Source organism: Ectothiorhodosinus mongolicus (assembly GCF_022406875.1).
Taxonomy (GTDB): Bacteria; Pseudomonadota; Gammaproteobacteria; order Ectothiorhodospirales; family Ectothiorhodospiraceae; genus Ectothiorhodospira; species Ectothiorhodospira mongolica.
The window spans coordinates 1,175,511-1,273,317 of sequence record NZ_CP023018.1; the positions used below are offsets into that span (position 1 = coordinate 1,175,511).

A 97,807-nucleotide genomic window follows, 5' to 3' on the forward strand; every position below is an offset into this window, starting at 1 on the left:
AGGATATTCTCGACGAAACCGACATCATCATGATTGCCCGCGGTGATTTGGGTGTTGAGATTGGTGATGCGGAGCTTCCCGGTGTGCAAAAGCGTTTGATTGAATTGGCGCGCACCCGTAATCGCGTCGTGATTACCGCCACTCAGATGATGGAATCCATGATTACCAATCCCATTCCCACGCGCGCCGAGGTCTTTGATGTAGCCAATGCCGTGCTCGATGGAACGGATGCCGTCATGTTGTCTGGGGAAACCGCGACTGGAAAATATCCGCACATGGCGGTAACGTCGATGGGCCGGATTTGCGAAGCCGCCGAGCGCCAACGTCAGGCTCGTGTATCCAAACATCGCATGGACAGTACATTCGAGCGCGTCGATGAGGCCATTGCCATGGCAACCATGTATACGGCGAACCATCTTAACGTGAAGGCCATTGTGGCCATGACCGAATCTGGCTCCACCGCTCAGTGGATGTCCCGTATCAGCTCGGGTATGCCGATTTTTGCCATGACACGCCATGAGCCGATCTGTCGCAAGGTTTCTCTATACCGGGGCGTTTATCCTGTGTCATTCCAAAGTGAGAATACCAGTCATGCGGAAAACAATCGGTTGGTGGTCGGTATGCTCAAAGAGGCCGGCATGGTTGATGATGGTGATTTAGTGATCATCACCAAAGGCGACCTCACAGGTGTCCATGGTGGCACCAATGCCATGAAGATCGTACAAGTGGGCGCATTGCAGGACAGCGTCAGCTAACTAGCGAATAGGTAACCACTTTTTACAGTTAACAAACCAGAGGAGGTCTCAGTATGGCCCTTATTTCTTTACGACAGTTGCTGGATCATGCCGCCGAACATGGCTATGGCATGCCCGCATACAATGCCAACAACATGGAGCAGGTGCATTCAGTAATGCAGGCCGCCGATGCGGTTGATTCTCCTGTGATCATTCAGGCATCCGCTGGCGCGCGCAGTTACGCGGGCGAACCCTTTCTGCGTCATTTGATTATCGCTGCGGTCGAACAGTACCCGCATATTCCGGTTGTCTTGCATCAGGATCATGGGGCCGAGCCGGCTGTTTGTATGCGATCCATTCAGTCTGGGTTTACCTCGGTGATGATGGATGGCTCTTTGATGCCTGATATGAAGACCCCAGCCAGCTATGAATACAATGTCGAGGTGACTCGTCAGGTCACTGAGATGGCCCATTGGTTGGGTGTCTCGGTCGAAGGCGAGCTGGGTTGCTTGGGGTCTCTTGAGACGGGTATGGCCGGCGAGGAAGACGGTCACGGCGCCGAGGGTCAGTTGTCTCATGATCAGCTACTGACGGATCCCGATGAAGCGGCAGATTTTGTGGAAAAGACCGGTGTTGATGCTCTGGCGATCGCTATCGGCACCAGTCATGGTGCCTATAAGTTCACGCGCCCACCCACTGGAGACATTCTCGCCATCGACCGCATCAAGGAAATTCATGCGCGCATTCCTAATACCCATTTGGTGATGCATGGTTCTTCCTCTGTGCCGCAGGAATGGCTGAAAATCATCAATGAGTTTGGTGGTGACATGGGTGAAACCTATGGCGTGCCCGTTGAGGAAATCCAAGAAGGCATTAAACACGGTGTGCGCAAGGTGAATATCGATACCGACCTGCGTATGGCTTCAACAGGTGCCGTGCGTAAGTTCCTGGCTGAAAATCCCAAGGAGTTTGATCCACGCAAGTTCCTGAAAGCCTCCACCAAAGCCATGAAAGACATCTGTCAGGCTCGCTTTGAGGCCTTTGGTTGTGCCGGTATGGCCTCCAAGATCAAGCCCATCAGCCTCGAAGGCATGGTCAACCGCTACAAAGCGAAATAAAAAATGGGGTACGACCCCATTTGGGGTCGTACCCCATTTTCGCATTTTCAATGCGGGTAAAGGCCGTCTAGGTAGCCTCGTTTCTCCAGCTCCGGGAGTTGCCATAGGATCCAGGCCTGACGTTCGATGACATAGTCGTTTGGGCTATGGATCCTCAGGCGTGACGGGCTAGGTAAGATGCTAGCCAAGAGCGCGCCTTCTTCAACTGTGAGTTCTGCTGCTGGTTTGCCGAAATAGCTTCGGCTGGCGGCTTCGATGCCGTAGATGTTGGGTCCGAATTGCGCAATATTGAGATAAATCTCGAGAATGCGCTGTTTGGGCAGTAGGGCTTCAAGAAAAACCGTAAACCAGGTTTCCAAAAGCTTGCGACCGATACTGCCTTGCGGCCAGAGGAAAAGATTTTTCGCGGTTTGCTGCGAGATGGTGCTTGAGCCACGGATGACTCCGGTGCTGCGGTAGTCGCGAATCGCCCAGCGGATAGCCCGATAGTCAAAACCATGGTGGTGGCGGAAATTCTGGTCCTCGGCGGTGATGACAGTATGCACTGCCGGTGCTGAGATCCACTCTAATTTCACCCACTGATGCCGTACTGGAATGCGGTGTCCTGTAACAGTATGCGAGTGTTCGTGGCGCAGCATGAAGGCTGATGTTGTTGGATCCAGCCAGCGCAGACTGCCTACCAAAAGCAGACTGGCCAGCACCGCGATCAATCCTAGCACCGCAAAGCTCCGCACAACCCAGCCAAACGTGGGTCTCCAAAAACGCAGTGCAAGCGGGTTTTGACTCATGACTGCAATATCGCGATTTTTTTGGCTGAGTGGAAGTGCTGATGTGGGAATCTGCTAGGATGCCGGCATGTCTACACCCCACGCACCCGGCCCCGAGTTATTAGCGCCTGCTGGAACGCTCCAGCATGTAGAACACGCCTTAGCCTATGGCGCTGATGCAGTCTATGCCGGGATGCCCCGCTATTCCCTGCGGGTACGCAATAATTCATTCTCCGGTGTCGATACCCTGCGCACGGGTATCGATATGGCTCATGCCGCCGGAGGACGCTTTTACCTCGCGGCCAACATCACCGCGCATCAAGCCAAGGTGCACACCTTTTTGCGGGATATCACGCCAGTTATTGAGCTGCAGCCAGATGCGCTGATTATGGCCGATCCCGGTCTGATTATGTTGGTACGGGAAAAATGGCCGGAGATGCGCGTGCACCTCTCTGTTCAGGCCAGCACAGTCAACGCCGCTGCGGTACGTTTTTGGCAACACATGGGACTGAAACGGGTCATTCTCTCTCGCGAATTATCCCTCAATGAAATCGAACAAATCCGCCAAGAATGTCCCGATATGGAGTTGGAGGTCTTTGTTCATGGCGCCATGTGTATCGCTTATTCAGGGCGCTGCTTATTATCGGGATTTTTTAATCACCGCGATGCCAATCAGGGCACCTGCACTAATGCCTGCCGTTGGCAGTACCAGCTGCAGCCAGCAGCCAGTGATGCCACTGGCGATTTGGTCCCCATGCGCACTGAGCGGCATCCGCAAGCCAATCAACCTTTCTTGCTCGAAGAGAGTGAGCGGCCGGGTCAGTGGATGCCCATGGAAGAGGACGAACATGGCACATATATTCTTAATGCCACGGATCTGCGGGCCATTGAACATGTGCACCGATTGACGGCCATAGGTGTGGATTCGGTGAAAATCGAAGGCCGCACTAAATCCCCATACTATGTTTCTCGTGCGGCGCGAGCCTATCGAGCAGCGCTCAACGACGCTGCGGCTGGGCGGCCATTTAATCCCGAACTGCTGACCGATCTTGAGGGTCTAGCGAATCGAGGTTATACCGATGGATTTCTTGTTCGTAATCGTGACCGCACGGAAACCTATGAACGAGGACACTCCGAATCTGATTACCGCTTGCTGGTTGGCGCTATCCGGAGTTACAACCCGGATACGGGTGAGGCGGATATCGAGGTCAAGAACCGCTTTTCATTAGAAGACACATTGGAGGTGATGACGCCCTCAGGTAACCTCAAGCTTCGGGGATTTGTCATGCACAACTTCGATGGTGAATCGGTCTCAGTGGCGCCGGGTTCCGGTCACTGGGTGCGCCTGGCTTTACCGCCTGGCGACTACCGCCACGCTTTCGTGCTGCGTTGTTTGGATAAAGAATCTGCGCTCTGATCAGTTGAGGGTCTTTAGGACCTCAAGAACCCGGTCGGCACCGCTCTCAACAACTTGTCGAGGTTGATCAACGCCCAGCCAACTCACGATGCCATTATCCACGATCATCGCGTAGCGGCGCGAGCGGGTTCCCATGCCACTGCCGCTGGCGTCCTGATCCAGACCCATACCACGCGCGAAATCGGCATTGCCGTCGGACACCATAATAATGCCATCGCCGGTCTCATGAATGTCTGCCCAAGCCTGCAACACAAAGATGTCGTTGACAGCGATGCACAAGATTCTCTCCGCACCTGCCGCGCGTAAGGCCTGTTCACGATCGATGAAGGAAGGCAAGTGAATGCCCGAGCAAGAGGGCGTAAAGGCGCCGGGAACAGCAAAAGCCACAACGCGAAAGCCTGCGAACAGTTCATCTGTGGCCACAGACTGATCTCCCGAAGCTGTCATAATGCGCAGGCTAACGTCTGGCAAGCTATCGCCAATTTGGATGCTCATAGGCGCTCCTGAGGATTCGATGATCTTAGAGTGTAACTTAAGCTAGAGTAACAGGGATTTTACCGGGAAGATCGATGGGTATCATGAAAGCTATTGAGACTTTTATCTACTGGCTGCAGACAGGCAATCTGCGCGTTTTGAATCCTTGGAAGGCCCGTTTTTTCGCGTCCTTACGGGCCTTCAAAGACATCATTCAAGATGCCAGTAACGGACCACTAAGTCTGCATGCGATGAGTCTAGTGTATACCAGCATGTTGGCCTTTGTGCCTCTGCTGGCACTGTCTTTTTCCGTGCTGCATGCTTTCGGTGTACATAACGCAGTGGAACCGTTTTTGTTGAATCTGCTTGACCCCCTGGGTGAGCAGGGTGAAGAAATCACTCAGCAAATTGTTTTGTTCGTCGATAATATTAATGTCGGCGTTCTAGGCTTTGTTGGCTTGATATTTCTGCTATTCACCACCATTGGCCTGATCCAAAAGGTGGAGAATGCCTTTAATTACATCTGGCAAATAAAAACACCGCGCAGCTTTGTGCAGAAATTTTCCAGCTACCTCAGTGTCATTCTGGTGGGGCCCGTTCTGGTGTTTTCAGCGTTGGGGATTACCGCTTCTCTGATGGCCTCAGATATCGCCCAACAGGCTTTGGATCATGAGGTGGCTGAGCAATCCTTGGCGCTTGTTTCTTTTCTACTGCCCTACGCCCTTTTAGCCGGTGCTCTAAGTTTCTTTTACATCTTTATTCCCAATACTCGGGTGCGCTTCTTGCCTGCATTGGTTGGCGGTTTGATCGCTGCAGCACTTTGGAAGCTCACGGGTATGGCATTTTCTGGAATGATGTCGGGTTCGACACGCTACGATGCGATTTACTCCAGTTTTGCCATCATGATCCTATTATTGATCTGGATTTATTTGAACTGGCTGATCTTATTGTTGGGATCCAAGGTAACCTTTTTCCTGCAAAAACCGATTTATCTGTTTGCCGGTAGTGAAGAGTCAGGCACGCCCAGCAGCTGCCAACAGGAGCAACTGGCATTGCAGCTCATGCAGGCTATTGGCAAACAGTTTGCTGAGGGTCAGAAACCCCTTACGGCAGAACAATTGGCTCACCGGCTGCAACAGCCAGATGGATGGGTGGGTCAGGCCCTGCAAGCGCTGCAATCAGCCAATATCTTACTCGGCCTAAATCAGGAGCCAGAAGCCTATATCCCAGCGCGCGATATTGACAGTATCAGCCTTAAGTCAGTGGTGGATGCAGTGCGCGGTAAAGCGGTAGACTCGGGAGTCGCCACCGTGATTCCTGTGCAAGAAACGTTAAAAGACATTGATACGGCTTTGCAGGATAGCTTGGGCCGCTGTTCGCTGAAAAATTGGGTGCAGAGCGAGACGCCCCAAACCCCTGATGAATCATTGCGTAATTAGGGGTGCAGCAGTTCTAAAGATCGCTTCTCGACGTTAAAGATAGCGCTTAAACGTGTCAGGCGTCGAGTAAGCTCGGGCTCTGTATGCGCAATGATGTTCTCGGCGAGATCAGCAGAAAGCCGCGAGCGAAACTCTGCTGTAGCCTTCTCCACCAAGCCATCGTTATAAAGGCAGCAACTAAGCAACAGGGCGCCATCTTCAGGAATTCTTCCCTTTTGCATGTTGCGAGCAACCACTCGGGCAGCCGTAGAAACCGGTTTTCCCATGTCGGGGCTATATGGGCCAATGACCATGGCGACATTGGGGGTTCGAATAAACTCGAAACCGTTGCCGACGCAAATAGCCCACTCACAATGTTCTAAGGCGATACCACGCTCAGTGGCGCGCAGCTCTGCCGCATGATTCACATTGCCCTGCAATAGCGGCAGAAAATCCTGAGCCAAGTTTTCCGGTAAGTGGGGGTGCAGTCTGTTTAGCCAAACTCCAAGACTATCCGCATTGAGTTCAGGGTCAGACAGATTGAGGCTTTGGCCATCGGCGCCGTGGATGAGTAAAGCCTCTATGTCTGTATCAAAGCCACAGACCAGCGGATAAACTGGAAAAGCATGACTCACATAGGTTTGACGGATGTGTTCGGCCACCTGAAAACAGTCTTGGCGAGCCAATTCGGTATCGCAACCGTAGGCAGCGCAGCCGAGGTGTGTGTGGCTGCCCGAGAAGTGATAAGTCACCATGATCAAGCTGCCCTGACCTAAAGCAGCGGCAGCACTGATATGGCTGTCCACATGACTGGCGAAATCCATGCGCTTCATGGTCAGTTGTGGGCCGATATTGCGCAAAAACTTCATCAAGCCTGGGGGACTTTGCATGGCGTGGGCCAGATTGACCCGGCCATCGATACAGGCAGTCACCAAAATGGGGCTTGGGTGTTCCTGAACATAGCGCCGTCTAGCGGCACTAAGATCTGGATGGCTGAACCGCTCACAATAGACTTGAGCTTCATTTAAAAGCCATTCAACGCGTTGTTGTATTGGTAAATCTTTTAGGTTCAAAGGTTCTTATTCTTATAGTCACAAAGGTCAGCAATAAGACACTCTGCACATCGCGGCGAGCGTGCCAAACACACATAGCGTCCATGCAAAATCATCCAGTGATGAGCATCTTGTTTAAACTCATTGGGCACAACTTTCAAGAGGCGATTTTCAACCGCCAGAGGCGTTTTGCCGGGGGCGAGACCAGTTCGATTGGCGACCCGAAAAATATGGGTGTCCACAGCAATGGTCGGCTCGCCAAAAGCGGTATTGAGAACAACATTGGCTGTCTTGCGCCCGACGCCGGGTAACGCCTCCAAAGCCGCACGATCACGCGGCACTTCACCTCCATGCTTCTCCATAAGGATTTGGCAGGTTTTGATGATGTTTTCTGCTTTGCTATTAAAAAGACCGATCGTGCGCACATACGATTTCAGTGTTTCCACACCCAAATCGAAGATGGCTTGCGGTGTATTGGCCACAGGGAAGAGCTTAGCTGTGGCTTTGTTAACGCCCTTATCTGTAGCCTGCGCGGAGAGAATAACCGCGATCAGTAATTCAAAAGCGCTGTCGTAGTTCAGTTCGGTTGTGGGCTTTGGGTTGGCACTTTGCCAGCGATAGAAAATATCCCACCGCTTTTCTTTGTTCACGCACGCACCCCTTGAGGTGCAACGGATCTGCGCAAAGCACGGCGCTCCACTTGTTGATCGATGACGTTTTTCAGTGCCAACAACAGGCCCAGTCCAATAAAGGCACCGGGCGGCAATATCGCTAAGAGAAAGCCTCGATAATCCTCGATAAGAACAATCGAAAACCCCCGCGCTGCCTCGCCAAACATGAGATGCGCGTTGGCCATCAGCGTTCCGGCCCCCAATGCTTCGCGCATAGCACCCAAAGCGACCAAAACTAAGGTAAAGCCAATACCCATGGTCAGGCCGTCCACAAAGGCTCGCGGCACGGCATTGCGGGAGGCAAAAGCTTCGGCGCGGCCAATGATGGCGCAGTTGGTCACAATCAATGGAATAAAGATGCCCAATACCAAGAACAATTCGTGGAAAAAGGCATTCATGGCCAGTTCGATGGCAGTGACTACTGAGGCAATGATTAAGACAAAAATAGGAATGCGAATTTCGGGGCGCACCCAATTGCGAATCATCGACACGGAAACATTAGAGGCGACCAGTGTTAGGGTAGTAGCCAAGCCCAAACCAATGGCATTGACCATAGTTCCAGAGATGGCCAACAAAGGGCAGAGGCCCAACAACTGGACCAGCCCAGGATTGTTGTACCAAAGCCCATCAGCCACAATTTGTCGGTAGCTGCTGATCATCTTAATCCGCCCGGTTCCCCGTTTCAGCAGTCATTTGGAATAGATCTGACCCATAGGCTTGAAAGTATAGCAGGGCATTGCGCACGGCTCTGACCACAGCTCTAGGGGTGACGGTTGCGCCAGTAAACTGGTCAAACACTCCACCATCACGATGCACCGCCCAAAGATCCTCCTCTGGATCCGCCAAAGACCGTTCATTAAAGCCCAAAATCCAATCAGATCGAGTGGCTTCAATATCATCGCCTAGGCCGGGAGTCTCCCGATGCGCAACCACGCGAGTTCCAGCAATGCGGCCATCCATGAATACACCAACCAGCATGTGAATATCCCCTGAATAGCCGCCGCGCGCCACAACCGTGAATACCACGGCAACCGGTTCACTTTGACGACGCGCCAGATAAACCTCGAGATCATCACCACCCAGTAAGGGGTCAGAGAGGCGCAAGCTGTCTTGAAGAATATCGTTATCGTAGAGATCTTCGGGCAGGATTTCATTGAGTCGCGCCAGAGTCGCCGCCTCAATATTGGCTGCGATACGCTCACGCGTGCTGTCATGAATCAACGCTACTAGAGTGGTTCCCAGCAATCCGAAGAGGGCCAGTAGCGCCGTGGAGATGATGATGTTGCGTCCCATGAATCAAAGGCCCTTGGAGCTGCGCGTCTTGCCAAAGGTTCGAGGCTGGGTGTACTGGTCGATCACCGGTGCCATCATATTCATCAGTAAGATGGCGAAAGCCACACCCTCGGCGTAACCGCCCCAACTGCGGATGACAAATGTGATCAGACCGACTCCCGCCCCAAAAATAACGCGGCCCAGCGGGGTTGTGCTGCCGGAAACAGGATCGGTGGCAATAAAAAAAGCACCGATGATGGCAGAGCCGCTCAGCAGGTGAATCCACGGGGCAGGATGGCTAGCCGGCGCTATCAGCCAAAACAATAGGGAAAGCGCGCCTAGGGTGATCAGCATGGCCGCGGGTGCATGCCAAGTGATGATCTTGCGAAAAATGAGCCACAGGCCACCAGCCAAGAACAGCAGATTAATCCATTCCCAACCGATGCCGGCTATCATGCCGAAAAAAGGTGAAGCTTGGATATCCGCCATACTGCGATCAAGGCCCAGCTCGGTTTGAATGCGATCCAAAGGTGTGGCACTACTGATCATGTCCCAGGTGAGTCCCGTGGGAAGCTGATGAAAGAAAATAATGCTGAGCGTCTGGGGTAAGTCAAAAGCGTATTCAGCTAGGCTCGAGGGCGGTAGCCAAAGCGTCATTTCCCGCGGGAAGGAGATGACCAGAACCACGTAGCCAACCATGGCAGGATTAAAAACGTTATATCCCAAGCCACCATAGAGGTGCTTGGCGATGATAATCGCAAACACAACACCGACAAAGGTGATCCACCAAGGCGTCAATGGTGGTATCGCCAGTGCCAGCAGCCAGCCTGTCACGACGGCGGATAAATCCGTGACGAAGGGTGTTATTGGCCGACGCCGCAGTTTCAGAACCAATGCTTCCAGCGCCACACAAAGAATCACCGCCAGAGCCACATTGACGAGGATGCCCCAGCCAAAAAACCAAGTCATGGCAATGGTTCCGGGCACTAGGGCATAGAGAACCTGGCGCATCACGCCATTGACGCTCAGTGCGGGCGATAAGTGGGGAGAGGTAACGGTTTCAAAACGCATGTGTTGACCGACTTAGGCCTCCCGACTGGCCTTGCGGGCCTGAACCCGCTTGAGCGCCGCTTCTATGGCCGCTTTGCGTGGATCTTCTACGGCATCGGTTGACGCTTTTTCGCTTAACTCACGTTTTTTGCGCGCCAGGCGTTCAGCCTTTTCTTTTTTCTCCCGCTCCAGTCGCTCTTGTCGCCACTCGTGACGCAGGCGAGAGGCTTGCGATTGCTGTTTTTCCTGTTCCTTGGCCCAAATCTCATTTTTTGCAAAGCGATAAAACTGTACCAAAGGAATATTGCTGGGGCAGACATGAGCGCAGCAGCCACACTCAATACAATCGAACAAATTGTAGTCCTGAGCCTTATCGAAATCCTGTGATCGGCTATACCAATACAGCTGCTGTGGCAGCAGTTGCGCCGGACAGACTTTGACGCAATCGCCACAGCGAATACAGGGCATGACGGGGTCGCGTGGCTTTACGGTATCGCGGTCACCCACCAAAATGCAGTTCGTGCCCTTAATGATGGGCACCGCATCATTGGCTAAGGCAAAACCCATCATCGGTCCACCCATGATCAAGCGCTCGGCCTGATCGGTATAGCCTCCTGCCAGCTTGACTAACTCGCTGATTGGTGTGCCCAAGCGGACTTTGAAATTACGTGGGCGATGCACTCCCGCGCCCGTCACTGTGACGATGCGTGAAATTAAGGGTTCGCCATGCACGACAGCGCGAAAGATGGCGGCCAAGGTACCGCCGTTGTGACACACCACACCTATGTCAGCCGGTATGCCATCAGCAGGCACTTCAGTACCTGTGAGTGTTTTAATCAGCTGGCGTTCGCCGCCGGCGGGATAAATGGTGGGCAATGCGACGATGCGGATATTGTCGCGCTGTTCACCACCCAAGGCTTCAGTCATCGCGCGAATTGCCTCGGGTTTATTGTCTTCAATACCAATCAGGCATTGCTTGGGTCGCAAAGCGCTACGCACCAACATCAATCCAGCAATGACTTTCTCGGCCTCTGTGCGCATCAGGATGTCATCGCAAGTAATGTAGGGTTCGCATTCCGCGCCATTGACGATGAGGGTATGGATTTTTTGCTCCGGTCGAGGATTAAGTTTGACCGCCGAAGGAAAGGCAGCTCCGCCTAATCCGACAATTCCGGCTTCACGCACGCGCTCGCGCAGCAGCATGGGATCCATGTCCTCAAAGTTGTCAATCGGCGCCATACGATGTTCGCCCCAATGATCATCGCCATCAACCTCGAGGCGAATACAGGGCGCCGCCAACCCTGAGGGATGGGGCACGGGAGCATCTTCAATACTTAGAATGCGACCCGAGGTGGGGGCGTGCAGGTGGGCACCGACATAAGTATCACAGCGAGCGATGATCTGGCCTTTGCAGACCTGGTCTCCTGCTTTAACAACCACTTGTGCAGGCTCGCCAATATGCTGGCGCAAGGGAATAGTCAGGAGTTCGGGTAGCGGCGCAGTGGCCAAGGGTTCAACCAGACTTTCGGCCTTATGGTCGGGGATATCCAGACCGCCGTGAAAGCGCCAGAGTTTGAGGGGCTTAGTACTCATGGTCTGTGATTGTAAACCAAAGCGGATTTGAGGCCGCTCATGACGATACTGGGTTGGGACGCGCTAAATCTAGTAGACGCAGGGTTCCCGCATATTGTTCCTCAGGTAACGGCCACTTCCAGCTGCCGATGTCCTGCTCAATGGGCAGCATGACAATACAATCCACCGGACAGGGGGCGATGCAAAGCTCGCACCCTGTGCATTGTTCGGCGATAACCGTATGCATTTGTTTCGCCGCCCCTAAAATGGCATCCACAGGACAGGCTTGAATACACAACGTGCAGCCAATGCAGGTTTGTTCATCAATGACAGCCAGAGACTTTTCCTTAATTTCGCCTTCCAGGGGTTTAGGATCCCGGCCCAGAAGATCCGCTAGCGCCAGCACTGTGGTTTCGCCGCCCGGAGGACAGCGGTTGATGTCTGCTTGCCCCTCAGCAATAGCAGCAGCATAGGGGCGACATCCCGCATAGCCACACTGGCCACACTGGGTTTGCGGCAGCAAGTCATTGATTTGGTCAGCGACGGGATCACCTTCGACGCGGAAACGAACCGCCGAGTATCCCAAGATAATGCCGAAGAGGGCACATAGAGAGACGATGACGAGAATGGCAGCAATCATGTCAGCATCCTCAAGGCGCTAGACCGATAAAGCCCATAAAGGCCAATGACATAAGGCCGGCAGTGATTAACGCAATCGCACTGCCTTTAAAGGGTGTCGGCACGTCCCCCGCAGCGATTCTCTCGCGCAAGGCAGCAAACAATACCAGCACAATGGAAAAACCAATCGCCGCGCCCATGCCGTAAACAACCGACTCAACAAAGCCATGCATCTCCTGGATATTCAACAAAGCCACACCCAGTACCGCGCAGTTGGTGGTGATCAAAGGCAGGAATATACCCAGCACGTTGTATAACAGCGGACTGGTTTTGTGCACCACCATTTCTGTGAATTGCACGACTGCGGCGATCACCAAGATAAATGAGATAGTGCGCAAATACTCAAGGCCAAACGGCGCCAGTAAGTACTCATTCACCAAGAAGCTACAGACCGAGGATAGGGTCAACACAAAGGTTGTGGCCAGCCCCATGCCAGCAGCGGTTTCGACTTTACGGGAGACGCCCATGAACGGGCACAGGCCAAGGAACTTCACCAAAACGAAGTTATTGACCAGTACCGTACTGACAAGAATGAGCGCTAACTCAGCCATGTTTCTCCTTAATTACTGCCCACAGTATCGGGCAGCCCGGTAGCGGGCTTCAACCGCTGAGAAACTGGGGTCAAGCGCGAACGCTGGAACGGCTGGGGCCACGCGTTGGCAGCTTGATTTGCGTCAGCAGTTTCTGCACGGCTGGTGCATCCGGGTCGCGGGCTGCACGAGCGACCTGTTCCGCGCCCAGATGTGGCGCCAGCATCGCGATGAATTCAAACATATAGCCCCGCAACCAAGCACCACGGCGAAAGCCAATGCGCGTGATATTGGGTGAGAAGGCGGGGTGCGTGTTCAAAGCCACCAGATCATCGTCATAACCAGGCTCTAAAGCCACATGGGCAATGATACCCACGCCCATGCCATGACGCACATAGGTCTTAATGACATCGGCATCGGCAGCGGTGAGCACAATTTCGGGGGTCAGCCCAGCACGTTTGAAGTCGGCATCCAACTTGGTTCTTCCGGTGAAGCCATCCAAATAAGTCACAATGGGGAACTCCGCGAGACGTTCCAGCGTGATCGCCCCTTCTTTGGCCAACACATGGTCACGAGGTACAACCACACAGTGATACCAGCGATAAGCAGGCAACAACACCATTTGTCCACTGTGCGCGATAGGATCAGTGCCGATCACGAAATCGGCCTCACCATGGGCCAGCATGCCACCGACCTGTGGGGGAGAGCCCTGATGGATTTGCACACGCACGCCAGGAAATCGGGTTTTGAAATGATCGATAATGGGAGGCAGTACATAGCGTGCTTGCGAGTGGGTCGTGGCGATGCGCAGCTCGCCGTTTTGATCATCACAGGCCTCGTCCGCGGCAGCACGAATATTGTCTACGTCCTGCAGGATTTTTTCGCCGTAGTGCAGGATTTTCTTGCCCACATCCGTCATGTCAGTAAGATGTTTGCCGCTGCGATGAAACAGCGGTACGCCCAGTTCCTCCTCCAAGAGTCTAACTTGCTTACTGATGCCGGGCTGTGAAGTGTGGAGGTGTTGGGCGGCCTCAGAAATATTGAGGTTATGACGCGCAATCGCCCTCAGGTAGCGCAACTGTTGGAGTTTCATGACGCGTCCCCCGACGCAGACTGGCTGGGCGCCAGATTATCCCGTGATGCCTCAACCATGGCCTGAACGGCTGCTGGGTCGACTCTTGTCGCCAGTGGCTGATAAGGATGGATATTGCTGCCCAACAGTGGCTGGCGGACAGAATCCCAGATCAATGGCTCACATTGTAAGAACTGCTCTGCCTGCGTGGCCATTTGCGGCAATATAGGCTTTAAATAAGTCATGATCACGCGGAAAAGATTAATGCCTTGCGTACAGACAGTTTGCACCCGCTGCTGTTGTCCATCTTGTTTGGCCAATACCCACGGTTTCTGTTCATCCACATATTGATTGGCTGCATCGGCCAGCGACATGATTTCGCGCACGGCCTGTGCATACTCGCGATTCTCATAATGACTACTAATACGTTCGCCGGCATCGATAAATTGGGCATAAAGGGCCTCATCATCGAGGCTTTCAGCCAGTTGGCCGGCAAAGCTTTTGTGGATAAATCCAGCGCAGCGTGAGGCGATATTCACGGCTTTACCCACCAGATCGCTATTCACGCGGGCAATGAAATCATCTAGCGAAAGGTCGATGTCGTCCACGCCTGGCCCCAGTTTGGCGGCAAAGTAGTAACGTAGGTACTCGGGGTGTAAATGTTCTAAATAGGCCCGCGCTTTAATAAACGTGCCGCGGGATTTGGACATTTTCTGGCCATTGACGGTCAAAAATCCATGGCAATGCACTGCGCTGGGTGTGCGAAAGCCAGCGCCATGCAACATGGCGGGCCAAAACAGGGTATGGAAATAGGCGATGTCTTTGCCGATGAAATGATGCAATTCAGTTTGGCTGTCGGGCTGCCACCAGTCGTCAAAATTCAGGCCGTGTTTGGCGCAGTAATGTTGGAAACTCGCCATGTAGCCAATGGGTGCGTCCAGCCAGACGTAAAAATATTTACCCGGTGCGTCAGGGATTTCGAAACCCCAGTAGGGCGCATCGCGCGAGATGTCCCAGTCATTTAATCCGCAGTCAAACCATTCCTGAAGCTTATTGCGGATCTCGGGCTGCAAGCTGCCCGATCGAGTCCAGGCTGAGAGCATGTCGGCAAACTGGCCAAGCGTAAAAAAGTAATGCTCTGAGTCTTTCTCAATGGGAGTCACCCCAGAGATCGCTGAGACAGGATTTTTCAGGTCGGTGGGGCTATAGGTGGCGCCGCAGGCTTCACAGGAATCGCCATACTGATCTTTGGCGCCGCAGCGCGGACACTCACCTTTGATAAAGCGATCGGGAAGAAACATTTCCGCTTTGGGGTCATAGGCCTGTCGGATGGTGCGCCGCGCAATATGCCCGGCGTCGCGCAAACGACCGTAGATCAGCGTGGCAAACTGCCGGTTCTCATCGGAGTGAGTGCTGTGATAATGATCGAATTCAATGAAAAACTCTGAGAAATCGGCACGATGCTCTCGACCAATGGTTTCGATGAGTTCTTCAGGAGTGATGCCTTCGCTTTGCGCTTTGAGCATGATGGGTGTGCCGTGTGCGTCATCGGCACAAACATAAATCACCTCGTGCCCGCGCATTTTCTGGAAGCGAACCCAAATATCCGTCTGTATGTATTCCACCAGATGGCCTAAATGAATGGGGCCATTGGCGTAAGGCAAGGCGCTGGTGACTAGGATCTGTCGGGCTGGCTGAGTCATGGTTCAGGCTGATATCACAAAGACCCCGAAATTTACCAGCTTACAGGGGTCAACCACCAGTTGCGGGTTGGCTTTACCCGGGTTGGATCACTAAAACCCCTAAAATCACGTCTTTATTGCCGGACCGGGGCTTGGTGTAGAATAGGGCGCTAATTGCACCCAAGGAGCCATAGATGACGGAAGTATCTCGCCTGAAGTTGGAGACCCTACTCAAAGAGATTCACGATCCTTACATTGACGCGGATCTAATGTCTTCCAAACAGGTGCGCGACATTCGTATCGAGGGGGGCGTGGCCACTATAGATATCTCATTGGGGTATGCGGCCGAAGGCTGGCATCCTAGCTTGCGCCAAGCCATTGTCGACAAGCTACAAGGGGTTTCTGGAATCACTGCAGTCAAGGTCAACATTGAGACCAAGGTGGCCTCTCATAGTGTGCAGCGCGGGCTCAAGCCGCTGCACAACATCAAAAATATTATTGCCGTCGCCTCGGGCAAAGGCGGGGTAGGCAAATCCACCACGGCAGTCAATTTGGCCTTAGCGTTGAAAGCAGAGGGGGCCACGGTGGGTATTTTGGATGCTGATATTTATGGTCCCAGTCAGCCACGTATGCTGGGTATTGTCGGTAAGCCGGAGACCAAGGATGGAAAAAGCATGGAACCCATGGAAAATCATGGGATACAGGCTATGTCCATCGGCTTTCTTATTGAGGAAGACACGCCAATGATCTGGCGCGGACCCATGGTCACTCAGGCGCTTGAGCAATTGCTGCGGGACACGAACTGGAAAGATTTGGATTACCTAGTCATCGATTTGCCGCCGGGCACGGGTGATACCCAGCTCACTTTGGCGCAAAAAATTCCCGTTAGCGGTGCTGTGATTGTCACCACGCCTCAAGATATTGCCCTTTTAGATGCACGTAAGGGACTGAAGATGTTTGAAAAAGTCGATGTGCCCGTGCTCGGTGTGGTGGAGAACATGAGTATCCATATCTGTTCCAAATGCGGCCATGAGGAACATATTTTCGGACAGGGCGGTGGCGAACGTATGGCCGAGGAATATGATGTGGATTTCCTAGGTGCTTTGCCTTTGGACGTGCATATCCGTGAACAAGTGGATAGCGGCAATCCCACCGTTGTGGCCAGCCCGGAAGGGCGCATCGCCGAGATTTATCGCGAAATAGCTCGCCGTGCTGGTGCGCGCTTAGCCTTGCAGGCGCGGGACTTTTCGGCCAAATTCCCCAACATCGTCATTCAAAACACCTAGGAATTACATGGCTATCAAATCCGATCACTGGATCCGTCGTATGGCGGCGGAGCAGGGCATGATTGAGCCTTTCGCCCATGAGCAGGTGCGACAGGTTAATGGGGAAAAGATTATCTCCTATGGCACGTCCAGCTACGGCTACGACGTGCGCTGTGCTGACGAGTTCAAGATTTTCACCAACATCAATTCCAGCATCGTCGATCCCAAGCATTTCGATGAGCGCAGTTTTGTCGATATCAAATCCGATGTTTGCATCATTCCCCCCAATTCCTTTGCACTGGCGCGCACGGTCGAATATTTTCGTATTCCCCGAAGTGTGTTGACCGTGTGCTTGGGTAAAAGCACTTACGCCCGCTGTGGCATCATCGTCAACGTGACGCCACTGGAACCGGAGTGGGAGGGGCATGTCACCCTAGAGTTTTCCAATACCACGCCCCTGCCTGCAAGGATTTATGCCCATGAAGGCGTGGCTCAGATGTTGTTTTTTGAGTCAGACGAAATCTGCGCTACATCCTACAAAGATCGTGGCGGCAAGTATCAGGGGCAGACGGGTGTGACGCTGCCCAAGACCTAATCTAGGCTGGGTTTTATGCAATTGGCCGAGCACGTTAATACGCTTGGGTCTGATATGCAGGCCCATTTCGGTACGCGTATTCATAAACTCACCGTCAGTGCCGGATTTATTTGCCCCAACATGGATGGCAGTAAGGGCGAGGGGGGTTGCACCTTTTGCAACAACGCCAGTTTTGCACCGCAGGGGCATGACGGTGGTGAAGTGGCTCGGCAACTGGCCGAAGGTGCCGAGGTGGTGCGCAAACGCACAGGTGCACGCCGCTATCTTGCATATTTCCAGGCTTACACCAATACCTATGCCGAAATTGACCGCCTAAAAGCCTTATATGACGAGGCCTTGCAAACGCATGATGTGGTGGGTTTGGCAGTAGGTACGCGCCCTGACTGCGTGCCTGATAAGGTGCTGGACCTGCTCGCTAGCTATCAAGACCAAGGTCAATTCATTTGGTTGGAGCTGGGATTACAGTCTTCTTTTGATGAAACCTTGGCGCGGGTCAATCGCGGCCACGGCTATGCGGAGTATTGTGATGCAGTGAAAAGAGCGCGCCAACGCCAATTGCGTGTGTGTACACATTTAATGCATGGCTTGCCGGGTGAAGAGGAATGGCATCAGTATCAGACCCTGCGCCGTGTGATTGATGAGGGTGTGGATGGCCTCAAGTTACACCCGGTCCATGTCGTGCGGGGCACACAGTTAGCGAAGCAGTGGCGGGCGGGTGAATTTCAGCCTTGGACTTTGGAGCGCTACGTGAATCTGGCCGTAGATCTGATTGAGATGACGCCGCCCGAAGTTGTGTTCCATCGCCTAACGGCTACAGCCCAAGAGCCTTTGTTACTGGCGCCGGAGTGGTGCAGCACCAAATGGCCAGCGCTTAATGGGATTGATCGTGAGTTGCGGCGACGTGGGTCTTATCAGGGCTGTCGCTTAAGCGGAGAGAATAAATGAGTGATAAAGGTTTGGAACTGGTATGTCCGGCAGGTGGATTGCCAGCGCTGCGCACCGCTGTGGATCATGGCGCAGATGCTGTGTATCTCAGCCTACGCGGCGAGGTGAATGCGCGCAATTTTCCCGGCTTAAACTTTGATCGCAAGACCTTGGTTAAAGGCATTCAATACGCCCATTCTCATGGTGCGCGGGTGTATATGGCGCTGAACACCTACCCCCAGCCGGATCTTTTCGACCAGGCAACGGCGGCGATTGATGTCGCTGCTGCTGAGGGTATTGACGCAGTGATTCTCGCGGATATGGGGGTGATGCGTTACGCCGCTCAAACCCATCCCGAGCTCAAGCTGCACTTATCGGTGCAGGGCTCAGCCACCACGGCAGATGCCCTGAATTTCTATCATGAGCGTTTTGGTGTGCGGCGTGCAGTTCTGCCTCGAGTGCTTTCCTTGGCGCAGGTTGAACAGGTGATCAAGCGCAGCAAAATTGATATCGAGGTGTTTGGTTTTGGCAGTCTATGCGTCATGGTCGAGGGCCGCTGCATGCTATCGTCTTATGCCACGGGTGATGCACCTAATACGCATGGGGCCTGCTCACCGGCTCACGCTGTGCGCTGGATTGAGACGGACAAAGGGCGCGAAGCACGACTCAACGGCGTACTGATTGATACCTTTAAACCCGGTGAAAGCGCTGGCTACCCGGTGATTTGTAAGGGCCGCTATCAGGTGGGAGACGCTCCTGAGCACTTCTATGCCATCGAAGAGCCGACCAGCTTGAGCACCCTCGATATCCTGCCAGATCTCTACCGCATCGGCGTTCGCGCTATCAAGCTTGAAGGCCGCCAGCGCAGCCCCGCCTATGTGGCTGAGGCGACACGGGTGATGCGCGCGGCCATCGATGCCTGTCATGAAAACCCCGAGGGTTTTCGCGTCAAGCCAGACTGGGCTCAGGCTTTGGCTGGCATGTCTGAGGGACGCACCCAAACGCTTGGGGCATTGCACAGGGCTTGGCAATGAAGCTCTCACTAGGACCTATTCAATACTACTGGCCGCGGCAAAAGGTCATGGACTTCTATGCCATGGTCGCCAAGGCGCCCGTGGATCTGGTGTATCTCGGCGAGAATGTCTGTTCCAAGCGGCGTGAACTGCGTGCTGCCGATTGGCTGGATGTGGCACATCGCCTAGCGGATGCGGGTAAGACGGTAATCCTCTCGAGTTTGGCGCTGCTCGAAGCTGAGTCAGAGCGGCTGGCTCTTGAGCGACTCGTCGGTAATGGCCATTTTATGGTGGAGGCCAATGATGCGACTGCATTGGGCCTTTTGGTTGGTCAGAACTTTGTGGCTGGGCCTCATATCAACACCTATAACGCCGCTACTCTCGCAGAGCTGCGGGCTATGGGAGCCATTCGTTGGGTCTTGCCAGTAGAGTTGTCGTCTAGTGTTTTGCAACAAATGCATGATGCGCGCCCTGAGGGCTTGGAAACCGAGGTGATTGTCTTTGGCAAACTACCTTTGGCATTCTCCGCACGGTGTTTCACAGCGCGCGCCCATAATGTTCCCAAAGATGCCTGTGGATTGGCCTGCTTGGATGACCCGGGCGGCAAGTATCTTAATACTCAGGACAGTGGCGAGTTACTGACTGTCAATGGTATTCAGTTGCAGTCGGCAGAGCCTTCTAACCTTGTTGAGGTGCTGCCTGATATCGCTGCCATGGGGGTAGATGTAGTGCGTTTACTACCGGAGCCGGAACATATGGCGGAGGTGATAGAGGCATTCCGCGATTGCATCGATGGTCATCTCAGTCCGCAGCAGGCCCTGGCGCGCATCGAGGGTTTATTTCCAAGGTTTAGTGACGGCTACTGGCATGGTGCAGCTGGCATGAGCTGGCATCAGCAAATGCCTGTTTAATGATCTTTTAGAAATAATCCCGTGAGATCGTTGAGGAAGCGCCGACCTAGGGGCGTCGCGTTCCAATGCGTGGGCGTCTCTTCCAACAAATCTCGCTCGATAGCTTGGTTGATCTCTTTCGCGATGACCTTTATGGGAAGGCCTGTACGTTCACTGAATAGCGATTTGGGGACGGGTTTTTGTAACCTGAGTGCGTTGAGCATGAACTCGAATGACAGATCCGCATGATTCAAGGTCCGCTGGCTGACTATTTCTGCGGCTTCTTGATCTGAAGTTTTGCCCGAGAAGGCCCGCAAATAAGCCTCTGGCTGTCGCGGCTTGACACGCCGAATGACGGTGTCTGTAGCAGGACTGGAAATCTTTCCATGGGCACCAGAGCCAATGCCGATGTAGTCGCCAAATTCCCAGTAGTTCAAATTGTGCCGGCATTGTTGCTTCGCTCGGCTGTAGGCCGACACTTCATACTGTTCAAATCCTTGCGCCGCTAGTAACTGCTGTCCCGCTGCCTGCATCTCCCATAATTCTTCGTCATCTGGCAAATCTGTCGGCGGAAAGCGCGCGAACAGGGTGTTGGGTTCCAATGTCAGTTCATACCAGCTGAGGTGTTCACTGCCCAGGCTTAGCGCAATCTGTAAATCCTCAAGCGCTGCTTCCCTGCTCTGTGCAGGCAAGCCAAACATGAGATCGATATTGATGTTTTCAAAACCGGCTTGTCGCGCCGTGGCAAACGCCTGGCGGGATTCATCCGCGCCATGAATACGCCCCAAGGCCTTGAGTGAAGTCTCAGAAAAGCTTTGTACACCCAAAGAGATGCGATTAATCCCAGCTTGTCGATATCCGATGAAATGATCTTGTTCGACAGTGCCCGGATTGGCCTCTAGAGTGATTTCCAAATTGGGGCGCATATTCAGCCGAGCGCGCAACTCAGATAAGAGGCGGTTTATGGCATCAGCACTGAACAGGCTGGGTGTGCCGCCGCCGATAAATATGCTTTCTAAAGATCTACCCCAGACCAGCGGTAGCTCGGCCTCCAGATCCCGGATCAATGCATCGATGTAGTCTTCTTCAGGGATCGATGTTTTCACCGCATGTGAGTTGAAATCACAGTAAGGGCACTTGCGCACACACCAGGGCAGGTGCACATAAAGTGCCAAAGGAATCACGGCATTTAAGGTCATTTCAAGGGCGGCAGTTTGTGCAGCAAATTTCTCAGCGCTTGGCCGCGATGGCTGAGGCGGTTTTTCTCTTCTGCCGGCAATTGTGCTGCGGTCTTGCCTTGCTCAGGAATGAGGAAAATAGGGTCATACCCATGGCCTTGATCGCCGGCGGGCTCAATGGCTATTTGTCCTTCCCAATGGCCCTCAGCAATCACGGGTGATGGATCGGTGGCATGGCGTAAAAACACGATAACGCTGCGGAAACGGGCAGTGCGCTGAGCAGCGCTAACGCCAGATAAAGCCCGCAACAATTTGTGGTTATTCTCCTCGGTAGTCGCGCGCGCACCCGCGTAACGAGCTGAATAAATACCGGGCGCACCTTGCAGGAAATCCACCTCGATACCCGAATCATCAGCTAGGGCCGGCAGGCCTGTATGCTGCGCAGCATGACGTGCTTTAATCAGCGCGTTTTCAACAAAACTTAATCCGGTTTCGGCGACTTCAGTGACCTCAAATGCAGATTGCGGCACGATTTCAAAACCGCTGCTTTGTAGCATCTGTGAAAACTCGCGCAGCTTGCCCGCATTGCCGGTGGCTAGCACAATTTTCATGCAGTGGAGCCTGCAGCCTGTTGTTCAGCCATAATCTCGCCAATGCCTTTTTCTGCCAGCACGAGCATTTCCTGCAACTCATTTTTGTGGAAGGCATGCCCCTCTGCCGTGCCCTGCAGTTCAATAAAAGCACCGGCATCGTTCATGACAATATTCATATCGGTCTCCGCCTCGGAATCTTCCCGATAGTCTAGGTCTAGGATGGGGTGGCCGCGATAGATGCCCACTGAGACAGCGGCAACACTGCCAATCAGCGGGTCTCGCCGCACTAAGCCGGCTTTTTTGAGATGAGCTACAGCGTCGCAGAGTGCCACGTAGGCTCCACTGATGGCGGCAGTGCGCGTACCCCCGTCTGCTTGCAAGACGTCACAGTCCAAAGTGATCTGTCGCTCGCCCAAGGCTTCGAGGTTGACCACGGCTCGCAAGCTGCGTCCGATGAGTCGTTGAATCTCCTGGGTGCGTCCCTGCTGTTTGCCGCGGGCAGCTTCACGTGGCATGCGATCATGCGTCGAGCGCGGTAACATCCCGTATTCAGCCGTTACCCACCCGCGGCCTTTGCCCTTAAGCCATGGGGGTGTGCGCTCATCCACAGAGGCTGTACACAAGACTCGGGTTTTTCCATATTCGGCGAGCACTGAGCCTTCAGCATGTTCGGTGAAGTTGCGGGTAAAACGCACGGGGCGCAGTTCGTCGATAGCACGGCCACTGGGTCGCATGGTGAATCCTGTCAGCAAATGGAACCGCACAGTATAATGCATGGGCTAATTCGCCCGCAGGAGTTCTGATGTTATCCAGCATGACCGGCTTTGCCCATAGTGAATCCAGTGGTGAATTTGGCACCCTGATTTGTGAACTGCGCGCTGTGAACCACCGTTACCTAGAGATCTCGGTGCGCTTGCCCGATGAATTGCGTAGCCTGGAAGCGGGTATCCGCGAGCGCCTACAGGCTGGAATCAATCGAGGCAAACTGGAGTGTAGTTTGCGTTGGCGCCGCTCTGGACAAACGGCCGAAGGCCCTCAGGTCAATGAGGAGTTTGCTAAACAGCTGATCGCGAAGATCAGTGAAGTGGAGCACTGGATGCACAATGCCGCGCGCTTTACCGTGATGGATTTGCTGCACTGGCCGGGGGTGGTGGTCGAGCCAGAGCAGGACATGACGGCTCTATCTACCTCGGTCATGGATCTAGTGAAACAAACCTTGGACGAGTTACAACAGGCGCGCCATCGTGAGGGCCAGCATATTCAGGGCTTGCTGCGGTCTCGCCTTGAGCAAGTACAGGTGCAGGTGGATTTTGTTCGGCAGAGGCGCCCGCAGGTGGTTCAGTCACTGCAGGATAAGCTTCGCGGCCGCATCGCCGAACTAGAACTCGACTGTGACCCAGGGCGGCTGGAACAGGAGCTTGTGCTGCAGGCGCAGCGCCTCGATGTCGCCGAAGAGCTGGACCGACTCGATGGACACTGCAAGGAAATGCTGCGCATTCTGGGCACTGATGAGCCCATGGGGCGTCGCCTAGATTTCCTGATGCAGGAATTCAATCGCGAGGCCAACACCCTAAGCGCCAAATCGCATGACCTAGAAACCACCCAAGCAGCGGTCGAACTCAAAGTCTTGATCGAACAGATGCGCGAACAAATCCAAAACCTCGAATAAAAAAAGCCAAAAATCGGGTGCTGACCATCTCTGGTGAGCGTCGTGAAGAAACCCACGAAGAGAAGGAGCATTACAAGCGCGTTGAGCGTATTCGCGGCAGTTTCTACCGGCGTTTTAGCCTGCCTGATTCGGCCGATGCGGAGCGTATCAGTGCTCGCAGCCACAATGGTGTACTGGAAGTACGCATTGCCAAACAGGAAAAGGTTCAGCCACGCCGTATCAGCGTGGAGTCCTGATCGATCGATGTGTTTAGGTCGGCCGCTGGTCTTTAACCGGCCAGCGGCATTGGCCTACCAGGTTTCGGCCCGAGTCGATCCCCGCAGTTTATCCGGGCGTGTTCGACTCCACCCAGCGATTTTGCCCGGTGCTCAAAGTCTCGCGTTTCCAAAACGGAGCGTTGTGCTTTAAATCCTCCATGATGCTGCGACAAGCCGCAAAAGCCGCAGCGCGATGCGCCGACCAAACCGCCACCAAAACGATCGGGTCGCTGGGGCAAATCTGGCCGACTCGGTGGGCAATGAGCACATCCAGTAAGTCCCACTGTTCTCGAGCGCGCCGCTCAATGACTTCAAGCTCTCTCTCGGTCATCCCCGGGTAGTGTTCTAAAAACATGCCTTCGACCGTATCTCCTTCATTAAAGTCGCGCATGCTGCCAACGAAACTGGCAGTGGCGCCATAGCTTCCCGGCTGCAGCTGCGATTCATGAGCCAACAGCAAGGCATAAGGTTCGAGGGATTGTTCGAATAATTGAACGGACATTTCAGCCCCCAGTCACTGGCGGAAAAAATGCCACTTCATCGCCGTCTTTTACGCCCGCCGACAGTGATGCATATTCTTGATTGATGGCTACAAGGAGCTTTGCCGGCATCTCGTGATCGGGATTGGCAGCCCGCCAAACGTCACTCACGGTGGATGTTCCCGAGCAATCCACAATATCGCTATCACGACCTAGGGTATCGCGCAGACTTGCTAGATAGCGTACGTTAATGGCCATAACAATCCTCGGTGAGAAATACTGCTCCACAGATAACACATTAACGATTCGGGCAAAAGAAGCGATAGGATGCCGTGTATGGGTGAGTTAACGCATTTCAATCAAGCAGGCGAGGCGCATATGGTGGATGTGGGTGCCAAACCCAATACCCGCCGCATTGCCGTAGCCCATGGGCGCATCCATGTACAAGCAGAGACCCTGGCTTTGATCCGCAGTGGCGGTCACAAGAAAGGGGATGTGTTGGGTATCGCCCGTATCGCCGGCATTATGGCGAGCAAGCGCACGGCCGATCTTATACCCCTGTGTCACCCTCTGGCGCTGACCCATGTGGAATTACAATTCGTGATCGAGGAATCCGAGCCTGCGGTCAGCTGCACAGCAACGGCGGAGACAGTCGGTCCAACGGGCGTAGAAATGGAGGCGCTAACTGCCGTTCAAGTTGCACTTCTGACCATCTACGATATGTGTAAAGCGGTAGACCGGGGCATGGTGATTGATGCTGTCGGTTTGCTCAGTAAATCCGGCGGTCGCTCTGGCGACTGGCAACGGCAAAGCCCTCTCTAACCTATGAGTGATTGACTAAGCTATGTTCAAACGACTGCTTATTGCTTTAGGTGGACTTGTTGTCGTGGTGGTTTTGTTGGCCGCCTATCTCATCGCCACCTTTGATCCTAACGACTATAAAGCGCGTATTGAGAACCTGGTGGAGGCGCAAACTGGGCGCGCTTTGGAGATCTCCGGTGATATTCGCCTATCGATGTTCCCGTGGCTGGGGCTTGAGCTCCGTGAGACTCGGTTGGCCAATGCACAAGGGTTTAGTCCAGACGATTTTCTTCGGGTGCAAGAAGTGGAGGTGTCCGTTGCTTTGTTGCCTTTGCTGCGCCGTGAATTGCAAGTGCAAAGCCTGAGATTCGAGGGCCTTGAACTGTATTTGGCGATAGATGCGCAAGGACGAGCTAACTGGGAGGATTTGATACAGCCCACTGAAGCAGCAGTCGACACTCCGGCCACAACCGATTCACGGGAAGGCCTCACCCTGGCGGATGTGGATATCGACGGCCTGCGTATCGCCGATGCGCGCCTTTATTGGGATGATCAACAAACCGATACGCGCCTGCGCGTCGAGCCATTTAACCTGACCTTGGGACGTTTGCGCCCAGGGGCAGAAACCCCTTTGGATGCGCAGTTAGATTTATGGCTTGAAGACCCAGAGGTGCATGCTAGCTTGGGGCTGACTGGACTACTGCGCTTGGATTTGCAGGAGCAAAGATATGCCTTGCGGCGCCTTATGCTGGTTGCTCAGCTTGAGGGTGAGCCTTTGCCCGCCGAGATTAATGTCAGTCTGCAGGGTGACGTCGTCGCTGACCTGAGTGCACAAGTCGTGCGCATGGAGCGTTTGTCACTGGATGCTCTAGGCGCCACGCTGACCGGTCTCGTCACCATTAGCGGATTGGATAGTTCGGAGCCTTCGGTGAGCGGGGAATTCCGTAGTGATCTACTCAACCCGAGAAGTCTACTCTCCGAACTGTCCATAGATTTGCCACCCATTGCGCGCGAGGACGCGTTTAGCGCGGCATCGATTGATGTGGAATTTGAGATGCGAGGTAATGCCATACAGCTATCGCCCATCAGCCTGCGCCTGGATGACAGTAATCTGCAAGGCAGTTTTACTTTGACGGACTTCGCCCAGCCTGCCATTCGCACACGCCTCGAGCTCGATCGCATCAATGTGGATGATTATCTGCCTGTGGGTGAGGCGATGGACGAACCTGCAGCGGGCACCCCGGCTGAGTGGTCTGATGAAAAGATAGAGCTACCTTTGGAGGCCTTGCGAAGTTTGAATCTCGATGGCGAGTTTAAGGTAGCGCAGTTAACCGTGATGAATCTGGCCCTCACCGATGCCAATGCCGCCATTCGAGCGCGCAATGGGCTCTTGGAATTGCGCAGTCTTACTGGCAATGCCTATCAAGGCTCATTGAGCAGCACCGCCAGTTTAGATGTGCGCGCAGAGGTTCCTGCAATAACCGCGGGTGCGCAGCTGGGCAATGTGCAGTTTGGTCCGCTACTCGTGGACTTATTGGGCAATCAGCTGGTCACCGGCGCGGCCCATGCCGAACTGAATGTGAATACCCGCGGACAGTCGATCAAACAATGGATAGCGGCGCTCAATGGCAATGGCTCAATGCGCGCCGAAGATGGTGCGGTCATGGGTATCAATGTCGCCCAAATCATTCGTGATGCTGAGGCTAGGTTACGTGGGCGCAGCGCAGCAGCTGAAGAAGAACCGCGTAAGACCGACTTCACAGCAATCTCCGCCAGCTTTGCTATCCGTAATGGTGTGGTGAGTAATGATGATTTGACGGCCTCTTCGCCGCTGCTGCGTGTCACCGGGCGGGGTCAGGCGGATTTGAACGCACAAACGCTGGATTATCGATTGGACACGCGACTGGTAGCCACGCTAGAGGGGCAGGATGGCCAGCCCTTGGACCAGCTGCGCAATGTCAACCTGCCCATCACTATTCGCGGCACATTTGCTGAACCACGGTTTGGTCTGGACTTACAGGCCATTTTAGGGGATCGCCTGCGAGAGGAGATTCGCGAGCGAGTGACACCACAAATTGAAGAGCAAAGGGATCGGGTGCGCGAAGAGGTGGATCGCTTGCGTGATTCAGTGGGTGATTCTTTGTTGGATCGTTTGCGCCGCTGATTCGATCAGTTCGCCATATGAGTTTTGCGGACCAACTCCTGGCTTGGTTTGACTGCCATGGTCGGCATGACCTGCCATGGCAGGTGGATAAGACTGCCTACCGCGTCTGGGTGTCTGAGGTGATGTTGCAACAGACCCAGGTGAGTACCGTAGTCGCTTATTTCCAGCGCTTCATGCAGCGCTTTCCTGATGTGGGCAGTTTGGCTCGGGCAGACACCGATGAAGTGCTGCATTATTGGTCTGGTTTGGGTTATTACGCGCGGGCCCGCAACCTGCATAAGGCAGCAAAGCGCATTGTCGCAGACTATGCCGGTGAGTTTCCGAAACAGCGGGAACAGCTGGAGGCCTTGCCCGGTATCGGCCGCTCAACGGCGGCAGCCATTCTCGCCATTACCTATGGTCAGCGCGAGGCGATTTTAGATGGCAACGTGAAGCGGGTTCTTTGCCGTCAAGCTGGCATTGAAGCTTGGCCTGGCGAAACCACAGTATTAAAGCAGCTTTGGACCTTGGCTGAACGGCTCACGCCTAGTCAACGCGTAAGCGATTACACGCAAGCCATTATGGATTTGGGGGCTACCGTTTGCACCCGCACAAAACCCCAATGCGAGATCTGTCCAGTGGCGCAAAGCTGCGCGGCGCGATCACAAAATAAACAACAGAGTTTACCCGCGCGGCGACCCTCGCGGCGGCCCAGTGAGCAGGTTTTGATATGGCTGATCGTTGAAAGCGACCAGGGCATACTTTTGGAGCGTCGAAACAATCAGGGGATCTGGGGTGGGCTTTGGGGCTTCCCAGAATTCGATCAAAAGGAACAGGCCCTTGATTGGTTGCAGAGTGAATCAGCGCATGATGTTGAACTGGGGCCGATAATGCCCGTCATACAACATCGTCTCACCCATCGGCTGATGCACATCCAACCCATTCGGGTGCGTTTGAATAACCCTGCATTTAGCGTTATGGAAGCGGATCAGCGGCTTTGGTATAAAGGGGAGCCTCAAGTGGCTCTGGGTTTAGCGGCCCCCGTAACTCAGCTGTTGAAACAATTGCATGTGACTTAATGGAGAGAATAATGGCGCGTATGGTGAATTGTGTGGTTCTCGGGCACGAGGCTGAAGGCCTTGATTTGCCGCCTTATCCGGGCGAGATGGGTAAGCGCATCTACACCAGCGTATCCAAGGAGGGCTGGCAGAAATGGGTCAGTCATCAGACCATGTTGATCAATGAGTACCGCTTGACGCCGATTGAGCCCAAGGCGCGCAAATTTCTAGAAGAGGAAATGGAAAAATTCCTATTCAGTGGCGGTGCGACGATGCCCGAGGGCTATGTAGACCCCAATAAGTAAGCGGCTTTATGTGCGCTTTTTCTTGCGCACATAAAGCTCCATGCGGTGATGCACGATATCGTAGCCCAACTCGGCTGCGATCTCTGCTTGCAGGCGCTCAATGCGATCCGAGCAAAACTCCACGACTTTGCCGGTATCAATATCGATCATATGATCGTGATGCTCGGTCTCGGAATGCTCAAATCGAGCCGGTGTGCCCTCAAATTGGTGCCGGTGGATGACGCCTTGTTCTTCCAGTGCGGCTAAGGTCCGGTAAACCGTTGATAGGGATATGCCGGGTACCTGTGATTCTACGCGGCGATGTAATTCAACGGCATTGGGATGATCTTCCGCTGTGGCTAAAACCCTGAGCAGGGCTTGGCGTTGACGGGTCATGCGCACACCCGCATCCCTGAGAGCTTGTTTCATTCGCTCGCTGCGCTCTGCCACATTCATGATGGGGATTTTGCCGTAATCACCTTAGGCCAGTCCACGCCCGGGTCCGAAAATGGAGTGGGCTTCTGCCTCACCCTTTAGTTTTAACGACAACAGGCCGCCGCGCCGCTCGATCAAACCGCGATCATAAGCGCGGGCAATCACTGCCTGAGCATGAGACTCGGGCCAACGCAAATGATCCACCAAAGCATGCAGAGTATTCTCTTCTGCCATTCGCTCGGTGTTTTGATGTGTGTAAAGATGGGCAACGAGAGCCCGGCAGTCATGGTCCAGCTTTTCAGTGCGACGACTGAGCGCCTGTGCCAATAGGCCTCGCTCTGGAGCCAACACGAAGGCTACCGCGAATATCACCCCGGTCATGCTGGCCATCATGCCGCCAATGGAGACATCCCAATAGATCGCCAGAAAATATCCGCTAACGCAGGCCAGCAGTGAGAAGAGAACCGACAGCGTGACCATGCTGTGTAAGCGGCGTGTTAACAGGTAAGCCGTTGCCGGGGGGACGATGATAAAGGCGATAAAAAGAATCGCTCCCACAGCCTCGAATGAGGCCACGGCAGTCACGCTGGTCAAGCCCAATAACCCATAGTGTATCAAGCCAGGCATGAGTCCTAGCGCAGCCGCCAAAGCAGGGTCGAAAGTACCGATTTTCAGCTCTTTCCATAGCGCTAACACAAAAACAAGATTGATGACCAAGACGCTGCTGAGCGTGACCACGGCGATGGGTATCTGTTGATCCAGCAGGCTCGTGGTGTTGAGCCAGACAAAGGCGATCTCGCCCAAGAGCACACTATCAACATCGATATGAACATTGCGCGCATGCAGGGAAATCAAGATGACGCCCAGGGCAAACAATGCTGGGAATATCAGGCCGATAGCCGCATCCATCTTAACCAATCGCGAACGCGCCAACAGTTCCGTCAATATCACGGTCAAAAGGCCAGTTAGGGCGGCGCCTATGACTTGTATAGGACCCGAAGTTTCTCGGGTGAGCAGCCAAACCACAATAATGCCTAAGACGATGGAGTGGCTGATGGCATCTGACAACATCGCGTTACCGCGCAAAACAAGAAAGCAGCCCAACAAGGAGGCAGATGCACCTACCAGCATTCCCGTCAGCAAAATCATATTGCTGGGTGAGGCAAAGAATGCGTCGATCATGACGCACCCCGGGCTGAAGAGCCGTGCGGGTCGCGCGCCAGCGCCAAGAGCTGTCGGCGAGCCCTGCGACGGGCGATCGCTTGCCATAACAAGCCCCGCCTTGGCGCAAACAGTAAGGACACAGCGACGATCGCTGAAACGATCAAGACCACGACTGGACCGGTGGCAAGCCCGCGACTGGCAGCGCTAACCAATGCGCCGCTGGCCCCGGAAAATGCACCAATGGCAGCCGACAAGAACACCATGTGGCTAAGGCGATCTGTCCATTGACGAGCCGCTGCTGCGGGCGCTATCAGCAAAGCCACCATGAGCACTACGCCCACCAGCTGCAAGCCAACCACAATAGCCAGCGCCACCATCACCGTTAAGCCCGCCTCAATCCACATCACGGGCAGACCTTGAGCGCGCGCGAAATCAGGATCAAAGCTCACCAGCTTGAATTCTTTCCAGAACAGAGACACCAACGCCAACGCAAATATCGTGACCCCACTCATAATCCACAAATCACTGCGTAAAATACTGGCTGCCTGACCAAACAAAAAAGTCATTAAGCCAAGGCTCGAAGCGTCTCCCTGATTTTGAATGAACGTCAGCAGCACGATGCCCACTGCAAAAAACACGCTAAGAACGATCCCCAAAGCCGCATCGGTTTTTAAGGTGGTGCGCCGCACGATTAGCAGCATAACTAGGGCAGCCAAAGCGCCACTAAAAAAAGCACCCGCCAAGATGCTTCCCAAATCACGGCCGCCGGCGATGAGAAAGCCAAGACAAACACCGGGTAGGGCGGCGTGACTGAGTGCATCTCCCAATAGGCTTTGCTGACGCAAAACGGCAAATGTCCCCAGTACACCGCTTAGTACGCCAAGCATGGCAGCACCCATAAGCACGGTTTGCACTAAGCTGCTGGAGAGTAGGTCGAGTATCTCGCTCATGCACCCACCCTTTAGGGGGTCGCGGCAATAGCCGCTAACTGCCGGCCATAGGCAGCATGCAAGTTTTCTTGGTTGTAGACCTGATGCAAAGGCCCTTGGGCGATCACACGAACATTCATGATCACCATCCAGTCAAAGTAGGACTGTACGGTTGTCAGGTCATGATGCACAACGATGATGGTGCGCCCCAGATCACGCAGCCTTTGCAGTAGGCTCATGATGATATTTTCTGTGGTGGCATCCACCCCCGCCAAGGGTTCATCCAGAAGAATAATGGGCGCCTCCTGCACCAGCGCGCGGGCAATAAAGACGCGTTGCTGCTGGCCGCCTGATAGGCGACTGATCTGGCGATCGGCAAAGTCTTGCATGCCGACCTCAGCCAGCGCATCCAGAGCGCGCTGGCGGTCGGCAGCGCTCGGTCGACGAAACCAGCCTACTTGCGCATAAAGCCCCATTTCCACGACATCGCGCACCGTGGTAGGAAAATCCCAATCGACACTATGCCGTTGGGGTACATAGCCAATGCGTGCCCCCATTTGTTTCGCTGTGCGCCCCAAAAAGCGCACATGGCCTGCCACCGGTCTAACCAGTCCTAGAGCGGTTTTGAGTAGAGTCGATTTGCCCGACCCGTTGGGCCCAACGACGGCAGCCATGACGCCGGGAGGAATATTTAAGTCGATATCCCATAATACCGGCGTGGCATCATAGGCGACTGTTAAATCCTCGATATGAAGGGCCCATTGCGGCTCATGCAGGCTGTTATCAGTCATACGCAATCATTGTCGGCTTAGGGGCTTGGTGCAAGCCCCCATGCGTGAGCCCAGTCACTCAGAGCATTTGGCCATGGGGGTACTTCGCCCCCCAAAGCCTCGGTGATGGTCATCGTGTTATGGCGGATCATGCCAATATAAGTCCCTTCCACTGTACCTTGGCGACCCATAGCATCAGAAAATAGTTCACCACCGATGCGCACATCGTGTCCTTTTGAACGCACTTCAGCAACCAAGGCTTCGATGGTGCGGGGATTAATGGTCGTCTCGACGAACACAGCAGGAATTTGGTTCTCCACAACAAATCGTGCAACCGCGCGGATATCGCCAATGCTGGCCTCTGACTCAGTGCTGATACCCTCAATGGCCTCGCTGGCCTCCATGCCATAAGCCTCACCAAAGTATTCAAAAGCATCATGGGCGGTGACCAGCATGCGGCGATCCTCTGGAATAGAGCCAATGGCGCTAGTCACCCAGTCATGTAGGGCCGCCAACTGTGAGGTGTACGCCTCGGCGCGAGCGCGAATATCACTGGCGCAGGCCGGACGTTGTTCAATGACTGCGTCGCTGATGACAGGGATGATACGTGCCCAACGGCTGGTATCCATCCACAGATGTGGATCGACCGCGCCGGGCTCATCGGGATCATCCAGCAGTTCCTCGCGGGCATAAGCGGCATCTACCAGACCGACGGTTGGAACGCGGCCACGCATGTCACGAAGCACCTCGGCCAGGCGCGCTTCCAATGCGGGGTGAACATAGAAAATCAATTCTGCCCGTGCCAGGCGGTTCACGTCCGATGCGCTTGCGCGATAGAGGTGGGGGTCGCTGCCAGACCCCATCAAGGCTTGAACCTCAGCGCAGTCTCCAGCGACATTACGCGCCACATCGGCGATCATTCCAACCGTGGTCAACACCCTTAATGGCTCTTGGGCACTACCAATGTGTGGCACGGTTAGGGCAAACCAGGCGCAAAGTAGGGGCGCGGCCCAAGATGAAGTCCCGATTTTAAAACGCATTCATTCGAACCTTTGCACATGCAATCCATTTGCAACTAGAAAAGTGATGGCTCGATCATAACGGCGTATTTGTGGCAGCGCAATAGGCGGCCGCACTTGACGCAAACCCGGCCAGCAGGTTTAATACGCCACCTTGCCGTGTCACTGTTCCGGCATGTCTCGCGCTTCAAAAGGCCAGGTAGCTCAGTTGGTAGAGCAGAGGACTGAAAATCCTCGTGTCGGCGGTTCGATTCCGTCCCTGGCCACCATTAATCAATGACTTACGCGATTTTTGGCAGCGAGAAGGGTTTGCTGTTGCACCTCACTCAGTACAGCGATCAGCCAAAGCACGCTAAGAAGGTTCGGCGCAACTTCGGCTGAGGTGGTTAAGAACCCAAGCAGCGGCACGTAGTCCCATTGTCGCTGTTACCGCTACGCTGGAACCATAGCCAGAACAGCTCAATCCTTGAGGTCCGTCTTCAGCCTCGCTCACCGTTGTCGATGGCAGTAGTGCGGATTCCTGGCAATAAACCGCTGGAATGCCGAAAGGGACTTTAAGATCCTTCGGAAAACCATGGGAGGCGCGCAGTCGTTTGCGCAGTTTCGCCAACAGCGCATCGTGCTCGGTTTTAGCCACATCATCCAAGCGCACACATCCGGGGTCTTTTTTGCCGCCAGCAGCGCCCGAGAGAATGAGCGGGATACCCGCTTCTCGACAGGCGACTACCATGCCCACTTTTGCAAGCACATGGTCAACTGCATCAACAACCACATCAGCCCCTTGGATAAGCTGTGAGGCATTCTCCTCGGTAATGAAATCTTCAATGATACTGATTTGGATTTCCGGATTGATCTCGCGGGCCCGCTTTGCCATCACCTGCACTTTGGCGGCTCCCACGGTGGAATCCAGCGCATGAATTTGGCGGTTGATATTGGATTCGGTGACGTGATCCAAATCCACGAGTATCAGCGTGCCCACGCCGCTGCGGGCTAGGGCCTCTACCGTCCAAGAGCCGACACCACCAACGCCGGCGACGAGCACGCGTGCTTGCGTGAGTCGCTGCACTGCCCGGTCTCCATACAAGCGCATGATGCCCGTGAATCGTCGGGGCTCAGTGTGCCCACGAGAAGCTTGTTGAGCCGTTATATTGGAGATTTCTTGGGGCGTACTCATCTTGTTTAGCGCTATGGTGTTCCAAGCCCAAGGATAAAGCAGGTCTCGCATCGCGTCATCGCATCGAGAGCCAAACAACGGTTAAACTTAGAAAATGAGATTCGGTCTTTTCAAATCATATCTGTTGATAGCGGCACTATCGCTACTCCCAATATCAACGCTCTCAGCGCAATCGCCTTTAGACTCAGATCGCCTGCTTCAGGCGTTAACTGAGGGCGGTTATGTGATCTACTGGCGCCATGCTGCCACCGATCACAGTCAGGGAGATCGCGATCTGCGCGATATGCGGCGCTGTGAAACTCAGCGCAATCTGTCTGAGTTTGGGCGGGCGCAGGCCCGTCGCGTTGGTGCTGGCTTTGAGTCTCTGGGAATCCCTGTGGGAGAAATTGTCTCCAGCCCCTTTTGCCGAAATTGGGAAACCGCCGAATTGGCTTTTGGTCGTTATGAGATCGCCAATGATCTTTGGAATCTGCCAGCCTCGGCAGCCAGTCCATCGAGCCAGCGGGAATTGGTGGAGCGTCTGCAGCAGCGACTGAGTACTCCGCCATCAGACGCTTCGCAAAATACCGTCATTATCGGCCATAACTTGAACCTGCAAGCGGCAGCAAGAGTGCGTATTGATGAGGGAGGTATTGCGGTATTTAAACCCCTAGGAGATGGGCGTACTCGCTTTATGGGGACCTTGGTGCCTGAAGACTTTTAGTCGGTTTCGCTGGGTTTTTGGCCATAACCGCCACCGCCTGGGGTCTCGATACGCAGGCGCTCACCGGCTTGTAGTTGTACCTGTATTTTTCCGGGCAAAGCCGTGGTGCTTCCATCCGCAGCGATCCGAATATTGAGGCCCGCTTGGCCTGCTGCGCCGCCAAGCAGTCCATAAGGCATTGTTTTGCGTCTATCGGTTAATAGCGTCACCTCGGTTTCGCTTAGCATTTCGATTTCTCGAATCAAGCCGTCGCCACCGACTTGTGCTCCCTGTCCGCCTGAAGCCCGCCGCAGCGCATACTCGGTGATGCGCAGCGGATAACTGTATTCCATAGCCTCGACAGGCGTGTTCAAGGTATTGGTCATGTGCGAGTGCATTGCCGATTCACCTGGGCCCTGGGCATGCGCGCCATGTCCGCCGGCTAAGGTTTCGTAATAGGTGAAAGCTTCACGATTGCGGGGATCAACTCCGCCAATACTGACGTTATTCATGCTGCCTTGGGCGGCTGCCGGGACCCGCTCGGGGCTGAGCTGAGCCAGAGCGCCAAGTATCACATCGACGATGCGTTGTGAGGTCTCTACATTACCTCCGGCCACCGCGGCGGGGTATTGCGCATCCAGCACGGAACCGGGGCGCGTGATCACGTGCAACGGGCGCTGACATCCTGCATTGGTGGCAATGTCATCATCCACCAAACTACGAAACACATAGAGCGATGCAGACAGTGTGATGGCTCGCACCGCGTTCATGCTGCCCTTAACCTGATCCGAGCTTTGTGAGAAATCCAGTAGGACTTCATCGTCGTCAATACGCAGTCTGAGATGAATGCGGATTGGGTCATGGGTGATGCCATCATCATCGAGTTGATCCTCAAACTCGGTTTCACCATTGGGTAATGCGCAGATGCATGCTCGCATGATGCGCTCAGAATGTTGATTCAGCGCTTCGGCATAAGTCGCCACTTGGGCGCTGCCATATTTCGCCAAGAGTTCCTCAAGGCGGCTTATTCCCGTGTGGTTGGCCATGATCTGTGCTGTGAAATCGCCCTCACGCTCTTTGGGTGTGCGTACATTGGCCAATAAAAAGCGCATCAGGTCGGCGTCCATTTGGCCCTTTTTGATGATTTTTACCGGAGGAATGATGATGCCTTCTTGATGCAGGCTGCAGGATAAGGGCATGGAGCCAGCGGTCATGCCACCGACATCGGAGTGATGAGCGCGATTGGCCACATAGAAATCGGGGCGGTCCCCCTCGGCAAAAACCGGAGCCACTAAGGTGATATCCGGCAGATGCGTGCCGCCCTCAAAGGGATTATTAAGCATCACCATGTCGCCCGGCTCAAAGCGCAGCTTGGCGATGGCTGCCTGCACGGATAAGGGCATAGAACCCAGGTGTACCGGAATATGAGCGGCCTGAGCCACCATCTCGCCTTGGCGATCAAACACCGCGCAGGAAAAATCCCGACGCTCTTTGATGTTGGGAGAGTAAGCAGTGCGATTGAGACTGACACCCATTTCCTCAGCGATCGCAGCAAAACGATGGCGGAAAACGGGCATCAGTATGGGGCTGATGCGCATCAGTTTGCTTCCTCAGATGTCTTTATCTGCAAAATGAGGTTACCCCAGTCATCGACACGCAAGTGCGCAAACGGCGGGACCACCACCGTCGAGGTGTATTCCACGATAATGGCAGGCCCGAGAATCTGATTCCCGGCCAATAAGGCTTTCCTGTCCCAAATCGTTGTATCCAGCCACTCACCATCAAAATAGACGGTTTGTGTACCCAGTTGCGCATGCGGCGGCGAGGCTTCTCCAGATTTAATGCGTTCCATCGGGGGCTTGGCCGGCTCGCCGATGGCACGCACTCTGAGGGTCACCATTTCTGTGGGTTTTTGCGGGTCGCAATAGCCATAGAGTTTTTCATGCAGACGATGAAACCCAGCAATCGGATCGGCATCCAGCGGCACCATGATCTCAAATGACTGCCCCTGATAACGCATATCGGCGTATGCCTGGATCGTGATTTGTGAGGGCCTTATACCTTCTGATTTTAATTCTTCAGTGGCGCGGCGTTGTAAGGTCTCTAGGGGGGCAGCCAATGCATCAAGCATTGTCGACGTATCCCCAAGCATCAGGGTTTGAGAATAATCCTTGATGACATCAGCCAATAACATGCCTGAGGCAGACAAGGTTCCCGGTCGACAAGGAATTAAGACCTGCGATATGCCCAGTTCGCGAGCGAGGTCAGCGGCATGTAAGCCCCCAGCTCCGCCGAAACAGACTAAGGTGAATTCTCTGGGGTCATGTCCGCGTTCTACGGAAATGACTCTTAATGCTCGCTCCATGGTGGCATTAGCGACGCGCAGAATGCCATCGGCGAGCTCATCTGCCGGGACATCTAAAACCTTTGCTAGCTGATTCATTGGCGCGTTGATGCGGCTTTTGTCCAAGCTCATGTGGCCGCCAAGGAAATGCTCGGCGACCAGCCGTCCTAAATAAAGGTTGGCATCAGTCACAGTGACATCCTGGCCGCAGCCATAACAAGCTGGCCCTGGATCTGCTCCTGCGCTTTGTGGTCCTACCCGCAGCGCGCCACCCATATCAGCCCAAGCAATGGATCCTCCACCGGCGCCCACGGTATGGATGTTGATCATGGGCACCTTGATGGGATGATCGGCAATGTGAGATTCCATGGTCATGGGCAGCGCTCGGTCCAGCAAAGCTACATCGGTTGAGGTGCCTCCCATATCGAAACTCATGATCTTGTCAAAACCCGCAGCCTTTCCCATCTCCAGTGCCGCTACGGCGCCCCCGGCGGGCCCAGACAAGATGGTGCGTACCGATTCACGCATCGCCGTCTCGGCGGATATGCTGCCACCATTGGACTGCATGATGCGCAGCGACCTTGGTGGCAGTGAATCCTGCAGGTACCGAATATAGGTACGCATTTTCGGCGCAACATAGGCGTTAATGACCGTGGTTGAGCTGCGCTCGTATTCCCTAAATTCGGGAAGGATTTCATGGGATAAGGAAAGCGGTAGCTCTAGGTCTTGAAGTATGTTTGCAACCGCTAACTCATGTTCTGGGGTGTTGAAGGAAAACAGCAATGAGATGGCAATAGACTCAATGCCTCTCTCGGCGATGGCTGATTTCAATTGTTGTACCGCTGCGGTATCCAGGGGTGTGATCTCATGGCCTTGGGTGTCGATGCGGCCAGCTACACCGAAACGACAGTCTCTCGCTACCAGAGCGGGCGCGCGTTTGGCCTTGAGGTCATAGAGCTTGGGACGTTGCTGGCGGCCAATTTCAATCACATCCTCAAAGCCAGTATTGGTAATCAGCGCGGTCACCGCGCCGCGGCGTTCAAGAAGGGCATTGGTCGCCACTGTTGAGCCATGCACCACTTTGCAATCCTGCAGCTGCAGTGAGTCGATGATATGCGCGAGGCCCTCGAGTACGGCTTGAGCAGGATTGGCGGGTGTTGACAGTCTTTTGTGCACCCGCCAGCACTGCCCATCATGCCAAATGAAGTCAGTGAAAGTTCCGCCTGTATCGATACCGATTGCCAACATGGATCTGCGATTGCTTAGGTGTGGCTCATTATGCCGTAGCGCTCATTACTTATACCCCTATTCATTATTCCTTGACAGGCGCCCCGAACAGCAGTTAAAACCAAGCATGAAAGTCAGTAATAATAAAAGCATAAAAAAACATAAGAAGCAGGAAATGCCTCATACCCCTAACATGATTGGAGGTTCGGAGATGAAGAAGTCAGGCAAGACGGAAGTAGAGCAGGTTCGTGGAGTCTTGGAAAACGCCGGCGCGCGCGCCGAAACACTCGAGCTTTTTGATGAAGTGACCTCTCGCCGTCAGTTTCTGGGACGTAGCGGGGCTGCCTTAGCGCTGATGGGTTTTGGAGCGGGGTCAGCAGCGGCGATGCAGGGCCTGTTTGGACAAGGTCTGGTGCCAGCCGCGTGGGCTGGGCAATTGGAAGGGATTGAAGATGACCAAGCTCGTGCGGCGCTGACGCAGGCCGGCAAAGAAGGCTTGCATATCTACAACGCCCGTCCTGTCAATGGTGAACCAGATCCCTGGCTGCTTAAAGATGCGGTCACGCCCATTAAACATCATTTCATTCGCAACAATGACCTGATTTCTTCCCGCGCTATGGATCGTAATCCTCAAGGCTGGCGCCTGACCATTGATGGTGAAGTGAATCGCACCACTCATTTCACACTGGATCAGCTGCAGTCAATGCGTACCGTGACTCTTTCGCTACCCATTGAGTGTGGCGGAAATGGGCGGGCCTTCTTTGACCCACCGGTTCGCGGTAACCAGTGGAAGCGCTGCGCGATTGGTTGCTCTGAATGGACGGGTGTGCCTCTGCGTGAACTGCTGAATGCCGCTGGCGTAAAAGATACCGCAGTTTACACGGGTCATTATGGCGAAGAGCCAATTCTCGGCAATCGTCCTCCCTTCTCACGCGGCATTCCCATTGACAAAGCCATGGAAGAGCACACCATTGTTGCCTTCAAGATGAACGGTGAAGATCTTCCAGCTGTCCATGGCTATCCTGTGCGTTTGGTGGTGCCGGGTTGGTATGGCAGCTGTTCCCACAAGTGGTTGAACAAGATCACTCTGCGAGATCGCGAGCACGACGGCCGGGGTATGATGGGTTATTCCTATCGAATGCCTGCCTATCCGGTCGCCCCGGGTGCTCGCCCACCTGAAGAAGATATGGTGGTTGGTGGTCCTTGGCTCATTAAGTCCATCATCACAGGCCCCAAAGATGACGCTGAGTTCCGCGCTGGTGAGACGGTGACTGTCACCGGGCATGCTTGGGCCGGTGAGGGCCGCGTTCGTCGCGTCTCTATCTCCACTGACTTCGGCAATACTTGGCAACGGGCTCGTTTGGCGCGTCCTGCCAATAAGTATGCTTGGGCACAGTTTGAGGGTGAAGTGACCTTGCCCGGTCGTGGTTACTATGAAATCTGGGCACGTGCCGAGGATCGAGATGGCAACATCCAACCTCAGGTCCAGGCCTGGAATCCGCGTGGCTATGAGGGCAATGTCGTGCACCGCGTGCCGGTGATGGTGTCGGCCTGATTTTAAAGGAGTCAAAAGCAATGCAAGTGCGTGGTTGGACAAAGTTTCGGTCATGGGCGTTGGCGACAGCGATCGTGTCGGTGGGCCTTGTCAGTCCCGTTACCCTGCATGCTCAGGGTTCGGCAGCAGACGGCATCACCCCCGAGGTTTTGTTCACCGCCACTTGCGGTGCTTGTCACACCTTAGACAAGGCCACGGGTCAGCGCCTTAATCGCGCCGACTGGGAGTGGGTGATGGATGATATGGAGAGCTATGGAATGATCTGGCTGACTCCTGTGCAACGAGAGTCCATTGTTGACTACTTAGTTGACAACTATGGGCGTAATGTTCCCCGTTAGGCCCGCTCCCAACTCTGGGTTGTAGTCAAGTTCAAAGTCTGGGTGGAAACGCCCAGACTTTTTTGTGTCAGCAAACATCTTGTATAGTTTTGAACTTCCCAACAGATCCAGCATAGGAGTTGGCTTGAGAATGTCTGAGCCCATAATCCCCTTGTCAGTCGCCGTACTGACCATCTCTGATACCCGTAACGAAGAGACCGATACCAGCGGCAAGACGCTGGTTGAGCGCCTGAGTAGTGCGGGTCATCACTTGGTTGAGAAGAAAATTGTCCCCGATGACGTGTATCGCATACGTGCCGAGGTTTCTGCTTGGATCGCTGATCCCAAAGTGCATGTCATTTTGACCAATGGGGGAACGGGGTTTGCCGGCCGCGACTCCACGCCCGAAGCCGTATCCGTACTTTTTGATAAGCATATTGAGGGTTTTGGCGAATTATTTCGTCAGGTGTCTTGGGATGAAATCGGCAGCTCTACGATTCAAAGTCGCTGTCTGGGTGGTTTTGCTAATGGCACGCTGATTTTTTGTTTGCCGGGCTCAACCGGAGCCTGCAAAACAGCTTGGGATAAGATTATCTGTGAACAGCTGGATAGTCGGCATTTGCCCTGTAACTACGTCAATGTCCTGATGCCAGGCAAGGGTGCGCATGCCTGATTTATATCCTGTGGAGTTGGCCCTGGAGAAAATGCTCGAGGGCGTGGCGCCTCAGGGCGTCGAACAATGTGATCTAGGCTTAGCTGCCGGGCGGATCTTGGCAGATTCCATGATGGCCACCATGGATGTACCCGCCTTTGATAATAGCGCGATGGACGGTTATGCCCTACACCATATCGATGCGGGTAAAGCGTTAAAGGTCTCCCAGCGCATTGCCGCAGGGGTTCAGGCCAGCGCTCTACAGCCTGGCACCTGTGCCCGTATTTTCACTGGCGGCCAAGTGCCTCCGGGCGCAGATTGCGTCATTGCTCAGGAAAGCACAGAGTCGAAGGGCGAAGATGAGGTGTGGATTCCGGAGGGATTGCGGGCTGGCAATAACATTCGTCCGCAGGGCTGTGATGTGCGACAGGGTGAGGTTTGCCTCACCGCCGGCAGTATTCTGGAAGCTGCAGCGCTCGGTCAGCTGGCCAGTCAGGGTTTCACCCGAGTTCCGGTGCGCATCCGCCCACGCCTCGTCTTATTGACGACCGGGGATGAACTCATTGAACCGGGCAAACCCTTGGCTCCGGGCCAAATCTATAACTCCAATCAACCCATGCTTTGCCGTCTTTTGGAGCGTTTTGGGGCAGAAGTTGTTGGCGCTTGGCACGCGCCCGATAGCTATGAAAAAACCTGTGAATTGCTGCAACAAGCAGCGCTCAAGTCCGATTTAGTGGTATCCACGGGTGGCGTTAGTGTTGGCGAAGAGGATCACGTGAAAGCGGCTCTGCAGTCCTTGGGCTCGCTTGAGGTCTGGCGTTTGGATTTAAGGCCCGGAAAGCCCCTGGCCTATGGTCATCTGCCTGGGTCGCAGCAGCGTTCCATTCCTTTTGTCGGTTTGCCAGGAAACCCAGTTTCAGGCTATGTTGGGGCATGGTTATTTCTGCGGCCTTTGCTGGCAAAAATGCTGGCGTGCCCGCGTCGTCTTGAGTTGCCACGAATTCAGGCCGAGGCGCAATTTGAAGCTCAGAACGGACCGCGTCGTCATTACATGCGGGTACGTTTGAATTACCAAAGTTCTCCTCCCAAAGCCGAGGCCTATCTGGATCAAAGTTCGGGTGTTCTGTCTTCCTGTGTGCAGGCCGATGCCTTAGCTTGCGTACCTGGCGATATGCGGGTCAGTCAGGGCGATTTATTGGACTGCTTTTTGCTCGTGCATGACTGATGGCTGCGCGGATTCCCGACTGGAGCCTTCCAAATGGGGTGAAGGCCGCCTTTACTGATCGGCTCAATGGGGTCAGTCAAGGCTCATACGCGAGCTTTAACTTGTCTTTAGATGTTGGGGATGATCCCGAAGCCGTAGAACACAATCGCGGCTTGCTGCAACAGGCGCTGGCTTTGCCCGGCCAACCTTGTTGGCTGAAACAGGTTCATGGGTGTGCCGTGGTCAACGTAGGTGTGGCTGAGTTTCCTCAGCGTCCCGAGGCGGACGCCAGTCTGTCTCGGGATTCGGGTGGTGTGTGTGCGGTATTGACCGCTGATTGTTTGCCTGTCTTGCTCAGTGACCTATCCGGCAGTGTCATTGCGGCCGCCCATGCGGGCTGGCGGGGTCTGGCTGATGGGGTGATTGAAGCGACCATCGAATCCATGAACTGTCGTCCACAAGAGCTGACGGTCTGGTTGGGGCCGTGTATCGGTCCTAAGGCATTCTGTGTAGGTGAGGATGTGCGTCAGGCCTTCTTAAAACAGGATCCATCCAGTGATCAGGGTTTCGTTAAAACAGATACCCAAGACCAATGGCTGGGGGACTTGCAATGGCTGGCAAAGCGTCGCTTGGAAAAACAGGGTGTTAAACAAATTGCCATTGAGCGCGCGTGTACCTTTAGTGAGCCTGACACTTACTATTCTTTTCGCCGCGATAATGGCGTGACAGGTCGCATGGCAAGCCTTATTTGGTTTGCAGTGTGACAGCGAAGTTGGATTCCGAGGTGATTGGGCGGGTTTGGGCCAGTGGCCGGAAAATGCCCGCCTGTTATGTGTTTGATCGCTTGGATTCCACCAATGGCTGGCTGGATCGGGCCTATCGAGAGGGCATGCGGGGTCCGGTCATTTGTGCCACTCAGAATCAGTATGCTGGTCGTGGCCAGCGGGGGCGAACTTGGGAAATGCCAGTAAGCAGTGGATTGGCCTTTTCCCTGCTATGGGAGATCAGTGATTGGCCACGAATTGATTCTGAGGTGAGCGTGGCGGCCGCCAACGCAGTGGCCAATTGTTTGGTCGCATTGGGGGCGCAGGACATTGAGATTAAATGGCCTAATGACGTTCTATGCCGGGCAAAAAAGCTCTGCGGTATTCTCATCGAGTCTCATATCTCAGCTTCCCGGTCCGCTATGATTTTGGGTGTGGGCATCAATTTAAGCCTGCCTGATGGGTTTGATGTGGGCCAGCCTGTCACTGATCTGCGCCGCGCGGGTATTGAACCTCTGCCTGAGATCAATGCGCTTTTAGCACTGTTGGTTGCGGCCTTGATCGATATGCTGGAGGGGTATCCAAACCAAGTCAGCTTTCGGAGTGATTCATGAAGTTGTTACTTGATGTGGGCAATACGCGCCTTAAATGGGCGCTTTGGGCCGGCCAAATGAGTTTGCAGCGAGGGGAGTTCACTCATCAGGGGTCAGATAGTGATTGGCCCAGCCTGTTGCAACGAGAATGGGCAAACTTGAGTGAAAAGCCTGATCAGATTGCTGTCGTGGAGGTGTTAGGCGGCGGATTTCAAAAGGAGCTAAGTGCCTTTGCTGCCGCCCAAGCTTGGCCTGCTCCGGCAGTTTTTCCTGCCGACCCAGCGCGCTTTGGACTGATATCTCACTATCATCAACCAGCGCAACTGGGCGTGGATCGTTATGCCGTTATGGCTGGCGCCCGTGCCTTGGGATTTGACAAGGCCATTATCGTCAATTGCGGCACCGCGGTTACCTTTGATGTCTTGATGGGTCATCACCATGAGGGTGGCCTGATCATGCCGGGGCTAAGGCTGATGCGTGACAGTTTGGATCAGCTCTCCGGTATTCATGGTATGACACTAGGCGCCGAGGATACTCTGCCTGCCTTGAGCACGGCTGATGCGGTAAGCGCCGGTTGTGTGCAGGGGATGGCTGCGGCGATCGATGGGCTGGTGAAAAAATTGCAAGCGCATTGGCCTGATGAGGCTTTCGATCGACTGTTAAGCGGTGGCGATGCGCAGCGCTTGATGCCCTGGCTAAAGCAGGAGTTTCGCATCTGCCCTGATTTGGTGTTCAACGGATTAAACCTAGCTGCTGGGCTGAGTCTTGAAGCCAAGCCTGCGGGGTGAATTGCTTCACCGCTTAGGCTGGTCTAACATGAGCGCGGTTTATTTTGCCGGAGTAGCTCAGCTGGTAGAGCAGCGCACTTGTAATGCGAAGGTCGTAGGTTCGACTCCTATCTCCGGCACCACTTTTCAGTTGATGAGATAGTGTCTCAGCTTTTTGCGCAGTGTTGCGCGGTTCATGCCCAATAGCTGTGCAGCACGGCTTTGATTGCCTTCGCAGTGCGTCATTACCCGCTGTAGTAGCGCCGCTTCCACTTTTTCCATGACCATTTGGTAGACATTGTCTGAGGCTTCACAGCCTAATTTGGCGAAATAAACATCCAGGGTCGTATTCACAGAATCCGCTAATGCCTCACATTCGCAGAGATCCTTAATGGTGGATTTATTGCTCATGCCGCTAACCCCGTGTCGCGGTAAAAACCGCTTAGCCCCAGTTCCACTGCCTGACATTGATCGAAAGCCGTTTCCGCGGCCATGATGCGCTGTCTGTTTTGGTCGGCAATGCTGAGGTCTTGTAGGTACCAAGAAAGATGTTTGCGGGCAGTCCTAACGCCCAGTGATTCTCCGTAAAAGCTATGCATGGCCTGTATGTGCTCAAGAATCAAACGCAGGCGAGCATCCCCCTGGGGAATCTCTGTGGGCTTTGCCCAACCCAATTCAGCAGCGATTTCGGCAAAAACCCAAGGCTTGCCCTGGGCGCCACGACCAATCATCAAGCCATCAGCCCCGGTGACGGCCAATACCCGCTTGGCATCAGCGGCCGAGCAGATATCGCCATTAGCAATCACCGGCAGGCATGTTTGAGCCTTGACCTGGGCGATTGCCTCATAATCCACTGCTCCACTAAAACGGCAGGCGCGAGTGCGGCCATGAATCGTTAGCGCCTGGATACCACTTTGTTCAGCAATTTGTGCAATGCGCAAGGCATTCACATGTTCTTTGTCCAGGCCGAGTCGGATCTTTAGGGTCACCGGCAGTGAGACAGCATCGACCACGGCGCTGAGAATCTCGCCTACCAGAGGCTCGTCACTTAACAGAGCAGAGCCAGCCAGGCGCCGAGTCACTTTTTTCACTGGGCAGCCCATATTGATATCGATAATTTGTGCACCTCGGTCAGCCGCAACGCGAGCGGCCTCAGCCATCATACTGGGGTCGTACCCCGCAATTTGGAGGTTTCGCGGGGCCAATTCGCCCGACTGATCCAAGCGTAGGCGCGACTTGCGGGTATGCCAAAGTGAGATATCAGAGTGCACCATTTCGGACACGGCCATGCCCGCACCCCACCGCCGGCACAGCTGACGGAAGGGTAAATCAGTGGTTCCCGCCATCGGTGCAAGCACCAGTGGCGGAAAAATCTGGTGAGGGCCAATCTGCATGATGCTGCACATCATACCCCGACCGGCTGCCGCCGTTAAGGCTTGCGTGATCCTTCTAGCAGGGCCCAACCTTCGCGAATAGCGGCCAGACGCATGGAGAAATAGGGCTGATAGCACTCAATTAGCGCCTCCACTTGACGCTCTAGCAGGCCGGCGAGGATTATCTTGCCGCCAGTGATGGAGTGGGCTGCCAGCAGCGGTGCCAGCAATTCCAGTGGCTTGGCGAGAATATTGGCAATCACCAGATCAAAGCGCGCATCAGCTGGCAAGGCATCCGGCAAGCCGACCTGTAAATCCGTTTCAGGGATGTGATTGCGCTCGGCATTATCACGAGTAGCCAGCAAGGCTTGGGGGTCAATATCAATGCCCACGGCATGTTTGGCCCCCAGCTTTAGGGCGGCAATGGCCAAGATGCCTGAGCCGCAGCCATAGTCCAGCACGGAGTCTGTGTTTTGGACATGCGCATCCAGCCAACCTAGGCAAAGCCCTGTGGTTGGGTGGGTTCCCGTACCAAAGGCTAGACCCGGATCTAGCGTGATATTGATGGCGGCTGCCTGCGGAGCTTGGTGCCAGCTGGGCACAATCCATAGCCGCTTGCCAAAGGCCAGGGGTTTGAAATCTGCCATACAGGCGCGGACCCAGTCTTGATCCTCGATGGTCTTGATGGCGACGGCGTTGGTTTCAATAGGCAGGTGTGCACAAAGCTCGGTGACAATCGTGTTTAAATCATATTCGGCTTCAAAATGCGCATAAAGCACCACGTCTTGCCACAAGGGGGTTTCCCCAGGAAGGGGTTCGAGCAGGGGTTCGTCACCGGCGTCCTCTAAAGAGACCGAACAGGCCCCTAGCGCCCAGAGTAACTCTTCAGCGATCTCGGCCTGGGTCGCCGACAAAGATAATGCCAGTTGCTGCATCAGCTATTGTCCGCTTGCGCCTTGAGTTTTTTCTCCAGGTAATGGATATCCGTGCCACCATTTTCGAAAGCGGCATCATGCAGTAGTTCACGGTGCAAGGGGATATTGGTCTTGATGCCCTCAATCACGATCTCAGACAGTGCGCCACGCATGCGAGCTATGGCGATCTGGCGGGTTTTTCCATAGCTAATCAGCTTGCCAATCATCGAGTCATAATGGGGCGGGACGCGATAACCGTTGTAAATATGCGTATCGACGCGAATGCCGGGTCCGCCGGGGCTGTGGTACTGGGTAATCGTCCCCGGTGAGGGCATAAAACTCTGCGGATCTTCAGCATTGATACGGCATTCGATGGAATGGCCCCGCAGTTTGACCTGGTCTTGAGTGAAGGATAAAGGCTCGCCAGCGGCGACTTGTATTTGTTCGCGAACCAGATCGATGCCACTGATTTTTTCGGTAACGGGATGCTCCACCTGCAGGCGGGTATTCATCTCGATGAAATAAAACTCGCCGTTTTCATAAAGAAATTCAAAGGTGCCCGCACCACGGTAGCCTATGCGTTGACAGGCTTCCACGCAGCGCTGGCCGATTAGCTGACGCTGTTCTTCGCTGATGCCGGGTGCCGGCGCCTCTTCGATGACTTTTTGGTGGCGGCGCTGCATAGAGCAGTCGCGCTCGCCCAAACAAATGGCATTGCCATGGCTATCAGCGATCACTTGGAATTCGATGTGGCGCGGTTTTTCCAAGTACTTTTCCATATACACCACGGGATTATTAAACGCCGCTTGAGCTTCATTACGGGTCAGCGAAATAGCATTGAGCAAAGCGCCATCGGAATGCACCACCCTCATGCCCCTACCACCGCCGCCGCCAGCGGCTTTGATAATCACCGGATAGCCGATTTCCTTGGCCAAAGCCAAGTTCTTCTCAGCATCATCGCCCAATGCGCCCCCTGAGCCCGGCACACATGGCACGCCTGCCGCCTGCATGGCAGCTTTTGCTGAGACCTTATCGCCCATCAAACGAATGGTCTCAGCACGCGGCCCGATAAAGACAAAGCCACTGGATTCCACCCGCTCGGCAAAGTCGGCATTTTCCGATAAAAAGCCGTAGCCCGGATGGATGGCTTCGGCGTCAGTGACCTCGGCAGCGCTAATAATGGCGGGAACATTGAGGTAGCTTTCGTTGGATCTGGCTGGGCCGATGCAGACCGTTTCATCGGCCAAGCGTACGTGTTTGAGGTCGCGATCAGCGTCAGAATGCACGGCAACCGTTTTAATGCCCATTTCACGGCAGGCGCGCAAGATGCGCAGCGCAATTTCCCCGCGATTGGCGATGAGGATTTTATCAAACATCAGTCAGTCTCAATCAATGACAAACATGGGTTCGCCGTATTCCACGGGCTGCCCATTTTCCACCAATACCGCCTTGATCACACCAGCGCGGTCAGCTTCAATCTGATTGAGCATTTTCATGGCCTCGATAATGCACAGCGTGTCACCGGCTTTCACACTTTGGCCGATTTCCACAAAAGGCTTGGCGCCGGGCGAAGACGAGCGATAAAAGGTTCCCACCATCGGTGCAGTGATGGCTTCGCCGCTGACTTCTTCAGGCATATCCGCGGTCGCCTCTGGGTTGCCTGAGGGCGATGCCGCCGTTGGTGCGCTGGCAGGCGGCGCGCTGTATTGCGATGGCAGGATCATGGTGGAGCTGCTGCCGGCAGGTGCGCGGGTAATGCGGACCGATTCCTCCCCCTCCTTAATTTCAATTTCATTGATACCCGATTCTTCGAGCAACTCGATGAGTTTTTTAACTTTTCTTATATCCATTAGAGGTTAGCGACTTTGAGTTTTAGAGAGGGCGGCTTGCAGCGCGAGTTCGTAGCCGACAGGGCCCAGACCCATGATGACACCGGCAGCGATATCCGAGAGATAAGACTGGTGGCGAAAGGCTTCGCGCGCAAAGATGTTGGAAAGGTGAATTTCAATAAACGGGATGCTGACCCCTAAAAGCGCATCACGCAAAGCGATGCTGGTGTGGGTTAAAGCCCCCGGATTAATGATGATGACATCGATGCCTTCGCTGCGAGCTTGGTGAATGCGCTCCACCAGTTCATGTTCAGCGTTAGACTGAAAACTGAGCAGCTCGCACTGACGCTGTGATGCCTGCGTCTTGAGGGTGGCAATGATGTCATCGAGGGTTTGAGTGCCGTAGACATTAGGCTCACGCTGGCCAAGAAGATTTAAATTGGGACCATTGAGCAACAGAAGTTTTGACATAATGAAGACACATCCTGATTGGATCGAGCCAGAGTGATGCCCGATGAAGTGTCAGGATTTTGCCGCAGTTGTACTTGGCTGTCCAGTGATCTGCTTTAAAGGCGCATTTTCGACGACATTGGCTTCAAAATACGCGAAGTTACGCGCATATTAAGTCTGTCAAACCTTAATACGCGACAGCCCCTTGTGCATGGCTAACGAAACTGCCTGCGCCAATATAACCGACTAGCCGATAGTCTCGCAGCTCTTCGCCCGCGGTATCAAAGAAAATCATCGCGGGTGGGCCGAAGAGTTCAAAACGCTGCATCAACTGACGATCCTCTGCGGTGTTGGCGGTGACATCGACTTTTAGCAAGCGCACTCCCTCCATGGCAGCAATCACCGCGGGATCGCGAAACGTGGTGCGTTCCAAACGCACACAATCCACGCACCAGTCGGCATAGAAATCAAGCATAGTGGGTTGATTTTGCTGGCGGGCCATCTGCAGTTCTTGCTCCAGCTGCTCGATGCTTTGCACGGGTCTGAATACTAGTTCAGCCTGCTGTTGTTGGCCACCACCCATGGCCAGCCCGCTGAGCGGCCGGAAAACGTCACGCGCCCCTGAGGCAGCCCCGATCATCAACAAGATGCCGTAGACCATGAGCACTAAGCCAAAGCCTTTCCAAAGCCGACGCCAACCACTCACGTCATCAGCCAGGTTGGTGAGCGCACCCATATAAACAGCCGAGACGATAAGCAATACCGCCCACAAGAGCATGGTGGCCTGAACAGGGGCAACGCGCTCTAACAGCCAAATGCCCATCGCCAGCAGTAGCACGCCAAAAACGGCCTTGACCGTATCCATCCAACCACCGGCTTTGGGCAGAATTTTACCGGCTGAGGTGCCCAGCAGCAGTAGCGGTAGCCCCATGCCCATACTTAAGCTAAATAGTGCTAATCCACCCAAGACTGCATCGCCTGTCTGACTGATATACAACAGCGCGCCTACCAAAGGTGCGGTCACACAGGGCCCGACGATCAAAGCAGATAAAAAGCCCATAATCGCCGCACCCAATAAAGTGCCGCCTTCCTGCTTATTGGAGATGTTGGCCAGCCGAGTTTGGATGCTGGTAGGTACTTGTAGCTCGTAAAAACCGAACATCGACATGGACAGGGCGATAAATACAGCGACAAAGCCACCGATGATCCATGGGTTTTGGAAAGCCGCCTGTAAGTTGGCGCCCGCTAGGCCTGCGAAGACACCCGCCAAGGTGTATGTGAAGGCCATCGCCAGAACAAAGACCAAGGAGATGAAAAAGGCTTTGCGTGTAGTGAGGTTTTTCTGCCCGACGATGATATTGGATAGGATGGGTATCATCGGGAACACACAGGGTGTGAAGGTCAGCAGTAAGCCAAAGCCAAAAAAGGCCAGAGCTACCAGCCAGAATCGACCATCGGCAAGCTGTGCGGCAATGCGGTCTTGCTCAGATACCGGAGCGGCTGAACGCGTGTCCACAGTCGGGGGGCCGCGCGGTGGAGTGGCCAGACGAAATTCATTCAGTAGGACCTCAGCGGTTTGAAAATGCGGTGGATAACACACGCCAAGATCAGCGCAACCCTGCGAGCGCGCGCGAACGGTGAATGACTCAGGCGCATCCGTGTCTCGATCAATACTGATGCGGATTTGAATGAGATCACGATAGGTTTCAACGCGGCCAAAGAACTCATCTTCTTTCCAAGTGCCTCCCGGGCGGTCAATTTCACCCATGCGAACGCCATCGGTTTGCAGTTCGAATTGGAACTGCTCGCCATACATATAGTAGCCCGGTGCAATGCGCCATTCGGCCACCAAAGTGCTGAAGTCTTCCATGTAGGCCTCAAAAGCAAAGGCCTCGTCAGGGGGCAGCAACTCATCATCCATAAATGCCTGCGCCTGCCAGGGCAGAAGCATGATGAGGCCAAGTAATAGTATCTTGATGAGGGCTTGCTTCATGATGAACAGCTGTCCTTAATCCAATTCAAATATGGGGTCAGACCCCGCAAGGTTGGTATGGTTTCCGTCCTGGGTGCGTTCATGGCAGAACAATCCTTGCTTCCATGCCTGCAAGCAGGCCGTGGTCACTTCCTGGTTCAAAGCTGACCTCGAGCGCGTAAAGGCCGGGTTGATCAGGCAAGGACTCCTGGCCAATGTGGCTGACCTGAGCGTCATACTGTTGCTGACCGATCCGCACCAGTACGGAGTGGTTTTGCGATGCCCGGGCCAGCTGTGTGTGAGTCACTAAGGCTCGCGCTAGCATTCGCTGTGCATCAGCAATGATGATTAAAGGCTCAGCCTGCAAACGATTGTAATTCAGTGCTCCGGCTGGGATTAGAACATCGATAACCCGCGCATCCCAAGGTGCTATGAGCTGAGTGTATTCAAGCTCTAGCCTGGCCTGAAGCAGTTCAGCCCTAGCCTGCTGATGCTCGGCGCGGGCCATCGATAAGGCGATTTCGGATAGGGATAATTCACGCCGCGAGATCAAGGTTCGATCGTACATCTCCTCGGTGCGTTCAAATTCTCTTTGCGCCTCCTCATAAGCCAGACGCAATCGATGTTCCTGAGCCTCGGCCCGCATCAGTTGCGCTTCTGCACCCCGGCTATCCAGCTGCATCAGAACATCACCCTGCTTGACTGCATCCCCCGCTTGCACAGCGATATGCGTCACATAACCGGAGACCGAGGTCGCCATGCTCAGGCGCTCAGCCCATTGCAGCCGTGCCTCTAGCTCTTGCGCCAGCAAAGTCCCTGGGATAAAAAACAGCGGAAGAAAAAACCAAGCCAAAGGTTTCATGATCCATCGCCTCGCAATGTCAGGGTGCTGAGCTCCGGCTCTCCGACCAGGATGGCCAGACGTTCCCAAGCCAAGGCCAGACGAAACTCTGTTTCTGCAGTAAACAAGATTGCTTCAGACTGGCGCATCATAGAGTCGCCGAAATCGGTGGCCACCTCCATCTCATAAAGTGATCGACTGCGATCCAGATATAGGTCTCGGTAATCGGCATGAATTTGCGCTTGCTCGCGTTGTGTCCGCAATCTTTGGATCTCCAGCCAGGTATCCAGCAGTTCTTGACGCAGCCTAAGTTCAAAAAGTTGTAGCTCAGCAATCACAGCATGATGCGCAGCTTGAGCGCGCACTAGCGCGGCATTCTCTTGCCCCCCTTGATAAAGGGGCAAATCCAGAACTAGGCCAAGCATATATGGGTTACGATCGCCGCCGAATTCTCGGTTCCACCAGCCAGCTTGGGCCTCTGCGCTCAGCGTGGGGCGCCGCTGAGCTCGGGCGGCAGCCATCGCTTGGCTCGCGGCCTCAAGCTCTAGTCTATGGGCAAGCAACTGCGCATTAGACTGCATGGCTTGAGTCAGTAATTCATTAAAGTCGACTGCCTGCCGATCATTACCCCGCAGTTCCGGGGCCCGCAATTGTGCCGGCAGTTGTTCAGGGCGATTCAGGATATTGGCCAAGTGTTGGCGTCTGGCACGTTGCTGTTGCAGGCTAGACAGACGCTGCAGTCGCGCCTGCTGAAAGTGGTTTTCGTCTGCCAATAAGTCCACATCAGAAACCCGCCCCAGCTCATGCCGATTTCTCTGTCTATTGAGCTCCACGAAGGCTACCGCCATGGCCTCATTGTCTCGGGTATAGGTCAGATCAGCCAGTAGCACATCGAAATAGGCCGCCATAATGTTTAAGCGATGTTGTTGGCGCTGTTGAGCCCATTCGAGTTCGCGGCTGCGGATTTGGGTTTGTGCTGAGTTCTGCAAAGACCGACTGCGACCGAAATCATACAGCGGTTGGCGCGCGCTCAATAAAGCGCGAGAATCATCATTATCTCGAATAGGCGCCTGTGGGTTTGGGTCGATCCAGCGGGGGTTAAGTTCCAGGCCAAGCTGCAATCTGTTATGGCTCTGTGCCTGCAGCGCTTCAGCCTCTGCGGCCATTTGCTGGGCGCGATACCACTGAAGATGGGGATGCGCTTCATCCGCTAGAGTGAGTGCTGCATGAAGCGTCAATGGGCTTGGCAAGACATCGGTTTGGCCAGCAGACCAAGGCGCCAGCCAGAGCAGCATCAGGCAAAGATGCGGTCTCAAAGCGCGCATTTTTTGAGGTTCAAAGGTCGCGCGCAGCTTGTTGGCGTTCGCGACGATAACGGCTAAACGGCTGCTCTTTATAGGCACCGCTAACCACATATTCCCCCAACCAAATGAATTCTTCAGGTGTGGAGGTGGCACCCGTTAAACGCGCGATAGGCTCGCCCTGCAGATCATAAAACTGAAATACAGGCGTTGCCCTTACCCGATTGCCCTCAAAAGCCCACTCGCGCTCGGTCGTCGTGTTTCCCTGAAAATCATTGATTTCAATGGCGCCTTCAACATCCACCGAAAAGCTAGAGAAATGTTCGCGAAAGAAATCCTGGACCTCACGTTGATTGAGAATGTTCTCCTTCATGCGGTGGCAGAAAGGACATTCATCCATCTCAAAAAACACCATGATGGCGGTTTTTCCGTCAGCCTTGGCGGTTTCTAATTCTTCCTGAAAATCACCAAAAGTTGGCTGGAAGAAATACTCATAGGGATCACGCTCCTCCGCCATTGAAGGTGCGACAAGCATCATTGCAAGTGACAGCCCAAAGGCCAGTCTGGCAAAGAAGTTCGAACGCTGCAGCCGAGACGGCATAATGACTCCTGATTCAGGGGTATATTACGATTGGCGATAAGATCATAACAGCAGAGTCGTGCCCGAGGAATCCTGCGCTGCATCATCCTATGCCCATTTTACCCAAGCCTAGTTGGCCTGTTATAAGAGGTTCAAAGGGGGTAAGAGATGCCAACGTTTCCTGTGTTTTTGGCGCTATTTTTCATCGTGCCATTGGTCGAGATTTTCATCTTAATCCAGATGGGGGGCTGGATCGGCGTCTGGCCTACCGTCGCGCTGGTGATCTTTACCGCTGTCCTCGGGGCTTATTTGTTGCGGTTGCAGGGTTTTGCGACCTTGCGTCGATTTCAGCAAAGCTTGGATCGTGGAGAGCTCCCAGCCACACAACTGGTCGAGGGGTTTTTCCTATTATTGGGCGGGGCATTATTACTCACTCCGGGTTTTTTTACCGATGCGATTGGCTTTGCCTGTTTGATTCCGACCACCCGAGTGCTGATGGCGCAAGCAGTGATCAAGCGAGGCCTGATTCAGGCGCACTCGCGTTCCAGTGCCTCTGAGCATGATGGTGCGGGGCCTGCTTCTGGCGCAGGAGATCGCCGTACCATTGAGGGTGAATGGGAGCGTGAGCCAGACCCGCCGGGAAAGGATAAAACTCCTTAGCCCTTGACATCCAGAAAACCGATCCTATTATTGGCACTCACCCAAGGGGAGTGCTAACAATCCCCTTGACCCATAGAAAATGTTTCAACCCATCGTTTTACAAGGAGTCAAGGTCCATGAAAATCCGTCCGTTGCATGATCGGGTGATCATCAAGCGCATGGAAGAGGAGCGCACCAGCCCCGGCGGCATCGTGATCCCCGACAGTGCTGCTGAAAAACCCATTCGCGGTGAAGTCGTCGCCGTTGGTAAAGGCAAAATTCTGGAGAGTGGTGAAACACGCGCCCTGGATTTGAAAGTCGGAGACAAGGTCATGTTTGGTAAGTACTCCGGTACTGAAGTCAAGGTTGATGGCGAAGATCTGCTGGTCATGCGTGAAGAAGACGTCATGGCTGTGATCGAAGGCTAAAGCCCAGCGTACCCCCGCCAAAACAATCGATTTCAAGAGGAATAAAACGAAATGAGTGCAAAAGAAGTTCGCTTCGGTGATGACGCCCGTTCGCGCATGGTGCGTGGCGTAAATGTCCTTGCCAATGCTGTGAAAGTGACCCTCGGCCCCAAAGGCCGCAATGTGGTCCTGGAAAAATCCTTCGGTGCCCCCACAGTCACCAAAGATGGTGTGTCTGTCGCCAAAGAAATTGAGCTTGAGGACAAGTTCGAAAACATGGGTGCGCAGATGGTCAAAGAAGTCTCCTCACAGACTTCTGATGTCGCCGGTGACGGCACCACCACCGCAACCGTGCTGGCTCAGGCCATCGTTCGTGAAGGCATGAAAGCAGTCACTGCTGGCATGAACCCCATGGATCTCAAGCGCGGTATTGATAAAGCCGTGATTGCTGCTGTGGAACAGCTGGCCAAGCTTTCCAAGCCTTGCACCGACACTAAAGCCATTGCGCAGGTGGGTACCATCTCTGCCAATGCCGATGAATCTGTTGGCCGCATCATCGCCGAAGCCATGGAAAAAGTCGGCAAGGAAGGCGTGATCACCGTGGAAGAAGGTTCCTCGCTGGAGAACGCTTTGGATGTTGTCGAAGGCATGCAGTTCGACCGTGGTTACCTGTCGCCGTACTTTGTTAACAACCAGCAGAACATGAGCGCTGAGTTGGACGATTGCTTTGTGCTGCTGCACGACAAGAAAATCTCCAATATCCGCGAATTGCTGCCTGTGTTGGAAGGCGTGGCCAAGTCTGGCAAGCCGTTGCTGATCATCGCTGAAGACATCGAAGGCGAAGCACTGGCTACTTTGGTGGTCAACAGCATTCGTGGCATTGTTAAAGTTGCCGCCGTTAAGGCGCCGGGCTTTGGTGATCGTCGCAAAGCCATGCTGCAGGACATCGCCATTCTTACTGGTGGTCAGGTCATCTCTGAAGAAGTGGGTCTGTCGCTGGAAAAAGCCTCAATCGAAGATCTCGGTCAGGCCAAGCGCATTGTGGTCACCAAGGAAAACAGCACCATTATTGATGGCGCTGGTAGCCCTGCTGATATCAAGGCGCGCGTCGAGCAGATTCGTGCTCAGATCGAGGAAGCGACCTCCGACTACGACAAGGAAAAGCTGCAAGAGCGTGTTGCTAAGCTCGCTGGCGGTGTGGCCGTGATCAAAGTTGGTGCCGCAACCGAAGTCGAAATGAAAGAGAAGAAAGCCCGTGTGGAAGATGCGCTGCATGCAACCCGCGCAGCTGTGGAAGAAGGTGTGGTTCCTGGTGGTGGTGTTGCTTTGGTACGTGCTTTGGAAGCCATGGGCAAGCTCAAGGGCAGCAATCACGATCAGGACATGGGTATCGCCATCGCCATCCGTGCGATGGAAGAGCCTCTGCGCCAGATTGTCTCCAACTGTGGTGAAGAGCCCGCCGTAGTGATGAACAGCGTGCGTGAGCTGAAAGACAGCCACGGTTATAACGCCGCTTCTGGGGAATATGGTGACATGATCGAAATGGGTATCTTGGATCCCACTAAGGTCACGCGCACCGCGCTGCAGAACGCCGCTTCTGTGGCAGGTCTGATCATCACCACGGAAGCTATGGTGGCTGAGAAGCCGAAGAAGGAAGAGCCTGCTGCCCCGGGTGGCATGGGCGATATGGGTGGCATGGGTGGTATGGGCATGATGTAAGCCCGTCACCGCTTGGTGTCACAAGGGCCCCGCATTCGCGGGGCCTTTTTTATTTACCCCAGAAGACTTTTCAGGTTGCTCAGATGCGCACGCGCCGTCAGGCGCGCCTCTTGCGGATCGGGCGGTGCTTTGTCTGGCCAAACCAAACACTCCGACGGCAGTTCTTCGAGGAAGCGGCTCGGCTCGCAGGCCTGTACCTCACCAAAGCGCGCCCGTTGGTGGTTATGGGAGATACACAGGGTTTGTTGTGCACGGGTGATGCCAACATAAGCCAGGCGTCTCTCTTCCTCCAATGCGTCCTGTTCTAGGCTGGTGCGGTGCGGCAGCAGTTCCTCCTCAAAACCCACCAGGAACACATGCGGAAACTCTAGTCCTTTGGCGGCATGTAGGGTCATTAAATGCACGCCATCAGCCTCGTTCTCACCGCTGGCACGATCCAGCATGTCCAGCAAACACATATGCGCGACAATATCCGCCAAAGATCGGCCCTGTTGGTCGTCTTGTTCACGGCTCAGGCGACCAATCCAATCGACCAGATCTTGCACGTTGGCGATGCGCTTCGCGGCGACTTTGGGATTGCTGGATTGATCTTGGAGCCAGTCCTCGTAAGCCACTTCTCGAATCATGGAGGCCACAAGTTCAGCCGGCGGTTGTTCATCCATTTGGCGCTGCCATTCGCTAACCAGATCGGCGAACTGTTCTAGGCGCAGTGCGGCCTTTTGCGATAGCACCTGTTGCAAGCCCATCTCCATGCTGGCAGCGAACAGGCTGAGTCTGCGCTCCCCGGCATACCCGCCAAGTTTTTCAAGGGTTGAGGCGCCGATTTCGCGACGTGGCACGTTGATGATTCTGAGATAAGCGGCGTCATCATCCGGATTAGCCAGCAGGCGCAGATAAGCCAATATGTCCTTGATTTCCGATCGCTCAAAAAAGCTTTGGCCACCGCTGATGTGATAGGGAATCCGGTTTTCCCGTAGAAGCTTTTCAAAAACACGCGATTGCTGATTGCCGCGGTACAAAATTGCGTAGTCGCGATAGTTGCTGCGTGCTTTGAACCGATGTTTCATGATTTCTGAAACGACTCGCGCGGCTTCATGATCCGGATCTTTACAGCTCAGGATACGAATCGCCTCGCCTTCACCTAGAGCGCTCCAAAGTCGTTTGCTGACCTCATGGGGATTATTATCGATGAGCTGATTGGCGGCTTTTAAAATGACATTGGTCGAGCGGTAATTCTGCTCCAGTTTGATGAGCTGCAGACGCGGAAAGTCCTGCTTAAGCTGCATGAGATTTTCCGGACGCGCCCCTCGCCAAGCGTAAATCGACTGGTCATCATCACCCACAGCAGTAAGTCCACCCTCAACATCCACCAAAGCTCGCACCAAGGCATACTGGCCGGCATTGGTATCCTGATATTCATCAACCAGTAGATGGCGAAAGCGCTCGCGCCATTGTTGTCTGAGCGTAGGATCTCGTTGCAGGAGTTGCGCAGGAAGCAGCACTAGGTCATCAAAATCCACGGCATTGTAGGCGCGCAGCGCTTGTTGATAGCGCGCGTAAAGCTCGGCGTGGCGAATGTCTAATTCATCTTCGGCTTGTGCCAATGCTTGCCCCGGATCCAGCAGATCATTTTTCCAACCACTAATGCTGTCTCGGGCAACAGCCAGCAGCACATCATTGCTATCCCGCTGCGTGATTTGTTTGAGCACATTTAAGGCATCAGCAGCATCAAAAATGCTAAAACCGGGTCGCAAGCCTGTCTGTTCTGGCTCGCGGCGCAGAAAATTCAGACCAAAGGTATGAAAAGTCGATACGGTCAGCCCCCGAGTCTGTGACTTATCCAAGAGATCGCCGACCCTATGCTGCATTTCCCGAGCCGCTTTGTTGGTAAAAGTGATTGCTGCAATGCGCCGCGCCGCAATACCATGGTCACGAATCAAATGCGCAATCTTTTCCGTAATGACACGAGTTTTGCCGCTGCCAGCACCGGCCAAAACCAGTAGTGGGCCAGAAAGATGCTCAACGGCGGCGCGCTGTTGTGGATTAAGTGACTGCATGGATAGCCAGAGAAGAGATGACTGGGCATGTTAACGGAATTTGCTGTGATGGAGTGAATGTCGATGTTGGAGATCAATGATCAGGGATGGGTTCGGGGTGCCCACCAATTGCCCTCTCCCAATCAGGACGATCGCCCCCTAGATTGCCCGCTGGAATTGGTGGTCATTCATGCCATCAGTCTCCCCCCCGGTGAATTCGGTGGACCCTGGATTGATGATCTGTTTGGCAATCAACTCAACCCCCAAAGTCATCCTTATTTCGCGCAAATCGCAGAATTACGGGTATCTGCGCATGTCTTGATTCGTCGTCAAGGACAGATCACTCAATATGTAGGTTTTGACCAGCGCGCATGGCATGCCGGCGTCTCCCGTTACCAGGGCCGTGAGTCTTGCAATGACTTTTCCGTAGGTATTGAGCTGGAAGGGGACGAGGATACAGTTTTTACCACTGAGCAATATACGGCCTTGACCCAACTATTACGCGCCTTAGCGGATAAATATCCCAGCCTGGCAAAGCCGCTTTGCGTCGTAGGCCATGCGGATATTTCACCGGGGCGTAAAACCGATCCGGGCCCGATGTTTGATTGGGAATTTTTGCGTACATCGCTACGTGCAGAGGGCCTCAACGAGTGTCGGCTTGGGGTGTCTCACTAATGACCATTTTTCGTCTTGATTTATTGCGCCATGGCGAACCTCAGGGGGGCGCACGTTTTCGTGGTGATGGCGTTGATGACCCACTCAGTGATTTGGGCTGGCAGCAAATGTGGTCAGCCATGGGCGGTGAGGATTTGCCTCACGCCTTGCCTTGGACGCAAATCATTAGTTCTCCGATGCAGCGTTGTCAGAGTTTTGCGCGCCGCTTGGCTGAGTGCACTGGCTTGCCCCTAGCCATCGAGTCCCGATTTCGCGAAGTGGGTTTTGGGGCTTGGGAAGGGCGTACCCGAGCCGAATTGCGCGCTCAAGGGCCAGAATACCAGGCCTTTTTTGCCGACCCTGTGAACGCGCGTCCGGCGGGCTCGGAACCCCTGGAAGATTTCTATGCGCGAGTCATTCACGGGCTTGGGCACATACAGCAAGAGTATGCAGATCAGCATGTCCTGCTGGTGACTCATGCCGGGGTGATTCGCGCCACGATTTGCTACGCCTTAGATATCCCGCTAAAAGCCATGTATCGTATCAAGATTCCCTATGCCGGCGTGACTCAGGTTGAAGCCGATCAGATGGGCTTGAGCCTGATGTATGTGAATCGTCTGCAGGGCTTGGCTCCGTGATAAACTTGACCATCTGAGTACCCACTTGCTGAGTTTGAACATGAGTGCTTTTTTAGAAACCGCGATTGCTGCTGCGCAAAGCGCGCAAACAGTCATCAGCCATTACTACCGCCAAAATATCGACATTACGCTCAAAGCAGATCAATCACCGGTCACCGTAGCCGATGTAGAGTCGGAAAAGGCTATCAAGTCGGTGATTTTTGCGCGCTTCCCTGAACATGGTTGTTTTGGGGAGGAAACCGGTCAAGAACGCATGGATTCGCCTTATTTGTGGCTGATTGATCCTATCGATGGGACCAAAAGCTTTGTGCGGCAATATCCCTTTTTCTCCACGCAGATCGCCCTTCGCCACGGGCAGGATTGGTTGCTGGGCGTTTCCAATGCTCCAGAGTTTGCGCAGCTTGCCCATGCCGAACAAGGCGGTGGTGCATTTCTAAATGATCGGCCAGTGCATGTCAGTGAAGTTACTCAGCTGGCGGATGCCACGCTCTCAATCGGCAATGTCAACACGCTTGCCGGTAGTCCAGGTTGGCAGGGCTTGGCGAGCATTGTGCAGCAAGTGAATCGCACTCGCGGCTATGGTGATTTCTACCACTACCACCTGTTGGCTTCAGGCAGTATTGATCTGGTGATTGAATCGGATGTGAATATCTTGGATATCGCTGCTTTGGCAGTGATTGTGCGCGAGGCCGGAGGGGTTTTTACAGATTTAGAGGGGCAGCCATTGTCATTGAGGACCACCTCGGTGCTGGCAGCGGCCACTCCGGAGCTGCATCAGATCGCTTTACAAGCCATTCGTAATGCCTAAAGCTTGCGACCGTCTCTGAGCGGCTTCCAGATGCCGTCATACAGGCCATGTGCGGGCATGAAGTCCGCCTTGTAAGCCATTTTGTGGGTCTCCTGGTTCCAATAGCCCAGATACAAATGGGGTCGCTGCTGCTTTTTGGCGTAAGCGATCTGCCAAAGAATCGCGTAAGTGCCAAGGCTGCGGCGCTCTGCCTCTGGATCAAAGAAGGTGTAGACCGCAGAAAGTGCCCCAGGTAGTTCGTCGATGACAGCCACACAAAGTAGTTGGTCACCCAGCGAAAACTCCACCAGTAGGGTTTTGCACCAAGTGCTGTGAATGAACGCCCAATAGCTCTCTGAGCTGGGGTTATCCATGCCTCCGCCTTGATGGCGATGATTGACATAGGCTTCGTAGAGTTTGAAATGGCGCGGGTCATAAACGGCATCGCGGACCTGCACGCTCAAGTCTTTATTGATGCGATGCACACGACGTTGCTTGCGATCGGCTGCAAAGTCGTTTGTGTTAACGCGCATTGGCACACAGGCCGTGCAATTGCGGCACTGATGACGGTAAACATGCTCACCGCTACGCCGAAAACCCAAACGTATCAGCCGGCCATAAGTCGCGGCATCCATGGGTTGGTGCGGGTCGGCAAACATGCTCACCATATCCCGATCCCCCAAATATGGGCATCTGTCCGGAATGGTGGCATAAAACATGGGCTGACCCCTCGTGTTGGAATCAAAGCGTGCAGTAAAACTGGGAATTTGTCGCTGATGTGGGTCAGATGAACGGGATATAAGCGATATTGACAGGCCGTGGTATTATTTATGGCTATGCGTGAAGCTCAAAAAACATCGCTGGAAGAGGCGCTTAGCCGACGTATTCTGATTCTCGATGGCGCCATGGGAACGATGATTCAGTCCTATGGCCTCGTTGAGGAGGACTACCGCGGTGAGCGTTTTGCTGACTGGCCCTCCGATCTTAAGGGCAACAATGATTTGCTGGTGCTGACCCAGCCACAGATTATTCGCGAAGTGCATGGCGCATATTTGGAAGCCGGCGCCGATATCATTGAAACCAACACGTTCAATGCGACGCATATCGCCATGGCTGACTATGCCATGGAGGCCTTGGTGCCTGAATTGAATCGCGAAGCGGCGCGCCTTGCCAAAGAGGTAGCGGCTGAGTATTCGCTGAAAACACCAGATCGGCCGCGCTTTGTTGCCGGTGTCCTGGGGCCCACCAATCGCACGGCCAGCATCTCCCCAGACGTCAATGACCCGGGAAAACGCAATGTCGATTTTGACACGCTGGTGACCGCTTATCGTGAAGCAACTGAAGCTTTGCTGGAAGGGGGGGCGGACCTTCTGATGATCGAGACCGTCTTCGATACTCTCAATGCCAAGGCCGCAGTCTTTGCACTAGAGACCCTCTTTGAAGAGTCAGGCTCGCGAGTGCCCGTGATGATCTCGGGCACCATTACCGATGCCTCCGGACGTACGCTCACTGGCCAGACCACAGAGGCTTTTTGGAATAGCTTGCGGCATGCGCGGCCATTGGCCATCGGTCTAAATTGCGCCCTGGGTCCAAAAGAGCTGCGGCCTTATGTTGAGGAACTCTCACGTATGGCCGATACCTTTGTGTCGGCTCATCCGAATGCCGGCCTGCCCAACGCTTTTGGTGGATATGACGAGACGCCGGAACAAATGGCCCAAGAGATTGGCAGCTGGGCCAAAGATGGTTTTTTAAATATTGTCGGTGGTTGCTGCGGTACGACGCCAGAGCATATCCACGCTATTCGGGAAGCCGTTGAGGTGCATCCACCGCGATCTATGCCCAGTATTTCGCCTGCTTGTCGCTTATCGGGGCTTGAGCCTTTCAATATCGGCGCTGAAACCTTGTTTGTGAATGTTGGGGAACGCACCAATGTCACTGGGAGTGCCCGCTTTAAGCGCCTGATTAAAGACGGTGAGTACGAGACTGCCCTAGAAGTAGCCGCCGAGCAGGTACAAAACGGCGCGCAGATCATCGATGTGAATATGGATGAGGGCATGTTGGATGCTCTGGCAGCCATGCAACGCTTTCTCAATCTAGCTCAGGCTGAACCCGATATCGCGCGTGTGCCTGTGATGATCGATTCCTCCAAATGGGAGGTGATCGAAGCGGGCCTGAAATGCATACAGGGTAAAGGCGTGGTGAACTCCATTTCGCTCAAGGAAGGCGAAGAGAGTTTTGTGTATCAGGCCAAGCTATTGCGTCGCTATGGTGCCGCTGTGGTGGTTATGGCCTTTGATGAGCAGGGGCAGGCAGATACTCAGGAGCGCAAGTTAGAGATTTGTAGCCGGGCTTACCGCATCCTCACCGAGGACGTCGGCTTTCCCGCTGAGGACATTATTTTCGATCCCAATATCTTTGCTATCGCCACTGGTATTGAAGAACACAACAACTATGGCGTCGACTTCATCGAAGCAACTCGGGCAATTAAGCAGCAGCTGCCGCATGCCCTGATTTCCGGTGGAGTCTCCAACGTCTCTTTCTCATTTCGCGGCAATAATCCGGTACGCGAGGCCATTCACTCAGTATTCTTGTATCACGCCATTCGTGCCGGTATGGACATGGGCATTGTCAATGCCGGGCAATTGGTGGTCTATGACAATATCGATGAGGATTTGCGCGAGCGGGTCGAGGATGTCGTTCTCAATCGTCGAGATGATGCCACTGAGCGCTTATTAGATATCGCCGAGCGCTATCGGGGTCAGGAAGGCGAGGTGCGTAAGGAAGATTTAGCTTGGCGTGAGTTGCCCGTAGCCAAACGTCTAGAGCATGCCTTGGTCAAAGGCATTGATGCCTATGTCGTAGAAGACACCGAGGAAGCGCGCCTGAGCTTTGAGCGGCCAATTCAGGTGATTGAAGGTCCGCTGATGGACGGCATGAATTTTGTCGGCGACTTGTTTGGGGAGGGTAAGATGTTCCTGCCTCAGGTGGTGAAATCGGCGCGGGTGATGAAAAAAGCCGTGGCCCACCTGATTCCCTATATCGAAGCTGAAAAAACCGATGACAGTAAGAATAACGGCCGCATCCTCATGGCGACGGTCAAAGGCGATGTGCATGACATCGGTAAAAACATCGTCGGTGTGGTTCTGCAATGCAATAACTTCGAGGTCATTGATTTGGGCGTGATGGTGCCCGCGCCAGTGATTTTAGAAAAGGCCAATGAGCATCAGGTGGATGTCATTGGCTTATCTGGCCTGATCACACCTTCGCTTGAAGAGATGGCGCATATGGCATCAGAAATGCAGCGCCTGGATATGAGCATTCCTTTGCTAATTGGCGGCGCCACCACCTCGCGCGCCCATACCGCGGTTAAAATCGCCCCAAATTACAAAGGTCCAACCGTCTGGGTAAAAGACGCCTCACGCGCTGTGGGCGTGGCACAAAGTCTGGTGAGTCCCGAGTTGCGTGGGCCTTATGTGGAAAAAATACGCGCTGAATATGAGGATGTGCGAACCAACCATCATGCGCGGCAGAAAAAACAGGATTGGTTAAGCTTGGAAGACGCTCGAGCCAACGCTACGCCAGTGAATTGGCAGGAGTACCAACCACCCCGACCCGCAGTGTTAGATGCTCAAAAAGGCATGGATCTTGGCGGCCCGGCACCAAAAGTGCTCCGCCCCAATGGGTCAGACAGCGCGCTCTTGTGCTTTGATGATTATCCGTTGCAATTGCTGGTGGACTACATCGACTGGACTCCCTTTTTCCGAGCTTGGGATTTACATGGATCATATCCTCGCATCTTGGATGATGAAATCGTCGGTGAGGAAGCACGCACCTTATTCGCTGAGGCTCAGCCCATGCTGCGCACCATCATTGCTGAGCGCTGGCTAACCGCCAAAGCGGTGCTTGGGTTTTTCCCGGCACGCTGCGTCGATCATGATGATATTCAGTTGTATCATGATGCCGCTGGCACAGAGCCTTTGATGCGCTTGCATCATTTGCGTCAACAGGTGAGAAAGCCTCGTCAGGCACCCAATATGTGTTTAGCGGACTTCATTGCCCCGCTGGAACTCGGCCGCGAGGACTATCTCGGCGGGTTTGCCGTTACAGCCGGTATTGGGCTGGATGAGCATGTGGCTCGCTTTGAAGCAGCCCATGACGATTACTCAGCCATCATGATAAAAGCGCTGGCAGATCGTCTGGCTGAGGCCTTCGCTGAGCACATGCACGAGCGGGTGCGTCGCGAATTCTGGGGTTATGCTGCCGATGAAACACTCAGTAATGAGGATCTCATTGATGAGCGCTACCTAGGTATTCGTCCGGCACCAGGCTATCCCGCCTGCCCCGAGCATACGGAAAAAGGATTGCTGTGGACTTTGATTGACCCCGTGACGCACGCCGATATGACCCTGACGGATAGCTATGCAATGTCACCCGCATCATCAGTCTCTGGGTTTTATTTTTCCCACCCGGAGTCACGCTACTTCGGCGTGGGCAAAATAAATCGCGACCAGGTCGAGCAGTATGCGCGCCGCAAGGACATGCCCTTGGAACAGGCCGAGCGTTGGCTCGCTCCCAATTTGGGGTACGACCCCGATTAGGATGTATGGGTATGACTGACTCCGCAGAGATATCTGAAGATGTGCATCATCTGGTCCTGCGCAATCTGCGCTTGGATGACTACGAGCACATTCATCGGATTACCCGCCGGGTTTATCAAGATGTTGATGGGCCCTGGAGCCGCGAACAGTACAAGGCTCAGCTCAAGCGCTTCCCTGAGGGGCAGATTTGTATTGAGGACAATGGCCGGGTAGTGGCTGCCGCCATGAGTTTAATCGTCGATTATCGGCGTTGGGGCGATCGCCATAAGTACTGGGATATCACTGGCAAGGGTTTTTTTACCACCCATGATGCCAAGGGCGACACGCTGTATGGCGCTGATATTTTTGTCGATCCGGACTATCGAGGTCTACGCCTGGGTCGGCGTCTATATGATGCCCGCAAAGCTTTGTGTGAGAACCTAAACCTGCGCGCCATCGTCGTCGGTGGGCGTATCCCCGGTTACCACGAATATCAAGATGAGCTAACCCCGCGCCAATACGTCGAACAGGTCCAGTTGCACGAATTAAACGATACGGTGCTGACTTTTCAGTTGGCCAATGGGTTTCATGTTAGGCGAATTTTGCGCAACTACTTGCCGGGAGATGAGGCTTCTTCCGAGTATGCCGTGTTGCTGGAGTGGATCAACATCAACTATGAGGAGGAGGAAGAAAACCTCATTGATGCTGCCAAAACCGTCGTGCGCGTTGGCGCTGTGCAATGGCAAATGCGGCCCATGGCATCGGTCGATGATTTGCTACAGCAGGTGGAATACTTTGTTGATGCTGTCTCAGGCTATCAGTCGGATGTCATCTTATTTCCAGAGTTTTTCAACGGACCCCTCATGGGTCAGTTCAATCAAGATAATCCAGCCGAGGCTGTGCGCCATATGGCGGAATTCACCGAGCCTTTGCGCGCAGAAATGCAGCGCTTAGCGCTGGCCTATAACATCAATATCATCGCCGGCAGCATGCCCGAATATGAGGACGGGGTGCTGCGTAATGTGTCTTACCTATGCCGTCGCGATGGAAGCTGGGAACGCCAGTACAAGTTGCATATCACGCCAGATGAAAGCGCTTATTGGGGCCTTCAAGGCGGCAATGAGTTGCGTGTTTTTGATACCGACTTTGGCAAGGTCGGTATCTTGATTTGTTATGACGTCGAGTTTCCTGAATTACCTCGCATCCTGGCTGATCAGGGACTGCAAATACTCTTTGTGCCGTTTTGGACTGATACCAAAAACGCTTACCTACGGGTGCGGCGTTGTGCGCAGGCTAGGGCCATCGAAAACGAGTGTTATGTAGTCATCTCGGGCAGCGTGGGGAACTTGCCGCGCATCGAAAACATGGATATGCAATATTCTCAAGCGGCGGTATTCACCCCCTCAGACTTTGCCTTTCCTCATGATGCTGTGGCTGCCGAAGCCACGCCCAATACCGAGATGACCCTGATTTGTGACCTGGATTTGGAGAATCTCAAGAAGCTGCGCCGCCAGGGTAGCGTGCGCAACCTACGTGATCGCCGACTCGATCTTTATTCGGTGAAGTGGAAATAAACAGAAGCCTTGGCCTACCAAGGAATGTCTGCGCCGTTAATATCGATGAAGCGGCCGCTGTCTGACAGCTTGAAATCATCCATCAGGCGGCGCATGGCCATGACGCTCTCGGTCACCGTCATTTCGGCTCCCGGGCCGCCCATGTCGGTTAGTACCCACCCCGGATGCATGGCCACCACAATAATTCCTTGTTGCAGTAAGTCATGTGCGGCGCTCACAACCACCGCGTTTAGCGCGGCTTTGCTGGAGCGATAGATATAAACGCCACCCGAACTGTTGTCTGTCATGCTGCCCATCTTGCTAGAGAGGTTGACCATCAGCTTGCCCGAGCCGGCAGCCACGTTACTGGCAAATATCTCCATCATTTGTAAGGGGCCAATGCAATTGGTTCTTAAGGTGTTCATCCAAGCTTCCGGGTCGGTTTGTCCGAAAGGCTTGGTGGGTCCGTAGGAGCCGGCATTATTGATCAGGATGTCCAAAGGTAAGTCGCCGATACTTTCTTTTAATGCGGCGATGCTCACAGAGGAGGTGATGTCCAAGGGATACACTGTGATCCGCTCTGGATGCCAGGAGGCTAGCTGTTGCAAGTCTCGTGCCTCATCGGGTGCACGACAAGTGGCCAAAACTTGGCTGTCTGTATCAGCAAATTGGCGCACCATTTCCAAACCAATGCCGCGGTTGGCGCCCGTGATGAGAATGGTTTGGGTCATGCTGTCATACTCCGAAAAAAGGGTTTGGTTGAAATGATGAAGATTGCGCCGCCGACCTGCAAGGAATTTGCTGGCCGGTTTATGGTCTACGAATACAGAGGAGCCTTGTGGTGGGATGAATATGAGACCGATCGCGATAGGCATTGCGCTGTTGGCATTGATCAGTGTTCTGGCAGGCTGTGCGAGTACCACGCCAGAAAAAGTGCGCCAGGCTCCTGAGCCCGATCTGAGCTTGGAGGAGGTGCGCGCTGACGGCAAGCGTTTTCAGGGCGAGGCTGTCCGTTGGGGCGGTATTATTGTTAAAACCGAAAATCTAAGCGACGCCACGCGTGTCGAACTGGTTTATCGGCCACTCACAAGAGGTGGGCGCCCCTTGGAGACCGATCGCAGTTCCGGACGCTTTGTTGCACTGGTCCCGGCTTTTCTGGATCCGGTTGTCTATGCGGCTGGGCGCGAGCTGACCGTTCATGGAAAGATCCAAGATATTCAAGCGGGCCAAATCGGAAAGATGGCCTATGACTTCGCTGTGGTGGCGGCCGATACCGTCTATCTCTGGCCTGAGCCTGTGCCATTGAGGCATGAGCCTTGGCCTTATTTCCCAGGATACTATGGTCCGTTTTATGATCCTTGGTATCGTTTTCATCCGCGTCCCTGGCCCTATTACTGATGTCCCGTCTATTACTCCTCATGCTGGTTTTGTTGCTAACGCTCCTCTTAACTGCCTGCGCCAGTGGTCCAAGATTCGAGGGCGCTTCTATGGATTCTGAGGTCACGCCCGCCATGGTAGCCAGTGACTCGGACCCATGGATCTCATCGCAAGTCATTTGGGCGGGGGTTATTATCAGCATTGAGAATTTGAGTGAGTACACCGAGCTCGAAGTGCTGTCTTATCCGTTACGCCAGAATCAGCGGCCGGATTTACGAAAAGCAGCCCAAGGGCGGTTTATTGTTCGGGTTCCGGGTTATCTGGAGAGTGCTGATTACGCCCCCGGGCGTGAGGTCACGGTGCTTGGAGAGCTCATTGAGTTGTTGCCGGGGCGCGTGGGTCAGGCTTCTTATCAGTTTCCCGTCGTGTCTACCCAAGCTCCATACCTATGGCCAGTGGAAGCACAGATGCCAGCCAGTCGACCGCGCATCAGTATCGGTGTAGGTGTTATTTTTCGTAACTAATCAGCTGCCCAATAGACGTTCCGCGATACGAAATCCAGCGGCATAAGTGCCGATGGCTGATCCTAGCGTCGTCAGAATAAAAACCAGTAGCACTCGGGAGATGCGGTTCTTCCACCAACCGCCCAAATGCGCAGTGTCATGCCGCAGTGTCGAGAAATCGCCGACAGTAGGCTTGCGCAGCCATGCTTCAGCGCCGGCCGCCACAAACCCCACTCCAATAGTGGGGTTTAGCGAGGTGAGCGGCGCGGCTAAGGCAGCGATGACCACGGTCAGTGGGTGTGCTGCCGCAATAATAGCGCCAAGTCCCGCCAAACTCCCGTTAATCAACACCCAGTCAGCCACCAATTGCCAGCCAAGGTCCGGATTGCGTGAAAAGCCGATAGCAAAACCCGTGAGAATCAGCGCCACAATCACCCAAGGGATGAATTTGAGCCAGCGTGTGGGTGGGGGTAGTTGATCCAGACGTTCGAGAGTCTGAGCCGGTGGTTCAGCGGACTCAGCAGTGAGTGTGTCACGCAAACCGGCCAAATGCCCGGCCCCGACAACAGCCAGAATATGCTGATAATCGTTATTTGTGGCTTCCTGACGCAGACGCGCCGCCATATAGGCGTCTCGTTCATTGATTAAGGGCTCATACAAAGAGCCAGATTCCGCGGCAAACTCATTAAAGCTGGATTCCAGTATGTCTCCTGATTTGAGCCGCTCGATTTCCTCTTCGCTGATTTTCTCGCGGGAGACAACGCTCGCCAATAATCCCCCAAATAAGCCCATGCGCTGCCACCAAGGGACATTGCGATAACAGCGTTTTAGGGTGACCCCAACCTCGCGATCAATCAGTAAGACCGGTAGGTGCGCCGCTTGCGCTTGATTGATCGCCGCGCGCATTTCCGCACCGGGTTCGATGCCGAATTGTTCGGCCAGTCGTTGCTGATAGGCACCCAGCGCGAGGCTGGCGGCAACCATGGGAGCCATGCCTTGACGCAATACCGCAAACAGATTCATGCGTGACAAAGCATCGGGATCAACAATGGCCTGATGTCGACTGGGACACAATTCCACGGCTACGGCATCAAACTCGCCGCTGGCCAGCAGATCATGCACCACTTGAGCGGACACCCGTGATACATGAGCGGTTCCCAAGAGGGTGATTTTGGTGCCGTTGAGGCTAACTTCAAAACGCGGCTCGTCCGCGCCCGTTGTGGAAGGCAGTGTCATCGCGTGGTCCGACGATCCTTTTAAAGTCTATTAGCAACAGATGAAAGCGCCCATTATGAGCATGCAGCGCCGTACTGTCATGATGTCATTTTCCTATCTAGGGGCTGCATGAAGTATTCTTGTCAGTCCGCGTTAAAGTATTCAGTCAAGGAACCCCCGCTCTTGTATTCCCTTTTTCAACAGCGTTTGCAGGCCATCATCGATGCCAATCGCCAACACAGTCTGAGTGACCGACGCGTTGGCTTAGAGAAGGAAGCGCTGCGCGTTAATGCTGAGGGGATGATTGCCAAAACGCCGCATCCTGCAGCTTTGGGCTCAGCATTAACCCACCCAAACATCACTACGGACTACTCAGAGGCGCTATTGGAATTCATAACGCCGCCCTGTGATGGGATTTCTGAGGCAATGGAGTTTTTGGAGGATTTGCACAGCTTCACCTATCAGCGCCTAGATGAAGAGATTTTGTGGGCAGCCAGCATGCCGTGTGTGCTGGAGGGCGAGCAGGGCATCCCGATAGCTCATTATGGCTCCTCTAACTTGGGGCGAATGAAAACCGTCTATCGACGTGGCTTGGGGCATCGTTATGGACGCATCATGCAAGTAATTTCGGGTTGCCACTTCAATTTCTCCATGGGTGAGAGCTTCTGGACTTCCTGGCAGGAGTTATTTGCTCCGGGGCAGTCCCTGCGTCAGTGCCGCGATGAAGCCTATTTCGGCATGATTCGAAATTTGCAGCGACTGGGTTGGTTGGTGCCTTACTTATTTGGCGCATCGCCAGCAGTATGCCGCACTTTTCTTGGCGGCAAGCCCACTACATTGGCAGAGTTTGATGAAGGGACATACTACGAGCCTTACGCCACCAGCTTGCGTATGGGTGATATCGGTTACCAGAATCGTAAGGAAGAGGAAACCGGTATCAAAGCCAATTACGACGGTTTAGACAGCTATGTAAAAAGCCTCGAGTGGGCCATTAATACCCCCTCTAGTCAGTATGAAAAAATCGGGGTTTTGGTCGAGGGTGACTATCGGCAGTTAAATGCCAATGTTCTGCAAATCGAAAATGAATACTACAGCACCGTGCGCCCCAAACCTTTAACTCAGGGTGTTGAGAAACCCACTCTGGCCTTAAAGCGTGGCGGCGTGGCTTATGTGGAACTGCGTTCCTTGGATGTGAATCCGTTTGAGCCAACGGGTTTGGACCGGTCACAACTCCATTTTCTGGAGCTGCTGATGATTTTTGCCTTGCTATGCGACAGTCCACGCATCGACGAATTAGAGCGCTTGGCCATCGATCATAACCAAAGTGCCACAGCCCACAGGGGTCGTGATCCAAAGCTTGCGCTGCTGCGCAAAGGTGAACAAATTGGTTTGCGCGAGTGGGCCGCTGAGCTATTGCAGGCGATGGGCCCCTTGGCCGCAGCGCTGGATGTATCACTGCCAACATCGACTTATTCCATGGCTTTGCAGGCGCAACAGTACAAGCTAGCTGATGCCTCGTTGACGCCTTCGGCGCGCATGTTGGGTGAAATGGCCGATCAAGAGGAGGGCTTTCATCGCTTCGCTAAGCGCATTTCCTTGGAACATGCCGATTGGTTCGAACAGCGGCATTTAAGCCGTGAGCGTGAAGTTGAACTTGAGGCGCTGGCCACAGACTCACTGCTTAAGCAGGCTCAGATTGAAGCCAGTGATAAAGAAGATTTCGCTGCCTTTCTTCGGCATTACGCTGAACAGCGTTGAGACGCGTATTTGGGATGGAGTAAGAGATTGTCATGAGTTTATTGATTAACGGTGAGTTGCGGCCTGGATGGTTGGAAGAAGAGACTGAAGACGGCGAATTTATCCGCCAGGATTCTCAGTTTCGATCCTGGATCACTGCCGATGGTGCAGCGGGTCCCACCGGTGACTCAGGCTTTACAGCCGAAGCCGGTCGTTATCACTTATACGTTTGTTTGGCCTGCCCGTGGGCGCATCGAACTCTGATTTTTCGATGCCTCAAGGGCCTTGATGATTTGATTTCGGTATCTGTGGTCAATCCCTTCATGTTAGAGCAGGGGTGGAGTTTCCATGCCTATCCCGGCAGTACCGAAGATCACATCAATGGTTTCGGGTATTTGCATCAGGCTTACACATTAGCCCAGCCCGACTACACTGGGATCATTACGGTACCCGTGCTCTGGGACAAAAAGACGCAGACGATCGTCAATAACGAGTCCTCAGAAATTATTCGCATGTTCAATAGTGCTTTTGATGATTTGACCGGCAATCAACAGGACTATTACCCGCTGGCTTTGCGTGAAGAGATCGATCGCATTAACGCGCGAATCTATGAGAGCGTGAATAATGGCGTCTATCGGTCAGGTTTTGCGACGACACAGGAGGCTTATGAGCGAGCATTTGATGCCTTGTTTGCTTCGCTGGATTGGTTAGAAGATTTGCTTGCGCAGCGGCGTTATCTTGCCGGAGATGTTGTGACAGAGTCGGACTGGCGGCTGTTTACCACGTTGGTGCGCTTTGATGCCGTGTATTTTGGGCACTTTAAATGCAATCAAAGGCGCATTGTTGATTACCCCAATCTGTGGGCTTACACGCGTGATTTATACCAGGTGCCGGGCATTGCTGAGACAGTGAATATGCAGCAGATCAAAACGCACTATTACGCGAGTCATGACAGTATAAATCCCACCGGGATTGTGCCTAAGGGTCCGCTGATCGATTTTTATGCGCCCCATGGTCGAGGCTAGGGTCACTACGTCTGTTGATCCCGTGGCTGGAAGGTCAGGGACGCAGAGTTAATGCAATAGCGTAGCCCAGTAGGCCGCGGGCCATCAGGAAACACATGGCCTAAGTGGGCATCGCAACGCGCACAACACACCTCGGTTCGGCGCATCCAGAGACTGTTGTCCTCATGCTCTGTGACTGCGTCGCTGGCGCATGCTTGCCAGTAACTGGGCCAGCCGCTGCCTGAGTCGTATTTATGCGCACTATCAAACAGCGGTGCGCCGCAGCACACGCAAGCATAAATGCCATCTGCTTTATGATCATGATAGCGGCCGGTGAAGGCCGGCTCGGTGCCTGCCTCTCTGGTGATGCGGTAGGTCTCGGGCGAGAGCTGCTCGCGCCATTGTGACTCGCTGCGTTCTGTCTTCTCAGGCATGGAAAGTCCTCAAGATGCCAGTTAAGTACTGCTGGGGTATGATGTAAGTCGGTTCTTGTGAATGAATATCCGATCCAAACCGTCTGACGTCAAGTCGGGCAAGCAGAGGAAATGAAGCGCACTCAGCGAAAAGCCAGTCGCGGTGAAGGTCTTTATATCGTGCTCGTCAGCGTTCACGGACTGATACGCGGCAGTGATTTGGAATTGGGCAGGGATGCTGATACTGGCGGTCAGATCAAGTATGTGGTCGAGCTGGCAAGGGCTTTGGGAGCCCATCCCGAAGTGGGTCGCGTTGATTTGCTGACGCGGCGGATCGATGATCAGCGGGTTGACCCTGCTTATGCCCAGGCGGAGGAGACACTAGCAGAGGGTGTGCGGGTCATTCGCCTCGATTGCGGTCCTAAGCGCTACCTGCGCAAGGAGCGCCTCTGGCCCCATTTGGATTGCTTTGCTGACAACGCCATCAAGCATATCCGCCATGTGGGTCTCAGGCCCGATGTGGTTCATGGCCATTATGCCGATGCCGGTTATGCCGCAGTGCGCATTGCCAACTTATTGGGCGCGCCACTGGTCCAAACCGGTCACTCACTGGGGCGTGTGAAACAACAAAGGCTGATGGAGAAAGGGGCTTCCGAACGGGATATTGAATCGCGTTACAACATGGCCCAGCGCATAGATGCTGAGGAGGAAACACTGCTCAATGCCTATAGAGTGATCGCCAGCACGCAGCAGGAAGTGGAATCACAGTATGCGCTCTATGACCACTACCGCCCAGAACGGATGGAAGTGATTCCGCCCGGGACTGATCTTGAACGCTTTCATCCGCCGCCCAGCCGTTGGCGTCAGCCGCCCATTGCCGCCGAACTCAAGCGTTTTCTGCGCCATCCCCAGCGTCCGATAGTCATGGCTTTATCTCGCCCGGATGAGCGCAAGAATATTCCGACACTGGTGCGTGCCTTTGCTGAGCATGGCGGGCTGCGCGAGTTGGCCAACCTAGTGATCGTGGCTGGTAACCGCGATTCAGTGCGCAGCCTAGATCGTGGCGCCCGCAAAGTTCTGACTGAAGTTTTTATGCTCATCGATGACTACGATCTGCATGGGCAGGTGGCTTACCCCAAACATCATGCAGCCGATGACGTGCCCGATTTGTATCGGCTGGTGACCCACACCCGGGGGGTGTTTGTGAACCCGGCACTCACGGAGCCCTTTGGCTTGACGCTGATTGAGGCGGGCGCCAGCGGTGCGCCGTTTGTGGCGACAGCTGATGGGGGGCCCAAGGATATTCTGCGCCATTGCCAAAATGGTGTCTTAGTTGACCCGTTGGACAGCAAGGCCATGAGTGAGGCGATCTATCAAATATTGGCCGATGATAAACGCTGGAAAGCGCTATCGACAGCAGGTCTTAAGGGTGTACGCAAACATTACTCTTGGCGCGGGCATGCTGATACTTATGTTCGCAAGATCAAGCCTCTAGGGGCGGAAGCCCGCCGTGTGCGACGTGGTCAGCGTAAGCTGTCCGGCAAGCTGGTTCGGGCCGACCGCGCCTTGATCACCGATATCGACAATACCTTATTGGGTGATCGCCAGGGGCTGAAACGGTTGTTAAATGAGTTGCGTTCCCGAGGCAGCGGCATCGCTTTTGGCATTGCCACCGGCCGACGTCTTGATTCAGCGGTGCAGATTCTCAAAGAGTGGGGTGTGCCCACGCCTGACCTGATGATAACCTCGGTGGGCGCAGAGATTCACTACGCTGCGGAGATGACCGAAGATCCGGGCTGGATGACCCATATTAACTACCGATGGCGGCCCGAGGCTTTGCGTGAGGCTATCCTCGAGTTGCCCGGGATTGACTTGCAGCCCGAGGAGGATCAGCGCCGCCACAAAATCAGTTTCTTCGTCGATCCCACCTATGCGCCAGGTTTGCGCGAGATAGAACGCTTGCTGCGCCAGCAAGATCTACAGGCGAATCTTATTTATTCCCATGACCGCTTTTTAGATCTATTGCCGCTGCGCGCCTCTAAAGGCTTCGCAGTGCGCTATTTCGCTGACAAGTGGGGTATCGAGCTGGAACGGGTATTGGTGGCTGGGGACTCGGGTAATGACGAGGATATGCTCAGAGGGCGTACGCTGGGTGTGGTTGTCGGTAATCATGCCCCAGAGTTAGAGCGCTTGAGAGGCTACAAGCGCGTCCATTTTGCCAAGGCCAACTATGCTGGGGGTATTGTTGAGGCGCTTGAGCACTACGATTTCTTTAATGAGTGTCGAGCACCCGATCAGTGATCTTTGGCTCCGCCACCGAGACAGGCGGGCGACTCTTTAATGCGCCCGCCTCGCTCAATCCACTCTTTGGGCGAGTAGGGATGCAGCGCGAGTGCATGCACGGGACCCGCCAGCTCATCGGCCAATAGACCATTGATCTGTCGATGCCGATCTAAACGCTTCATGCCCTCGAAGATCTCACTGACTACCGTGATGCGAAAATGCGATTCTGACCCCCGAGGCACATTGTGACTGTCGCTTTCATTCAGCACTTCTAGATGATCCAAAGTGAAGTGCTGCTCGAGCTTGCGAGTGATCTGATCTGAGATGCTCATATTTGTTTGACCAATCAATACCTAAGTGGAATGCTTGCCATTATGAAAGATCCCGCTCCAAAATCCACCCATTTAACCGATTACACTTCTCCGGCCTGGCGGGTGCCCAAAGTCTCATTGTGCTTTGAACTGGAGCCTGAGGAGACGCGCGTCACTGCGATGCTGTGTGTCGAACACGTGGATGGCCATCCGCAGCGGGACTTGGTGCTGTTCGGCGAAGAATTGGTTTTGGAATCTTTGTCTCAGAACGGAGAGCCGCTTGATTCGCAATATTATGAATTAACCAAGGATGGCTTGGTGATTCGCGATCTAGACGAGAGCTGTGAGTTGGAGATCGTCACGCGTATTCATCCTAAGCGCAATACGGCGCTTTCCGGGCTGTATATATCTGAGGGTCATTTTTGTACCCAATGCGAGGCCGAAGGCTTTCGCCGCATCACCTACTTTCCCGACCGGCCCGACGTATTGAGTGTTTATGATGTGCGTATCGAAGCCGATGAGAAGCGCTATCCCGTTTTGCTCTCCAATGGCAATCCGGTCGCTCAGGGTGAGCTCGATAATGGCCGGCATTTTGCCCATTGGCACGACCCATTTCCTAAACCCAGTTATCTGTTTGCTTTAGTCGCGGGTGATCTGGCCTGCCACAGCGATCAATTCGTCACTGCTTCAGGTCGCACTGTGGATTTGCGGCTCTATGTTCAGGCCCACAATTTGGATCAATGCAGCTTTGCCATGCAGGCGCTGAAAAAATCCATGCGCTGGGACGAACAGGCTTTTGGACGTGAATACGATCTGGATATTTTTATGATCGTCGCCGTGGACGACTTCAACATGGGCGCGATGGAAAATAAGGGCCTGAATATTTTCAATTCCAAATGTGTTTTAGCCAGCCCACAAACCGCCACAGATGATGATTTCATCATGATTGAGAGCATCATCGCCCATGAATATTTTCATAATTGGTCAGGCAATCGCGTCACCTGCCGGGATTGGTTCCAGCTCTCTTTGAAGGAGGGCTTAACCGTTTTTCGCGACCAAGAGTTTACCGCCGACCAAACCTTGCCTGGGGTAAAGCGCATCCAAGACGTACAGCGCCTGCGCAATCTGCAATTTCCCGAAGATGCCGGCCCTATGTCGCATCCCGTGCGCCCTCAGAGCTATCTGGAGATCAATAATTTCTACACCATGACGATCTATGAAAAAGGCGCTGAGGTGGTGCGTATGCTGCAAACCTTGCTGGGGGCAAGCCTGTTTCGACGGGGGCTGGATTTGTACTTTGACCGTCATGATGGCCAGGCCGTGACCACCGATGATTTTGTCAAAGCGCTCGAGGATGCCAGCGGCCGCGATCTAAGCCTCTTCCGGCGCTGGTACGATCAAGCAGGAACGCCGGTATTGGAAATTCAAGAGGGCTTTGATGACAGCGCGTCGGAATACCATCTCAGCCTGCGTCAACACTGTCCATCCACGCCGGGGCAGGACGTAAAAATGCCCTTGCATATTCCCGTGTCTGTGGCGTTATTTGCTGCGAGCGGCGAGAAAATCCCTTGCGGCGCTGATGCGGCTATTGAGACAACACTCGAGCTCACGGAGCAGCAACAGACCTTTGTGTTTAAGGATGTTCATGAGCCGCCAGTGCTCTCTCTCCTGCGTGGTTTTTCAGCACCCGTCATCGTCCGTGATCAGCACCGCCCGGAGACTCTGGCTTTCTTAATGCAGCATGAAGATGATGCTTTTAGTCGCTGGGAGGCCGGGCAACGATTTGCCCTCAATATCCTGTTGGCTTGGGTGGCTGATTGCCAGAATGATCGACAGTTGTTGTTGGATCCGCGCTTTAGTCAGGCATTCGCGGCATTGCTCAAGGATGCTCAGAGTCATCCAGCGCTCGTGGCCGAGACCATGACCCTGCCCAGTGAGTCATACCTCGGGGATCAACTCAGCACTATCGATGTGGAGGCGGTGCATATGGCGCGCTGCACTCTAATGCAGCAACTGGGTCAGCAATGTTTTTCCACAATGGTCGAAATCTATGAAAAAACCCAAGGGATTGCTGGCTTTGATGCCCTAGCATTGGGGCAGCGGCGTCTCCACAATCTGTGTCTGACCTATTTATGTGCCAGCGGTGAGTCCGAAGCCCAAGATCGGGCGCTGCAGCATTATCATCACGCCCCCGACATGACCCACACGATGGGCGCTTTGCGTGCCTTGATAGCCCAGCCTGGGGAGGTGATTCACCAGTGTTTGGGAGATTTTGAGCAGCGCTGGAAAGACCAGCCGCTGGTGCTGGATAAGTGGTTTTCGCTGCAAGCAATGGCGCCCTGGCCCGACTCATTGGAGCGGGTGCAGGATTTAATGCGGCATCCAGGGTTTTCCCTGCGCAATCCCAATCGAGTGCGCGCGGTACTGGGGAGTTTTACTATGGCCAATCCGCTGGGTTTTCACGCCATCGATGGCCAGGCCTATGCGTTCATGGCGGAGCTTATTCTCGAGCTTGATGCCATCAACCCCCAGATCGCCGCGCGTTTGGCAGGCTGTTTCTCCCGCTGGCGGCGGTTTGATGCCGTTCGTCAAAATGGCCAGCAGCAGGCATTGCAGCGTATTCTTGCGCAGCCATCTGTGTCTCGTGATCTTTATGAAATCGCATCGCGCAGCCTCGGCTAGGCCGTTGTTTGCCGCTTGCAAGGAGTAAGCATATGAAAGCAAAAATTAATTGGTTGGGTGAATGCGCTTTTGCTGGCGAGGCGAGCAGCGGCCATACCGTTATCATGGATGGCCCACCGGATTTCGGTGGACAGAATCGAGGAGCGCGGCCCATGGAGCTCTTGCTCCTTGGCTTGGGTGGCTGCACCGCCTTTGATGTGGTGCAGATCCTGCGTAAATCACGCCAAGAGGTGACCGATTGCCAGCTTTCCATCGAGGCTGAGCGCGCCGAGACTGACCCCAAAGTGTTCACCCGAATCCATATTCATTATCGGGTGGTGGGGCGTAACCTCAATGAAAAACAAGTGGCACGAGCCGTTAGCCTATCGGCAGAAAAATACTGCTCTGCCTCGATTATGTTGGGCAAAACCGCAGAAATTAGCCACGAGTATTCACTGCATGAGGCAGAGGCTTCCTAGCTTGTTGCGTTTTTCCCGCGGCCGATACCGTAATAGCTAAAGCCACTTTTATCGAGCATCTCAGGGTCATAAAGATTGCGGCCATCGAAAATCACTGGCTGTTTTAGATGCTGACGCAGGGACTCAAAATCCGGGCTGCGAAAGACATTCCACTCCGTGACAATCGCCAGGGCGTCAGCGTCTTGCAGGGCGTGTTCGTGGGTTTCGCACAGTTCGAGTGCCGGATGATCGCCATAGATGCGACGGCACTCATCCATGGCTACCGGGTCATAGGCTCTCACTTTCGCTCCGGCCTGCCACAGCGCCTCCATCAGCTTGCGACTGGAGGCCTCACGCATGTCATCGGTGTTGGGTTTGAATGCCAGACCCCATAAAGCGACGGTTCTGCCCGAGAGCTGACCGTCGAAATGATGATGGATTTTGCTGAACAAAACGTCTTTTTGGCGCTCGTTAACGGCTTCGACGGCACCCAATAGCTCGGCATTAAATCCCACTTGTCGAGCCGTACGCTCTAAGGCTTTTACATCCTTGGGAAAACAGGATCCGCCGTAGCCGCACCCCGGGTAGATGAAATGATAACCAATGCGTGGGTCAGCGCCGATGCCGCGGCGTACCTCTTCAATGTCGGCATCCAAATGTTCTGCCAGATTGGCCAGTTCGTTCATAAAGCTAATCTTGGTCGCCAACATGGCATTGGCCGCATATTTGGTCAGCTCGGCGGAGCGGATATCCATGAGCATGACGCGGTCATGGTTGCGGTTGAAGGGGGCGTACAGAGCACGCATGAGCTCCCCGGTGCGAGGGTTGTCCGTACCCACCACCACCCGGTCGGGCTTCATAAAATCCTCGATGGCAGCGCCTTCTTTGAGGAATTCGGGGTTGGAGACAACGTCGAAATCTCCCTGGCTGGCGCGTTCGGTAAGACCATTTTGGACTGCGTCCCGCACCGCATCGGCGGTACCAACGGGCACCGTGCTTTTATTGACGATGATCCGGTAGTCAGTCATGTGTTCGGCTATCGATCGTGCGACCGTTAGCACATGACGCAGGTCGGCTGAGCCATCCTCATCTGGCGGTGTGCCCACGGCAATAAATTGAAATAGGCCGTGATCAACGCCTTGTTTGGCATCGAGGCTGAAGGCTAAGCGGCCCGATTTCATATTCGCATGAATGAGCTCGTCTAGCCCGGGTTCATGAATAGGGATTTCACCGCGATTGAGTGCATCAATCTTGTCAGCGTCAACGTCAACACACAGCACCTGATTGCCCACTTCAGCCAAGCAGGCACCGGTGACCAGGCCCACATAACCCGATCCGTAAATAGTAACCTTCACCCCAGAACTCCCCAAGAAAAATTCAATGCCTTATCAATTGTGCGAGATGCTAGCAGATTCCCAGTGACTCGGCATAAAAGCCTTAAAATCGGTTGACAGTGCCTTGTTCAATAAAGAATAATGTGCGGCTTTCGTTTTAGGAGGGGTTCCCGAGCGGTCAAAGGGGGCAGACTGTAAATCTGCTGGCTCAGCCTTCGAAGGTTCGAATCCTTCCCCCTCCACCATTTTGGCGTGTCCAGCTTGGGTTTGGGTAGGCGAGTAGCGTGTTGGAAAAGATGAGATTTTCAGGTCTTAGGGCAGTTAGGCGGGTGTAGTTCAATGGTAGAACCTCAGCCTTCCAAGCTGATGGTGTGGGTTCGATTCCCATCACCCGCTCCAAAAGACAAAAAGTGCAGTATCGGCAGCAGTATGCGCCAGGGTTTGCCCATGTAGCTCAGTCGGTAGAGCACTTCCTTGGTAAGGAAGAGGTCACCGGTTCAAGTCCGGTCATGGGCTCCAGTAAGTAGTTTGGTTTTTTTGACACATTTTAAAACAGCAATTGCGGAGTGCTAGAGCATGTCCAAGGAAAAATTTGAGCGTACCAAGCCGCATGTGAATGTGGGGACGATTGGTCATGTTGACCATGGTAAGACGACGTTGACGGCGGCGTTGACGGTGGTTCAGGCGAAGAAGTTTGGTGGTGAGTCACGAGCTTACGATCAGATTGACAATGCGCCTGAGGAGCGTGCTCGCGGCATTACGATTGCCACGGCGCATGTGGAGTATGAGTCTGACAATCGTCACTATGCGCATGTGGACTGTCCTGGACACGCTGACTATGTGAAGAACATGATCACGGGTGCGGCGCAGATGGACGGAGCGATTTTGGTATGTTCGGCAGCTGATGGTCCGATGCCGCAGACGCGTGAGCACATTTTGTTGGCGCGTCAGGTGGGTGTTCCCTACATTGTGGTGTTCCTGAACAAGGCGGATATGGTTGATGATGCTGAGTTGATGGAGCTGGTGGAGATGGAAGTTCGTGATTTGCTCTCGAGCTATGATTTCCCGGGTGATGACACGCCGATTGTGGTGGGTTCTGCGCTGAAGGCCTTGGAAGGTGATACTTCTGACATTGGTGTTCCGGCGATTGAGAAGCTGATTGAGGCTTTGGACACTTGGATTCCTGAGCCTGAGCGTGCGATTGACGGTGCGTTTTTGATGCCTGTTGAAGATGTGTTTTCGATTTCTGGTCGCGGTACGGTGGTGACGGGTCGAGTGGAGCGCGGCATTGTCAAAGTGGGTGATGAGATTGAGATTGTGGGTATTAAGGACACGATCAAGACCACGGTGACGGGTGTTGAGATGTTCCGTAAGTTGCTGGACCAGGGTCAGGCGGGTGACAACGTGGGTGTATTGCTGCGTGGTACCAAGCGTGATGAGGTGGAGCGTGGTCAGGTGTTGTGTAAGCCGGCATCGATTACGCCGCACACCAAGTTTGAGGCGGAAGTGTATGTGTTGTCCAAGGAAGAGGGTGGACGTCACACGCCGTTTTTCAATGGTTATCGTCCGCAGTTTTATTTCCGTACGACGGACGTGACGGGTTCATGTGATCTGCCGTCTGGAGTGGAGATGGTGATGCCGGGTGATAATGTGAAGATGACGGTATCGCTGATTGCTCCGATTGCGATGGAAGAAGGTTTGCGTTTTGCGATTCGTGAAGGCGGTCGCACCGTAGGCGCCGGCGTCGTCGCGAAAATTATCGAGTAATCAGGTAATTAAGAGTTTAGGCCAGTAGCTCAATTGGCAGAGCAGCGGTCTCCAAAACCGCAGGTTGGGGGTTCAAGTCCCTCCTGGCCTGCCATTATCCGCGGTGTTGCGCGGTGGCAATTGGATCGTAATTTATTCCATGGCAGGTAAAACCGAAATTGTAGTGGGAAGTGGTTTGGATACCGCTAAACTGGTGGTCGCTGTAGCGCTGCTGGTTGGCGGTGTCTTCACCTTTTATTGGTTTTCTGATGCCTCCACGCTGCTGCGTGTAGTGGGTCTGCTGGCCTTTGTGGCGGTAGCTGTTGGCATCATTTTCACCACGGGCATGGGCCGCAATCTGGCAGGGTTTCTGGGTGAATCCCGCACTGAAGTGCGCAAGATGGTGTGGCCAACACGGGTGGAGACCTTGCAATCCACTTTGGTTGTGCTCGCGGCGACAATTGTGGTGGCCATCTTCCTGTGGTTGATCGATATGCTGCTGGGTTGGACCATCCGCGAATTCATTCGCTAACCGGGATTAGAAAATGGCTTTGCGTTGGTACGTTGTTCAGGTTTATTCGGGGTTTGAGAACCAGGTGAAAAAATCCCTGGAAGATCATATTGCCCGTAAAGGTCTCGAAGACAGTTTTGGTGAGATTTTGGTGCCCACCGAAGAAGTCGTGGAGATGCGTGATGGTCAGAAGCGCAAAAGCGAGCGCAAGTTCTTTCCCGGTTATGTGCTCATGCAGATTGAAATGAGTGAAGGTACATGGCATCTGGTGAAGAGCGTGCCGCGCGTGTTGGGATTTATCGGTGGCACCTCAGACCGTCCTGCCCCCATCAGCGAGAAAGAAGCCCAAAAAATCCTTCAGCGTATGCAAGAAGGTGCTGAAAAGCCCAGGCCCAAGGTCTTGTTTGAGGCGGGTGAAGTGGTGCGAGTCACCGATGGCCCGTTCAATGATTTCAATGGCGTGGTTGAAGAAGTGAACTACGACAAAAGCCGTTTGTTGGTAGCGGTACAGATTTTCGGTCGTTCTACACCGGTGGAACTTGAGTTTCACCAGGTAGAAAAGGCCTGATCACGGGGAGCCGAGAGGCGCTTGCACCCACATTAAGGAGCTGTTCGCATGGCTAAGAAAATCGAAGCTTATATCAAGCTTCAGGTCCCTGCCGGAAAGGCAAATCCCAGCCCTCCGGTTGGCCCAGCGTTGGGTCAGCGCGGGGTGAATATTATGGAGTTCTGCAAAGCGTTTAACGCGCAGACCCAGGATATGGAGCCTGGCTTGCCGATTCCTGTTGTGATCACTGTTTACTCGGATCGCAGCTTCACGTTCATCAAGAAAACGCCCCCGGCTTCCGTGTTGTTGCGTAAAGCAGTAGGGATTGCCAAGGGTTCCGCTACGCCCAATACCACCAAGGTGGGTAAGGTGACGCGTGAGCAAATGGAAGAAATTGCCAAAACCAAATGGCCTGACCTGACCGCCTCTGACATGGACGCCGCCGTGCGCACCATCGCCGGCAGTGCTCGTGCCATGGGTTTGGATGTGGAGGGCGTTTAACATGGCAAAGCTAAGCAAACGGATGCGCGCCATTCGTGAAAAAATTGAGCCGGGTAAGTTCTACGCGTTGCCTGAGGCCTTGCAGCTGGTGAAAGACACGGCATCAGCCAAGTTCGCCGAGTCCGTCGACGTCAGTGTTAATCTGGGCGTCGATCCGCGTAAATCCGATCAAGTGGTCCGTGGCTCAACGGTGCTGCCCAACGGAACTGGCAAATCAGTGCGGGTTGCTGTGTTCACTCAGGGCGCCAACGCAGATGCTGCTAAAGAGGCAGGTGCCGATATCATCGGTATGGATGATTTGGCCGAACAGGTGAAAGCCGGCAAGATGGATTTTGATGTGGTCATCGCCAGTCCCGATGCGATGCGCGTGGTTGGCCAGTTAGGTCAGGTGCTCGGCCCTCGTGGCCTGATGCCTAACCCCAAGGTAGGCACGGTGACGCCAGATGTCGCGACTGCAGTGAAAAACGCTAAAGCCGGTCAGGTGCGTTATCGCACGGACAAGGCGGGCATTATTCATTGCACGATCGGCAAAGCCAGCTTTGAGGCCAAGGCGTTGGAAGAAAATTTGAATGCCTTGTTGGCTGATTTGATGAAGGCTAAGCCGTCAGCTGCCAAGGGTATCTACATGAAGAAAGTGACGCTTTCCACGACGATGGGCCTTGGCGTGCCCGTGGATCAGGGAAGCTTGTCACTGTAAGTATTTGGGTGGGACTGCCGGCTGTGTCCGGCATCCGTCCAAGACCGCAGGCGCTGTCCTAGACGGCTTAATGAGGTTCGCCTCGCCCGCGCAGACGGTGTTCCCGATTCAGGTTTGTCCTGTTGAGGGTGCTCCGAGAACCGGCCAGAGCTTTATTCTGGCCATTACCCGATGCCAAACCCTTGGTTGGGCATCAAACAGGAGGTAGGTAATCCGTGGCACTACGTCTCGAAGACAAAAAAGCAATTGTCTCTGAGGTCGCTGCGGTGGCCGCTCAGGCTTATTCAGCAGTGGCTGCTGAATACCGTGGTCTGACCGTGGGTGAAATGACGGAGTTGCGTGAAAAAGCGCGGCAGTCCGGCGTTTATCTGCGGGTGGTGAAAAACACCCTTGCCCGTCGCGCGGTTGAGGGAACCGAGTTTGCCTGCATGCAAGAGGGCTTTGTGGGGCCGCTGATTTTAGCGTTCTCCCAGGAAGACCCCGGCGCTGCAGCCAGACTGGTGAAGGATTTCGCCAAAGAGCACAAACAGCTTGAGTGCAAGTTGGTCTCCGTGGGTGGCAAGTTATTAGGTCCGGGCGATTTGGATCGTCTGGCCTCTATGCCGACCCGCGATCAGGCCATCAGTATGCTTATGGCCGTAATGAAGGCCCCGCTGGACAAGTTTGCCCGCACGCTCAACGAGGTGCCTGGCAAGTTCGTTCGGACCGTGGCTGCCGTTCGCGATCAAAAGCAAGCCGCCGGCTGATCTTACATATTGAACCGAATCGGGCTTCAAGCCCTCTCAGGAGTTAATCATGGCTGTGAATAAAGAAGATGTTTTGGAAGCAATTTCCAATATGACCGTTCTGGAGATCGTTGACTTGATCTCTGCAATGGAAGAAAAGTTTGGCGTGTCTGCTGCAGCGGCTGTTGCTGCTGCTCCGGTGGCCGCTGCTGGCGGTGCCGGTGAAGCCGCTGCTGAAGCCAAGGATGAGTTTGACGTTGTGATGACCAGCTTCGGCGCCAACAAAGTGGGCGTCATCAAAGTGGTTCGCGGTGTCACCGGTCTGGGCCTGAAAGAAGCCAAAGACATGGTCGAAGGCGCGCCAGCGACCATTAAGGAAGCTGTCAGCAAGGATGAAGCTGAGAAGATGAAGAAGGAACTGGAAGAAGCCGGCGCCACTGTTGAATTGAAGTAAGGCGCAGGTCGGGCCCGTTTGATACTGCATCGGACCCTGTTGGTTTGGGGGCTGGCGATGAAACATCGCCGGCCTCTTTCCGCTTATTTTCAGGATGAATCCATCCTGAGCAGCAAGATGATTCGAGTGTGAGGAATCTCAATGGCATATAGCTACACCGAGAAAAAGCGTATCCGCAAGGATTTCGGCAAACGTCCGCAAATTCTGGAAGTCCCCTATTTGCTGGCTACGCAAATCGATTCCTACCGGCAATTCCTGCAGATGTCTAAGGGGCATGATGCTCGCGAGGATATTGGTCTGCATGCCGCATTCAAATCGGTATTCCCCATCGTCAGTTACTCAGGTCATGTAGAGCTAGACTATGTCAGCTACCGCCTGGGTACCCCCGTATTCGATGTCAAAGAGTGTCAGCTGCGCGGCCTGAACTATGCAGCGCCGCTGCGTGTCACTCTCCGACTAGTAATTTACGACAAGGAAGCGCCCGCCGGCTCGCGCACGGTCAAAGACATCAAGGAGCAAGAAGTCTACATGGGCGATCTGCCCCTGATGACCGACAATGGCACCTTTGTGATCAATGGTACTGAGCGTGTCATTGTCTCTCAGTTACACCGCTCACCCGGTGTGTTTTTTGATCATGACAAAGGCAAGACCCACAGTTCCGGCAAACTTTTGTTCAATGCCCGCGTGATTCCCTACCGTGGCTCTTGGCTTGATTTTGAATTTGATCCTAAAGACGCCATTTACGTGCGCATCGATCGCCGCCGTAAGTTGCCGGCGACGATTTTGCTGCGTGCCTTGGGCATGGAAGCGGAAGAGATTCTCTCCACCTTCTTTGAAACCAACCACTTCCGCGTGTTGAAAAGCGGCTTTCGGATGGATCTGGTGCCTGCCCGCTTACGTGGCGAAACTGCCGCGTTCGATATCCGCATCGGCAATGACATGTTGGTGGAGGCCGGTCGGCGCATTACCGCGCGTCACGTGCGTCAAATGGAAGAAGCGGATCTGAAAGCGCTGGAAGTACCCTCTGAGTTCCTGCTTGGAAAAAACCTGGCTCATACTGTGGTTGACACCGATAGTGGTGAAATCATCGCCAATGCTAATGACGAAATCACTGAAGAGCTGCTCAATCAGTTCCGGACGATTGGCTTGAAAGAGTTTCAGACGCTTTACACCAATGAACTGGACAATGGACCCTACGTTTCAACGACACTGGCCATTGACACCACGCGTTCGCAAATGGAAGCGCAGGTTGAGATTTATCGCATGATGCGTCCCGGTGAGCCGCCCACCCGTGAAGCCGCCGAGACCTTGTTCAATAACTTATTCTTCAGTGCTGATCGCTACGATTTGTCTGCGGTAGGTCGGATGAAATTCAACCGTCGAGTGGGTCGTGATGAGGAGACCGGCGAGGGTGTGCTGTGCCAAGAAGATATCTTGGATGTGTTGAAAACCTTGATTGATATTCGTAATGGCAATGGCCAGGTAGACGATATCGATCATTTGGGTAATCGCCGCGTACGCAGTGTTGGCGAGATGGCTGAAAACCAATTCCGCATTGGTCTTGTGCGCGTTGAGCGAGCTGTCAAAGAGCGCCTGAGCGTTGCTGAGAGCGAAGGCTTGATGCCGCAGGAGATGATCAACGCTAAGCCCGTGTCAGCTGCCATCAAAGAGTTTTTTGGTTCCAGTCAGTTGTCGCAGTTCATGGATCAAAACAACCCCCTGTCAGAAGTGACTCACAAGCGCCGTATTTCCGCACTGGGTCCGGGCGGTTTGACCCGTGAGCGCGCTGGTTTTGAAGTTCGTGACGTACACCCCACGCACTACGGTCGGGTGTGTCCGATTGAAACGCCGGAAGGTCCGAATATTGGTCTAATTAACTCTCTGGCGGTTTATGCACGTACCAATCGGTTCGGCTTTCTCGAAACGCCCTATCGCAAGGTTGTCGATAGCAAGGTCACCGATGAAATCGTCTATCTATCAGCAATTGAAGAGGGCAATTACCTGATTGCCCAAGCCAACGCGACCTTAGATGCCAAAGGCCGCTTGATCGATGAGTTGGTGTCCAGTCGTTATCAAAACGAGTTCACCATGTCCACGCCAGACCGGGTGCAATTCATGGATGTATCTCCGCGGCAGATTGTATCGGTGGCTGCTGCATTGATCCCCTTCTTGGAACACGATGATGCCAACCGCGCCCTCATGGGCTCGAATATGCAACGTCAGGCTGTCCCCTGTCTACGCGCCGAGACCGCCGTGGTCGGTACCGGCATTGAGCGTACGGTGGCGATTGACTCGGGTTCATCTATTGTAGCTCGGCGTGGCGGTGTGGTTGATTCGGTGGATGCCGCTCGTGTGGTGGTGCGAGTCAATGATGAGGAGACAGAAGCCGGCGAGCCGGGTGTCGACATCTATAACTTCACCAAATACACGCGTTCCAACCAAAACACCTGCATTAATCAGACACCTTTGGTGCGCGTCGGTGATGTCATTGCCCGCGGCGATGTGCTGGCTGATGGCTCCTCCACGGATCTGGGTGAGTTGGCTTTAGGTCAAAACATGCTGGTGGCCTTTATGCCTTGGAATGGCTACAACTTCGAGGATTCCATCCTTATTTCAGAGCGCGTCGTTCAAGAAGATCGTTTCACCTCAATCCATATTGAGGAATTGACCTGCGTGGCTCGGGAAACCAAGTTAGGACCTGAAGAAATCAGTGCAGACATTCCTAACGTGTCGGAAGGACTGCTGTCGAAGCTGGATGCATCGGGCATTGTTTACGTCGGTGCAGAGGTTAAGCCCGGCGATATTCTGGTGGGCAAGGTGACGCCTAAGAGCGACAGCCAGCTGACCCCGGAAGAAAAATTGCTGCGTGCCATCTTCGGCGAGAAAGCCTCAGACGTGAAAGACACAAGTCTGCGTGTGCCGTCAGGTATCGAGGGCACGGTGATCGATGTACGTGTGTTCACCCGCGATGGGGTTAAGAAAGACGAGCGTGCTCTGCAGATTGAAGCTGCTGCGCTAGACTCGGTGCGCAAGGATCTCAAAGACCAGCTGCGCATTTACGAAGACGATATCTTCGATCGCGTTGAGCGTTTGATCGTCGGTAAGCAGGCAGCAGGCGGTCCGGATGGTTTGAAGTCCGATACCAAGGTCGCCAAAAGCTACCTCAATGGTCTGCCGCGTGAAAAATGGTTTGAGATTCGCATGAAGGCTGAAGATGTCAATGAACAGCTGGAACTCATGGCGGATCAGCTCAAAGCGCAGCAGGAAGCCTTCGATGCTCGTTATGCCGAACAGAAAGAAAAATTGACGGCCGGTGATGATTTGGCGCCAGGTGTGCAGAAGATGGTCAAGGTCTATCTGGCCGTGAAACGTCGCATGCAGCCAGGCGATAAGATGGCGGGCCGCCACGGTAACAAGGGCGTGGTCTCCATGATCGTCCCGATGGAAGATATGCCTTACATGGAAGACGGCAGTCCGGTTGATATTGTCTTGAACCCCCTGGGCGTCCCCTCACGTATGAACGTGGGGCAGGTGCTTGAAACCCATCTGGGTTGGGCTGCTAAGGGTTTGGGCAACAAAATCGCTCGCATGGTTGATGCCAAGGTCAAAATGGATGAGCTGCGCGACTTCCTGGATAAGGTCTACAACCACGATACGGCGAGTAACCGGACAGAGGATCTGTCACTGCTCAGTGACGACGAGATCTTGGCTTTGGCGAAAAATCTGCGCAAAGGTGTGCCGATGGCAACGCCGGTGTTTGATGGTGCCGATGAGGAAGAGATCAAGGCCATGTTGCGCTTGGCGGACCTGCCGGATACGGGGCAGTCAGTGTTGTATGACGGCCGCAGCGGCGAGTCCTTCGATCGTCCTGTAACGGTGGGTTACATGCACATGCTGAAACTTAATCATTTGGTCGATGACAAGATGCATGCTCGCTCTACGGGCCCCTACAGCCTGGTCACCCAGCAGCCGTTGGGTGGTAAGGCGCAGTTCGGTGGTCAGCGCTTCGGTGAAATGGAAGTCTGGGCGCTCGAGGCTTATGGTGCTGCCTATACCTTGCAGGAAATGCTCACCGTGAAATCGGACGATGTTCAGGGTCGTAACAAGATGTACAAGAACATCGTTGATGGTGATCACCGGATGGAAGCTAATATTCCCGAATCTTTCAATGTGCTGATGAAGGAAATCCGTTCGCTGTCCATCAATATCGAATTGGAGCAGGATTGATATGAAAGATCTTCTCAACCTCTTTAAACAGCAGGGTCAGGTCGAGGAATTCGACGCTATTCGTATCGGTCTGGCATCGCCAGAGATGATCCGTTCCTGGTCCTTTGGTGAAGTCAAAAAGCCAGAGACCATCAACTATCGGACCTTCAAGCCCGAGCGTGATGGTCTGTTCTGCGCCAAGATCTTCGGGCCCATCAAGGACTACGAATGTCTGTGCGGAAAATACAAACGCCTCAAGCATCGTGGTGTGATTTGCGAAAAATGTAATGTCGAAGTCACTCAAACTAAGGTGCGTCGCGAGCGTATGGGTCATATTGAACTGGCCAGCCCGGTGGCTCACATCTGGTTTCTCAAGAGCTTGCCCTCGCGCATCGGGTTGCTGCTGGATATGACCCTGCGTGATATCGAGCGCATTCTCTATTTTGAAGCCTTTGTAGTGATTAATCCGCGCACCGTGCAGGGCCTAGAGCGTGGACAGTTGCTTTCCGATGAGCAGTATTTGGATGCCATCGAAGAGCATGGTGACGAATTTGATGCGCGTATGGGTGCAGAAGCGATTCTTGAGCTGCTGCGCTCACTTGATCTGCAGGAGCTGGCCAAAAAGCTGCGTGCTGAAGTGCGTGAAACCAGCTCGGACAACAAGATCAAGCGGTTAGCCAAGCGCTTGAAGTTGATTGAGTCATTTATTGATTCGGGTAATAAGCCAGAGTGGATGATTCTCAAGGTGCTGCCCGTTTTGCCGCCGGATCTGCGTCCTTTGGTGCCTCTGGATGGTGGTCGTTTCGCAACCAGTGATCTCAATGATCTCTATCGCCGGGTGATTAACCGCAACAACCGCCTCAAGCGCCTGCTGGAGCTCAGTGCTCCCGACATCATTGTGCGTAATGAAAAGCGCATGTTGCAGGAAGCAGTCGATGCATTACTGGATAACGGTCGTCGCGGCCGCGCCATCACAGGCAATAACAAGCGCCCGTTGAAGTCGCTGGCCGACATGATTAAGGGTAAGCAGGGCCGCTTCCGTCAAAACCTGCTGGGCAAGCGAGTCGACTACTCTGGGCGCTCAGTTATTGTGGTTGGCCCGACCTTGCGTCTGCATCAGTGTGGTTTGCCTAAGAAAATGGCTTTGGAACTGTTTAAGCCCTTTATTTTCGGTAAGTTACATCGCCGAGGCCTGGCCACTACCATCAAGGCTGCTAAGAAACTGGTGGAACGGGAAGGTCCGGAGGTCTGGGATATTCTCGATGAGGTGATTCGCGAGCATCCGGTGATGTTGAACCGTGCGCCAACCCTGCATCGTTTAGGTATTCAGGCTTTCGAACCAGTGCTCATCGAAGGTAAAGCGATACAGCTTCACCCTCTGGTATGCGCGGCATTTAACGCCGACTTTGACGGTGACCAAATGGCGGTACACGTGCCCTTGTCGCTGGAAGCGCAGTTGGAAGCGCGTACCCTGATGATGTCCACCAATAACATCCTGTCTCCCGCCAGCGGTGAGCCAATTATTGTGCCCTCTCAGGACATTGTTTTAGGTTTGTACTACATGTCGCGCGAGCGGATTAATGCGCGTGGCGAAGGCATGATGTTCACGGATGTGGATGAGGTTCATCGCGCCTATGAGGGTGGACATGTCGACCTCCATGCGCGCGTCAAGGTGCGCGTTGATGAAACCGTTAAACACGAAGATGGAACGTCCGAGCTCATTACTCGTCGTCATGAAACGACCGTGGGTCGGGCTTTGCTGTCGCGTATTCTGCCGCCGGGGTTGTCGTTTGATCTGGTGAACCGTGACCTCACCAAAAAGGCGATTTCTGGGTTGATTAATGCCTGTTATCGTCGCGTGGGCTTGAAGGAGACGGTCATTTTTGCTGACCAGCTAATGTACACCGGCTTTAAGTACTCCACCAAGGGTGGCGTGTCGTTTGGTATCAACGACATGGTTATCCCCACCGAGAAGACGGACATCTTGGCTGCGGCTGAAAACCAGGTGAAGGATATTGAGGACCAGTACGCTTCAGGCCTGGTCACCAAGGGTGAGCGCTACAATAAAGTGGTCGATATTTGGTCTCATACCAATGATCAAGTCGCTAAGGCCATGATGTCCAAGCTCGGCACGGATGAAGTGTTGAATGCAGAGGGTAAGAAAGAAGTTCAGCCCTCATTCAATTCTATCTTCATGATGGCGGATTCCGGTGCTCGTGGTTCAGCAGCGCAGATTCGTCAGCTGGCTGGCATGCGCGGTCTGATGGCCAAGCCCGACGGCTCGATCATCGAAACCCCAATTACCGCCAACTTCCGTGAAGGCTTAAATGTTCTGCAATACTTCATCTCAACACACGGTGCTCGTAAGGGCCTCGCCGATACGGCGCTGAAGACCGCCAACTCGGGTTATTTGACTCGCCGTCTGGTGGATGTGGCTCAGGATTTGGTGGTCACCGAGGAAGACTGTGGCACCGAAGAGGGCGTAGTGATGAAGCCCATCATTGAAGGCGGTGATGTGGTTGAGCCATTGCGCGAGCGGGTCTTGGGGCGTGTGATTGCCAAAGACGTGTTGTCCCTATCTGGTGAAGTGATCATGCCCCGCGGTACGTTATTGGACGAAGCGGCGGTTGATGTGATGGAAGCTGCTGGCGTAGATGAGGTCGTGGTGCGTTCAGCCATCACCTGTGAAACCCGTCACGGAATCTGCAGCAAGTGTTATGGACGTGATTTGGCCCGCGGACATGAGGTCAATAGCGGTGAAGCTGTCGGCGTGATCGCTGCTCAGTCCATTGGTGAGCCTGGCACGCAGTTGACCATGCGCACCTTCCATATTGGTGGTGCCGCCAGCCGTACCGCAGCAGCCTCCAGTATTTCGGTGAAATCCAATGGCACGGCGCGTCTGCACAACATTAAGACCGTGAAGAATAAGCACGGTAACCTAGTTGCTGTGTCGCGCTCGGGTGAAATTGGTGTGATTGACGAAGCTGGTCGCGAGCGTGAGCGTTACAAGCTGCCGTATGGTGCGGTGATTCTGGTGGGTGATAGCCAGAGCATTGAAGCTGGCCAAGAGGTGGCTACTTGGGATCCGCATACCCACCCGATCATTACCGAGGTCGCTGGGACTATTCGCCTGCATGACTTTATTGAAGGCGTCACCGTCAATAAACAGATGGACGAGGTGACCGGTCTGACCTCTACCGTGATCATTGATCCCAAGTCCCGCGGTTCGGTGGGTAAAGATTTGCGGCCGATGGTGGCTTTGGTCGATGGTAAGGGTAAGCAGGTGTCGCTGGCCGGCACTGATATCCCTGCACAGTATGTACTGCCGGCCAACTCCATTGTGAATCTGGAAGACGGGGCACAGGTGTCTGTGGGTGATGTCGTGGCGCGCATTCCTCAGGAATCGTCAAAGACCCGCGATATTACTGGGGGTCTGCCGCGAGTGGCTGACTTGTTTGAAGCCCGCAAGCCTAAGGAATCTGCAATTTTGGCAGAACGCTCGGGCACAGTCAGCTTTGGCAAGGACACCAAAGGTAAGCAGCGCTTAGTGATCACCGATGACAAATCAGGCGAGACGCATGAAGAGTTGATTCCCAAGTGGCGCCAAGTGAGCGTCTTCGAAGGGGAGCATGTAGAGCGTGGCGAAGTCATCGCCGAGGGTGAGCCCAATCCACATGACATCCTGCGTTTGCTAGGGGTGACCGCGCTGGCCGAATATATGGCCAAGGAAATTCAGGACGTGTATCGCCTGCAGGGTGTGAAAATCAACGACAAGCACATTGAGGTGATCATTCGCCAGATGCTGCGTAAAGTTGAGATCACCAATCCGGGTGATAGCCGATTCCTCACCGGTGAGCAGGTGGATTATGCCCGCGTCCTGGAGGAGAACGAGCGGCTGGGTCCGAAAAAAGACCATCCGCAATTTGAGCGGGTGCTCTTGGGCATTACCAAGGCCTCTCTGGTCACTGAGTCATTTATCTCTGCGGCTTCTTTCCAAGAAACCACGCGTGTGCTGACCGAGTCGGCAGTGCGTGGTGCCCGCGATGATCTGCGGGGGCTCAAGGAAAATGTCATCGTCGGCCGTCTTATCCCAGCAGGTTCGGGATTGGCCTACCACAAGGAACGTCGTCGTCGACGTCATGGCGAAAGTCTGATTTTGACGGCACCCAAACCTTCTGTTGCTGAAGAAGCCGAGGTTGTTGAGGTGGAAGATGCGGAGCTGGTGTCACCAGAGGCATCTTCCAACGAAGGCAATAACAGTGAGGAGTAGTTGCAAAACCGCGGTCTGGCTTGACAGCTAACCGCGGTCTGCCTAACATACTGCACCCTCGACAGGCCGGTGGGTCCGGCCTGTCGTTGTTTATGGGCTAGGAGAAAAGCTTTAATGGCAACCATTAATCAGTTAGTGCGCAAGCCTCGCAAGCGCCCGACAGAAAAGAGTAACGTGCCGGCCTTAGAGGCCTGCCCGCAAAAGCGTGGCGTGTGTACCCGCGTCTACACGACGACGCCGAAAAAACCGAACTCGGCCCTGCGTAAGGTGGCTCGTGTGCGTCTAACCAACGGTTACGAAGTTTCCAGCTACATTGGCGGCGAAGGCCACAATCTGCAGGAACACTCCGTGGTTCTGATTCGTGGTGGCCGTGTAAAAGACTTACCCGGTGTGCGTTATCACACCGTGCGCGGTAGCTTGGACACCCAGGGTGTACAAAACCGTAAGCAGGCACGTTCTAAGTATGGCGCCAAGCGCCCGAAACAGGCTTGATGCCGGACTGAGATAAAGACATGTCAAGAAGATCTGAAGCCCCTAAGCGCCACATCCTCCCTGATCCTAAGTACAAGAGTGAGTTGCTGGCCAAGTTCATTAACACCGTGATGCGTGATGGCAAGAAATCAGTTGCCGAGCGCGTCCTGTACGGTGCCCTCGATCAAATTGAGAGCAAGAAAGGCGACGGCCTGGGTGTGCTTGAGACGGCTCTGGATAATGTGCGGCCGCGGGTTGAGGTGAAGGCACGCCGTGTCGGTGGTGCCACCTATCAGGTGCCTGTGGAAGTGCGCGCTGTGCGTCAGAATGCCTTGGCTATGCGCTGGATCGTGGATGCGGCGCGTAAACGCGGCGAAAAATCCATGGCTTTGAAGCTGGCTGGCGAATTGCTGGATGCCTCGGAAAGCAAAGGGTCTGCGGTGAAGAAGCGCGAAGATACGCACCGCATGGCTGAAGCCAACAAAGCCTTCTCGCATTACCGCTGGTAATTTCAGCGCGATTCATTGTTTTTGAGGTAATTCATCGTGGCACGTAAAACCCCCATCGAGCGCTATCGCAACATCGGCATCATGGCGCACATTGACGCCGGCAAGACGACGACGACCGAGCGAATTCTCTTTTATACCGGCGTGTCCCATAAGTTGGGTGAAGTGCACGAAGGTGCTGCCACCATGGACTGGATGGAGCAGGAGCAGGAGCGCGGTATCACTATTACCTCTGCGGCCACTACCTGTTTTTGGCCCGGCATGGAAAAGCAGTTCCCTGAGCATCGTATCAACATCATTGATACCCCCGGGCACGTCGATTTCACGATTGAAGTGGAACGCTCATTGCGTGTCCTTGACGGTGCGTGCGCCGTGTTTTGTGCCGTCGGTGGTGTGGAACCCCAGTCTGAAACGGTATGGCGTCAGGCCAATAAATACCAAGTGCCGCGGATGGCCTTTGTTAACAAGATGGACCGCGCCGGCGCCAACTTCCTGCGCGTTGTCGGTCAGATTCGTGATCGCCTAGCCGGTAATCCGGTTCCCTTGCAGCTGCCTATCGGTGCCGAGGATTCGTTTGCCGGTGTGGTGGACTTGATCAAGATGAAAGCGATTTATTGGGATGAGGCGAGTCAAGGCATGACCTTTGATGAGCGTGATATTCCCGCAGAAATGCTCGCCGAATGTGAGCAATGGCGTGAGCACCTGATCGAAGCTGCGGCTGAAGGCTCTGAAGAGCTGATGGAAAAATACCTTGAAGGTGAGACTCTGAGCACCGAAGAGATCAAGGCCGGCATTCGCGCGCGCACGTTGTCCAGCGAAATCGTCCCCACTCTGTGTGGTTCTGCATTCAAGAACAAGGGTGTACAGGCCATGTTGGATGCGATCATTGAGTTCATGCCCTCGCCGACGGATGTGCGTGCGATTAAGGGTATCTTGGATGATGCCGCAGAGAGTGAAGCTGAGCGTCACTCCACTGATGATGAGCCGTTTGCCGCCTTGGCGTTCAAAATCGCCACCGATCCCTTTGTCGGTACGCTGACCTTCTTCCGTGTTTACTCCGGTGTCGTTAAGTCAGGTGATGCGGTTTATAACCCGGTGAAAGGCAAAAAAGAGCGCATCGGCCGTATCGTGCAGATGCACGCCAACTCGCGCGAAGAGATCAAGGAAGTGCGCGCCGGTGACATCGCTGCCGCGGTGGGACTCAAAGACGTGACCACCGGTGAAACGCTTTGTGATCTCAATAGTGTCATCACCTTGGAGCGCATGGAATTCCCCGAGCCAGTGATTTCAGTGGCCGTTGAGCCGAAAACCAAGAGCGACCAAGAAAAAATGGGTATCGCCCTGGGTAAGCTGGCACAAGAGGATCCATCCTTTCGTGTGCGCACTGACGAAGAGTCTGGCCAGACCATCATCTCCGGCATGGGTGAACTGCATCTGGATATCATCGTTGATCGCATGCGTCGTGAATTCAAGGTGGAAGCCAACGTTGGCAAGCCGCAGGTGGCTTATCGCGAAACCATTCGCAAGTTGACGGAGCAGGAAGGCAAGTTCGTGCGTCAATCGGGTGGTCGCGGTCAGTACGGACACGTTTGGCTGCGTATAGAGCCTCGCGAGCCTGGCGCTGGTTATGAATTTGAAAATGCGATTGTCGGTGGTGTGGTGCCCAAAGAATACGTGCCGGCCGTGGACAAAGGTGTCCAAGAAGCCTGCCGTAATGGGGTGGTGGCTGGTTTCCCAGTGGTTGACGTCAAGGTCACCATTTTCGACGGTTCATATCATGATGTTGACTCTTCTGAAGCAGCGTTTAAAATCGCCGGCTCTATGGCCTTTAAAGAAGGGGTGTCAAAGGCCAGTCCGGTGCTGCTTGAGCCCATTATGAAAGTCGAAGTCGTCACGCCAGAAGAGTACATGGGCGATGTCATGGGTGACCTCAACCGTCGCCGCGGCTTGGTCCAAGGTATGGACGATGCGCCCGCCGGCAAGATTGTTCGCGCCGAAGTGCCGCTCGCAGAAATGTTCGGTTATGCCACCGATCTGCGTTCCGCTACTCAGGGCCGCGCGGTGTACTCCATGGAGTTCTGTAAGTATATGGAGGCGCCGTCCAGTGTGGCCGACGCCGTTGTCAAAAAAGCATCCTGATCGATATTGAAGGGGTAAAGAAGTGTCCAAGGAAAAATTTGAGCGTACCAAGCCGCATGTGAATGTGGGGACGATTGGTCATGTTGACCATGGTAAGACGACGTTGACGGCGGCGTTGACGGTGGTTCAGGCGAAGAAGTTTGGTGGTGAGTCACGAGCTTACGATCAGATTGACAATGCGCCTGAGGAGCGTGCTCGCGGCATTACGATTGCCACGGCGCATGTGGAGTATGAGTCTGACAATCGTCACTATGCGCATGTGGACTGTCCTGGACACGCTGACTATGTGAAGAACATGATCACGGGTGCGGCGCAGATGGACGGAGCGATTTTGGTATGTTCGGCAGCTGATGGTCCGATGCCGCAGACGCGTGAGCACATTTTGTTGGCGCGTCAGGTGGGTGTTCCCTACATTGTGGTGTTCCTGAACAAGGCGGATATGGTTGATGATGCTGAGTTGATGGAGCTGGTGGAGATGGAAGTTCGTGATTTGCTCTCGAGCTATGATTTCCCGGGTGATGACACGCCGATTGTGGTGGGTTCTGCGCTGAAGGCCTTGGAAGGTGATACTTCTGACATTGGTGTTCCGGCGATTGAGAAGCTGATTGAGGCTTTGGACACTTGGATTCCTGAGCCTGAGCGTGCGATTGACGGTGCGTTTTTGATGCCTGTTGAAGATGTGTTTTCGATTTCTGGTCGCGGTACGGTGGTGACGGGTCGAGTGGAGCGCGGCATTGTCAAAGTGGGTGATGAGATTGAGATTGTGGGTATTAAGGACACGATCAAGACCACGGTGACGGGTGTTGAGATGTTCCGTAAGTTGCTGGACCAGGGTCAGGCGGGTGACAACGTGGGTGTATTGCTGCGTGGTACCAAGCGTGATGAGGTGGAGCGTGGTCAGGTGTTGTGTAAGCCGGCATCGATTACGCCGCACACCAAGTTTGAGGCGGAAGTGTATGTGTTGTCCAAGGAAGAGGGTGGACGTCACACGCCGTTTTTCAATGGTTATCGTCCGCAGTTTTATTTCCGTACGACGGACGTGACGGGTTCATGTGATCTGCCGTCTGGAGTGGAGATGGTGATGCCGGGTGATAATGTGAAGATGACGGTATCGCTGATTGCTCCGATTGCGATGGAAGAAGGTTTGCGTTTTGCGATTCGTGAAGGCGGTCGCACCGTAGGCGCCGGCGTCGTCGCGAAAATTATCGAGTAATTC

General features: G+C 54.1%; 91 protein-coding genes, 6 tRNA genes and 2 pseudogenes (1 of these 99 running past the window's edge). 57 read left to right on the forward strand and 42 right to left on the reverse strand.

Translation table 11 applies throughout. The features are described 5' to 3' along the window. A protein-coding gene (pyk, locus tag CKX93_RS05520) for a pyruvate kinase (RefSeq protein WP_076755679.1) crosses the window boundary here: on the forward strand, positions 1-755 show its 3' portion. Its footprint begins 688 nt before the window's first position; the window shows 755 of its 1,443 coding nt (coding positions 689-1,443); its start codon lies beyond the left edge, outside the window; the stop codon is at positions 753-755. A gap of 53 nt (positions 756-808) precedes the next feature. Further along, positions 809-1,852, forward strand: coding sequence for a class II fructose-bisphosphate aldolase (gene fba, locus CKX93_RS05525; RefSeq protein WP_076755680.1), 1,044 nt, complete (start codon positions 809-811; stop codon positions 1,850-1,852). A 47-nt stretch (positions 1,853-1,899) separates the two neighbouring features. Here the strand turns inward: fba and mtgA are convergent, their stop codons facing one another. After that, the gene (gene mtgA / locus CKX93_RS05530; RefSeq protein ID WP_076755681.1) at positions 1,900-2,640 is read right to left on the reverse strand and encodes a monofunctional biosynthetic peptidoglycan transglycosylase; all 741 of its coding nucleotides are present in this window, start codon (positions 2,638-2,640) and stop codon (positions 1,900-1,902) included. Between the two features lie 67 nt (positions 2,641-2,707). Between mtgA and trhP the strand changes: the two genes are divergently transcribed. After that, positions 2,708-4,036, forward strand: a complete 1,329-nt coding sequence (trhP, locus tag CKX93_RS05535) for a prephenate-dependent tRNA uridine(34) hydroxylase TrhP (RefSeq protein WP_076755682.1) — start codon at positions 2,708-2,710, stop codon at positions 4,034-4,036. Here trhP and CKX93_RS05540 read toward each other — a convergent pair whose 3' ends face one another. Further along, positions 4,037-4,531 (reverse strand): peroxiredoxin, encoded by a 495-nt coding sequence (locus tag CKX93_RS05540; protein WP_076755683.1) that lies wholly within the window; start codon positions 4,529-4,531, stop codon positions 4,037-4,039. A 74-nt stretch (positions 4,532-4,605) separates the two neighbouring features. Between CKX93_RS05540 and CKX93_RS05545 the strand changes: the two genes are divergently transcribed. Next, entirely contained in the window at positions 4,606-5,949 is a 1,344-nt protein-coding gene (locus tag CKX93_RS05545; RefSeq protein ID WP_076755684.1) for a YihY/virulence factor BrkB family protein, read from the forward strand. Here the strand turns inward: CKX93_RS05545 and CKX93_RS05550 are convergent. The 10 genes and pseudogenes from CKX93_RS05550 to metG all read right to left on the reverse strand — a co-directional run. Further along, positions 5,946-6,860, reverse strand: coding sequence for a carboxysome shell carbonic anhydrase domain-containg protein (locus CKX93_RS05550; RefSeq protein WP_159435529.1), 915 nt, complete (start codon positions 6,858-6,860; stop codon positions 5,946-5,948). The two genes, CKX93_RS05545 and CKX93_RS05550, sit on opposite strands and share 4 nt — an antisense overlap. A 137-nt stretch (positions 6,861-6,997) precedes the next feature. Then, positions 6,998-7,630 carry an endonuclease III gene (gene nth, locus CKX93_RS05555; RefSeq protein WP_076755686.1) on the reverse strand — a complete coding sequence of 211 codons (633 nt, stop codon included), beginning with the start codon at positions 7,628-7,630 and terminating at the stop codon, positions 6,998-7,000. Then, positions 7,627-8,310: an electron transport complex subunit E gene (locus CKX93_RS05560; protein ID WP_076755687.1), complete on the reverse strand. Its 684-nt coding sequence runs from the start codon at positions 8,308-8,310 to the stop codon at positions 7,627-7,629. Before CKX93_RS05560 ends, nth begins: the two co-directional genes overlap by 4 nt. Position 8,311: 1 nt before the next feature. Then, positions 8,312-8,944 (reverse strand): electron transport complex subunit RsxG, encoded by a 633-nt coding sequence (rsxG, locus tag CKX93_RS05565; protein ID WP_076755688.1) that lies wholly within the window; start codon positions 8,942-8,944, stop codon positions 8,312-8,314. Between the two features lie 3 nt (positions 8,945-8,947). Continuing rightward, entirely contained in the window at positions 8,948-9,994 is a 1,047-nt protein-coding gene (gene rsxD, locus CKX93_RS05570; RefSeq protein WP_076755689.1) for an electron transport complex subunit RsxD, read from the reverse strand. A gap of 12 nt (positions 9,995-10,006) precedes the next feature. After that, entirely contained in the window at positions 10,007-11,566 is a 1,560-nt protein-coding gene (rsxC, locus tag CKX93_RS05575; RefSeq protein WP_076755690.1) for an electron transport complex subunit RsxC, read from the reverse strand. Between the two features lie 37 nt (positions 11,567-11,603). Continuing rightward, positions 11,604-12,185: an electron transport complex subunit RsxB gene (gene rsxB / locus CKX93_RS05580; protein ID WP_076755691.1), complete on the reverse strand. Its 582-nt coding sequence runs from the start codon at positions 12,183-12,185 to the stop codon at positions 11,604-11,606. A gap of 10 nt (positions 12,186-12,195) precedes the next feature. Continuing rightward, positions 12,196-12,774 (reverse strand): electron transport complex subunit RsxA, encoded by a 579-nt coding sequence (rsxA, locus tag CKX93_RS05585; protein ID WP_076755692.1) that lies wholly within the window; start codon positions 12,772-12,774, stop codon positions 12,196-12,198. 70 nt (positions 12,775-12,844) lie between these two features. Further along, on the reverse strand, positions 12,845-13,846 hold the full coding sequence (locus tag CKX93_RS05590) for a LysR substrate-binding domain-containing protein (RefSeq protein WP_076755693.1): 1,002 nt from the start codon (positions 13,844-13,846) through the stop codon (positions 12,845-12,847). Between the two features lie 11 nt (positions 13,847-13,857). Then, positions 13,858-15,528, reverse strand: a pseudogene (gene metG, locus CKX93_RS05595) (methionine--tRNA ligase); the annotation flags it as partial. A gap of 173 nt (positions 15,529-15,701) precedes the next feature. On the opposite strand from metG, the gene apbC reads away from it, so the two are divergent. The 5 genes from apbC to ubiV are packed head-to-tail and all read left to right on the forward strand — an operon-like array spanning position 15,702 to position 20,215. Further along, positions 15,702-16,793, forward strand: coding sequence for an iron-sulfur cluster carrier protein ApbC (gene apbC, locus CKX93_RS05600; RefSeq protein WP_076755694.1), 1,092 nt, complete (start codon positions 15,702-15,704; stop codon positions 16,791-16,793). 7 nt (positions 16,794-16,800) lie between these two features. Further along, positions 16,801-17,367 (forward strand): dCTP deaminase, encoded by a 567-nt coding sequence (dcd, locus tag CKX93_RS05605; protein WP_076755695.1) that lies wholly within the window; start codon positions 16,801-16,803, stop codon positions 17,365-17,367. Positions 17,368-17,382: 15 nt separating this feature from the next. Then, positions 17,383-18,312, forward strand: coding sequence for a tRNA modification radical SAM protein MnmL/YtqA (mnmL, locus tag CKX93_RS05610; protein WP_076755696.1), 930 nt, complete (start codon positions 17,383-17,385; stop codon positions 18,310-18,312). An 11-nt stretch (positions 18,313-18,323) separates the two neighbouring features. Beyond that, a complete protein-coding gene (gene ubiU / locus CKX93_RS05615; protein ID WP_420828613.1) occupies positions 18,324-19,325 on the forward strand; it encodes a ubiquinone anaerobic biosynthesis protein UbiU in 1,002 nt (333 codons plus the stop codon). Further along, a complete protein-coding gene (gene ubiV, locus CKX93_RS05620) occupies positions 19,322-20,215 on the forward strand; it encodes a ubiquinone anaerobic biosynthesis protein UbiV (RefSeq protein WP_076755698.1) in 894 nt (297 codons plus the stop codon). The genes ubiU and ubiV overlap by 4 nt, the downstream gene beginning before the upstream one ends. On the opposite strand, the gene hemW is transcribed toward ubiV, so the two are convergent. From hemW to rph, 3 genes are read right to left on the reverse strand one after another with little or no spacing between them, the layout of a single operon-like run. Then, the gene (hemW, locus tag CKX93_RS05625) at positions 20,212-21,393 is read right to left on the reverse strand and encodes a radical SAM family heme chaperone HemW (RefSeq protein WP_076755699.1); all 1,182 of its coding nucleotides are present in this window, start codon (positions 21,391-21,393) and stop codon (positions 20,212-20,214) included. The two genes, ubiV and hemW, sit on opposite strands and share 4 nt — an antisense overlap. Further along, positions 21,390-21,983, reverse strand: a complete 594-nt coding sequence (rdgB, locus tag CKX93_RS05630; protein WP_076755700.1) for an RdgB/HAM1 family non-canonical purine NTP pyrophosphatase — start codon at positions 21,981-21,983, stop codon at positions 21,390-21,392. Before rdgB ends, hemW begins: the two co-directional genes overlap by 4 nt. Continuing rightward, a complete protein-coding gene (rph, locus tag CKX93_RS05635; protein ID WP_076755951.1) occupies positions 21,980-22,699 on the reverse strand; it encodes a ribonuclease PH in 720 nt (239 codons plus the stop codon). The genes rdgB and rph overlap by 4 nt, the downstream gene beginning before the upstream one ends. Positions 22,700-22,767: 68 nt before the next feature. Between rph and CKX93_RS05640 the strand changes: the two genes are divergently transcribed. Both CKX93_RS05640 and CKX93_RS05645 read left to right on the forward strand, forming a co-directional pair. Beyond that, on the forward strand, positions 22,768-23,634 hold the full coding sequence (locus CKX93_RS05640; RefSeq protein WP_076755701.1) for a YicC/YloC family endoribonuclease: 867 nt from the start codon (positions 22,768-22,770) through the stop codon (positions 23,632-23,634). Positions 23,635-23,645: 11 nt separating this feature from the next. Continuing rightward, positions 23,646-23,870 (forward strand): annotated as a pseudogene (locus CKX93_RS05645) (Hsp20/alpha crystallin family protein); the annotation flags it as partial. An 88-nt stretch (positions 23,871-23,958) separates the two neighbouring features. On the opposite strand, the gene CKX93_RS05650 reads toward CKX93_RS05645, so the two are convergent. Both CKX93_RS05650 and CKX93_RS05655 read right to left on the reverse strand, forming a co-directional pair. After that, a complete protein-coding gene (locus tag CKX93_RS05650; protein ID WP_076755702.1) occupies positions 23,959-24,393 on the reverse strand; it encodes a molybdenum cofactor biosynthesis protein MoaE in 435 nt (144 codons plus the stop codon). A 1-nt stretch (position 24,394) separates the two neighbouring features. Beyond that, complete coding sequence (locus CKX93_RS05655; protein WP_076755703.1) at positions 24,395-24,628, reverse strand: MoaD/ThiS family protein; 234 nt, start codon at positions 24,626-24,628, stop codon at positions 24,395-24,397. A 78-nt stretch (positions 24,629-24,706) separates the two neighbouring features. Between CKX93_RS05655 and moaC the strand changes: the two genes are divergently transcribed. The 4 genes from moaC to CKX93_RS05675 are packed head-to-tail and all read left to right on the forward strand — an operon-like array spanning position 24,707 to position 28,677. Then, entirely contained in the window at positions 24,707-25,192 is a 486-nt protein-coding gene (gene moaC, locus CKX93_RS05660; protein ID WP_076755704.1) for a cyclic pyranopterin monophosphate synthase MoaC, read from the forward strand. Between the two features lie 22 nt (positions 25,193-25,214). Then, positions 25,215-27,335: an AsmA family protein gene (locus CKX93_RS05665; RefSeq protein WP_076755705.1), complete on the forward strand. Its 2,121-nt coding sequence runs from the start codon at positions 25,215-25,217 to the stop codon at positions 27,333-27,335. A gap of 17 nt (positions 27,336-27,352) precedes the next feature. Continuing rightward, the gene (gene mutY, locus CKX93_RS05670; protein ID WP_076755706.1) at positions 27,353-28,393 is read left to right on the forward strand and encodes an A/G-specific adenine glycosylase; all 1,041 of its coding nucleotides are present in this window, start codon (positions 27,353-27,355) and stop codon (positions 28,391-28,393) included. A gap of 11 nt (positions 28,394-28,404) precedes the next feature. Then, positions 28,405-28,677, forward strand: coding sequence for an oxidative damage protection protein (locus CKX93_RS05675; protein WP_076755707.1), 273 nt, complete (start codon positions 28,405-28,407; stop codon positions 28,675-28,677). Between the two features lie 6 nt (positions 28,678-28,683). On the opposite strand, the gene CKX93_RS05680 is transcribed toward CKX93_RS05675, so the two are convergent. From CKX93_RS05680 to CKX93_RS05700, 5 genes are read right to left on the reverse strand one after another with little or no spacing between them, the layout of a single operon-like run. After that, entirely contained in the window at positions 28,684-29,112 is a 429-nt protein-coding gene (locus tag CKX93_RS05680; RefSeq protein WP_076755708.1) for a Fur family transcriptional regulator, read from the reverse strand. Between the two features lie 24 nt (positions 29,113-29,136). Then, positions 29,137-30,273, reverse strand: coding sequence for a metal ABC transporter permease (locus CKX93_RS05685; RefSeq protein ID WP_076755709.1), 1,137 nt, complete (start codon positions 30,271-30,273; stop codon positions 29,137-29,139). Next, positions 30,270-31,205: a metal ABC transporter permease gene (locus CKX93_RS05690; RefSeq protein WP_076755710.1), complete on the reverse strand. Its 936-nt coding sequence runs from the start codon at positions 31,203-31,205 to the stop codon at positions 30,270-30,272. The genes CKX93_RS05685 and CKX93_RS05690 overlap by 4 nt, the downstream gene beginning before the upstream one ends. 11 nt (positions 31,206-31,216) lie before the next feature. Then, positions 31,217-31,975, reverse strand: coding sequence for a metal ABC transporter ATP-binding protein (locus tag CKX93_RS05695; RefSeq protein ID WP_076755711.1), 759 nt, complete (start codon positions 31,973-31,975; stop codon positions 31,217-31,219). 17 nt (positions 31,976-31,992) lie between these two features. Further along, positions 31,993-32,994, reverse strand: a complete 1,002-nt coding sequence (locus CKX93_RS05700; protein WP_076755712.1) for a metal ABC transporter solute-binding protein, Zn/Mn family — start codon at positions 32,992-32,994, stop codon at positions 31,993-31,995. Positions 32,995-33,166: 172 nt separating this feature from the next. Here CKX93_RS05700 and CKX93_RS05705 point away from each other — a divergent pair. Continuing rightward, positions 33,167-33,242: transfer RNA gene (locus CKX93_RS05705), tRNA-Phe, on the forward strand. An 83-nt stretch (positions 33,243-33,325) separates the two neighbouring features. On the opposite strand, the gene CKX93_RS05710 is transcribed toward CKX93_RS05705, so the two are convergent. Beyond that, a complete protein-coding gene (locus CKX93_RS05710; RefSeq protein WP_084178669.1) occupies positions 33,326-34,147 on the reverse strand; it encodes a tRNA threonylcarbamoyladenosine dehydratase in 822 nt (273 codons plus the stop codon). Between the two features lie 94 nt (positions 34,148-34,241). Between CKX93_RS05710 and CKX93_RS05715 the strand changes: the two genes are divergently transcribed. After that, the gene (locus CKX93_RS05715; RefSeq protein WP_076755714.1) at positions 34,242-34,850 is read left to right on the forward strand and encodes a histidine phosphatase family protein; all 609 of its coding nucleotides are present in this window, start codon (positions 34,242-34,244) and stop codon (positions 34,848-34,850) included. On the opposite strand, the gene CKX93_RS05720 is transcribed toward CKX93_RS05715, so the two are convergent. Continuing rightward, the gene (locus CKX93_RS05720; RefSeq protein ID WP_076755715.1) at positions 34,847-36,427 is read right to left on the reverse strand and encodes a hydantoinase B/oxoprolinase family protein; all 1,581 of its coding nucleotides are present in this window, start codon (positions 36,425-36,427) and stop codon (positions 34,847-34,849) included. The two genes, CKX93_RS05715 and CKX93_RS05720, sit on opposite strands and share 4 nt — an antisense overlap. Beyond that, positions 36,427-38,421 (reverse strand): hydantoinase/oxoprolinase family protein, encoded by a 1,995-nt coding sequence (locus tag CKX93_RS05725; RefSeq protein ID WP_076755716.1) that lies wholly within the window; start codon positions 38,419-38,421, stop codon positions 36,427-36,429. Before CKX93_RS05725 ends, CKX93_RS05720 begins: the two co-directional genes overlap by 1 nt. Before the next feature lie 190 nt (positions 38,422-38,611). Between CKX93_RS05725 and CKX93_RS05730 the strand changes: the two genes are divergently transcribed. The 8 genes from CKX93_RS05730 to CKX93_RS05765 all read left to right on the forward strand — a co-directional run bounded on the left by CKX93_RS05730 (position 38,612) and on the right by CKX93_RS05765 (position 44,395). Next, the gene (locus CKX93_RS05730) at positions 38,612-39,955 is read left to right on the forward strand and encodes a sulfite oxidase (protein ID WP_076755717.1); all 1,344 of its coding nucleotides are present in this window, start codon (positions 38,612-38,614) and stop codon (positions 39,953-39,955) included. A 74-nt stretch (positions 39,956-40,029) separates the two neighbouring features. Further along, positions 40,030-40,293, forward strand: a complete 264-nt coding sequence (locus CKX93_RS05735; RefSeq protein ID WP_234982821.1) for a cytochrome c — start codon at positions 40,030-40,032, stop codon at positions 40,291-40,293. Positions 40,294-40,423: 130 nt separating this feature from the next. Further along, entirely contained in the window at positions 40,424-40,945 is a 522-nt protein-coding gene (gene moaB, locus CKX93_RS05740; RefSeq protein ID WP_076755719.1) for a molybdenum cofactor biosynthesis protein B, read from the forward strand. After that, complete coding sequence (locus tag CKX93_RS05745; RefSeq protein WP_076755720.1) at positions 40,938-42,149, forward strand: molybdopterin molybdotransferase MoeA; 1,212 nt, start codon at positions 40,938-40,940, stop codon at positions 42,147-42,149. Before moaB ends, CKX93_RS05745 begins: the two co-directional genes overlap by 8 nt. Then, positions 42,149-42,892 carry a peptidoglycan editing factor PgeF gene (pgeF, locus tag CKX93_RS05750; RefSeq protein ID WP_076755721.1) on the forward strand — a complete coding sequence of 248 codons (744 nt, stop codon included), beginning with the start codon at positions 42,149-42,151 and terminating at the stop codon, positions 42,890-42,892. The genes CKX93_RS05745 and pgeF overlap by 1 nt, the downstream gene beginning before the upstream one ends. Positions 42,893-42,945: 53 nt before the next feature. After that, on the forward strand, positions 42,946-43,506 hold the full coding sequence (locus tag CKX93_RS05755) for a biotin--[acetyl-CoA-carboxylase] ligase (RefSeq protein ID WP_240076648.1): 561 nt from the start codon (positions 42,946-42,948) through the stop codon (positions 43,504-43,506). Next, complete coding sequence (locus CKX93_RS05760) at positions 43,503-44,273, forward strand: type III pantothenate kinase (RefSeq protein WP_076755723.1); 771 nt, start codon at positions 43,503-43,505, stop codon at positions 44,271-44,273. The genes CKX93_RS05755 and CKX93_RS05760 overlap by 4 nt, the downstream gene beginning before the upstream one ends. Before the next feature lie 46 nt (positions 44,274-44,319). Beyond that, positions 44,320-44,395 (forward strand) — tRNA-Thr (locus tag CKX93_RS05765). A gap of 4 nt (positions 44,396-44,399) precedes the next feature. On the opposite strand, the gene CKX93_RS05770 is transcribed toward CKX93_RS05765, so the two are convergent. The 10 genes from CKX93_RS05770 to CKX93_RS05815 form a co-directional block, all read right to left on the reverse strand. After that, complete coding sequence (locus CKX93_RS05770) at positions 44,400-44,663, reverse strand: helix-turn-helix domain-containing protein (RefSeq protein WP_076755724.1); 264 nt, start codon at positions 44,661-44,663, stop codon at positions 44,400-44,402. Next, positions 44,660-45,646: a tRNA dihydrouridine synthase DusB gene (gene dusB, locus CKX93_RS05775; protein ID WP_076755725.1), complete on the reverse strand. Its 987-nt coding sequence runs from the start codon at positions 45,644-45,646 to the stop codon at positions 44,660-44,662. The genes CKX93_RS05770 and dusB overlap by 4 nt, the downstream gene beginning before the upstream one ends. 35 nt (positions 45,647-45,681) lie before the next feature. Beyond that, positions 45,682-46,560 carry a 50S ribosomal protein L11 methyltransferase gene (gene prmA / locus CKX93_RS05780; RefSeq protein WP_076755726.1) on the reverse strand — a complete coding sequence of 293 codons (879 nt, stop codon included), beginning with the start codon at positions 46,558-46,560 and terminating at the stop codon, positions 45,682-45,684. Continuing rightward, entirely contained in the window at positions 46,560-47,915 is a 1,356-nt protein-coding gene (gene accC, locus CKX93_RS05785; protein WP_076755727.1) for an acetyl-CoA carboxylase biotin carboxylase subunit, read from the reverse strand. Before accC ends, prmA begins: the two co-directional genes overlap by 1 nt. A 9-nt stretch (positions 47,916-47,924) precedes the next feature. Then, on the reverse strand, positions 47,925-48,389 hold the full coding sequence (gene accB / locus CKX93_RS05790) for an acetyl-CoA carboxylase biotin carboxyl carrier protein (RefSeq protein WP_076755728.1): 465 nt from the start codon (positions 48,387-48,389) through the stop codon (positions 47,925-47,927). Between the two features lie 6 nt (positions 48,390-48,395). After that, entirely contained in the window at positions 48,396-48,839 is a 444-nt protein-coding gene (gene aroQ, locus CKX93_RS05795) for a type II 3-dehydroquinate dehydratase (protein ID WP_076755729.1), read from the reverse strand. A gap of 166 nt (positions 48,840-49,005) precedes the next feature. Then, a complete protein-coding gene (gene dsbD / locus CKX93_RS05800) occupies positions 49,006-50,811 on the reverse strand; it encodes a protein-disulfide reductase DsbD (RefSeq protein ID WP_076755730.1) in 1,806 nt (601 codons plus the stop codon). A 79-nt stretch (positions 50,812-50,890) separates the two neighbouring features. Then, positions 50,891-51,652 carry an efflux RND transporter periplasmic adaptor subunit gene (locus CKX93_RS05805; RefSeq protein WP_076755731.1) on the reverse strand — a complete coding sequence of 254 codons (762 nt, stop codon included), beginning with the start codon at positions 51,650-51,652 and terminating at the stop codon, positions 50,891-50,893. Continuing rightward, the gene (locus CKX93_RS05810) at positions 51,649-52,956 is read right to left on the reverse strand and encodes a TolC family protein (RefSeq protein ID WP_084178670.1); all 1,308 of its coding nucleotides are present in this window, start codon (positions 52,954-52,956) and stop codon (positions 51,649-51,651) included. Before CKX93_RS05810 ends, CKX93_RS05805 begins: the two co-directional genes overlap by 4 nt. A 10-nt stretch (positions 52,957-52,966) precedes the next feature. Then, positions 52,967-53,533, reverse strand: a complete 567-nt coding sequence (locus CKX93_RS05815) for a thioredoxin family protein (RefSeq protein ID WP_076755732.1) — start codon at positions 53,531-53,533, stop codon at positions 52,967-52,969. Positions 53,534-53,680: 147 nt separating this feature from the next. Between CKX93_RS05815 and CKX93_RS05820 the strand changes: the two genes are divergently transcribed. From CKX93_RS05820 to groL, 3 genes are all read left to right on the forward strand, one after another. After that, the gene (locus tag CKX93_RS05820; protein ID WP_076755733.1) at positions 53,681-54,172 is read left to right on the forward strand and encodes an FxsA family protein; all 492 of its coding nucleotides are present in this window, start codon (positions 53,681-53,683) and stop codon (positions 54,170-54,172) included. A 116-nt stretch (positions 54,173-54,288) separates the two neighbouring features. Then, the gene (groES, locus tag CKX93_RS05825; RefSeq protein ID WP_076755734.1) at positions 54,289-54,579 is read left to right on the forward strand and encodes a co-chaperone GroES; all 291 of its coding nucleotides are present in this window, start codon (positions 54,289-54,291) and stop codon (positions 54,577-54,579) included. A 51-nt stretch (positions 54,580-54,630) separates the two neighbouring features. Next, positions 54,631-56,277, forward strand: coding sequence for a chaperonin GroEL (groL, locus tag CKX93_RS05830; protein ID WP_076755735.1), 1,647 nt, complete (start codon positions 54,631-54,633; stop codon positions 56,275-56,277). A gap of 53 nt (positions 56,278-56,330) precedes the next feature. On the opposite strand, the gene CKX93_RS05835 is transcribed toward groL, so the two are convergent. Then, a complete protein-coding gene (locus CKX93_RS05835) occupies positions 56,331-58,334 on the reverse strand; it encodes a UvrD-helicase domain-containing protein (protein WP_076755736.1) in 2,004 nt (667 codons plus the stop codon). Positions 58,335-58,397: 63 nt separating this feature from the next. On the opposite strand from CKX93_RS05835, the gene ampD reads away from it, so the two are divergent. Genes ampD through CKX93_RS05850 form a run of 3 tightly spaced genes read left to right on the forward strand, consistent with a single transcriptional unit; the run spans position 58,398 to position 60,413 of the window. Continuing rightward, entirely contained in the window at positions 58,398-58,988 is a 591-nt protein-coding gene (gene ampD, locus CKX93_RS05840; protein ID WP_234982822.1) for a 1,6-anhydro-N-acetylmuramyl-L-alanine amidase AmpD, read from the forward strand. Further along, positions 58,988-59,605 carry a histidine phosphatase family protein gene (locus CKX93_RS05845; protein ID WP_076755738.1) on the forward strand — a complete coding sequence of 206 codons (618 nt, stop codon included), beginning with the start codon at positions 58,988-58,990 and terminating at the stop codon, positions 59,603-59,605. Before ampD ends, CKX93_RS05845 begins: the two co-directional genes overlap by 1 nt. Positions 59,606-59,645: 40 nt before the next feature. Then, the gene (locus tag CKX93_RS05850) at positions 59,646-60,413 is read left to right on the forward strand and encodes an inositol monophosphatase family protein (RefSeq protein WP_076755739.1); all 768 of its coding nucleotides are present in this window, start codon (positions 59,646-59,648) and stop codon (positions 60,411-60,413) included. On the opposite strand, the gene CKX93_RS05855 is transcribed toward CKX93_RS05850, so the two are convergent. Next, the gene (locus tag CKX93_RS05855) at positions 60,410-61,207 is read right to left on the reverse strand and encodes an arginyltransferase (protein ID WP_420828614.1); all 798 of its coding nucleotides are present in this window, start codon (positions 61,205-61,207) and stop codon (positions 60,410-60,412) included. The genes CKX93_RS05850 and CKX93_RS05855 overlap by 4 nt on opposite strands. Before the next feature lie 21 nt (positions 61,208-61,228). On the opposite strand from CKX93_RS05855, the gene metH reads away from it, so the two are divergent. After that, entirely contained in the window at positions 61,229-64,990 is a 3,762-nt protein-coding gene (metH, locus tag CKX93_RS05860) for a methionine synthase (protein WP_076755953.1), read from the forward strand. Positions 64,991-65,001: 11 nt separating this feature from the next. After that, entirely contained in the window at positions 65,002-66,543 is a 1,542-nt protein-coding gene (locus CKX93_RS05865; RefSeq protein WP_076755954.1) for a bifunctional GNAT family N-acetyltransferase/carbon-nitrogen hydrolase family protein, read from the forward strand. Positions 66,544-66,557: 14 nt separating this feature from the next. Here CKX93_RS05865 and CKX93_RS05870 read toward each other — a convergent pair whose 3' ends face one another. Further along, positions 66,558-67,253 carry an SDR family oxidoreductase gene (locus CKX93_RS05870; protein ID WP_076755741.1) on the reverse strand — a complete coding sequence of 232 codons (696 nt, stop codon included), beginning with the start codon at positions 67,251-67,253 and terminating at the stop codon, positions 66,558-66,560. Between the two features lie 121 nt (positions 67,254-67,374). Between CKX93_RS05870 and CKX93_RS05875 the strand changes: the two genes are divergently transcribed. Both CKX93_RS05875 and CKX93_RS05880 read left to right on the forward strand, forming a co-directional pair. Further along, complete coding sequence (locus tag CKX93_RS05875; protein WP_084178693.1) at positions 67,375-67,920, forward strand: Slp family lipoprotein; 546 nt, start codon at positions 67,375-67,377, stop codon at positions 67,918-67,920. A 20-nt stretch (positions 67,921-67,940) separates the two neighbouring features. Continuing rightward, positions 67,941-68,423 (forward strand): Slp family lipoprotein, encoded by a 483-nt coding sequence (locus CKX93_RS05880; protein ID WP_268753142.1) that lies wholly within the window; start codon positions 67,941-67,943, stop codon positions 68,421-68,423. On the opposite strand, the gene CKX93_RS05885 is transcribed toward CKX93_RS05880, so the two are convergent. Further along, positions 68,424-69,638 (reverse strand): TraB/GumN family protein, encoded by a 1,215-nt coding sequence (locus tag CKX93_RS05885; RefSeq protein WP_076755744.1) that lies wholly within the window; start codon positions 69,636-69,638, stop codon positions 68,424-68,426. A gap of 162 nt (positions 69,639-69,800) precedes the next feature. On the opposite strand from CKX93_RS05885, the gene gshA reads away from it, so the two are divergent. Together gshA and CKX93_RS05895 are read left to right on the forward strand one after the other, a co-directional pair. Beyond that, positions 69,801-71,375, forward strand: coding sequence for a glutamate--cysteine ligase (gene gshA / locus CKX93_RS05890; protein WP_076755745.1), 1,575 nt, complete (start codon positions 69,801-69,803; stop codon positions 71,373-71,375). A 32-nt stretch (positions 71,376-71,407) separates the two neighbouring features. After that, the gene (locus CKX93_RS05895; RefSeq protein ID WP_076755746.1) at positions 71,408-72,379 is read left to right on the forward strand and encodes a glutathione S-transferase family protein; all 972 of its coding nucleotides are present in this window, start codon (positions 71,408-71,410) and stop codon (positions 72,377-72,379) included. A gap of 5 nt (positions 72,380-72,384) precedes the next feature. Here the strand turns inward: CKX93_RS05895 and msrB are convergent, their stop codons facing one another. Then, positions 72,385-72,792, reverse strand: a complete 408-nt coding sequence (gene msrB, locus CKX93_RS05900) for a peptide-methionine (R)-S-oxide reductase MsrB (protein WP_076755747.1) — start codon at positions 72,790-72,792, stop codon at positions 72,385-72,387. Between the two features lie 111 nt (positions 72,793-72,903). Between msrB and CKX93_RS05905 the strand changes: the two genes are divergently transcribed. Continuing rightward, positions 72,904-75,072 carry an HAD-IIB family hydrolase gene (locus CKX93_RS05905; RefSeq protein ID WP_076755748.1) on the forward strand — a complete coding sequence of 723 codons (2,169 nt, stop codon included), beginning with the start codon at positions 72,904-72,906 and terminating at the stop codon, positions 75,070-75,072. On the opposite strand, the gene CKX93_RS05910 is transcribed toward CKX93_RS05905, so the two are convergent. Continuing rightward, positions 75,066-75,386 (reverse strand): BolA family protein, encoded by a 321-nt coding sequence (locus CKX93_RS05910; protein WP_076755749.1) that lies wholly within the window; start codon positions 75,384-75,386, stop codon positions 75,066-75,068. The two genes, CKX93_RS05905 and CKX93_RS05910, sit on opposite strands and share 7 nt — an antisense overlap. Positions 75,387-75,428: 42 nt before the next feature. Here CKX93_RS05910 and pepN point away from each other — a divergent pair, with 42 nt between their 5' ends. Then, the gene (gene pepN / locus CKX93_RS05915; protein WP_143339931.1) at positions 75,429-78,047 is read left to right on the forward strand and encodes an aminopeptidase N; all 2,619 of its coding nucleotides are present in this window, start codon (positions 75,429-75,431) and stop codon (positions 78,045-78,047) included. A 32-nt stretch (positions 78,048-78,079) separates the two neighbouring features. Next, a complete protein-coding gene (locus tag CKX93_RS05920; protein ID WP_076755751.1) occupies positions 78,080-78,505 on the forward strand; it encodes an OsmC family protein in 426 nt (141 codons plus the stop codon). Here the strand turns inward: CKX93_RS05920 and CKX93_RS05925 are convergent. Further along, the gene (locus CKX93_RS05925; RefSeq protein ID WP_076755752.1) at positions 78,502-79,839 is read right to left on the reverse strand and encodes a UDP-glucose dehydrogenase family protein; all 1,338 of its coding nucleotides are present in this window, start codon (positions 79,837-79,839) and stop codon (positions 78,502-78,504) included. The two genes, CKX93_RS05920 and CKX93_RS05925, sit on opposite strands and share 4 nt — an antisense overlap. Positions 79,840-79,978: 139 nt before the next feature. On the opposite strand from CKX93_RS05925, the gene CKX93_RS05930 reads away from it, so the two are divergent. The 17 genes from CKX93_RS05930 to tuf (CKX93_RS06010) all read left to right on the forward strand — a co-directional run bounded on the left by CKX93_RS05930 (position 79,979) and on the right by tuf (CKX93_RS06010) (position 97,804). Continuing rightward, positions 79,979-80,063, forward strand: a tRNA-Tyr gene (locus tag CKX93_RS05930). A gap of 80 nt (positions 80,064-80,143) precedes the next feature. Next, positions 80,144-80,217, forward strand: a tRNA-Gly gene (locus CKX93_RS05935). 44 nt (positions 80,218-80,261) lie between these two features. After that, positions 80,262-80,337: transfer RNA gene (locus CKX93_RS05940), tRNA-Thr, on the forward strand. A gap of 57 nt (positions 80,338-80,394) precedes the next feature. Then, entirely contained in the window at positions 80,395-81,585 is a 1,191-nt protein-coding gene (gene tuf / locus CKX93_RS05945; RefSeq protein WP_076755753.1) for an elongation factor Tu, read from the forward strand. Between the two features lie 18 nt (positions 81,586-81,603). Further along, a tRNA-Trp gene (locus CKX93_RS05950) sits at positions 81,604-81,679 on the forward strand. Between the two features lie 45 nt (positions 81,680-81,724). Then, on the forward strand, positions 81,725-82,096 hold the full coding sequence (secE, locus tag CKX93_RS05955; protein ID WP_076755955.1) for a preprotein translocase subunit SecE: 372 nt from the start codon (positions 81,725-81,727) through the stop codon (positions 82,094-82,096). Positions 82,097-82,109: 13 nt separating this feature from the next. After that, a complete protein-coding gene (gene nusG, locus CKX93_RS05960; protein ID WP_076755754.1) occupies positions 82,110-82,643 on the forward strand; it encodes a transcription termination/antitermination protein NusG in 534 nt (177 codons plus the stop codon). Positions 82,644-82,691: 48 nt separating this feature from the next. Continuing rightward, positions 82,692-83,123 carry a 50S ribosomal protein L11 gene (gene rplK / locus CKX93_RS05965; RefSeq protein ID WP_076755755.1) on the forward strand — a complete coding sequence of 144 codons (432 nt, stop codon included), beginning with the start codon at positions 82,692-82,694 and terminating at the stop codon, positions 83,121-83,123. A gap of 1 nt (position 83,124) precedes the next feature. Then, positions 83,125-83,820: a 50S ribosomal protein L1 gene (gene rplA, locus CKX93_RS05970; protein WP_076755756.1), complete on the forward strand. Its 696-nt coding sequence runs from the start codon at positions 83,125-83,127 to the stop codon at positions 83,818-83,820. A 215-nt stretch (positions 83,821-84,035) separates the two neighbouring features. Next, entirely contained in the window at positions 84,036-84,566 is a 531-nt protein-coding gene (gene rplJ / locus CKX93_RS05975; protein WP_076755757.1) for a 50S ribosomal protein L10, read from the forward strand. Between the two features lie 49 nt (positions 84,567-84,615). Then, on the forward strand, positions 84,616-84,999 hold the full coding sequence (gene rplL, locus CKX93_RS05980) for a 50S ribosomal protein L7/L12 (protein ID WP_076755758.1): 384 nt from the start codon (positions 84,616-84,618) through the stop codon (positions 84,997-84,999). Positions 85,000-85,140: 141 nt separating this feature from the next. Further along, entirely contained in the window at positions 85,141-89,226 is a 4,086-nt protein-coding gene (rpoB, locus tag CKX93_RS05985; RefSeq protein WP_076755759.1) for a DNA-directed RNA polymerase subunit beta, read from the forward strand. Position 89,227: 1 nt separating this feature from the next. Continuing rightward, positions 89,228-93,475: a DNA-directed RNA polymerase subunit beta' gene (rpoC, locus tag CKX93_RS05990; RefSeq protein ID WP_084178672.1), complete on the forward strand. Its 4,248-nt coding sequence runs from the start codon at positions 89,228-89,230 to the stop codon at positions 93,473-93,475. 114 nt (positions 93,476-93,589) lie between these two features. Continuing rightward, on the forward strand, positions 93,590-93,967 hold the full coding sequence (rpsL, locus tag CKX93_RS05995; protein ID WP_076755760.1) for a 30S ribosomal protein S12: 378 nt from the start codon (positions 93,590-93,592) through the stop codon (positions 93,965-93,967). 20 nt (positions 93,968-93,987) lie between these two features. Beyond that, positions 93,988-94,455: a 30S ribosomal protein S7 gene (gene rpsG / locus CKX93_RS06000; protein ID WP_076755761.1), complete on the forward strand. Its 468-nt coding sequence runs from the start codon at positions 93,988-93,990 to the stop codon at positions 94,453-94,455. A 36-nt stretch (positions 94,456-94,491) separates the two neighbouring features. Beyond that, a complete protein-coding gene (gene fusA / locus CKX93_RS06005) occupies positions 94,492-96,591 on the forward strand; it encodes an elongation factor G (RefSeq protein ID WP_076755762.1) in 2,100 nt (699 codons plus the stop codon). A 22-nt stretch (positions 96,592-96,613) separates the two neighbouring features. Beyond that, positions 96,614-97,804: an elongation factor Tu gene (tuf, locus tag CKX93_RS06010; RefSeq protein WP_076755753.1), complete on the forward strand. Its 1,191-nt coding sequence runs from the start codon at positions 96,614-96,616 to the stop codon at positions 97,802-97,804. Positions 97,805-97,807 lie beyond the last annotated feature (3 nt).

What these genes read in the sequence shown, in the direction of transcription:
- fba (WP_076755680.1), top strand. Translation starts at nt 809, where the DNA reads ATGGCCCTTATTTCTTTACGACAGTTGCTGGATCATGCCGCCGAACAT.
- mtgA (WP_076755681.1), bottom strand. Translation starts at nt 2,640, where the DNA reads ATGAGTCAAAACCCGCTTGCACTGCGTTTTTGGAGACCCACGTTTGGC.
- trhP (WP_076755682.1), top strand. Translation starts at nt 2,708, where the DNA reads ATGTCTACACCCCACGCACCCGGCCCCGAGTTATTAGCGCCTGCTGGA.
- CKX93_RS05540 (WP_076755683.1), bottom strand. Translation starts at nt 4,531, where the DNA reads ATGAGCATCCAAATTGGCGATAGCTTGCCAGACGTTAGCCTGCGCATT.
- CKX93_RS05545 (WP_076755684.1), top strand. Translation starts at nt 4,606, where the DNA reads ATGGGTATCATGAAAGCTATTGAGACTTTTATCTACTGGCTGCAGACA.
- CKX93_RS05560 (WP_076755687.1), bottom strand. Translation starts at nt 8,310, where the DNA reads ATGATCAGCAGCTACCGACAAATTGTGGCTGATGGGCTTTGGTACAAC.
- rsxG (WP_076755688.1), bottom strand. Translation starts at nt 8,944, where the DNA reads ATGGGACGCAACATCATCATCTCCACGGCGCTACTGGCCCTCTTCGGA.
- rsxD (WP_076755689.1), bottom strand. Translation starts at nt 9,994, where the DNA reads ATGCGTTTTGAAACCGTTACCTCTCCCCACTTATCGCCCGCACTGAGC.
- rsxC (WP_076755690.1), bottom strand. Translation starts at nt 11,566, where the DNA reads ATGAGTACTAAGCCCCTCAAACTCTGGCGCTTTCACGGCGGTCTGGAT.
- rsxB (WP_076755691.1), bottom strand. Translation starts at nt 12,185, where the DNA reads ATGATTGCTGCCATTCTCGTCATCGTCTCTCTATGTGCCCTCTTCGGC.
- rsxA (WP_076755692.1), bottom strand. Translation starts at nt 12,774, where the DNA reads ATGGCTGAGTTAGCGCTCATTCTTGTCAGTACGGTACTGGTCAATAAC.
- CKX93_RS05590 (WP_076755693.1), bottom strand. Translation starts at nt 13,846, where the DNA reads ATGAAACTCCAACAGTTGCGCTACCTGAGGGCGATTGCGCGTCATAAC.
- apbC (WP_076755694.1), top strand. Translation starts at nt 15,702, where the DNA reads ATGACGGAAGTATCTCGCCTGAAGTTGGAGACCCTACTCAAAGAGATT.
- dcd (WP_076755695.1), top strand. Translation starts at nt 16,801, where the DNA reads ATGGCTATCAAATCCGATCACTGGATCCGTCGTATGGCGGCGGAGCAG.
- mnmL (WP_076755696.1), top strand. Translation starts at nt 17,383, where the DNA reads ATGCAATTGGCCGAGCACGTTAATACGCTTGGGTCTGATATGCAGGCC.
- ubiV (WP_076755698.1), top strand. Translation starts at nt 19,322, where the DNA reads ATGAAGCTCTCACTAGGACCTATTCAATACTACTGGCCGCGGCAAAAG.
- hemW (WP_076755699.1), bottom strand. Translation starts at nt 21,393, where the DNA reads ATGACCTTAAATGCCGTGATTCCTTTGGCACTTTATGTGCACCTGCCC.
- rdgB (WP_076755700.1), bottom strand. Translation starts at nt 21,983, where the DNA reads ATGAAAATTGTGCTAGCCACCGGCAATGCGGGCAAGCTGCGCGAGTTT.
- rph (WP_076755951.1), bottom strand. Translation starts at nt 22,699, where the DNA reads ATGCGACCCAGTGGCCGTGCTATCGACGAACTGCGCCCCGTGCGTTTT.
- CKX93_RS05640 (WP_076755701.1), top strand. Translation starts at nt 22,768, where the DNA reads ATGTTATCCAGCATGACCGGCTTTGCCCATAGTGAATCCAGTGGTGAA.
- CKX93_RS05650 (WP_076755702.1), bottom strand. Translation starts at nt 24,393, where the DNA reads ATGTCCGTTCAATTATTCGAACAATCCCTCGAACCTTATGCCTTGCTG.
- CKX93_RS05655 (WP_076755703.1), bottom strand. Translation starts at nt 24,628, where the DNA reads ATGGCCATTAACGTACGCTATCTAGCAAGTCTGCGCGATACCCTAGGT.
- moaC (WP_076755704.1), top strand. Translation starts at nt 24,707, where the DNA reads ATGGGTGAGTTAACGCATTTCAATCAAGCAGGCGAGGCGCATATGGTG.
- CKX93_RS05665 (WP_076755705.1), top strand. Translation starts at nt 25,215, where the DNA reads ATGTTCAAACGACTGCTTATTGCTTTAGGTGGACTTGTTGTCGTGGTG.
- mutY (WP_076755706.1), top strand. Translation starts at nt 27,353, where the DNA reads ATGAGTTTTGCGGACCAACTCCTGGCTTGGTTTGACTGCCATGGTCGG.
- CKX93_RS05675 (WP_076755707.1), top strand. Translation starts at nt 28,405, where the DNA reads ATGGCGCGTATGGTGAATTGTGTGGTTCTCGGGCACGAGGCTGAAGGC.
- CKX93_RS05680 (WP_076755708.1), bottom strand. Translation starts at nt 29,112, where the DNA reads ATGAATGTGGCAGAGCGCAGCGAGCGAATGAAACAAGCTCTCAGGGAT.
- CKX93_RS05685 (WP_076755709.1), bottom strand. Translation starts at nt 30,273, where the DNA reads ATGATCGACGCATTCTTTGCCTCACCCAGCAATATGATTTTGCTGACG.
- CKX93_RS05690 (WP_076755710.1), bottom strand. Translation starts at nt 31,205, where the DNA reads ATGAGCGAGATACTCGACCTACTCTCCAGCAGCTTAGTGCAAACCGTG.
- CKX93_RS05695 (WP_076755711.1), bottom strand. Translation starts at nt 31,975, where the DNA reads ATGACTGATAACAGCCTGCATGAGCCGCAATGGGCCCTTCATATCGAG.
- CKX93_RS05700 (WP_076755712.1), bottom strand. Translation starts at nt 32,994, where the DNA reads ATGCGTTTTAAAATCGGGACTTCATCTTGGGCCGCGCCCCTACTTTGC.
- CKX93_RS05710 (WP_084178669.1), bottom strand. Translation starts at nt 34,147, where the DNA reads ATGAGTACGCCCCAAGAAATCTCCAATATAACGGCTCAACAAGCTTCT.
- CKX93_RS05715 (WP_076755714.1), top strand. Translation starts at nt 34,242, where the DNA reads ATGAGATTCGGTCTTTTCAAATCATATCTGTTGATAGCGGCACTATCG.
- CKX93_RS05720 (WP_076755715.1), bottom strand. Translation starts at nt 36,427, where the DNA reads ATGCGCATCAGCCCCATACTGATGCCCGTTTTCCGCCATCGTTTTGCT.
- CKX93_RS05725 (WP_076755716.1), bottom strand. Translation starts at nt 38,421, where the DNA reads ATGTTGGCAATCGGTATCGATACAGGCGGAACTTTCACTGACTTCATT.
- CKX93_RS05730 (WP_076755717.1), top strand. Translation starts at nt 38,612, where the DNA reads ATGAAGAAGTCAGGCAAGACGGAAGTAGAGCAGGTTCGTGGAGTCTTG.
- moaB (WP_076755719.1), top strand. Translation starts at nt 40,424, where the DNA reads ATGTCTGAGCCCATAATCCCCTTGTCAGTCGCCGTACTGACCATCTCT.
- CKX93_RS05745 (WP_076755720.1), top strand. Translation starts at nt 40,938, where the DNA reads ATGCCTGATTTATATCCTGTGGAGTTGGCCCTGGAGAAAATGCTCGAG.
- pgeF (WP_076755721.1), top strand. Translation starts at nt 42,149, where the DNA reads ATGGCTGCGCGGATTCCCGACTGGAGCCTTCCAAATGGGGTGAAGGCC.
- CKX93_RS05755 (WP_240076648.1), top strand. Translation starts at nt 42,946, where the DNA reads ATGCCCGCCTGTTATGTGTTTGATCGCTTGGATTCCACCAATGGCTGG.
- CKX93_RS05760 (WP_076755723.1), top strand. Translation starts at nt 43,503, where the DNA reads ATGAAGTTGTTACTTGATGTGGGCAATACGCGCCTTAAATGGGCGCTT.
- CKX93_RS05770 (WP_076755724.1), bottom strand. Translation starts at nt 44,663, where the DNA reads ATGAGCAATAAATCCACCATTAAGGATCTCTGCGAATGTGAGGCATTA.
- dusB (WP_076755725.1), bottom strand. Translation starts at nt 45,646, where the DNA reads ATGCAGATTGGCCCTCACCAGATTTTTCCGCCACTGGTGCTTGCACCG.
- prmA (WP_076755726.1), bottom strand. Translation starts at nt 46,560, where the DNA reads ATGCAGCAACTGGCATTATCTTTGTCGGCGACCCAGGCCGAGATCGCT.
- accC (WP_076755727.1), bottom strand. Translation starts at nt 47,915, where the DNA reads ATGTTTGATAAAATCCTCATCGCCAATCGCGGGGAAATTGCGCTGCGC.
- accB (WP_076755728.1), bottom strand. Translation starts at nt 48,389, where the DNA reads ATGGATATAAGAAAAGTTAAAAAACTCATCGAGTTGCTCGAAGAATCG.
- aroQ (WP_076755729.1), bottom strand. Translation starts at nt 48,839, where the DNA reads ATGTCAAAACTTCTGTTGCTCAATGGTCCCAATTTAAATCTTCTTGGC.
- dsbD (WP_076755730.1), bottom strand. Translation starts at nt 50,811, where the DNA reads ATGAAGCAAGCCCTCATCAAGATACTATTACTTGGCCTCATCATGCTT.
- CKX93_RS05805 (WP_076755731.1), bottom strand. Translation starts at nt 51,652, where the DNA reads ATGAAACCTTTGGCTTGGTTTTTTCTTCCGCTGTTTTTTATCCCAGGG.
- CKX93_RS05810 (WP_084178670.1), bottom strand. Translation starts at nt 52,956, where the DNA reads ATGCGCGCTTTGAGACCGCATCTTTGCCTGATGCTGCTCTGGCTGGCG.
- CKX93_RS05815 (WP_076755732.1), bottom strand. Translation starts at nt 53,533, where the DNA reads ATGCCGTCTCGGCTGCAGCGTTCGAACTTCTTTGCCAGACTGGCCTTT.
- CKX93_RS05820 (WP_076755733.1), top strand. Translation starts at nt 53,681, where the DNA reads ATGCCAACGTTTCCTGTGTTTTTGGCGCTATTTTTCATCGTGCCATTG.
- groES (WP_076755734.1), top strand. Translation starts at nt 54,289, where the DNA reads ATGAAAATCCGTCCGTTGCATGATCGGGTGATCATCAAGCGCATGGAA.
- groL (WP_076755735.1), top strand. Translation starts at nt 54,631, where the DNA reads ATGAGTGCAAAAGAAGTTCGCTTCGGTGATGACGCCCGTTCGCGCATG.
- CKX93_RS05835 (WP_076755736.1), bottom strand. Translation starts at nt 58,334, where the DNA reads ATGCAGTCACTTAATCCACAACAGCGCGCCGCCGTTGAGCATCTTTCT.
- ampD (WP_234982822.1), top strand. Translation starts at nt 58,398, where the DNA reads ATGTTGGAGATCAATGATCAGGGATGGGTTCGGGGTGCCCACCAATTG.
- CKX93_RS05845 (WP_076755738.1), top strand. Translation starts at nt 58,988, where the DNA reads ATGACCATTTTTCGTCTTGATTTATTGCGCCATGGCGAACCTCAGGGG.
- CKX93_RS05850 (WP_076755739.1), top strand. Translation starts at nt 59,646, where the DNA reads ATGAGTGCTTTTTTAGAAACCGCGATTGCTGCTGCGCAAAGCGCGCAA.
- metH (WP_076755953.1), top strand. Translation starts at nt 61,229, where the DNA reads ATGCGTGAAGCTCAAAAAACATCGCTGGAAGAGGCGCTTAGCCGACGT.
- CKX93_RS05865 (WP_076755954.1), top strand. Translation starts at nt 65,002, where the DNA reads ATGACTGACTCCGCAGAGATATCTGAAGATGTGCATCATCTGGTCCTG.
- CKX93_RS05870 (WP_076755741.1), bottom strand. Translation starts at nt 67,253, where the DNA reads ATGACCCAAACCATTCTCATCACGGGCGCCAACCGCGGCATTGGTTTG.
- CKX93_RS05875 (WP_084178693.1), top strand. Translation starts at nt 67,375, where the DNA reads ATGAGACCGATCGCGATAGGCATTGCGCTGTTGGCATTGATCAGTGTT.
- CKX93_RS05880 (WP_268753142.1), top strand. Translation starts at nt 67,941, where the DNA reads ATGCTGGTTTTGTTGCTAACGCTCCTCTTAACTGCCTGCGCCAGTGGT.
- CKX93_RS05885 (WP_076755744.1), bottom strand. Translation starts at nt 69,638, where the DNA reads ATGACACTGCCTTCCACAACGGGCGCGGACGAGCCGCGTTTTGAAGTT.
- CKX93_RS05895 (WP_076755746.1), top strand. Translation starts at nt 71,408, where the DNA reads ATGAGTTTATTGATTAACGGTGAGTTGCGGCCTGGATGGTTGGAAGAA.
- msrB (WP_076755747.1), bottom strand. Translation starts at nt 72,792, where the DNA reads ATGCCTGAGAAGACAGAACGCAGCGAGTCACAATGGCGCGAGCAGCTC.
- CKX93_RS05905 (WP_076755748.1), top strand. Translation starts at nt 72,904, where the DNA reads ATGAAGCGCACTCAGCGAAAAGCCAGTCGCGGTGAAGGTCTTTATATC.
- CKX93_RS05910 (WP_076755749.1), bottom strand. Translation starts at nt 75,386, where the DNA reads ATGAGCATCTCAGATCAGATCACTCGCAAGCTCGAGCAGCACTTCACT.
- pepN (WP_143339931.1), top strand. Translation starts at nt 75,429, where the DNA reads ATGAAAGATCCCGCTCCAAAATCCACCCATTTAACCGATTACACTTCT.
- CKX93_RS05920 (WP_076755751.1), top strand. Translation starts at nt 78,080, where the DNA reads ATGAAAGCAAAAATTAATTGGTTGGGTGAATGCGCTTTTGCTGGCGAG.
- tuf (WP_076755753.1), top strand. Translation starts at nt 80,395, where the DNA reads ATGTCCAAGGAAAAATTTGAGCGTACCAAGCCGCATGTGAATGTGGGG.
- secE (WP_076755955.1), top strand. Translation starts at nt 81,725, where the DNA reads ATGGCAGGTAAAACCGAAATTGTAGTGGGAAGTGGTTTGGATACCGCT.
- nusG (WP_076755754.1), top strand. Translation starts at nt 82,110, where the DNA reads ATGGCTTTGCGTTGGTACGTTGTTCAGGTTTATTCGGGGTTTGAGAAC.
- rplK (WP_076755755.1), top strand. Translation starts at nt 82,692, where the DNA reads ATGGCTAAGAAAATCGAAGCTTATATCAAGCTTCAGGTCCCTGCCGGA.
- rplA (WP_076755756.1), top strand. Translation starts at nt 83,125, where the DNA reads ATGGCAAAGCTAAGCAAACGGATGCGCGCCATTCGTGAAAAAATTGAG.
- rplL (WP_076755758.1), top strand. Translation starts at nt 84,616, where the DNA reads ATGGCTGTGAATAAAGAAGATGTTTTGGAAGCAATTTCCAATATGACC.
- rpoB (WP_076755759.1), top strand. Translation starts at nt 85,141, where the DNA reads ATGGCATATAGCTACACCGAGAAAAAGCGTATCCGCAAGGATTTCGGC.
- rpoC (WP_084178672.1), top strand. Translation starts at nt 89,228, where the DNA reads ATGAAAGATCTTCTCAACCTCTTTAAACAGCAGGGTCAGGTCGAGGAA.
- rpsL (WP_076755760.1), top strand. Translation starts at nt 93,590, where the DNA reads ATGGCAACCATTAATCAGTTAGTGCGCAAGCCTCGCAAGCGCCCGACA.
- rpsG (WP_076755761.1), top strand. Translation starts at nt 93,988, where the DNA reads ATGTCAAGAAGATCTGAAGCCCCTAAGCGCCACATCCTCCCTGATCCT.